At 51.4% G+C, this 115343-nt stretch carries 96 protein-coding genes, 1 riboswitch and 1 other annotated feature (1 of these 98 running past the window's edge); of the genes, 65 read left to right on the top strand and 31 right to left on the bottom strand.

What is annotated here, in order from left to right; all coding sequences use genetic code 11:
* The 9 genes from hflX to SE18_RS03360 all read left to right on the top strand — a co-directional run.
* Window positions 1–1238 carry the 3' portion of a GTPase HflX gene (hflX, locus tag SE18_RS03400; protein ID WP_054533016.1) on the top strand. It extends 97 nt beyond the left edge of the window, so 1238 of the gene's 1335 nt are visible here — the last part of the coding sequence; its start codon lies off the left edge, out of view; the stop codon is at window positions 1236–1238.
* A 541-nt stretch (window positions 1239–1779) separates the two neighbouring features.
* A complete protein-coding gene (locus tag SE18_RS03395; RefSeq protein ID WP_054533015.1) occupies window positions 1780–3234 on the top strand; it encodes a DUF4832 domain-containing protein in 1455 nt (484 codons plus the stop codon).
* Window positions 3235–3405: 171 nt separating this feature from the next.
* Window positions 3406–4725, top strand: a complete 1320-nt coding sequence (locus SE18_RS03390) for a MiaB/RimO family radical SAM methylthiotransferase (protein WP_054533014.1) — start codon at window positions 3406–3408, stop codon at window positions 4723–4725.
* The gene (locus SE18_RS03385) at window positions 4722–5651 is read left to right on the top strand and encodes a CPBP family intramembrane glutamic endopeptidase (RefSeq protein ID WP_054533013.1); all 930 of its coding nucleotides are present in this window, start codon (window positions 4722–4724) and stop codon (window positions 5649–5651) included. The genes SE18_RS03390 and SE18_RS03385 overlap by 4 nt, the downstream gene beginning before the upstream one ends.
* An 83-nt stretch (window positions 5652–5734) precedes the next feature.
* Window positions 5735–6562 carry a tetratricopeptide repeat protein gene (locus SE18_RS03380; RefSeq protein ID WP_054533012.1) on the top strand — a complete coding sequence of 276 codons (828 nt, stop codon included), beginning with the start codon at window positions 5735–5737 and terminating at the stop codon, window positions 6560–6562.
* A 66-nt stretch (window positions 6563–6628) separates the two neighbouring features.
* Entirely contained in the window at window positions 6629–7375 is a 747-nt protein-coding gene (locus SE18_RS03375) for an ATP-grasp domain-containing protein (RefSeq protein ID WP_054533011.1), read from the top strand.
* 30 nt (window positions 7376–7405) lie between these two features.
* The gene (locus tag SE18_RS03370; protein WP_152976542.1) at window positions 7406–7786 is read left to right on the top strand and encodes a hypothetical protein; all 381 of its coding nucleotides are present in this window, start codon (window positions 7406–7408) and stop codon (window positions 7784–7786) included.
* A gap of 122 nt (window positions 7787–7908) precedes the next feature.
* Window positions 7909–8913 (top strand): alpha/beta fold hydrolase, encoded by a 1005-nt coding sequence (locus SE18_RS03365; protein ID WP_054533009.1) that lies wholly within the window; start codon window positions 7909–7911, stop codon window positions 8911–8913.
* A 58-nt stretch (window positions 8914–8971) separates the two neighbouring features.
* Window positions 8972–9799, top strand: a complete 828-nt coding sequence (locus SE18_RS03360) for an NAD(+)/NADH kinase (protein ID WP_054533008.1) — start codon at window positions 8972–8974, stop codon at window positions 9797–9799.
* Here SE18_RS03360 and SE18_RS03355 read toward each other — a convergent pair.
* Window positions 9774–10535, bottom strand: a complete 762-nt coding sequence (locus SE18_RS03355) for a hypothetical protein (RefSeq protein ID WP_054533007.1) — start codon at window positions 10533–10535, stop codon at window positions 9774–9776. The two genes, SE18_RS03360 and SE18_RS03355, sit on opposite strands and share 26 nt — an antisense overlap.
* 314 nt (window positions 10536–10849) lie before the next feature.
* Here SE18_RS03355 and SE18_RS03350 point away from each other — a divergent pair, with 314 nt between their 5' ends.
* The 3 genes from SE18_RS03350 to SE18_RS03340 are packed head-to-tail and all read left to right on the top strand — an operon-like array spanning window position 10850 to window position 14667.
* Window positions 10850–12895, top strand: coding sequence for a thioredoxin domain-containing protein (locus tag SE18_RS03350; protein WP_054533006.1), 2046 nt, complete (start codon window positions 10850–10852; stop codon window positions 12893–12895).
* Between the two features lie 54 nt (window positions 12896–12949).
* Window positions 12950–13594: a DUF6483 family protein gene (locus SE18_RS03345; protein ID WP_054533005.1), complete on the top strand. Its 645-nt coding sequence runs from the start codon at window positions 12950–12952 to the stop codon at window positions 13592–13594.
* A gap of 32 nt (window positions 13595–13626) precedes the next feature.
* Window positions 13627–14667 (top strand): Gfo/Idh/MocA family protein, encoded by a 1041-nt coding sequence (locus tag SE18_RS03340; protein WP_054533004.1) that lies wholly within the window; start codon window positions 13627–13629, stop codon window positions 14665–14667.
* A 55-nt stretch (window positions 14668–14722) separates the two neighbouring features.
* Here the strand turns inward: SE18_RS03340 and SE18_RS03335 are convergent, their stop codons facing one another.
* From SE18_RS03335 to ltaE, 3 genes are all read right to left on the bottom strand, one after another.
* Window positions 14723–15760, bottom strand: a complete 1038-nt coding sequence (locus SE18_RS03335; RefSeq protein ID WP_054533003.1) for a UDP-glucose--hexose-1-phosphate uridylyltransferase — start codon at window positions 15758–15760, stop codon at window positions 14723–14725.
* Between the two features lie 10 nt (window positions 15761–15770).
* Complete coding sequence (locus tag SE18_RS03330) at window positions 15771–16850, bottom strand: M24 family metallopeptidase (protein ID WP_054533002.1); 1080 nt, start codon at window positions 16848–16850, stop codon at window positions 15771–15773.
* A gap of 88 nt (window positions 16851–16938) precedes the next feature.
* Window positions 16939–17973 (bottom strand): low-specificity L-threonine aldolase, encoded by a 1035-nt coding sequence (gene ltaE / locus SE18_RS03325; protein WP_054533001.1) that lies wholly within the window; start codon window positions 17971–17973, stop codon window positions 16939–16941.
* 198 nt (window positions 17974–18171) lie between these two features.
* Here ltaE and SE18_RS03320 point away from each other — a divergent pair, with 198 nt between their 5' ends.
* Window positions 18172–18906, top strand: coding sequence for an SIMPL domain-containing protein (locus SE18_RS03320; RefSeq protein ID WP_054533000.1), 735 nt, complete (start codon window positions 18172–18174; stop codon window positions 18904–18906).
* 203 nt (window positions 18907–19109) lie between these two features.
* Here SE18_RS03320 and SE18_RS03315 read toward each other — a convergent pair whose 3' ends face one another.
* Window positions 19110–19466 (bottom strand): OsmC family protein, encoded by a 357-nt coding sequence (locus tag SE18_RS03315; RefSeq protein WP_054532999.1) that lies wholly within the window; start codon window positions 19464–19466, stop codon window positions 19110–19112.
* 45 nt (window positions 19467–19511) lie between these two features.
* Between SE18_RS03315 and SE18_RS03310 the strand changes: the two genes are divergently transcribed.
* Window positions 19512–20483 (top strand): TolB family protein, encoded by a 972-nt coding sequence (locus SE18_RS03310; protein ID WP_054532998.1) that lies wholly within the window; start codon window positions 19512–19514, stop codon window positions 20481–20483.
* A 45-nt stretch (window positions 20484–20528) separates the two neighbouring features.
* A complete protein-coding gene (locus tag SE18_RS03305; protein ID WP_054532997.1) occupies window positions 20529–20777 on the top strand; it encodes a hypothetical protein in 249 nt (82 codons plus the stop codon).
* Window positions 20778–20845: 68 nt separating this feature from the next.
* Here SE18_RS03305 and queA read toward each other — a convergent pair whose 3' ends face one another.
* Window positions 20846–21886, bottom strand: a complete 1041-nt coding sequence (gene queA, locus SE18_RS03300; protein ID WP_054532996.1) for a tRNA preQ1(34) S-adenosylmethionine ribosyltransferase-isomerase QueA — start codon at window positions 21884–21886, stop codon at window positions 20846–20848.
* 816 nt (window positions 21887–22702) lie between these two features.
* Between queA and prfA the strand changes: the two genes are divergently transcribed.
* The 5 genes from prfA to SE18_RS03270 all read left to right on the top strand — a co-directional run bounded on the left by prfA (window position 22703) and on the right by SE18_RS03270 (window position 35034).
* Window positions 22703–23788: a peptide chain release factor 1 gene (prfA, locus tag SE18_RS03295; RefSeq protein ID WP_170206266.1), complete on the top strand. Its 1086-nt coding sequence runs from the start codon at window positions 22703–22705 to the stop codon at window positions 23786–23788.
* Window positions 23789–23799: 11 nt separating this feature from the next.
* On the top strand, window positions 23800–24840 hold the full coding sequence (gene add / locus SE18_RS03290; RefSeq protein WP_054532994.1) for an adenosine deaminase: 1041 nt from the start codon (window positions 23800–23802) through the stop codon (window positions 24838–24840).
* Window positions 24841–25250: 410 nt separating this feature from the next.
* The gene (locus SE18_RS03280) at window positions 25251–28550 is read left to right on the top strand and encodes a helicase-related protein (RefSeq protein ID WP_054532992.1); all 3300 of its coding nucleotides are present in this window, start codon (window positions 25251–25253) and stop codon (window positions 28548–28550) included.
* 945 nt (window positions 28551–29495) lie between these two features.
* Window positions 29496–33341: an Eco57I restriction-modification methylase domain-containing protein gene (locus tag SE18_RS03275; protein ID WP_054532991.1), complete on the top strand. Its 3846-nt coding sequence runs from the start codon at window positions 29496–29498 to the stop codon at window positions 33339–33341.
* Window positions 33342–33450: 109 nt separating this feature from the next.
* Complete coding sequence (locus tag SE18_RS03270; RefSeq protein ID WP_054532990.1) at window positions 33451–35034, top strand: ATP-binding protein; 1584 nt, start codon at window positions 33451–33453, stop codon at window positions 35032–35034.
* Between the two features lie 264 nt (window positions 35035–35298).
* Here SE18_RS03270 and SE18_RS03265 read toward each other — a convergent pair whose 3' ends face one another.
* Both SE18_RS03265 and SE18_RS03260 read right to left on the bottom strand, forming a co-directional pair.
* On the bottom strand, window positions 35299–38064 hold the full coding sequence (locus SE18_RS03265) for a valine--tRNA ligase (RefSeq protein WP_054532989.1): 2766 nt from the start codon (window positions 38062–38064) through the stop codon (window positions 35299–35301).
* Window positions 38065–38085: 21 nt separating this feature from the next.
* Entirely contained in the window at window positions 38086–39864 is a 1779-nt protein-coding gene (locus tag SE18_RS03260) for a DUF3105 domain-containing protein (RefSeq protein ID WP_152976541.1), read from the bottom strand.
* Between the two features lie 49 nt (window positions 39865–39913).
* Window positions 39914–40134: a binding site (T-box leader), on the bottom strand.
* A gap of 128 nt (window positions 40135–40262) precedes the next feature.
* Between SE18_RS03260 and SE18_RS03255 the strand changes: the two genes are divergently transcribed.
* From SE18_RS03255 to metX, 25 genes are all read left to right on the top strand, one after another.
* Window positions 40263–40640, top strand: coding sequence for a helix-turn-helix domain-containing protein (locus tag SE18_RS03255; protein WP_054532987.1), 378 nt, complete (start codon window positions 40263–40265; stop codon window positions 40638–40640).
* Window positions 40641–40822: 182 nt separating this feature from the next.
* Window positions 40823–41533: an ABC transporter ATP-binding protein gene (locus tag SE18_RS03250; protein WP_054532986.1), complete on the top strand. Its 711-nt coding sequence runs from the start codon at window positions 40823–40825 to the stop codon at window positions 41531–41533.
* On the top strand, window positions 41533–43968 hold the full coding sequence (locus SE18_RS03245; protein ID WP_054532985.1) for an ABC transporter permease: 2436 nt from the start codon (window positions 41533–41535) through the stop codon (window positions 43966–43968). Before SE18_RS03250 ends, SE18_RS03245 begins: the two co-directional genes overlap by 1 nt.
* Window positions 43969–43995: 27 nt before the next feature.
* Window positions 43996–47148, top strand: a complete 3153-nt coding sequence (locus SE18_RS03240) for a BTAD domain-containing putative transcriptional regulator (RefSeq protein WP_054532984.1) — start codon at window positions 43996–43998, stop codon at window positions 47146–47148.
* Window positions 47149–47354: 206 nt separating this feature from the next.
* A complete protein-coding gene (locus SE18_RS03235; protein ID WP_054532982.1) occupies window positions 47355–47543 on the top strand; it encodes a thiocillin family RiPP in 189 nt (62 codons plus the stop codon).
* Between the two features lie 38 nt (window positions 47544–47581).
* Window positions 47582–47770, top strand: a complete 189-nt coding sequence (locus SE18_RS03230) for a thiocillin family RiPP (RefSeq protein ID WP_054532983.1) — start codon at window positions 47582–47584, stop codon at window positions 47768–47770.
* A 38-nt stretch (window positions 47771–47808) separates the two neighbouring features.
* Window positions 47809–47997 carry a thiocillin family RiPP gene (locus tag SE18_RS03225; RefSeq protein WP_054532983.1) on the top strand — a complete coding sequence of 63 codons (189 nt, stop codon included), beginning with the start codon at window positions 47809–47811 and terminating at the stop codon, window positions 47995–47997.
* A gap of 38 nt (window positions 47998–48035) precedes the next feature.
* Window positions 48036–48224: a thiocillin family RiPP gene (locus SE18_RS03220; protein ID WP_054532983.1), complete on the top strand. Its 189-nt coding sequence runs from the start codon at window positions 48036–48038 to the stop codon at window positions 48222–48224.
* Between the two features lie 38 nt (window positions 48225–48262).
* A complete protein-coding gene (locus SE18_RS03215; protein WP_054532983.1) occupies window positions 48263–48451 on the top strand; it encodes a thiocillin family RiPP in 189 nt (62 codons plus the stop codon).
* A 37-nt stretch (window positions 48452–48488) separates the two neighbouring features.
* On the top strand, window positions 48489–48677 hold the full coding sequence (locus tag SE18_RS03210) for a thiocillin family RiPP (protein WP_054532982.1): 189 nt from the start codon (window positions 48489–48491) through the stop codon (window positions 48675–48677).
* A gap of 37 nt (window positions 48678–48714) precedes the next feature.
* Complete coding sequence (locus tag SE18_RS03205) at window positions 48715–48903, top strand: thiocillin family RiPP (RefSeq protein WP_054532982.1); 189 nt, start codon at window positions 48715–48717, stop codon at window positions 48901–48903.
* 150 nt (window positions 48904–49053) lie between these two features.
* Window positions 49054–49575: a hypothetical protein gene (locus SE18_RS03200; protein ID WP_054532981.1), complete on the top strand. Its 522-nt coding sequence runs from the start codon at window positions 49054–49056 to the stop codon at window positions 49573–49575.
* Between the two features lie 12 nt (window positions 49576–49587).
* Window positions 49588–50901 (top strand): YcaO-like family protein, encoded by a 1314-nt coding sequence (locus SE18_RS03195; RefSeq protein ID WP_054532980.1) that lies wholly within the window; start codon window positions 49588–49590, stop codon window positions 50899–50901.
* 17 nt (window positions 50902–50918) lie between these two features.
* On the top strand, window positions 50919–51737 hold the full coding sequence (locus tag SE18_RS03190; protein WP_054532979.1) for a TOMM precursor leader peptide-binding protein: 819 nt from the start codon (window positions 50919–50921) through the stop codon (window positions 51735–51737).
* A complete protein-coding gene (locus tag SE18_RS03185; RefSeq protein ID WP_054532978.1) occupies window positions 51734–53566 on the top strand; it encodes a nitroreductase family protein in 1833 nt (610 codons plus the stop codon). Before SE18_RS03190 ends, SE18_RS03185 begins: the two co-directional genes overlap by 4 nt.
* Window positions 53563–54285, top strand: coding sequence for a nitroreductase family protein (locus SE18_RS03180; RefSeq protein ID WP_054532977.1), 723 nt, complete (start codon window positions 53563–53565; stop codon window positions 54283–54285). Before SE18_RS03185 ends, SE18_RS03180 begins: the two co-directional genes overlap by 4 nt.
* Window positions 54278–55474 (top strand): M50 family metallopeptidase, encoded by a 1197-nt coding sequence (locus SE18_RS03175; RefSeq protein WP_054532976.1) that lies wholly within the window; start codon window positions 54278–54280, stop codon window positions 55472–55474. The genes SE18_RS03180 and SE18_RS03175 overlap by 8 nt, the downstream gene beginning before the upstream one ends.
* An 11-nt stretch (window positions 55475–55485) precedes the next feature.
* Window positions 55486–58176, top strand: a complete 2691-nt coding sequence (locus SE18_RS03170) for a lantibiotic dehydratase (RefSeq protein ID WP_054532975.1) — start codon at window positions 55486–55488, stop codon at window positions 58174–58176.
* Complete coding sequence (locus tag SE18_RS03165) at window positions 58173–59171, top strand: lantibiotic dehydratase C-terminal domain-containing protein (protein WP_054532974.1); 999 nt, start codon at window positions 58173–58175, stop codon at window positions 59169–59171. Before SE18_RS03170 ends, SE18_RS03165 begins: the two co-directional genes overlap by 4 nt.
* A gap of 24 nt (window positions 59172–59195) precedes the next feature.
* The gene (locus tag SE18_RS03160; RefSeq protein WP_054532973.1) at window positions 59196–60218 is read left to right on the top strand and encodes a lantibiotic dehydratase C-terminal domain-containing protein; all 1023 of its coding nucleotides are present in this window, start codon (window positions 59196–59198) and stop codon (window positions 60216–60218) included.
* 96 nt (window positions 60219–60314) lie between these two features.
* Window positions 60315–61085 carry an ABC transporter ATP-binding protein gene (locus SE18_RS03155; protein ID WP_054532972.1) on the top strand — a complete coding sequence of 257 codons (771 nt, stop codon included), beginning with the start codon at window positions 60315–60317 and terminating at the stop codon, window positions 61083–61085.
* Window positions 61086–61107: 22 nt separating this feature from the next.
* Window positions 61108–61818: an ABC transporter permease gene (locus SE18_RS03150; RefSeq protein ID WP_054532971.1), complete on the top strand. Its 711-nt coding sequence runs from the start codon at window positions 61108–61110 to the stop codon at window positions 61816–61818.
* 153 nt (window positions 61819–61971) lie between these two features.
* Window positions 61972–62079: riboswitch (SAM riboswitch) on the top strand.
* A 150-nt stretch (window positions 62080–62229) separates the two neighbouring features.
* Complete coding sequence (locus tag SE18_RS03145) at window positions 62230–63510, top strand: homocysteine synthase (protein WP_054532970.1); 1281 nt, start codon at window positions 62230–62232, stop codon at window positions 63508–63510.
* Window positions 63511–63633: 123 nt separating this feature from the next.
* Window positions 63634–64005, top strand: a complete 372-nt coding sequence (locus tag SE18_RS03140) for a hypothetical protein (protein ID WP_054532969.1) — start codon at window positions 63634–63636, stop codon at window positions 64003–64005.
* Window positions 64002–65174 carry a homoserine O-acetyltransferase MetX gene (gene metX / locus SE18_RS03135; protein WP_054532968.1) on the top strand — a complete coding sequence of 391 codons (1173 nt, stop codon included), beginning with the start codon at window positions 64002–64004 and terminating at the stop codon, window positions 65172–65174. The genes SE18_RS03140 and metX overlap by 4 nt, the downstream gene beginning before the upstream one ends.
* A 50-nt stretch (window positions 65175–65224) precedes the next feature.
* Here the strand turns inward: metX and SE18_RS03130 are convergent, their stop codons facing one another.
* The 5 genes from SE18_RS03130 to SE18_RS03110 all read right to left on the bottom strand — a co-directional run bounded on the left by SE18_RS03130 (window position 65225) and on the right by SE18_RS03110 (window position 68094).
* The gene (locus SE18_RS03130) at window positions 65225–66031 is read right to left on the bottom strand and encodes a DUF4388 domain-containing protein (RefSeq protein ID WP_054532967.1); all 807 of its coding nucleotides are present in this window, start codon (window positions 66029–66031) and stop codon (window positions 65225–65227) included.
* Window positions 66032–66085: 54 nt separating this feature from the next.
* Window positions 66086–66661 carry a GTP-binding protein gene (locus SE18_RS03125; protein WP_012188486.1) on the bottom strand — a complete coding sequence of 192 codons (576 nt, stop codon included), beginning with the start codon at window positions 66659–66661 and terminating at the stop codon, window positions 66086–66088.
* Window positions 66662–66737: 76 nt separating this feature from the next.
* A complete protein-coding gene (locus SE18_RS03120) occupies window positions 66738–67232 on the bottom strand; it encodes a roadblock/LC7 domain-containing protein (RefSeq protein ID WP_054532966.1) in 495 nt (164 codons plus the stop codon).
* A 136-nt stretch (window positions 67233–67368) separates the two neighbouring features.
* Window positions 67369–67734: a roadblock/LC7 domain-containing protein gene (locus tag SE18_RS03115; protein WP_054532965.1), complete on the bottom strand. Its 366-nt coding sequence runs from the start codon at window positions 67732–67734 to the stop codon at window positions 67369–67371.
* A 21-nt stretch (window positions 67735–67755) separates the two neighbouring features.
* Window positions 67756–68094, bottom strand: coding sequence for a hypothetical protein (locus tag SE18_RS03110; protein WP_054532964.1), 339 nt, complete (start codon window positions 68092–68094; stop codon window positions 67756–67758).
* Window positions 68095–68554: 460 nt separating this feature from the next.
* Here SE18_RS03110 and SE18_RS03105 point away from each other — a divergent pair, with 460 nt between their 5' ends.
* Window positions 68555–71506 carry a Kelch repeat-containing protein gene (locus SE18_RS03105; RefSeq protein WP_054532963.1) on the top strand — a complete coding sequence of 984 codons (2952 nt, stop codon included), beginning with the start codon at window positions 68555–68557 and terminating at the stop codon, window positions 71504–71506.
* 54 nt (window positions 71507–71560) lie between these two features.
* On the opposite strand, the gene SE18_RS03100 is transcribed toward SE18_RS03105, so the two are convergent.
* Window positions 71561–72028 carry an Hsp20/alpha crystallin family protein gene (locus SE18_RS03100; RefSeq protein WP_054532962.1) on the bottom strand — a complete coding sequence of 156 codons (468 nt, stop codon included), beginning with the start codon at window positions 72026–72028 and terminating at the stop codon, window positions 71561–71563.
* Window positions 72029–72155: 127 nt separating this feature from the next.
* Between SE18_RS03100 and SE18_RS03095 the strand changes: the two genes are divergently transcribed.
* The gene (locus tag SE18_RS03095; RefSeq protein ID WP_054532961.1) at window positions 72156–73760 is read left to right on the top strand and encodes an ATP-binding protein; all 1605 of its coding nucleotides are present in this window, start codon (window positions 72156–72158) and stop codon (window positions 73758–73760) included.
* A 114-nt stretch (window positions 73761–73874) separates the two neighbouring features.
* Here the strand turns inward: SE18_RS03095 and SE18_RS03090 are convergent, their stop codons facing one another.
* The 10 genes from SE18_RS03090 to SE18_RS03045 form a co-directional block, all read right to left on the bottom strand.
* On the bottom strand, window positions 73875–75662 hold the full coding sequence (locus SE18_RS03090) for a DUF11 domain-containing protein (protein WP_054532960.1): 1788 nt from the start codon (window positions 75660–75662) through the stop codon (window positions 73875–73877).
* Between the two features lie 219 nt (window positions 75663–75881).
* Window positions 75882–76715 carry an alkaline shock response membrane anchor protein AmaP gene (gene amaP, locus SE18_RS03085; RefSeq protein WP_054532959.1) on the bottom strand — a complete coding sequence of 278 codons (834 nt, stop codon included), beginning with the start codon at window positions 76713–76715 and terminating at the stop codon, window positions 75882–75884.
* Between the two features lie 6 nt (window positions 76716–76721).
* Entirely contained in the window at window positions 76722–78515 is a 1794-nt protein-coding gene (locus SE18_RS03080; RefSeq protein WP_054532958.1) for a CHASE2 domain-containing protein, read from the bottom strand.
* 10 nt (window positions 78516–78525) lie between these two features.
* A complete protein-coding gene (locus SE18_RS03075) occupies window positions 78526–79605 on the bottom strand; it encodes a LysM peptidoglycan-binding domain-containing protein (RefSeq protein ID WP_054532957.1) in 1080 nt (359 codons plus the stop codon).
* Entirely contained in the window at window positions 79568–80083 is a 516-nt protein-coding gene (locus SE18_RS03070) for an RNA polymerase sigma factor (RefSeq protein WP_054532956.1), read from the bottom strand. The genes SE18_RS03075 and SE18_RS03070 overlap by 38 nt, the downstream gene beginning before the upstream one ends.
* Window positions 80084–80184: 101 nt before the next feature.
* A complete protein-coding gene (locus SE18_RS03065) occupies window positions 80185–80580 on the bottom strand; it encodes a hypothetical protein (protein WP_152976540.1) in 396 nt (131 codons plus the stop codon).
* 626 nt (window positions 80581–81206) lie between these two features.
* Window positions 81207–82061 (bottom strand): 2,4-dienoyl-CoA reductase, encoded by an 855-nt coding sequence (gene fadH / locus SE18_RS03060; RefSeq protein ID WP_054532954.1) that lies wholly within the window; start codon window positions 82059–82061, stop codon window positions 81207–81209.
* A gap of 31 nt (window positions 82062–82092) precedes the next feature.
* Window positions 82093–83388, bottom strand: a complete 1296-nt coding sequence (aroA, locus tag SE18_RS03055) for a 3-phosphoshikimate 1-carboxyvinyltransferase (RefSeq protein ID WP_054532953.1) — start codon at window positions 83386–83388, stop codon at window positions 82093–82095.
* The gene (locus tag SE18_RS03050) at window positions 83372–84040 is read right to left on the bottom strand and encodes a translin family protein (RefSeq protein ID WP_054532952.1); all 669 of its coding nucleotides are present in this window, start codon (window positions 84038–84040) and stop codon (window positions 83372–83374) included. The genes aroA and SE18_RS03050 overlap by 17 nt, the downstream gene beginning before the upstream one ends.
* A gap of 163 nt (window positions 84041–84203) precedes the next feature.
* Window positions 84204–85592, bottom strand: a complete 1389-nt coding sequence (locus SE18_RS03045; protein WP_054532951.1) for a peptidoglycan-binding protein — start codon at window positions 85590–85592, stop codon at window positions 84204–84206.
* 144 nt (window positions 85593–85736) lie between these two features.
* Between SE18_RS03045 and SE18_RS03040 the strand changes: the two genes are divergently transcribed.
* Window positions 85737–86114 carry a hypothetical protein gene (locus SE18_RS03040; RefSeq protein WP_054532950.1) on the top strand — a complete coding sequence of 126 codons (378 nt, stop codon included), beginning with the start codon at window positions 85737–85739 and terminating at the stop codon, window positions 86112–86114.
* On the opposite strand, the gene SE18_RS03035 is transcribed toward SE18_RS03040, so the two are convergent.
* Window positions 86111–86350 (bottom strand): hypothetical protein, encoded by a 240-nt coding sequence (locus SE18_RS03035; RefSeq protein WP_054532949.1) that lies wholly within the window; start codon window positions 86348–86350, stop codon window positions 86111–86113. The two genes, SE18_RS03040 and SE18_RS03035, sit on opposite strands and share 4 nt — an antisense overlap.
* A gap of 51 nt (window positions 86351–86401) precedes the next feature.
* On the opposite strand from SE18_RS03035, the gene SE18_RS03030 reads away from it, so the two are divergent.
* Together SE18_RS03030 and SE18_RS03025 are read left to right on the top strand one after the other, a co-directional pair.
* Complete coding sequence (locus tag SE18_RS03030) at window positions 86402–86743, top strand: hypothetical protein (protein ID WP_054532948.1); 342 nt, start codon at window positions 86402–86404, stop codon at window positions 86741–86743.
* A gap of 107 nt (window positions 86744–86850) precedes the next feature.
* Window positions 86851–89013 carry a reprolysin-like metallopeptidase gene (locus tag SE18_RS03025; RefSeq protein WP_054532947.1) on the top strand — a complete coding sequence of 721 codons (2163 nt, stop codon included), beginning with the start codon at window positions 86851–86853 and terminating at the stop codon, window positions 89011–89013.
* An 89-nt stretch (window positions 89014–89102) separates the two neighbouring features.
* On the opposite strand, the gene SE18_RS03020 is transcribed toward SE18_RS03025, so the two are convergent.
* From SE18_RS03020 to SE18_RS03010, 3 genes are all read right to left on the bottom strand, one after another.
* Entirely contained in the window at window positions 89103–89489 is a 387-nt protein-coding gene (locus SE18_RS03020; protein WP_054532946.1) for a response regulator, read from the bottom strand.
* 224 nt (window positions 89490–89713) lie between these two features.
* Window positions 89714–92116 (bottom strand): DUF4129 domain-containing transglutaminase family protein, encoded by a 2403-nt coding sequence (locus SE18_RS03015; protein ID WP_054532945.1) that lies wholly within the window; start codon window positions 92114–92116, stop codon window positions 89714–89716.
* 86 nt (window positions 92117–92202) lie between these two features.
* Window positions 92203–92973, bottom strand: coding sequence for a TatD family hydrolase (locus SE18_RS03010; protein WP_054532944.1), 771 nt, complete (start codon window positions 92971–92973; stop codon window positions 92203–92205).
* Window positions 92974–93113: 140 nt separating this feature from the next.
* On the opposite strand from SE18_RS03010, the gene SE18_RS03005 reads away from it, so the two are divergent.
* The 7 genes from SE18_RS03005 to SE18_RS02975 all read left to right on the top strand — a co-directional run bounded on the left by SE18_RS03005 (window position 93114) and on the right by SE18_RS02975 (window position 100428).
* Window positions 93114–93542: an OsmC family protein gene (locus SE18_RS03005; RefSeq protein WP_054532943.1), complete on the top strand. Its 429-nt coding sequence runs from the start codon at window positions 93114–93116 to the stop codon at window positions 93540–93542.
* 260 nt (window positions 93543–93802) lie between these two features.
* Entirely contained in the window at window positions 93803–94342 is a 540-nt protein-coding gene (locus SE18_RS27785) for an SCP2 sterol-binding domain-containing protein (protein ID WP_054532942.1), read from the top strand.
* A 96-nt stretch (window positions 94343–94438) separates the two neighbouring features.
* Window positions 94439–95530 carry an acyl-CoA dehydrogenase family protein gene (locus SE18_RS02995; protein ID WP_054532941.1) on the top strand — a complete coding sequence of 364 codons (1092 nt, stop codon included), beginning with the start codon at window positions 94439–94441 and terminating at the stop codon, window positions 95528–95530.
* 168 nt (window positions 95531–95698) lie between these two features.
* Window positions 95699–96970: an acyl-CoA dehydrogenase family protein gene (locus tag SE18_RS02990; RefSeq protein WP_054532940.1), complete on the top strand. Its 1272-nt coding sequence runs from the start codon at window positions 95699–95701 to the stop codon at window positions 96968–96970.
* Window positions 96971–97040: 70 nt separating this feature from the next.
* Window positions 97041–98201 (top strand): oxygenase MpaB family protein, encoded by a 1161-nt coding sequence (locus SE18_RS02985; RefSeq protein WP_054532939.1) that lies wholly within the window; start codon window positions 97041–97043, stop codon window positions 98199–98201.
* A gap of 71 nt (window positions 98202–98272) precedes the next feature.
* The gene (locus tag SE18_RS02980; protein WP_054532938.1) at window positions 98273–99580 is read left to right on the top strand and encodes an FAD-dependent oxidoreductase; all 1308 of its coding nucleotides are present in this window, start codon (window positions 98273–98275) and stop codon (window positions 99578–99580) included.
* On the top strand, window positions 99577–100428 hold the full coding sequence (locus SE18_RS02975) for an RNA polymerase sigma-70 factor (protein WP_054532937.1): 852 nt from the start codon (window positions 99577–99579) through the stop codon (window positions 100426–100428). Before SE18_RS02980 ends, SE18_RS02975 begins: the two co-directional genes overlap by 4 nt.
* Window positions 100429–100595: 167 nt before the next feature.
* On the opposite strand, the gene SE18_RS02970 is transcribed toward SE18_RS02975, so the two are convergent.
* Entirely contained in the window at window positions 100596–101066 is a 471-nt protein-coding gene (locus tag SE18_RS02970) for an SRPBCC family protein (RefSeq protein ID WP_054532936.1), read from the bottom strand.
* Between the two features lie 189 nt (window positions 101067–101255).
* Between SE18_RS02970 and SE18_RS02965 the strand changes: the two genes are divergently transcribed.
* From SE18_RS02965 to rdgB, 4 genes are all read left to right on the top strand, one after another.
* Window positions 101256–101696, top strand: a complete 441-nt coding sequence (locus tag SE18_RS02965) for a GNAT family N-acetyltransferase (RefSeq protein WP_054532935.1) — start codon at window positions 101256–101258, stop codon at window positions 101694–101696.
* A gap of 128 nt (window positions 101697–101824) precedes the next feature.
* The gene (gene ilvA, locus SE18_RS02960; RefSeq protein WP_170206264.1) at window positions 101825–103057 is read left to right on the top strand and encodes a threonine ammonia-lyase; all 1233 of its coding nucleotides are present in this window, start codon (window positions 101825–101827) and stop codon (window positions 103055–103057) included.
* A gap of 44 nt (window positions 103058–103101) precedes the next feature.
* Window positions 103102–103908 (top strand): HAD family hydrolase, encoded by an 807-nt coding sequence (locus SE18_RS02955; RefSeq protein WP_054532933.1) that lies wholly within the window; start codon window positions 103102–103104, stop codon window positions 103906–103908.
* An 11-nt stretch (window positions 103909–103919) separates the two neighbouring features.
* Window positions 103920–104534: an RdgB/HAM1 family non-canonical purine NTP pyrophosphatase gene (gene rdgB / locus SE18_RS02950; RefSeq protein WP_054532932.1), complete on the top strand. Its 615-nt coding sequence runs from the start codon at window positions 103920–103922 to the stop codon at window positions 104532–104534.
* A gap of 308 nt (window positions 104535–104842) precedes the next feature.
* Here the strand turns inward: rdgB and SE18_RS02945 are convergent, their stop codons facing one another.
* Together SE18_RS02945 and SE18_RS02940 are read right to left on the bottom strand one after the other, a co-directional pair.
* A complete protein-coding gene (locus SE18_RS02945; RefSeq protein WP_054532931.1) occupies window positions 104843–106720 on the bottom strand; it encodes an ABC transporter ATP-binding protein in 1878 nt (625 codons plus the stop codon).
* Window positions 106721–106724: 4 nt separating this feature from the next.
* Window positions 106725–108662: an ABC transporter ATP-binding protein gene (locus SE18_RS02940; protein ID WP_330218461.1), complete on the bottom strand. Its 1938-nt coding sequence runs from the start codon at window positions 108660–108662 to the stop codon at window positions 106725–106727.
* Window positions 108663–109194: 532 nt separating this feature from the next.
* On the opposite strand from SE18_RS02940, the gene SE18_RS28225 reads away from it, so the two are divergent.
* From SE18_RS28225 to SE18_RS02915, 4 genes are all read left to right on the top strand, one after another.
* Window positions 109195–111594 carry a tetratricopeptide repeat protein gene (locus tag SE18_RS28225; RefSeq protein ID WP_054532929.1) on the top strand — a complete coding sequence of 800 codons (2400 nt, stop codon included), beginning with the start codon at window positions 109195–109197 and terminating at the stop codon, window positions 111592–111594.
* Window positions 111595–111672: 78 nt separating this feature from the next.
* Window positions 111673–112935 carry a phosphoribosylamine--glycine ligase gene (gene purD / locus SE18_RS02925; RefSeq protein WP_054532928.1) on the top strand — a complete coding sequence of 421 codons (1263 nt, stop codon included), beginning with the start codon at window positions 111673–111675 and terminating at the stop codon, window positions 112933–112935.
* Window positions 112932–113552, top strand: coding sequence for a phosphoribosylglycinamide formyltransferase (gene purN, locus SE18_RS02920; RefSeq protein ID WP_054532927.1), 621 nt, complete (start codon window positions 112932–112934; stop codon window positions 113550–113552). The genes purD and purN overlap by 4 nt, the downstream gene beginning before the upstream one ends.
* A gap of 75 nt (window positions 113553–113627) precedes the next feature.
* The gene (locus tag SE18_RS02915) at window positions 113628–115178 is read left to right on the top strand and encodes an acyl-CoA carboxylase subunit beta (RefSeq protein WP_054532926.1); all 1551 of its coding nucleotides are present in this window, start codon (window positions 113628–113630) and stop codon (window positions 115176–115178) included.
* The last annotated feature ends 165 nt before the right edge of the window (window positions 115179–115343 follow it).

Here is a 115343-nt window from a genome sequence, read left to right as displayed (position 1 = left end):
GGCACATCGACGATTCACTCGATGAATTGGCCTTGCTCGCCGATACCGCTGGCCTCGAAGTGGTTGGCACGGTTTCGCAAAAGCTTGATCATCCTAATCCCAAAACCTATATCGGGCCAGGCAAAGTGCGCGAAGTTGCTGATTTGCGTTCGGAAACGCCCTATGATGTGGTGATTTTCGACGAGGAGCTTTCGCCTTCGCAAGCCCGTAACCTCGAAGAACTGATCAAAGTTAAGGTGATTGATCGCACGACCTTGATTTTGGATATTTTTGCTCAACATGCCCGCACCCGCGAAGGGAGTTTGCAGGTTGAGCTTGCTCAATACGATTATTTGCTGCCGCGTTTGCGTCGCGCTTGGACGCACCTTGAGCGCCAATCTGGCGGCGGTGGCGGCGGTTCAGGGGTCGGGGTTGGTTTGCGCGGGCCTGGTGAAACCCAGCTCGAAAGCGACCAACGGATTATTGGCAAACGCATTGCCTTGTTGAAAGAGCAATTGGCCGATGTGCATCGCCACCGCGAGCTGTATCGCCAAAATCGCCAAGAATCGGGCTTGCCGATCATTTCGGTGGTTGGCTATACTAACGCTGGCAAATCGACCCTGCTCAATCGCTTGGCCCAAGCAGATGTGCTGGCCGCAGATATGTTGTTTGCCACGCTCGACCCAACTACGCGCAAGGTTGCCTTGCCTGGTGGCCGTGCAGTATTGATGACCGATACCGTCGGTTTTATTCAACGCTTGCCAACTGCCTTGGTCGCTGCGTTTCGCGCTACCTTGGAAGAAATCGCCGAAGCCGATGTATTGTTGCACGTTTTGGATTTGACTCATCCGAATGTTGAAGAACAATTCAAAACCGTGATGGATACGCTCAGCGAGCTAAAAGTCCAAGATAAGCCAATTCTGACGGTCTTCAACAAAATCGACAAAATCGATGTACCGAGCGACACTGAAATTGTACGCATGATCACCGAGTTGGGCTTGCCAATCGACCGCTGGGTGGCGATTTCGGCCCAACAAAACATCGGGATTGATCGCTTGCAAGCGGCAATTGAGCAAATGTTGATGGAGCGTATGGTCAAATTCGAGGTCATGATTCCCTACAAAGCCAACGAGCTTGTGGCGCTTTGGCACGAACGTGGCATGATCGAAAGCGAAGAATTTGGCGAAGAAGGCACGACAATTAAGGGTGCAGTGCCACGCCAATTTGCCCATCGCTACGAGCAATATCGCCTGAAATAATTTTATTTTGCCCAGAGCTGCGTTTGATTGCTTGTCGATCGAACGCAGCTTTTTTGATCCACGAAGGAACACGAAGGGCACGAAGGGCTATAACCGCGAAGGCCACGAAGAACGCGAAGGGCACGAAGGTTACATTTTTGGCCACAGATTGGCACAGATTGTTTGGATGCTGTTCCTTCTGTCCATGATGGATCTCTGTTTATCCCGCTGGCCCTTCATTCTTCATCCCTCATCCTAATTTTAGCCACAGATTGCACAGATTGATGTGATTATTGTTCCCATAGCCCAAAGCCTTATTCCTGACCCTTTCTGACTTTTGACTTTTGACTTTTGACTTTTCTCTGTGCCTCTGCGTTAATAGTTTGGCTACGAATTGCACGAATGATGAGTTTTTGAGCTACAGATTATTAATTTCTAATGCCCAAAGCCTAATACCTGACCCCTGAACCCTTTTTTCTTTTGCTTTCTGATGTTCATCCTTATTCCTGACTGCGCAACAATCGATGCTAGAATAATGATGATTGGTATAAAGGATTGGGCAATGCGAACAGTTAAGGTGCTGATTGGGCTTTTGGTAGTGGCTGGATTGGGCGTGGTTTGGTATGTGCTGCGGCCTCAAACTAGCCCAAATTGGCAAATATTCACGCCAACGATTATTCCAATTGAGCAAGCAGAGCTAGCCAATCCTGGGCGCGGGCTGTATCAATGGCGCGGCCAAACCATGATTTGCCCAGCAAAATTAATTTCGAATCGCGAGCGCTACGATCGTTGGACGTGGGCGGCGCTTGAGCCAAGTGAAAATCACTATAACTGGCAGCCGATCCACCAATTGTTGGATAGTGCAGAAGCGCAAGGCCAGCGGGTTTGGCTTGGGTTAGGCGCGAGTGCTGGCCCAAGCAGCAATGGCCCATTTATGCCTGAATATTTGCAACAGGCTGCATTTGGCGCCAGCTTCGAGGGCGATTGGTATCCAAATTACAATCATGACTATGTGCAAGCGCGACTTGAAGCCTTGCTCGATGGCTTTGTGGCCGAATTTGCTGGCGATCAGCGGATTTTGGGCGTGCAGATGCGTAGTTATGGCCGCTATGGCGAGGGCTATTTGCCGTGGAATGCTGATAAAAGCCATGTGATGTGGGCCAATGAGGATACTGCTCGATGGCTAGTTGATAGTTGGCACACTCGGCTTAGCCAGCATTTCCTCATTTCGATTCCGCTAAGCAAGAATCCAGTGTTTTACTATGCGATGACCAAGCAGCCCTATTGGAGCATCACCCGCGATGCGTTGGGCATGCCTGAGCAAATGCAAAATATCGACCAACTGATCCAAAGTGAGATAACGGTTGATGGCCAAGCAATTGGCCCATTGGTCGCTGAACGTTGGAAAGTAGCGCCAATTTTTAGCGAGATGATTGGCGAATATGGCGAGCACGATTATAGCGGCCAGTTTTTGGCTGCCCAAACTCAGGTTATTTCCTATCATATTTCGTATGTGAGCAATGGTAATTTTGCCCAGCCCTATCGTGAAGGGCCGTGGGATTTTTGGCGTGATCCAGTTAATTGCCCTGAACAAGCAAGCAACTGGACGCAGGCTGATATTCACAATTTTGGGCTGGCTGGCACATTAGCTGGCTATCGCTATGCGCCAAGCAGCATCAAACTCGCCGTTCGCGATCAGCAACTGCACCTCGAAAGCACATGGCAAAATGCAGGAGTTGCCCCGATTTATGAGCGCTGGCCGTTGGTATGGCAAGTGCGCGATCGCGCTCAGACAGTGGTGTGGCAAGCAGAAGCGAGCCTTGATTTGCGCCTGGTGCTGCCAAGCCAAGCCTATCAACATAGCCAGCAATTTGATCAATTTTCGTTGCCAGCAGGCGAATACGAAGTGAGCATCGTTGCACCTGCAATCAATCGCTATGTGCAGCCGTTACAGTTGGCGATCGAAGGCAAGCAGGATGATGGCCGCTATCGACTTGGAACTCTGAGCATTCATTAATATCTCATTTTGGGCCGAATCAGAAAAACGTGGCACAATACAAGCAAGGCTTTTTGGGCTGCAAACGTGGCTTAATTGGCTTAAACTCTCGCTTGCGACGGTTGCGATGGCCTGATTCCTAGGCTATAATGCTGCGACTTTTGCTATTAACGACGTAAAGGCTATAGGGTTATGGAACGAAATCGCTATTTTGTATGGACAGTTGGCTGTCAAATGAACGTCTCTGATTCAGAGCGTCTCGAATCGGCGCTGCAAGGGGTAGGCTATACTCCTGCTGAGCAAGCAGAAGATGCCGATTTTATTGTATTAAATTCGTGCTCAGTGCGCGCCAATGCTGAAGAAAAGATTATCGGCAAAATTACCGATATTCAACGGATCAAGCGCGAGCGGCCTGATACCAAAATTGTGCTGTGGGGCTGTATGGTCGGCCCAAATAATCAATCGATCTTCAAGAAAAAATTACCAATGGTTGATCACTTTGTCTCGCCATCGGCGGTTGACGAAGTGTTGGCCTTAGCGCCAAACCCAATCTACCAGCTTGACGAGCCTGCCTTGCCAGTCGCCGATTGGGAAGTGCCGCCAGTCAATGTGCATGTGCCAATCAATTATGGCTGCAATATGTCGTGTGCCTATTGTGTGATTCCGCTGCGTCGTGGCAAAGAGCGCTCACGCTCCATGGCCGAAATTGCCGATGAAGTGCGCCGAATTTGTGCCCGTGGAGCCAAGGAAATTACCTTGCTGGGCCAAATTGTCGATTCGTATGGCCACGATTTGCCCGGGCGACCCGACCTTGCCGATTTGCTCGACTATATTCACGATACCCCGGGTTTGGTGCGCTTGCGCTTCTTGACCTCGCACCCAGCCTTTATGAGCGAAAAATTATTACACACAATTGCCCGCTTGCCCAAAGTGATGCCCGACATCAACTTGCCAATTCAGGCAGGCGATGATCAATTGCTCAAGGTGATGAAGCGCGGCTATACCGTCGCCAAATACACCAAATTGATCGAACGGATTCGCGAGATTATACCGAATGTCTCGTTGAGCACCGATATTATTGTTGGCCATCCTGGCGAAACCCGCGAGATGTTCGAGCGCACGTTGGAAATGGTCGAAAATTTGCGCTTCGATAAAGTGCATATTGCTGCCTATTCCTCGCGGCCTGGCACCAAAGCTGGCGAGATGGAGCTTGACCCAGCTTTGGCAGTTGAACATGGAGAAAAGCAATATCGCCGGATTGCGCTTGAGCGTTTGCAAGAACGAATTATTACTGAGCGCAACGAAGAGCTTTTAGGCCATGATGTTGAAGTGTTGGTCGAAGAATTTACCAAAGGCAAGTGGCGCGGTCGCGATCGCAACAACAAATTGGTCTTTTTCGAGGCCGAAGGCAATTGGTATGGCAAAGTGGTCAACATTCATGTGACCGAAACCAGGCCATGGTGGCTAGGCGGCGATCTGGTTGGCGAAGCGCTGGCAGTAGGTGCAGTATGAGCTACGGCAACGACGACCAACAGCGCGAACGCAACGACGCAGTATTAAAAGCCTTGGGCGGCGTACCGCAACCACCAATTGCCCCACCGCAAGCTTTGCCCCAACAGCAAATACAGCAAGCTGGTTGGTATCCAGCCGATCAGGCCTATCAAGTGCCGCAGGTGCTTGTAACCGAAGAAGGTCAAAGCAGCACGCCAATGGCCTATTGGGTATTGCCCGATTTGATTATTGGCTTTTTGATTGCGGTCATTTTGCAAGTGGTAATTATGGTTGGCTATATGCTGGCCAAGGGTTTAAGCAGCCTTGATGAGATTCAAGGGTTGCTGACCGACCCAACCTTTATGTTGCTGAATGCGCCGACCTTGGGCTTAGGCTTTACCATGGCAAGCATCTTGCGGGTCAAGCTGCTGCGCAAATTACCCTTGGCGTGGTTTGGGCTAAACAGCAAAAAGCTGGGCCTTGCCTTGGGGCTTGGGTTTGTGGCTGGCATAAGCTTTTTAGTGACCAACTTTATCTCTGGCTTAATTGGCACAGCCTTGGGCAGCAATCCTGATCAGCAAGATCAATTGATAGGCCCATTTCGCGATGCAAGCAACCTGCAAATTGGCCTCTTTGGCCTGTTTGTGGTGATTATTGGGCCATTTTTAGAGGAAGTCTTTTTTCGGGGCTATGCGTTTCGGGCCTTACGCCAAAAGCTCGGCGTAACTTGGGGCGTGGTGTTGAGCGCAGTTATGTTTGCGCTGCCGCACGTTTTTGGGGTGACGACTGGCTATATTGCCTTGTTGATTCCAATTTTCTTGGGCGGGGTCATCTTAGCGATTGTCTACCACTACACCAATAACTTGTGGAGCGCTGTTTTAGCCCACTCCATGAACAACTTTGTTGGCTTTCTCGGCCTGCTTGCGGCCTTGAAACTCGACGTTTAAGCATTAGCTGTTTTCGGATTAGTTTAAAGCGGATGTGGCGCGAGCTGCATCCGTTCTGTGTGATTAAAACCTGGAGGAAACCAGTGTCCAAGCAAGATGATAAGATGCGTATTCGCAATCGTTTAATTGATCAGGCGATTAGTGAGGCTGCTAATAATCAGTGGGAAGCGGCAATTGAACTCAATCGCAAAGCAATCGAACTGGCCGAAGATCCAGAAACCTATAACCGTTTAGGCAAAGCCTTGCAAGAAGTCAATCGGTATAGCGAAGCACTCGAAACCTATCAAAAAACTCTGAAGTTGGCTCCAAGCAATATCATTGCGCGCCGCAACATCGATAAGCTAACGCCATTGTTGAGCAGCGAAGGCAAAACCAACCAACGCAGCCGCGAGTTGGTCGATTTGCGCTTGTTTGTGAGCGAAACTGGCAAAACTGGGATTACAACCCTGACCAATCTTGCTAACCCAGGGCTGGTGAGCCAATTGGGCAGTGGCGAAAGCGTCGAGTTGCGCCACGAAGGCCGCTTGCTGAATGTGTATACCAGCGATGGCATTTTGATTGGGCGGATCGAGCCAAAATTGGCCCAACGCTTGGCCGAGTTGATCGATGGCGGCAATAAATATGCGGCAGCGATTGCCCACATCGAAAATGGCCAAGTGCGGATTGTAATTCGCGAAACCTTCCAACACCCTTCGCAACGCACCAAAATCTCGTTCCCTGGCAAGCTCAGCGGCGATATGGGTTCGTTCCGGCCATACGTTCGCGATTACTCGTTGCGCTACGATTTCGATGGCGATGACGACGATGAAGTTGATGAAATGGGCGAAGAAGAAGAAGAAGATCTCGACGAAATGAGCCTCGATGACGTTGATAACGACGACGGCGACGACGACGACGAGTTGGGCAGCTAGTTCGGCTCACTCTCGCCCCTCATCTGCAATTGATGAGGGGCTTTTTGATTAACCGAGGTTGTAACGATGGACGAGGTTCACCAGCAGCCAACCCTTGTGCTTTCACCGCGCTATACGCCAGATTCACAGGCCTTGTGGCGGGCGGCAATTCAACGTGGCTGGCATGTTCAGCGGCTTACTCATTGGACAGCGCCGCCACAAGTGCCGATTAATCCTCCTGTTGTGCTTTACCTAGAAGGTGGATTTGCCCACCCGATTGCAGAAGCGTTGGGTTTGAATCTCCCTGAACCGCCAGATACCTGGCTACCGCGACTTCCTATGCAATATCGCCAGCGCCAGATTCAATTAACCAGTATTGAAACTGCTCAGGCTATGCTGCCAGCCTTTGTAAAACCGCCAAACGATAAACGCTTTCCAGCCAAGGTGTATATGCCAAACGACAAACTGCCTACTGACGCGGTTGATCTTCCTGTGTTGGTGGCGGAAGTCGTGGTTTGGGAGAAGGAATTTCGCTGCTTTGTGCTTGATCGTCAATTACGTACTGCTTCGCTTTATGCTCGCTATGCTGCGCCCCAAGATGAAGCTGATTTTGCGAGCACTGCCGAGGAACATGCTGAGCTTGAGCAATTTTTGCAGCACCTTTTGGATGATCCGCAGGTTGAACTTCCGCGTGCTGTGGTAATCGACGTTGGCGTAATTGCAGGACGTGGCTGGGCGGTGGTTGAACTTAACGCAGCTTGGGGGGCAGGCATCTATGGCTGTGATCCTGCGCAGGTGCTTGAAGTTGTGCGCTATGCAACTGAACCCCTGTAATATATGGAAGTTTACTGAGATATGATTGGCGTGAATCATACTCGATGGATTGAAGCGAATTGCTTTTGGTGGTTATGTGCCAAGCATCAGCCAATTGCGCAATTAATTCCTGTCAGTGGTGATTTTCCATGGCACTATTTTCAGCTCCAGCGATTACCAGCCTACACCAGCTATAGTTCCATGTTTGCGCTTGAATGGGCCTTGTGCCAAGCAGATCCCAATCGATCTCAGGCACCTTTTCAAGCTTCAATTGCGCTTAAACTGCTGAACTATATTCGCCAGCATACCTATGTTTTGTATGGTCAGCCAGGCGATTTTACGCTGTGGCGGGGCTATTACGCCCATTGTGATGGCCAAACTATTTGGTTTAAGCGTGGAACCCACCAGCCACTCGACAATAATCCTCTATGAAGCGTCCGCAAGATCGATGCTGCCATCGCCCGAATTGACGAGGGCCGTTCACCCTGATTAACCTATGGTTTGGCGCTGGCTTGGCTATAGTTAGGCTATATCTTTTGATTTAAGGAATAGCCATGAATACACAACCAAAACGTTCGCTGTTACGGCGGATTGGGCGCTGGATGCGCTGGCTTGGCCTCTTGATTGTTGGGTTACTGATTGGGGGCTGGTTTTTTCAACGCTGGGCCAGCCAGCGTGATCGCCAACGCTTTTTGCCTGCTGAGCAGCAAATCATGGTCAATGGCCATGCGATGCGCCTCGTTTGTATGGGGAGTGGTAGCCCAACGATTGTGCTCGAAGCAGGCTTAGGTGATAACGCCGATGTTTGGGGCTTGGTTCAACCAACATTAGCTGAGCAATATCGAGTTTGTGCCTACGATCGGGTTGGCATGGGTTGGAGCGATGCTGTTGCAGGCAAGGCAGATAGTGGCTCGATTGCCCAAACTTTGCAAGAACTGCTCAATCAAGCCAAAATTTCAGGGCCATATGTGTTGGTTGGTCATTCCGCTGGCGGTTTGTATATCCGCGACTATGCCCAGCGCTACCCTGATGATGTTGTTGGTTTGGTGCTGGTCGATTCATCGCACGAACAACAGCAACAACGACAGCCCAAGCTTGCCGACGATCCCTTTGAATTAATGCGTCAGTCGATGCTGGTCTGTGATGCGGTTGCTCCTTTTGGGATTATTCGCGGCATTGGGTTATTTGACCAAGCGCAAGCCACCTATGCCAAGCTGCCAGCAGCCAATCAAGCCTCGATTCGCGCCAGTTCCTATCAAAATGCCACCTGTGAATCACTTGCAGCAGCGTTGCAAGCAGTGCAGCAAGATTTGAATCGTGCCCAAGCGCCGCAACCGCTCAACGACTTGCCGTTGGTTGTGCTCACCCGTGGTATGGCCGAGCCTGCAATGACCGAGGAATTTGAACAAGTTTGGGATGAATTGCAACACGAATTGACCCAGCTTTCGAGCAATAGCCAGCAGCAGATTGCTGAACACAGTGGCCATTACATACACCTTGATCAACCAGAGCTGGTGATTGATGCGGTGAAATGGGTGGTGCGCCAAGCAGCCAAATAGCGAGCGGCCTAGTGAGTGTGTTATGATGCAGCGCAGAATGGCCACCACAGGAGGCGCTATGCAAACAATTGGCGTTTTATACAATCCCCTTGTGCCTGCAACAGCCCAAGCAGGGGAACGAATTGCGGCTTGGTTAGGCGAACGAGGGTTAAGTGTGTGGCTAGGCACATCGCAAAGTGCCCGCGATGAGCCAGAGTTGGTCGCACCCTGCGAATTGTTGTTGGCGTTGGGCGGCGATGGCACGGTGTTGCGCGCTGCCCGGGTTGGTATCACCCACACGATGCCAATTTTGGGCGTGGCGATGGGCCACCTCAGCTTTATGGCCGAAGTAACCGAAGAATCGGTCTTTGAAGGGCTTGAGGTGTTGCTCAGCGGCGGCGGCTGGTACGATCAGCGCACCTTGGTGCGAGCACGGGTGTTGCGCCAAGGCCAAGAGATCTACAACGATTTGGCCTTGAACGAGGTGTTGCTCTCGCGGCGTGATGTGGCGCGCGTCGTCCATGTTTCAGTTGCGATCGACGACATGCCACTGACCAGCTATCGTGCTGATGGGGTGTTGGTTTCAACCGCAACTGGTTCGACCGCCTATGCCTTAGCCGCAGGCGGGCCGGTGCTCGACCCGCGCTCCGATTCGTTGTTGTTGGTGACGGTGGCTGGCCACTTAACCAGTTTGCCAGCGCTGGTGCTACCGCCAGCAACTAAAATTACTTGGACGTTGGCCCGCCATCATCCAACGATTATTAGCCTTGATGGCCAGTGGTCGTTTCCGATTGAGCCTGATGATCAGATTGAGGTGACGCGGGCTGAAGAAATTTGTCGCTTTGCTCATGTCTATCCGCAAGCCCATTTTTATCAGACGCTTACTCAGCGCTTGCGTCGTCAGTAGCCTGTTCGCTGGCGAGCCATGTTTGGTAGCGCTGCAAGAGCAAGCCGCTAGTCTGCCGATAATCAGCCCATTGTTTATCGAGCGGCGCAAAGGCTTGCTCAAGCGCTTGCCACAAATTATCTGGTAAGGCCGAGGTTGGTTGGAGGCGCAAACTGCCTGCAACCGCCTCGACCACTTTCATGCAGCGCCGCGCAGGATGGTTGAGCAGCACCTCGGATAAGCGCCAGCCGCGCAAGGCACTCAACAAGGTCAAGGCTGTATAGATGCCACTCGAACGCCCCATTGCATCCAACAATGAGCTAGCTACTGGCTCGCTTTGTTGGCTTTGCCAAGTATAGCGCCAGGCCAAGCCATCGAGCGTATGCCCAATCGCCAAACTGACTAACATTAAATCGCCACTGCTGAAGGCGGGTAAGCGCGGCAAATTACCCACGAAATCGCCTAAGGCTTGGCCAAGCACCGATGTGCCCGCCGATCGGTTTTCGGCGACTGCCCGCAACCCACGCCAATAGCGCTGTGCTTGCTCGAGATTCAAATCAAGGTACGTTAATGTGTGATGTTCAAGCATCAACAGCCATGTAAACCAACGCCCAATTACCGCTGCCTCGCTTAGGCTGCGAAATGGCGCTAAATGGTGTAAAAGCTGGGTCGCACGGGTCACATGCTCCAAATCGGCGTGGGTATAACTGCCCATCCATGTGAGCAGCATTGGGTCAGGCAAGGCATGTTCGAGCATATATTTCTCCATCAATTGACATAATTTTCGTATTTGAGTAGGCCTGATGTATTCTCATTAAACACTGTTTGGTCTATATCTGTGCTGCTGTAATAATCCACCGAACAAATATTAGGGGTGCAGAGGGATGAAATCCCCTGCCTCTCCCTCCAGCGGATGGACGGAAGGATGGCGAATCCAAGTTTTTTGCAAATGGATCATTGCAATATTAAAGACTGGGGCTTGTGCCCATCAGCAGCGAAAGTTAGTACTCCATTAATCTCCTCGGCGCTAGACCTGCTATATACTACGTATAGCTTAGTTAAGGAGCCGTTATGGCAAATCGTTTAATTCATGAAACTAGCCCTTATTTGTTGCAACACGCCGAAAACCCCGTCGATTGGTATGCGTGGGGCGAAGAAGCCTTGCAACGTGCCAAACAAGATGATAAGCCAATTTTATTAAGTGTGGGCTATAGCGCCTGCCATTGGTGCCATGTGATGGCCCATGAATCGTTTGAAGACCCAGCGACCGCCGCTGTGATGAATGAATTGTTCGTCAATATCAAGGTCGATCGCGAGGAGCGGCCTGATATTGATTCGTTATATATGGCCGCTGTCCAAGCCATGACCCGCCATGGTGGCTGGCCGATGACGGTCTTTTTAACGCCCGAGGGCGCGCCGTTTTATGGCGGAACCTACTTCCCGCCAGAGCCGCGCCACAATATGCCCTCGTTTCAACAGGTGCTGCATGGCGTGGCCGAAGCCTACCGCGACCGCCGTGAAGAGGTGTTTCATAGCGCTGAACAAATGCGTGAGCATTTACAAGATATTTTGAGCTTTGATCTCGAAAAAGTGAAGCTCAGCAAAAGCCAGTTGAATGTTGCTGCTCAACGTCAAATGAGCCAATTTGATAGCCGCTTTGGCGGCTACGGCGGCGCACCCAAATTTCCCCAAGCCTTGATTTTTGGCATGGTTTTGCGCACGTGGCTGCGCAGCGAAGATCAAGATGCGCTGAATCAAGTGACCCAAACCTTGCAAGCAATGGCCAATGGCGGCATGTACGATCAGCTTGGCGGTGGTTTTGCCCGCTATTCGGTCGATGCCCAATGGTTGGTGCCGCACTTTGAGAAGATGCTCTACGACAACGCATTGCTCACTCAGCTGTATCTCGAAACCTACCAAGCCACCCACGAGCCGTTCTATCGCCGGATTGCCGAGGAAAGTATTGGCTATATTTTGGGCGAAATGACCAGCCCCGACGGCGGTTTTTACGCAGCAGAAGATGCTGATAGCGAAGGCGAAGAAGGCAAGTTCTACGTTTGGAGTTTGGCCGAGATTCAGCAATTGCTCAGCCCTGAAGATGCAGCGCTGGCCCAATTGTATTGGAATATTCAGCCAGAAGGCAATTTCGAGGGCCATTCGATTTTGTATGTGGCGCAAGAGCCAAGCGTGGTAGCCAAAGAGTTGAGCATTAGCGAAGAAGATTTGGCCCAGCGCATCGCTGCGATTCGGGCAACGCTCTTGGCCCAGCGCAATACCCGCATTCGCCCAGGCCGCGATGAGAAAATTTTGGCTTCGTGGAATGGCATGATGTTGCGCAGTTTGGCCTTTGCGGCGAATGTGCTCGACAACGAGGAATATCGCGCGGCAGCAATTCGCAATGCAGAATTCATCACCAGCAAGCTCTACAAAGATGGTCAGTTATATCGCTCCTACAAAGATGACCAAGCGAAATTTAAGGGCTACCTCGAAGATTACGCGTGTGTCGCCGATGGTATGATTGCCTTGTATGAGGCAACGTTTGATTTGCGTTGGTTGCAGGTGGCGATTGAATTGGCCGAAAGCATGACCGAGCGCTTTTGGGATGAAGAGCAACGTAGCTTTTTTGACACAGCCAGCGATCACGAACAATTGATCACCCGCCCGCGCGACCTCTACGACAACGCCACACCTGCTGGCAATTCGGTGGCGGTCGATGTGTTGCTGCGTTTGGCAACTCTGCTTGATCGCTATGAGTATCGCCAATATGCTGGAACCGTGTTATCCAATTTGAGCGGCGCGTTGATTCAGTTGCCTGGTGCGTTTGGGCGCTTGCTTGCTGCCGCCGATTTTGCTTTGGCCGAGCCACGCGAAGTTGCATTAATTGGCGATCCAGCTGATCCTCAATTCAAGGCTTTGTTGCAAGCAACCTATCGCAACTACCAGCCTAACAAAGTTGTCGCGGCCTGCAAGCCTGATGATCACGCGGCCCAAAGCCTAATTCCGTTGTTGGCCGAGCGACCGTTGCTGAACCAACAGGCCACGGCCTACGTTTGCGTGCGGCGCGCTTGTAAATTGCCAACCAACGATCCGAATGAGTTGATCAAGCAATTAGGCTAAATCGTGGGCGCAGTTTGGGGACAAACCTTAAACTGCGCTGTTTTTTGAGGATGTATGCGCGATTATATTTTACGGTTGATCGAACAATTTGGCCTGATTTGGCGCAAGATTGTGCGTTTGCGCGAGGCTGGCTCGCTCGAAGAAGCTCAAGCAACGATTAATAGTGCCTATCGCGATTTATTTGATACCAATAGCCATTTCGTCGATTTGCTGCCCGATGAAGATTTGCTCAAGCTGATTCAATATGAGGATACGATCGATCTTGATCGTTGTGCGGTGCTGGCCGCCTTGCACGTTGCCGAAGGCCAATGCTTCCAAGAACAAGGCATGATCGATGAAGCCTATCGGCGCTTTGATCGGGCCTTGCTGCTCTATGGGGCTTTGGTGCGTTCGGGCCAGAAGATTCCGCCCGAAGTGCGCGAAGCTGCCAGTGCTGGCCTAGCCGAATTGAGCAATTACGAGTTAGAGCCTGCAACTCTTGATGATGCTTGGCGCGTCTATGCAGCAGTTGGTGATTATCCTAATGCCGATGATCATCTCTGGCAGTGGCTTGAAGCCACCGAATTTGCCGAAGCTGCATGTAGCGATGCTCAGGCGTGGTATCATCAATTGCTCAGCAGCAGCGATGCAAGCCTTGAGCAATTGGGCTTGCCGCGTCAGGAAATCGAGCAAAGTCTCGCCCAACTCGACGCACGTTAGCCTTGCATTGCGCTCCAAGGGAGGTTTTTTTGATGAAGATTGCAATTATTGGCACCGGTTGGGGTGCTCGCGTTCAGGTGCCAGCTTTTCGTTCTGCTGGGCTGAAAATCGTGGGCATCGCCGCCCAAAATTATGAAAAAACGCAGCGCGAAGCTGCCACTTTAGAGGTTGAAGCTTTTGAAAACTGGCGCGATCTGCTGAGCAGCGATGCAGATTTGATTTCGATTGTGACTCCGCCTGGAACTCACTGCGAAATGAGTGTGGCTGCGTTGCAGGCTGGCAAGCATGTGTTGTGCGAAAAACCAACCGCGCTCAACCAGCTTGAAGCTCAAACCATGCTCGAAACCGCCCAAGCCCATCCTGAGCAATTAAGTTTGATCGATCATGAATTGCGTTTTTTGCCAATTTTTCAAATGGCGCGGGCTTTGATTAACGATAATGCGATTGGCCAGATTCGCCATGTCAATAGCAGCGTTATCTTCTCATCGCGCGCTGACCCGCAACGACCTTGGAATTGGTGGAGCGATAAAGAGCAAGCTGGTGGCGCGTGGGGCGCAATTGGCTCACATCAAATTGATATGTTGCGCTGGCTGTGTGGCGATTTTAGCTCGATTCGGGCCATTTTACACACCTTTGTTGGCGAGCGTCCTCTTGATGATCAGCTCTTGCCAGTTACCAGCGATGATTTTGCGACCGCCCAAGTGCGCTTGGTTAATGGCGGCTTCGCTTCAGTGATGATCAGCGGGGTGGCGGCTTTGAACGAAAACGACCGTATGATCATTCATGGCGAACATGGAGCAATCAAAATTGAAGGTGCGCGCTTGTGGCACGCCGAGCGTGATGGCGAATGGCAAGAGCGCACGCCCGCCCATACCGTGGCAATTCCCAGTGAAATCAGTGGTAACTTTCCGGTGGGAACGGTCTATCTTGGCCATGCACTAAAGGCCTACAGCCGTGGTCAGCACGATGCGCTAGCCCAAGCAGCCACCTTTGCTGATGGTTTGCTGACCCAAACCTTGCTCGATGCAGCCCATCGCTCCGACGAAAACGATGGCGGCTGGATTTCGATTTAGCACTTAAAGCCAAAGCCGCGCTCTGAACAAGAGCGCGGCTTTTTTCGTTAATCGCTTACTCAGCCTTCGTCCAATGTAGGCTGGGCAAATCACGCAGGCGTTGGGCGGCGGTTTCAGCGGTCAAATCGCGCTGGGCTTGGGCCAACATCTCGTAGCCAACCATAAATTTGCGCACCGTGGCTGAGCGCAACAATGGTGGGTAAATATGAGCATGCACCACGTGATGGGCGTAATCTGCGCCATCGCAGGGCGCATTGTGCCAGCCAAACGTATAGGGAAACGAGGTCTGAAATAAATTATCGTAGCGAATTAACGTATGGCTGAGCAAATCTGCAAGGCTATCGCGTTCAGCCTCGCTCAATTCGGCCAAGGTGCTGACTGCGCGGCGAGGCAAGAGCATGGTTTCATAGGGCCAAACTGCCCAAAATGGCACAACTGCCGCCCAATGCTCGTTGGCATACACCACCCGTTCATTCCGCGCCACTTCTTGCTCGACATAATCGAGTAGGAGTGGGCGTTGATGTTGGGCGAAATAGGCTTTTTGGCTGCGTTGCTCGCTGGCTACAATCGTTGGAATGCTTTCGTTAGCCCAAATTTGGCCGTGCGGGTGCGGATTGCTCGCGCCCATGGCGGCGCCACGATTTTCGAAAATCTCGACATGCTTGATCCAATCGATCGCTGCAAGCTCGCTAAATTGGCTAGCCCATAAATCGACGACCAAGCGAATATCGGGAATCTCCATTTCGGCCAAGGTTAAATCGTGGCGGGGCGAGAAGCAGATAACGCGGCAGATACCGCGCTCGCTGTGGGCTTGAAACAGGCCATCAGCAAGCGTTGCGCTGGGACTATCAGGCAGCAAGGCTGCAAAATCATTGGGAAAAACGAAGGTGCTGGTATAGGCTGGGTTGATCTCGCCATTGGCTCTGGTTACGCCAGGGCATAAATAACATGCGGCATCAAAGGCTGGGCGCTGATCAGGAATGACTTTTTCAACTTGACCCTGCCATGGGCGGGCAGTGCGATGCGGCGAAACTAAGACCCATTCATCAGTAAGTGGGTTGTAACGACGATGTGGTGTATCACTGAGATTCATTGGGTTGCTCCTAAATGACTAAGGGTAATGCTCGGCGTAGCCCTGCATATTCCACACTTGGCCAAGCAGGATCAACCGAGAGCACTTCGACCCCAGCGGCAGTGCGCAGAATGGTATCTTCGATTTTTACCCCAGCCAAACTTGGGTTCCATGCCATAGCCGTGTTGGCTTCGATAATTGTTGTCTCGCCTGGACGGGCCACAACTTCGCGCGATTGATAGCCAGTGGTGCCACCTTGATGCAAACGCTGCATTTGTTCAACCACGCCACGTTGGTTGTAGGCCGCAACTGCTGCTTCGTAGACTGCGCCAACCGTGCTGCCAACTTGCGCCGCCGCGATAATTTCGGCTTCGATTGCAATCACCTGTTCGTAGTTTGCGCGTTCGGCAGCGGTTTCTGGCCGAAAGTGCACATAGCGGCTGACATTGGCATACAAGCCAGCTTGGCGGGCACAAACCACCAGCATTGCGCGTTGGCCGATTGGCTCGTGAGTTGCAGGCAAGTGACCATACAAGGGCAAGCGTCGTTCGCCGCCAACCAAGGTCAAAGCTGGGTGAATGCCATGGCTCCAAAGCTCAGCGGCGGCTGCGCCTGCCAATTGAAATTCAGTCCAATCGGGCTTGGCTGCACTGAGCACTTTGGTCATAATGTGGGCGGTGGTGCGGCCAAGCGCCTGATAGCGCACAATTTCCTCTGGCACTAAGCGCAATTTAGCCGCGACTAACTCAGGCGGCAGCCCAACCTCGCCTTGAGCCGGCCGATCTGAGGCCACCAAGGTTGCGTTGCTCCATTCGCGCACTGCTTGGTTGCGCTGCTGCGGCGTGGCCCAACTGCTGGCCCAAAGTTGATATTCAGGCGGGATGCCTTGGTCGCGCAAGCGATCAACTTCAACTGAATCAGTGACGATAAAGGCCTGATCGGCGGTAATCACGACCTCGGCAATTCCAGTTTCAGTCGTCAAAATAACCACGTTATCGAGGCCAGCAGTGGCCCATGCAAACCAATCGACGCCACGCAAACGCACAGCGCCATATTTATAGCGGGCAATTGCTGCCCGAACATGTGCCAGTTTATTCGCTATTTCGCTCATCGCCCAATATCCTTGTCTAGTTACGATTCTTGATACCGTATAGGATACACGAGCCACAGGGCGCGCATGTGCAAAATTTGTAACGGGATTATGCGCTTTGCAACACGTCGGCAATAATTCTGGCGGCTTCGGCACATTGATCGCGATTAACATCAACGTGGGTCACGGCGCGTAAACGGCCTTTGAATGGCACGATCAATACTCCAACTTGACGTAAGCGTTCGGTCAATTGTTCAGGCGTAAAGCTGCTATCTCGTAAGCCAAACACAATAATGTTGGTTTGCACCGACGCCAAATCTAGCTCAATTTGGGGCAATTGGCTTAGGGCTTCGGCCAACATTTTGGCATTCACATGGTCATCGATCAAGCGCTCGCGGCCTTCGTTAAGCGCAATCAAGCCTGCTGCGGCAACTACGCCAACTTGGCGCATTCCGCCGCCCAGCATTTTGCGCCAGCGATGCACCTTTTTGATAAACTCCACCGAACCAGCCACCAGCGAGCCAATTGGCGCACCCAAGCCCTTGGATAAGCAGAATTGCACGCTATCGACGTGCTGGGTAATTGCACTTGCTGGCACGCCCAGCGCTACCGCCGCATTGAAAACCCGTGCGCCATCCATATGCACTGACAAGCCTTGGCTGCTGGCCCATTGACGCACTTTGGCCAAATACTCTAATGAAAGTACCGTGCCACCACAGCGATTGTGGCTATTTTCCAAGCACACCACGCCTGCTTGAGCAGCATGGGCATCGTAGGCAGGTCGCACCGCCGCATTCAGCGCCGCCAAATCTAGCTCGCCTTGGGCATTGGTTGGAATGGGATGAAACACCAAGCCACCCAAGGCCGAAGCACCGCCTGCCTCGTAATGATAAATATGCGATTCGTCGCCAAGCAACAGCTCTTGCCCACGCCCGGCATGGGCCAAAAGCGCCGCCAAATTGCCCATCGTGCCGCTTGGCACAAAGATTGCCGCCTCTTTGCCCACCACCTCGGCGGCATAGCGCTGCAATTGATTGACCGTTGGATCATCGCCAAACACGTCGTCGCCAACTTCTGCATGATGCATGGCCTCACGCATGGCCAAACTTGGCTTGGTTACGGTATCGCTGCGCAAATCGATCATCGTCAACTCCTTAGAATGCTCACGCGGGTTGCGGCAAAATCACCAAATAATTATATCAAAAGCTTGCGGGAACAAATTGCAAGCCGCTGGCGTTGAGTATACAGAAACCAAATAAGCAATGCTTAGCCCAAGCCGGAATGGTGCTGAACCCTGCTTATAGCGTTTACTTAATTCACTTGCTACTATGAGGAATGGATAATGAACACGCGAAATTCAATCATCGGTTGGTCGTTGGCACTGTTGTTGATTGTTGGGTTTGGAATTGCCTCATTGGTGATTTTGCCCCGTGGCAGTGCAGCCCAAACCGATACTTCAAACCGCAAACGGATTTCAGTTACAGGCCGTGGCGAAGTTAAAGTTACTCCCGATATTGCCTATGTGACGATTGGTGTGAACACCAACGCAGCAGATGCCAAAAGCGCTTTGAACGATAACAATGCCAAAATGAATGCTTTGATCGAACAATTGAAGGCCGCAGGCATTGCCGAAGCCGATATCCAAACCACCAACTTAAACATCTCACCAAGCTACGATTACTCAGGCAACACGCCAGTTTTGAAGGGCTACGATGCGATCAACAGCGTGCGGGTCAAAGTTTCGGTCAGCGCTGCTGGCGGCTTGTTGGATAAAGTCGTCGAAGTTGGCGCAAACAACATCTCAGGCTTGAGCTTCGACGTTGCCGACCCAGCTACATCATTGGAAGCAGCTCGCCAAGCAGCAATCAAAGATGCTCAATTGCGCGCCGAACAATACGCCGCTGTGAGCAACGCCCAAGTTGGCGAAGTGTTGGTCATTAGCGAAACCGTTACCCCAGTAACCTATCCTGGTTCATTTGAGCAATCACGCGATATGGCCGCTGGCAGTGGCGCGCCAATCCAACCTGGCCAACAAAGCCAAGTGATCGAAGTTCAGGTTATCTTCGAACTCAAATAAGCTAGCTACCGTCAAACCTGCTGGGCTTGCTCAAGTATTATGCTTGAGCAAGCTTTTTTTGTTTTGGCCGAGGGATCAGGTGTTGGGGGATGGGGATTGGTTGCGTGTTGCTTGGCCGATAGCCAAAAGCCATATCTTCGTGCTCTTCGTGTCCTTCGCGGTTCCGTCCTTCGTGTCCTTCGTGCGCTTCGTGGATCAAAAGCTTAAACTTGGCGAATCTCGATGAGTGGCGGATGCTCCAACGTGGCGTGGACTGTGCAATGCTGGGCCGCTCGCAACACCGCTGCCTGGCGTGCTTCGGTTAATGCTGTTGGCAGACTAACCTCAATTGCATAGTGATCGATCCGGCGTGGCTCGCTGCCAAAACTCCAACGAATACTCAAGCGCGTGCTAGTCAAATCAAGCTCGGCGGTTTCTGCATAGCGCTCCATTACGGCGGCAGTGCAGCCAACCAATGCCGCAGCCTGCAATTGCACTGGGTTTAAATCGGCGGGATAGCCAAATGCTTGAGCATCGAAGATTAAATCGAGTTGATTGGCTTGTGTAACAAAAATGCGCATAACGTACCTTTGATCAAAATGGATTCAGCTGTGTATGAGGGATGTATGTCACGTATTCGTAGCTTAGCATTAATTGGGTTAATTGCCAGTTTGACTGGTTGTGCGAATACAACCGCCGAGCCAACCACTGCTCCAACCAACCAGCCAACCGCCACCCTTGCCGCTGCCGCGACGCCGACAATCGGCGAGGTTGGGCCACGTTTGGTATTTGTGGCCAATCAGCCAAATCAAATGACGCTGATGCTGTCAGCGCTTGATGGCAGCGAACCCAAAGCGCTTAATCCAGATTTTCCACGGGCAATGGACCCAGCGTTCTCGCCTGCTGGCAATGAATTGGCTTTTGCAGTGCAAGATAGCGATGGCTTTAACATTTATATTAGTTCCGTTGATGGCACTAATTTAGTGCAAGTAACCAGCGAAGCGGGCGACGATCAAAGCCCAAGTTGGTCGCCTGATGGCCAGCAGTTGGTCTTTCAATCCAATCGTTCAGGCAACGATGAGATTTATCTGGTCAATCGCGATGGCAGTAATTTGTTGCAACTCACCAACGATCCAGCCCAAGATGGGATGCCAAGTTGGGCGCCTGATGGCAGTGTGATTGCCTTTAGCTCAGCGCGAGGCTTTAGCGGCGAGGAATCATCAGGCCGCGAATTATATGTGATTCAGCCTGATGGCCAAGCCTTGCAACAATTGACCAAAGCCCGGGGCCGCGCCCAAAATCCAAGTTGGTCGCCAGATAGCCAGCAACTGGCGTATGTGTTTTTTGAGAGCGCAATTGTCGGTGGCGATATTGCTGGCAACATGATTTATACGATCAAGCGTGATGGCAGTGAAGCCAAGTTACTCCAAGCCAATGCCTTCGATCCCCAATGGCTTGATCAGCGGATTGCCTTCACAACCTATGATGAGCAAACTTTTCATACTGCGCTACGTATCCTAGATCTGAATACGCTGCAAATCAGCGTGCCGCTGACAATGCCAGAAATTGATCTGATGCAGCCAGTTTTCAATCGCTAAATCAGATTAATTATGGTTGTTGGGTTGTAAGAAAGGATCGAGAGGATGCACATAGCACACTGCCCAATTTGCCAATCAAACAAGATTATTCCGAATGCGATGATCCATGAGCTAGAAAGTGATCTTAAACGACTGATGGTGACAGTTTACAGCAAACCTGAAGCCTTATTGCTGAAAAAACCAGTTGATACATGGGTGAAATGTGCAGTTTGTGGCAATTGCGGCCATATTATGCTGCATGCGGAAGATCCACAAGCGCTGTGGGAAGCATATCAAGCACAGAAAAACAGTTAATTTCGATCCACGAAGAGCACGAAGCAAGCAAACGTTCGTGTAGTTTCGTGCTCTTCGTGGATCAACGGTTAGAGAATTAACATGGCATCGCCAAACGAGAAGAAGCGATATTCGTGTTCAACCGCCTCTGCATAGGCGTGCATAATCTGTTCGCGGCTGGCCAAGGCACTCACCAAGAGCAATAAGGTTGATTTGGGCAGGTGAAAATTGGTAATTAAACTATTTACCACCCGATACTCATATGGCGGGTAGATGTAAATATCGCTCCAGCCCGAAGCTGGCTGAATTTCGCCAGCATCCAAATGTATCCCTTGGGCTTGCGCTACGGTTTCGACCACCCGCGTGCTGGTTGTGCCAACCGTGATAATTCGTCCGCCTGCAGCGCGGGTTGCATTGATTGCTTGGGCGGTTTCTGCAGAAAGCTCATACCATTCGCTATGAATTTGATGATCGAGCGCATTTTCGGTTTGCACAGGCCGAAACGTATCTAAGCCAACGTGCAGGGTAACGCTCGCCCAGCCAACACCTTGAGCTTTAACCTGCTCGATTAGCGCTGGTGTCCAGTGTAAGCCAGCGGTTGGGGCTGCCGCCGAGCCTGCTTGAGCGCTATACACCGTTTGATAGCGCTCTGGATCAGTCAGCGGAGCCGTGATATAGGGCGGGGTTGGCATTGAGCCAAGCTCTGGCAAACGCTGATTAATTGGCTGATTAAAGCAGACAATTCGGCTGCCACTTTCGAGTAATTCTTCGACCGTTGCTTCGGCCTGTGCGCCACTATGGCCAGTGATGATCAAGCGTGTGCCAATTGCAACTTTGCCTTTGATTAGCGCTTCCCAGCGTTGGGCATCTCGTTGTTTGAGCAGCAAGAGTTCGGTTTTGCCGCCGCTGGCTTTTTGGCCATACAAACGGGCTGGCAAGACTCGGCTATCGTTGGCAACCAACAGATCACCAGGCCGCAAATAGTGCCCAATCTCATAAAAATGGCGATGCTCAAGCTGGCCAGTGGCGCGATCGAGCACCAACAAGCGTGAATGGTCGCGTGGCTCAACCGGGGTTTGGGCGATCCGTTCTGGTGGTAAGTGATAATCAAAATCGGCAATTGGTAGCATGATCGTAGGCTATAGGCTATGGACAATAGGCTATAGATAAAAGTTTATCGTTCAGAAGCCATAGCTTACCATAGAAAAAGGATGAAGGATGAATTATGAGGGATGAAGTTAAGAACATAGAGCAAAGAACATACGAAAGGATGAAGGATGAAAGCAAAGTTCAGAAGTCAGAACAGAGAGTAAAGAGCAAAGAACATAAGAAGAAGGATGAGGGATGAATTATGAGGGATGAAGGAAAGGCAAAAGGCAGAAGGCAGAAGGCAGAAGGCAGAAGCCTAATCCTCAACATCTGTGGCTAAAAATGATCATTCGTAGCATTCGTGGCGAAAAATTTAACGCAGCGGCGCAGAGAGTTGAGGGCTTTTGGCTATGGGAGCATACTCTGTGGAATCTGGGGCTAAAAGTAGCCTTTGTGATTTCGCGATCTTCGCGGTTTCAATCCTTTGTGTTTTTTGTGCCCTTCGTGGCTCAATCGCTACTATGTTCTATGCTCTATGTGTACTGGTTCATCGCATTAGCAACCGCAGCATTCCCGCATCGCAACCCTATCCCAAGGGATGGTTGCGACGGAACACCACCCATCCGCAGGGTCATCAATGGATGCGTGGTGGACGCGTAGTACCCTTGAGGGGGTGCAGGGGGATTAAAGCCCCCTGCGTTTCCCGCTGGCGGGACGGAAGGGTGGAAAAGAAATATGGTGGTTAACGTGATGAACCAGTACATCTATGTTCTATGCTCTTTATTAAAAGCAGTATGCTATAATGACGCAGATACACCACCAAGATAAGGAATATCCATACAACTATGGAACCAGAAATTTTAGCTCGTCTCGCTCGTGTCGAGGCGCGATATATCGAACTCAATGATGAAATGACGCAGCCAGATGTACTGAGCGACCATGTGCGCCTAACCACCTTGGCTCGCGAACAAACCGAACTCGGCGAATTGGTTGGCCGCTATCGTGAGTTTCTGCAGGCAGAAAAAGCGCTCGAAGAATCCAAAGCCATGCTGCGCGAGGAAAATGATCCTGAGTTGCGCGAAATGGCCCAAATGGACATCGAGGAACTTTCAGCGCGCATGGAAGCAATTGGCGCCGAAGTTCGCGTCTTGTTGTTGCCTCGCGACCCTAACGACGAAAAGAACGTGATCATCGAAATTCGCCAAGGCGAAGGTGGCGATGAAGCAGCCTTGTTTAGTGCCGATGTGTACCGCATGTACCAACGCTACGCTGAAACTCGGGGCTGGAAAACCGAACTTATGTCGTTGAGCGAAAATGGCATTGGCGGCTTCAAAGAAGTTATTTTTGAAGTGCAAGGCCAAGGTGCATGGAGCCGCCTCAAATACGAGGGCGGCGTGCATCGCGTGCAGCGCGTGCCTGCAACCGAAGCTCGCGGTCGCATTCACACCAGCACAATTACCGTGGCGGTACTGCCAGAGGTTGAAGAAACTGCGGTTGAAATCAAGCAAGAAGATTACCGTATCGACGTGTATCGCTCAGGTGGTCACGGTGGCCAAGGAGTCAACACCACCGACTCGGCAGTGCGGATCGTCTATAAAGGCGGCACGCCAGATGAAATTGTGGTTGTCTGTCAAGATACTCGTTCGCAGATTAAAAATCGCGAAAGTGCCTTGAACGTGTTGCGTGCCCGCTTGTATGCCCGTGAACAAGAAAAACGCCAAAAAGAGCTTGGTGAATCACGCTTGGCTCAAGTTGGTAGCGGCGAACGGGCCGAAAAAATGCGCACCTACAACTACCCACAAGACCGAATTACCGATCATCGAATTGGCCAAAACATCTCTAACCTGCCTGTTGTTCTTGATGGCGCGCTGGATCGGTTGATCGACGCACTGGTTACTTACGACAACGCCGAACGGCTTAAGGCACTGGGTATGGGAGCCTAGGAGTTTGTTGCATGCACTCGCCGCTTGCTGAATTTATTCGACGCATGCCCAAATGTGAGCTTCACGTTCACCTCGAAGGCTCAATTACCCCGAAAACGTTGTTGGAGCTAGCGACGAAAAATGCTATTAGCTTGCCTGCTAACGATTTGGCGGGCGTTGAGCGCATGTTTCAATATGAACATTTCTTGGGCTTTTTAGATGTTTATCGCACCTGTGCCCGCTGTTTGATCCACGGTGAGGATTTTGAACGGGTTGCTTATGAGTTGGCCATCGATTTGGCTCAGCAACAGGTGCGGTATGCAGAAGTAATGCTCTCGCCTGCTCAGCACATGCAGCGCAACATGGATTTCGATGAGATTCTTGGTGGTGTTGCTGCTGGTTTTGCCCGTGCTGAGCGCGAGACAGGCATTCTTTGTCGGCCTGCCTTCGATTTTGGCCGTCAGTTTAGCCTTGATCAAGCGCTGCGAGCGGTCGAGTTGGCCCAAGCTGGCATGAAGTATGGCGTTGTTGCCTTTTCGATTGGCGGCGATGAGGCCAATTATCCGCCTGAGCCATTTGTCGAAGTTTTTGCTTTGGCCAAAGCAGTTGGGCTGCATGTGATGGCCCATGCTGGCGAGGTCGCAGGCGCCAATAGCGTGCGTGGCGCGGTCGAAATGCTCGGCGTCGATCGGATTGGCCATGGCTTTCGGGTGCTTGAAGATAGCGAATTGACCGAATTTTTGGCTCGGCGCGGCGATATTACCTTTGATGTCTGCCCAACCAGCAATATTCGCACTGGCGTGGTTGCCTCGTTTGAGCAACACCCCCTGCGCCAGATGCTCGATGCTGGTTTGCCAATAACCCTCAACTCCGATGATCCAGTCTTGTTCAATACCAGCGTAACCGGCGAGTATTTGCTGGCCGCCGAACGCTTCGATTTTGCGCTTGCTGATATTTGCAAAGTTGCGCTACAAAGCGCCAAAGCCTCGTTCTTGCCCGCCGAACAACGCCAACAATTACTGATTGAGTTTGAGCAACAGCAAGCCGACTTGCGCCGCGAATTAGGCCTATAGCAGAACATACATTTAGGGATCAGGGGTCGGGGGCTGGGGATCAGGTTATAGGCTATGAGACCTTAATCATCCAAATATGTGTCAATCTGTGGCGAAAAAAGCTTTCGTATGCTTCGTGGAGCGGAATTTTAACGCAGAGGCGCAGAGCTGTGAAAGTATGAAGGATGAGGGATGAAGGATGAGCTGTCAGAGGAACATCATCACAAAAATCTGTGGCATCTGTGGCAAACAATACGTATTCGTGCAATTCGTGTAATTCGTGGCGAAAAAACAAACCTTTGTGAGCTCTATGCTCTATGTTCTATGCTCTATATTCTTCGTGCTCTTTGTGCAATTCGTGGCGAAAAATAAACCTTCGGAGCTGTTAAGAGCCGCGGGGGTGTGGTCGTTTACTCAATGAGGGAGCGTGTATGTCAGAGTTTCAATCGGGAATTCGTGATAATCGTCAGCGTGGCTCGGTTGGCGATTTTTTGCGCCAGCATATTCAGCCCAATGCACAGTTAGCGGTGGTTTCTGCTTACTTTACGATTTATGCGTTTAATGAATTGCGCCAGCAATTAAGCTCGATAGAGCAGATGCGCTTTTTGTTTGGCGAGCCACGCTTTATTCGCTCACTCGACCCCGATAAAACCGACCAGAAAGCCTTTAATATTGAAGATGCTGGCTTGACGATTCACAATCGCTTGCAGCAAAAACGGATTGCTCGGGAGTGCGCCGAGTGGATTAGCCAGAAAGTTGAGATTCGTTCAGTCAAACGGGCAAATTTTCTCCATGGCAAAATGTACCATCTGCAACATGGGAATTTGGCGCAGGCAATCTTGGGTAGCTCCAATTTTACGGTGCGTGGCTTGGGCCTTGGCACTCAAAATAATATCGAGCTGAATCTTGAGGTCGATAGTAAACGCGATTTGGCTGATCTCAAACGCTGGTTTGATGAGCTGTGGGATGATCAAAGCTTGGTCTACGATGTTAAAGCTGCGGTCTTGGAGTACCTTAAACAGCTTTATCAGTATCCTAGCCCGCAATTTATTTACTATAAAACACTGTACCATTTGTTTGAACAGTTTTTGAATGACTACCAAGATCGGCAGTTGTTTGCTGAGCAAAGCCAATTTACTGATAGCGCAATTTGGCAAACGTTATTTACGTTTCAAAAAGATGGGGTGCGCGGCGCGATTAATAAAATTATGCGCCACCAAGGCTGTATTATTGCCGATAGCGTTGGCTTGGGCAAAACGTTTGAGGCCTTGGCAATTATTCGCTATTTTGAGCTGTTGAATTATCGGGTGCTCGTGCTATGCCCCAAAAAATTGCGCGATAATTGGACGGTCTATCAAGCCCATAACAATAGCCCGCTCAATCCCTTTTTACGCGATCGCTTGAGCTATACCGTGCTTTCGCATACCGATCTTAGCCGCGACCATGGCCGCAGCGGCGATATCGATTTGAGCACGCTCAATTGGGGCAATTATGATCTGGTGGTGATCGACGAATCGCATAATTTTCGCAATAATGTGCGCGGAAAGCGCGCCGACGATGGCAGCATTATTCGTAAAACGCGCTATGAACGATTAATGGATGAGGTGATTCGCAGCGGGGTCAAAACCAAGGTGCTGTTGCTTTCAGCCACCCCAGTCAACAACGACCTTAAGGATTTGCGCAATCAGTTGTATTTTTTGACTGAAAACGACGATGCTGCTTTTCGTGAAAGTTTGGGGATTGCAAGCCTGAGCCAAACCTTGACCACTGCTCAACGCACCTTTAACGATTGGGCAAAACAGGCTGGTGAGCGCTCAACCAGAGGCTTGCTTGATCAATTGGGATCTGAGTTTTTTGTGTTGCTCGATGAATTGACAATTGCCCGTTCGCGCAAACATATTCAGCGTTACTACGCTGATACCATGGCCGAATTGGGTGGCTTCCCTGAGCGCGCCAAGCCCCAAGCGCTCTACCCAGAGATCGACTTGCGCGGACGGTTTTTATCCTATGATCGCTTGAACGATGAGATTAGCCACTATCAACTTGCCTTATTTAGCCCGTCGGCCTATGTATTGCCCGAATTTGCCGCCGAATACGAGCAAACCAAGGTGCGCAATTTCAAGCAAGGGGTGCGCGAACGCTTTTTGATTGGCATGATGAAGGTTAATTTTCTCAAGCGTTTGGAAAGCTCGGTGCATTCGTTTGCCCTGACGATGGAACGCACGATTAACAAAATTGAGCTGCTTGAGCAGCGGATCGAACGCTTTAAACAGTTACGTAGCACTAGCAGCGAATTTGAGGTGCGCGAATTGAGCGCCAGTGATTTTGCGGGCGAAGGCTTTGATGAGGAGTTGCGTGAAGCGCTCGAAGTTGGCCAGAAATTTATCTATCGTATGGCCCACCTCGATGTCGATCGCTGGCTGCACGATTTGCGCCGCGATAAACAACAATTGGATTTATTGCTTTCGAGCGCCAGTATGGTTACGCCTGAACACGATGCCAAATTGAGCGTGCTCAAACAATTAATTGCCCAAAAAATTAGCCAGCCAACTATAACCAACCTTGGCACTGCCAATCGCAAGCTCTTGATTTTTACCGCCTTTGCCGATACTGCTCGCTATTTATATGAATGTTTGGCCGATTGGGCTAGCCAGCTGGGCGTGCATAGCGCCTTAGTAACTGGTGATGGGGCGAATCGCACGACCTTTGGCCAAGCAGAATTCAACCATATTTTGACTAATTTTTCGCCAATTGCCAAAAAACGGGCTCAGATTGCGAGTATGCCTCAAGATCAGCAGATCGATCTGTTGATTGCAACCGATTGTATTTCGGAAGGCCAGAATCTTCAAGATTGCGATTTGTTGATTAACTATGATATTCACTGGAATCCAGTGCGGATTATTCAACGCTTTGGGCGGATTGATCGAATTGGCAGCATTAATCCCGTGGTGCAATTGGTCAATTTTTGGCCAACGCATGATCTTAACAAATATATTAATTTGAAAAATCGGGTTGAGGCGCGCATGGCGTTGGTCGATATTTCGGCAACCTTTGAAGATAATTTGCTGGCTCCCGATGCGCTCGAAGATTTGGTCAGCAACGATTTGAAATATCGCGATAAGCAGTTGTTGCGCTTGCAAACCGAGGTGCTTGATCTCGAAGATTTGAGCGATAGTGTCGCAATTACCGATTTCAGCCTCGATGATTTTCGTATGGATTTGCTGCGCTTTTTGGAGCAAAATCGTACTTTGCTGCGTGATGCGCCGCTTGGTTTATATACGGTTGTGCCAGTCGATCCGCGCTATGAGATTATTCAGCCAGGCGTGATTTTTTGCTTGCGCCAACGTGATGGCCTTGCCCCAGAAGCCCGTGGCTCCCAAATTAACCCAACCCAGCCCTATTATTTGGTCTATCTTCGCAACGATGGCGAGGTGCGGCTACGCTTCACCCAACCTAAACATATTTTGGAGTTGATGCAAATTCTGTGTGCTGATGCTTCCCAACCGCATGAGCTCTTGTGTCGGCTCTTTGATCGCGAAACCAACGATGGCGATGATATGCAGCTGTACAATCGTTTACTCGATGCTGCAATCAATGCCACGATTGATGCAACCAAACAGCGTTCGGCCCAACAACTTACCCGCAATCGCGGCGGCTTGTTGCCAACAAGCAATCAACAGGTGCATTCGGCCAGCGATTTTGAGTTGATTACTTGGCTGGTGATTAAGTAGCAGGTGGGGATTAATATGGATAGGCTAGGGGCTATGGGCTTCATCACATTACCACCATCGTTCTTTTCCACCCTTCCGTCCCGCCAGCGGGAAACGCAGGGGGCTTTAATCCCCCTGCACCCCCTCAAGGACAATCCGCGACCAAACGGCATCCATTGATCAACCTGCGGATGCGTGGTGCGCAGTGAAAACCGATCGATAGAAGTGGCTGGGGTGCGGGAATGCCACGATTGATACCCTAATGAACCATTACAGGGGGTAGGTGTAATGGTTCATCACGTTAACCACCATCGTTCTTTTCCACCCTTCCGTCCCGCCAGCGGGAAACGCAGGGGGCTTTAATCCCCCTGCACCCCCTCAAGGACAATCCGCGACCAAACGGCATCCATTGATCAACCTGCGGATGCGTGGTGCGCAGTGAAAACCGATCGATAGAAGTGGCTGGGGTGCGGGAATGCCACGATTGATACCCTAATGAACCATTACAGGGGGTAGGTGTACTGGTTTATCACATTAACCACCATCGTTCTTTTCCACCCTTCCGTCCCGCCAGCGGGAAACGCAGGGGGCTTTAATCCCCCTGCACCCCCTCAAGGGCACGACGCGTCCACCACGCATCCATTGATGACCCTGCGGATGCGTGGTGGACAGCGAAAACCGACCCTCGATGGGGGTGGATTGCGGTAATCCGCTGGTTGCCAACGCAATGAACCAATATAGCTAGGGGCTATGGGCTTCATCCCTCATAATTCATCCCTCATCCTTTTGCCTTCTGGCTTTAGCTTCATAATTCATCCTTCATCCTCCATCCTTGTTCTGTATTGTTTTTGGTTTTGACAGCGCTGCCACAATCATCGACAATGGACACTAAACCTGTATGTGTGTGTTGATCCTCAGCGAGTTGCTCCAAGCTGAGCACCAGGTGTAGCAGAAGGTGCCAAACCCATGACTGATAGCAGCGCAAAAAAATATGTTGTTGAAGCCAAACAGCGGATTGCCGCAGCCTTGGCAGCCTTTGGCAAGCACGATTTGGCTGGCGATGCAGCCACGCTTTTGGCAAGCCTTGGCTATCAGAGCCAACGCCGGGTTGCCATCAGCCCACCAACCAAGGCCAGCTTTGAGCAGCTGTTTTTGCAGAATCAGTCAACGCCATTTAATGAGGCCAAGGCGCTCTGGCAGGATTGGCTGGCGGTTGATGTGGTTTTTCAGCTGACCGATAGCGAGATTCGCGCTAACGCTCAACTGGGTATGTTTGATAGTGGCCAGGTCTTCGATAAGGCAATTATCGAATCGTATTTGGTGCTGGTGGTGCGCTTGAAGCAAGCAGCCTACTCGCGCTCGCAGTTGGCCGACGCAACCCGCTCCATCAATCAAGCCTTTGCCATGCCCGTCTTGGTGCTGTTTGAGTATGGCGGGTTGTTGACGATCTCGATTATTCAGCGCCGCCTCAATCTGCGCGACCAAAGCCGCGATACGCTTGGCAAAGTAACTTTGATTAAAGATATTTTGCTGGCTGCACCTCACCGCGCCCACCTTGAAATTTTGTACGATTTGAGCTTGGATGCGATTGTGCGCGCCAGTGTTGTGCGCAATTTCGTCGAGTTGAATAAGGCTTGGCAACGGGTGCTCGATAGCGAAGCGCTCAATCAGCGCTTTTTTCGCGAAATTAGCGATTGGTATTTTTGGGCGGTCAAACAGGTTAAATTTCCCGAAGATACGCTCTATGAGATTGAGCTAGACCACGAAAACCCCAACCAGCAGGATGATCGGCGCGATAAGCTGCATTCGATGGCGGTGATTCGCTTGCTGACGCGCTTGATTTTTGTTTGGTTTTTGCGCGAACGTGGCCTCGTTTCGGCCAAATTGTTCGAACGCACGACAATCGATCGCTTGTTGGTTGGCAGCGATCCAAGCCGCTATTATAAGGCTGTGTTGCAAAATCTGTTCTTTGCGACGCTCAATCAGGAGATGGATAAACGTGAGTTTCGCAAGGAGAAGCAGCATTTCAACATTACCAGTCTTTATCGTTATCAACATTTGTTGGCCGACCCCAATCAGTTGATCGCGCTGTTGGCCGATGTGCCGTTTCTGAATGGCGGTTTGTTTGAATGCCTCGATAAAAAGAACGATCAGGGCAATGTCGAGCGCGTTGATGGCTTCTCCGACCGCGCCGATAATCCGTTGTATGTGCCCGACCATTTGTTTTGGGCGGAGCCGCAAGCGGCTGATCTTAACCAAGCCTATGGCACGAAAAATAAACGCTACAGCGTGCGCGGCTTGATCGATATTCTCAGCAGTTATAAATTTACGATTGCTGAAAATACGCCGATTGAAGAGGAAGTGGCGCTCGACCCGGAGTTGCTTGGCAAGGTGTTTGAGAATTTGCTGGCAGCCTATAATCCGGAAACTGGCGATACTGCCCGCAAGCAAACTGGTTCGTTCTATACGCCGCGCAATGTGGTGCAATATATGGTCGATCAGGCGTTGATTGGCTATTTTCAGCAGGAGCTGGGGGCGAATCCTGCCAGCGAGGCCTATTTGCAGCGTTTGTTGAGCGATGAGCAGGCCAATACAGCATTTGAGCAAACGCCGGAAGCTGCGCGCTTAATTGGCGCAATCGATCGCTTGGCAATTCTCGACCCAGCCTGTGGCTCGGGCGCTTTTCCCATGGGCGTGCTCAGCCGCTTGGTCAATTTGCTGGGTAAGCTCGACCCACGCAATGAAAAATGGAAGCAGCGCCAACAAGCCAAAGCCCGTCAGATCGACGACCCCGATGTGCGCGATCAGGCGCTGAACGATATTCAGGATGCCTTCGAACGCAACGATTTGGATTATGGGCGCAAATTGTATTTGATTGAACATGGGATTTATGGGGTCGATATTCAGCCAATTGCGGTGCAAATTGCTAAATTGCGCTGCTATATTGCGCTCTTGGTCGACCAACGGATCGACGATAGCCGCCCCAACCGTGGCGTGCGCTTGTTGCCCAACTTGGAAACCCGTTTTGTGGCCGCCAATAGTTTGCTCGATGTTGCCAATGAGCAAATTGGCTTGCGCTCGGAGCGAATTAGCGAGCTAGAACAGGAACTAGAAGAGGTGCGCCGCCGCCACTTTAGCGCCAAAACGCCCAAAACCAAGCAAAAATATCGCGATGACGATAAGATCTTGCGCCTAGCAATGCGCGAACAGTTGCAGCGTGATGGCGTTGGCGCTGATACTGCTGCAACCTTGGCCGGTTGGGACCCCTACAACCAAAACAACGTTGCTGGCTTTTTCAACCCAGAATGGATGTTTGGCCGCGACCAAGGCTTTGATGTGGTGCTGGGCAACCCGCCCTATGTGCGCCAAGAGAAGTTTAAGCGCCATAAACCGCGCTTGCAACAGCTCTACACCAGCTATGTTGGCACCGCCGATTTGTATGTCTACTTTTTCGAGCGCGCGGTGCAGTTGCTCAAGCCCGGCGGGTTTCTGTGTTATATCGTTTCGAATAAATATTTTCGCGCTGGCTATGGCGCGAAATTGCGCCAATTGCTCGCTAGCCAAACTAGCATGCAGCAATTGCTCGATTTTGGCGATGCAGATATTTTTACCGCAATTGCCTACCCAAGCATTATCATTACTCAAAAAGCCAAGCCAAGCGTCGAGCATAGCTTTAAGGCCTTAAATTGGGAGATCAAAACGCCGTTGAGCGAATTTGAGCGCGTGCTGCAACATGAAACCTTCAGCATGCCCCAAACCAACTTAGCCAGCGAGGGTTGGCGCTTGGAGCAGGCCGATAATGTTGCTTTGCTGAATAAACTGCGCGCCGCTGGCACACCGTTGGGCAAATTGCCGAACCATACAATTTACTATGGGATTAAAACTGGTTTAAACGAAGCTTTTGTGATTGATCGTGTCACCAAAGAGCGCTTAATTGCTGAAGATCCTGCTTCGGCTTCAATTATCAAGCCATTTTTGCGGGGCCGCGATGTTAAGCGTTGGAATGTGAATTTTGCCGAACAATATTTGATCAAAATTCCGTCATCGGAAAATATGAAGCATCCTTGGTCGGGGCTTGAGCTTGCCAAAGCAGAGGCCACATTTGCCAAAACCTATCCAGCAATTTTTGCATTTATGCAACCAATGCGAGCTGACTTGATTAAACGGAGCGATCAAGGGAAATACTATTGGGAACTGCGCTCTTGTGCCTATTGGCAAGAATTTGAGCAGCCAAAGATTATCTATCCTAATATTGCTAAACGTAATGATTTTGCTTGGGATGAAACAGGCTTCTATACCAACCAAAAAGCATTTATCATTCCCAATGCGTCTAAATATTTATTAGCGATTCTTAATTCTAGTGTTGTCATGTGGCTATATACCCAGTTACTAGCAAAACTACAAAATGAATTTTATGAACCTAGCTCGATCTTTATGAAAACATTCCCAATTCCTAAGGCTGAGCTAGCAGTACAAGCCTTGATTCAGTGTTTAGTTGAATATGTACTATACCTGAGCCAATGGCTAGGGGCTAATCAACAAGCCAGCGCTCAAGAACACTATATGTTAGCCTACTTTGAGCAACTGATCAACGGCATCGTTTACGAACTGTATTTGCCTGAAGTTATGCACGCGGCGAATATAGAATTTATTAATCCATTATTGACGAGCGACTTGTCCTACACTGATATGAATATCGAAATAGTCCGAACTAAGTATCAACAATTATACGCTTTGGAGCATCCAGTGCGGCGAAGTTTACAAGTGTTACATACTCTACCTGAGGTAAAGATGATTGATGGACGCGATTAGGATACTAGCGAAGTACACGCTAGGTTTTGGGCTATCGGAGATAGGTTGAAACAAACACCAATAGCCGAATGTATCATTGAGCTTAATTATGGCATTATTGAGGGAACATATGCAAAATCTACGAGTCAATCATATTGCACTCAAGAATTTTCGTGCTTTCTATGGAGAATATAACTTTGACACTAATGGTAAACATTTTCTAGTGTATGGTGAAAATGGCAGCGGCAAATCGTCGCTGTATCATGCGCTTTACTATATGCTGAATGCGAATCAACACCAATTTAATGATCACATAAATATTTTTAGCCAAAGCAACGATGGTTATATCAAGCTTGAATTAGTTGATCAAGCTAATCCAAGTTATATTCAACGCTATGAATGGACAGCATTTAGTCAGCCGAATAATGCTCATCAACTCAACCGCTACTTCACTAGCAGTCGTTTCTTGGATTATAAAGAACTTCTACGGGTCTATTATTTGTCCAAAGAACGAGGTAAAGCGATAAACTTGTTTGATTTGATAATTGATATTCTAGGGGTTGTAGTTGATCCAGTTGAAAAAATATCAATTAAAGAACTATGGACTACTATTGAAGAAAGTAAACCTTCTATAAGAACAGCCTATAGATCAAAACTTTATAATTTTAGCGAACTTTTGCGAAATTATATTGAATTGATCCGACCAATGGCTGAAGAGATCCTTGAAAAACACTTTAAATATCCGATTACTTTAGAGTTTACTCATACTGGATTAGATTTTGATCCACAAAAAAAAGAGATATTTGGTAAGGAAATTGATTTAAAAATTCGTTATCGTAATAAATTGATAAATAATTATCATGAATTCCTCAATGAGGCTAAACTTTCGGCAATTGCATTAGCTGTATATTTTGCTGGCCTTAAAAAAACCGTTTTAACTACAGAACTTAACTTGTTGGTTTTAGATGATGTACTAATTGGTTTTGATATGGCTAATCGTTTGCCAATTATTGGGATTCTCAAAGAATATTTTTATCAAGATTATCAAATCATTTGTTTAACCTACGATAAAGCATGGTTTGAAATACTAAAAAATGTATTTGAGATACCTAAAAATACTGATAATAATGCTGATTGGCAAACTATAGAACTTTATCATTCAGTCCATAATGATCATGAACAACCGCTGAATATTCAAAGTAAGCCCTATCTTGATCGAGCGAATGAATATTTTGCCCAAAACGATTATAAGGCCGCAGGCGTATATTTACGTTCAGGTTTTGAAGAACTGCTCAAAAAGTTTGCCAAAAAATATTCAGTCCCGGTGCGTTACGATACCGATAAACTAGAAGATTTCTGGCAAGCGATTAGTGCCGATCAGCGCTATATTCAAGATCGCACCCTCATACAAAAAGTAACCCTCTACAAATCAACCATTATTAATCCACTCAATCATGACCATATTGCTAATTTTACGAGGCGCGAGGTAGGCGAGGCGCTAGGATTAGTTGAGCGGATCGCTAAAGAGCTTAAGGATCATGCTCCATCCAATGACCCAATTCATGCTGATTGTGATGATCTCACAGCATTGCTACAGCAGCTAAGCAATGAGCTTCAAAGCTATCAACAACCTACGTTTGATACGATTTTAGCCAATGCACTCCAGTTGGTTGCGATCCTAAAACAAGCCCTTGATCGCTATAAAAAGAAATAGGCATTTATACTTTACAGAGAAGAGCGGGCTGATGGGGCTAGTGGCTAAACCAAAGGATGAATGATGAGTTTTTAGAGAAACAACATCACAAAAATCTGTGGCAAACAATACGTATTCGTGCAATTCGTGCAATTCGTGGCGAAAAATAAACCTTTGTGCGCTCTATGCTTTATGTTCTTCGTGCTCTTCGTGCTCTTCGTGGATCAAAACGAATGGGGCTGGACGGACGAACCGATCCCCAGCCCCTGAACCCCGACCCCTCGTTTAGAAACTCGCCAAGCGTTCGCGTAAGGTTGTGGCGGCTAGCTCTTGGGCGGCCAAGGCTTCACGCTCTTTTTGCACAACTTCGGGCTTGGCTTTGGCTACAAAGTTTTCGTTAGAAAGCTTGCGGCGGCGGCGCTCAACATCGGCCTCAACTCGTTCAAGCTCCTTGTTGAGCCGTTCGCGTTCGGCGGCCAAATCGACCATGCCAGCCAATGGCAAGACCACCTCTGCTGGCGAAATCACCAAGGTGGTGGCTTGCTCTGGGCGTTCGCCCAAGCTTTCGCTGATGATTAATTTATCGGGAGCGATCCGCGCCAAACGGCTGATGATTGCAGTTTGTTGATTGAGCATGGCGCTTGCAGAGCCACCAGCAATCAAGGCTTCGATCCATTTGACTGCTTCCACGCCGGTTTCGGTACGCACGTTGCGCACGCCGCGAATGATGTTTTGAACCAATTCCCAATCGCGTTCTGCTTGCTCGTTGAGCATGGCTGCATCGATCAACGGATACTCGGCGATAATCAAGGCAGCTGGGCTGGGCGTGGTTTGCTCGCTGTTATTGAGTTTTTGCCAAGCGGCCTCGCTGACAAACGGCATAAATGGGTGCAGCAAGCGCAAGGTGCCTTCTAAAACGCTGTAAAGCGTTTGGCGAGTGCGCAATTGCTGCTGCTCGTCGCCAGTATCAATTTGAATTTTGGCAGTTTCAATGTACCAATCGGCAAATTCATCCCAGAAGAAGGTTTGGATTTGGCGGCCAGCTTCGCCCAAATTGAAACTATTCATCAAGCGCTCAACATCGCCAGCCAAGCGATTGAACCGCGAGAGAATCCAGCGGTCAGCCACGGTGTAGGCTTCAGCGTTCAAGCTCTCGGCGCTTATTTTGCTCGCAGCAGTGCGTGGCAAATCGCCCAACTTCGAAATCACAAAGCGGGTTGCATTCCAAATTTTGTTAGCGAATGAACGCGCTGAATCCAAACGAGTTGGTTGCAAGGCAAAATCTTGGCCTGGCGTTGATGAGGTGGCGAAGGTAAAGCGCAGCGCATCAGTGCCATATTGATCAATCAAATCGAGCGGATCGACCTGATTGCCCAATGATTTCGACATTTTGCGGCCATGCTCATCGCGCACCAACCCATGCAAATAGACCCATTCGAATGGCTCTTTACCCGTGAGATACAGGCCCAACATCATCATGCGCGCGACCCAGAAAAACAGAATATCGTAGCCAGTTTCGAGCAACGTGTTTGGGTAAAATTGCTTGAAATCGGGATTTTCAACGTCGGGCCAGCCCAAAATGCTGAACGGCCACAAGCCCGATGAGAACCATGTATCAAGCACATCTTCGTCTTGGCGCAGGTCAACAACTTGGCCATAGTGTGCAGTCGCGGCAGCCATGGCATCAGCAGCATTCAACTCGACAAACATCTGGTTATCGGGGCCGTACCACACCGGAATCCGATGGCCCCACCAGAGTTGGCGGCTAATACACCAATCCTGAATGTTTTCCATCCAATGGAAATAGATTTTGTTGAAGCGTTCGGGCACGATTTTGGTGCGGCCTTCGCGCACGGCGGCGATTGCAGGCTCGGCCAAGGGTTGCGTTTTAACAAACCACTGGGTGCTGATTAACGGCTCGACGATGGTATCGCAGCGCTCGCAGCGGCCAATCTTCATCAAGTGAGGCTTGGTTTCAACCAAATTGCCAGTTTCGCTCAAATCGGCGACCAAGCGCTTGCGTGCCTCAAAGCGGTCGAGGCCAGCGTAGCTGCCACCTTCAGCATTGATCGTTGCATCAAGATTGAGCATGTTGAGAATTGGCAAGCTATGGCGTTGGCCAACGATATAGTCGTTTGGATCGTGGCCTGGGGTAATTTTGAGTGCCCCAGTGCCAAACTCGCGCTCGACATACGTGTCGGCAATAATGGGAATCTGGCGGCCCAAGGCTGGCAGCACCACAAATTTGCCCACCAAATCGGCGTAGCGCTCATCGTCGGGATGCACGGCTACTGCCACGTCGGCGAGCAAAGTTTCTGGGCGGGTTGTAGCAATCGTAATCGATTGATCGCCTTCGCTGATGCGCCATTCGGTATCGTTCAAATCGCTGGCAACTTTATAGCGAATATGCCACAAATTGCCTTGCTCCTGCTCATCGCGATAGACCACTTCGAGATCCGAGATTGCAGAGAGACAGCGGGGACACCAGTTGACCAAGCGTGTGCCGCGATAGATCAAGCCATCGTCGTACAAGCGCTTGAAGGCCACAACGACTGCTTGCGACAAGCCTTCGTCGAGGGTAAAGCGTTCGCGCTGCCAATCGACCGACGAACCAAGGCGGCGAATTTGGCTGGTAATTGTCGAGTGCGAACGGCCCTTCCATTCCCAGACTGCATCGAGGAAATCCTCGCGGCCAAGGTCGTGACGGGTTTTGCCAAGCTTCGCCAATTGCTTTTCAACCACGTTTTGAGTGGCAATGCCTGCGTGGTCGGTGCCAGGAACCCACAAGGTTGGTTGGCCGAGCATGCGATGCCAGCGGGTCAAAATATCCTCGATGGTGTTGGTCAAGCCGTGGCCAGTGTGCAGCACGCCAGTCACGTTGGGCGGCGGAATCGCAATCACAAATGGGTCTTTGCCATTGGCCTCGGTTGGCTTGAAATAGCCCGCCGATTCCCACCATTTGTACAGATGCTCTTCGACCTTGGCAGCTTCGTAGGCTTGGCCGAGATCGGCTCCAGCTAAAGCCCGTTGTAAATGCTCATTTAATGGCATAGTTCTAACCTCAAACTAGAATTAATTAGGGCAGCGTAGGTTTACGCATTCAGGGCCACGAGCAATATGCTCGCTGAAAAATGTATTAACTGCATCGAGATTTGCATTATCGCGCAGCATCAAACGATATTCCCAGGCGGTCATTGCTACCGTAGCATCCAAATCAAAGCGTTTTTGGAAAATTGTATGATGATCGCGACGATAGAGATTATCAAAGGTTGCTTCTAAGTGGGCAAGCTCACTTGGCGTAATCAGTTGCGGATTATAAAAAACCAGCACTGCGCCATGTTCTAAGTTGTGCACCATTGCCTCATCACTCACAAAATCATCGTAACGACCCCATTGAGCTGGAACAGGAGCGTGATAGCCAGAGGTTGGCGGCAATGATGGATATTCAGTTGTACCAAAAATATGCTGCGGTGGATCAACCGCTGGAATATATTCGCCAAGCCACATTTGGTCTAATTCAAGCTTTTTTGGTTTGATTGGTGGCTTTTGATCAAATGGTGCTAAGCTAAATGCTGGGATAACTTCCACCCGATCGATTGCAGTTTTGCCCCAGATAATAGGATAAATAATGGTTTCATCACGGCGATTAGCGTTGTATGTAGCTTTACTGTTAATCGTATCGATATAACCGGAACCTGCGCCAATAACGTTGTTTTCAGCATCGTAAAGTAAGAGCGAAACACTGGTTGCACTAATTAGGTCGCGATTCATTGCAATTGGGTTAATCGGATAGGCATGATACTCTTTGCCAAAACTTTCTTGTAAGCGCCCAAAGTGAATGAGATCAATTGTGTTTGATACGTTGGCTTCAATTTGTGGCGTAGATTGCTTAATCTCGATTGGATAGCCATTGCCTAAACTAACTTCAACGCTTTTGGCGCGAAAGCTCATACCAGTAAAAACCCCATCGGTTACGACAATTTTTTGCTTTGGCAGCAATAATTCAATCGTATTGGTATTTTTCAGCACTTTATTCGCTTGACTAGTCACAGTCATCGTATAGGGAACATTGTATAAGGCTTGATCGCTGGGATTCTCAATTTCAAAATAAACCATTGCCTGATCGGTCATTGGCGTTTGACCAACGCCAGAACGCACGATATTGAGCGCAACCTCAACTTGCTGCGGCTCTGCATTGGCAGCAGTTTTGTCGCTTGGTTGCAATAAAGGCCAGAGTTGCAGGCCTAGCAAAATGAGCAACCCGATGCCACACAAACTGGCGCCAAGCAGCATCAGTGTTTTGGGCAACGAACGGGGCCGCTTAGTTTTGTCCGCTGTTGGCTGGCTCAAGCGCAGGGTTGGCAGATCCGCGTTGTCAGTATTTGGCCCAAGCTCAGTCGTTGGCTGGGTTGCATAAAGCGGCGTTGTTTTAATCTCGCTTGTTGCGAGCTGCATGGTTGGCTGCGCATCAGCCAGCGGGATAGTTTTTTTGCTATTGGCCTGCATGGTTTGGCCAGCGCTGGGCGCTAGTTGCGTTGTAGGTTGCGCATCGGCCAGCGGGATTGTCTTTTTGGCGATCGACAGGATGCGGCGCTCGGGACTTGGCGTTGGCTCGATGCTTAGTCTGTTAGCCAATGGCGTAATTGCTGGCGTTGCTGCATCAATTGCTGCAATCCGGCGCAAACATTCGGCCTGTTGGTCGGCATCTGTCACGATGGTGGCTAAAATGCGCCAAGCCTCACGTTCTTGAGGATTTTGGCGAATAACCCCAGCCAGTACCTGTTTGGCTCGCTGATGATCGTTTTGCGCTACGGCTTGGGCAACTGCATGCTGCCAATTGGTTGCTTCCATCACAATTCCCTCGTTGCAACTTGCCGCTAAAAACAAAAACCCCACGCCCAACAAGGACGAGAGGAAACTCGTGGTACCACCTTGATTATGTTGCCGCAGCAACATCACTCATGAGCGCGATAACGGGCGCACCCGAACCAACTTACTGAAATTCAGTTGATCGACTTCCAAGCCACGTTCAATTATTGCTCAACCGAGGGTGCTTTCAGCCGCCGACACCCAATCTCTGGCGGGAACCAATAATTTACTCATCTTGTTCAACGTCATTTGCGATTGCTCAAATAATAGCCACGCTTGCGAGTTGTGTCAAGCGCGAGCTTTGCGACAATTTTGCGACAGGTTCGTGATACTCCGGTAACACTTGCGAGCTATGCTAAAGCTCATCACAAGGAGGCTTTATGCAACACTTAACTATTGCCACAATCAGCATCGCTAGTCGTCGTGCAATGCTGCATAGCTTAATTTCAGCCAACCCAGCCTATGAATTAGTTGCCGATATCACCCATGCTGAGGCCTTGCACTTGTTGCCGAACCTTCAGCCAGATGTCGTGATTATTGATGCAGCTATGTTGAATATTAATCCCTTGGCAGCGCTCAAAAGCTTAAATCAATGGCTAAGCTGCCCTGCAAGTTTGGTTTTGAGCAACGGCTCACGCAACGAACACCAACTTTGGCTCGATCTTGGCGCGCATGCGGTTGCCCGCCTCGAACAGCCAGAAACAATTGCCCAAGCCTTGGCTGAACTAGCCCGCCAAACCCAGCTTCAAGCGGCCTAATAACGAGGGAGCGGGGATCGGTTGTTGGGGACTGGAGATCGGGGTTCAGGGAGTAAAAAGGCTATTGGCTATTGAACGTAGAAATGTTCTGCTAGCCACCAGCCCAGAGCCTTACTTCCTTCCTCTGCGCCTCTGCGTTAAACTCCGATCCCCAATTTCTATGTTCTTTTTAAGGAATTTTCATGCTTGCAACACCTTCGGCTACTGCACCAGTAGCGTTAATGCGCGATGTTTCGCATACCGTTCAACTCGGCACAACCAACCTGACGATTTTGAACAATATTTCGTTGGAAATTGCCCGTGGCTCATGGGTCGCCTTAACTGGCCCTTCTGGCTCGGGCAAATCGACCTTGCTTGGCATTTTGGCGGGCCTCGATACGCCGAGTCATGGCCATGTGCGCTTGAATGATGTCGATATTACCAGCATGGGTGAGCCACAATTGGCCCGTTTGCGCAATCAAACGATTGGCGTTGTGTTCCAAGCATTTAATTTGATTCCAACCATGACCGCCCAAGAAAATGTTGAAGCCCCGTTATTTGTGCATCGCAATCGCAGCGATATTAGCCAACGCGCCAAGGCGATGCTCGAATTGGTGGGCCTTGGCGATCGACGCGATCATCGGCCTGCCCAGCTTTCTGGCGGCCAGCAACAACGGGTTGCAATTGCCCGTGCTTTGGTCACAACGCCACAGTTACTGATTGCCGATGAGCCAACTGGCAACTTGGATAGCGCCACCAGCAAGCAAATTCTGGACTTATTTGCCGATTTACGCCGCCAATTAAATATCACGATTGTGATGGTGACGCATGATCCTGATGTGGCAGCCCGCGCTGATCGCCAACTCTACCTCGTTGATGGCCAGATTCGCCATGATAGCGCGAGGGCTGAATAATGGGCTTGCGATTTGCGTTTAATTATGCCTGGCGCTCGTTGCGTTTAGGCGGCCAGCGCACGTTCTTGGCAATTATCTGCATCGCCTTTGGCGTGATGTCACTTGGTGCGATGCAAAGTTTATCCACGGCAATTAATCGAAGCTTTGTTGAAAATCGAGTCAGCGCTGGCGGTGATGCCTCGCTCAATTGGCCCGACGGCCCGATTGGCCCTGAGCAACAAGCCCAACTTGAGCAGCTCAAGCAAACTGGCGTGATTGGCGATTATGTGGTCTATTCGGCGATTCTGCCGAGTATGCTGAAGCCGGCTGGCGCCGATCATGTGATTTTTAGCGGCATCGGCTATGGAATCGATCCCGCAACCTATCCATTGCTTGGTGAGTTGCATGTGAGCGAGCCAGCCAACGCCACCATGACTGACCTCTTCAAGCAACCTGATGCAGTTGTGCTAAGTGAGGTTTTGGCCAAGCAGCACGATTTGGAGCTTGGCCAAGAGTTGGTGATGCTGCTTGAACAAGGGACAATTCCAAAGCGGCTCAAATTGGTCGGCTTCGTTGATCGAGTGCCAAATATGAACGCCGATAGTTTATTTTTCAGCCTTGAGACTGCGAATAGCCTGGATGGCAAAGCTGCTTTGAATTCGGTGCGGGTAGTTTGGGGCCAGCAAGGCCCGCAAGTTGCTGCCTTAGAGCAAGCAGGCTGGTTGGTTTCTGTAGTGAGCAACGAGCCATCGAATACAGCTGCCTTTTTCAACATGACCTTGCGTGGTGCTGGCGTGTTGGGCTTGATCGTCAGCGGGATTGGGGTGGCAAACACGATGCAAGTGGTGTTAGCTCGTCGCCGCAACGAAATCGCCATCCTTAAAACCTTGGGCTACCGAGGCCCGCAATTGCTGCTTTTGTTTGGCTTAGAAACGACCTTACTTGGCTTGATTGGCAGTATTTTTGGGGCGCTTGCCGCCGTATTGATTGGCGATCAATTAACTGGTTTGTTTGAACGCACCAGTGCCTTTATGTTGCCAACGGTGGTTGATTGGCGCATTTTGGCGGCGGCAGTGGGCTTGGGCATCGCGACAACCTTGATTTTTGGCATGGTGGCGATTATTAAGGCCAATGCTGTGCGGCCTGGTTCGTTGTTGCGCACTGGCCCAATTGAGGTGAACCCAACCACCCGTCGCGCCATGCTTGGGTTATATGCTGGTTTGGGAGCAATGTTTGCCTTGGTTGCCAGCATCAGCATGGGTTCATTTGGGGCTGGGATTATCGTGTTTGTTGGCGCGCTGGTTGGTTTGGCCTTGCTTAATTGGCTGTTTCAGGGCATTTTGTGGTTGGTTGCCAAAATACCATTGCCTGGTTATTGGCTGCGTTTGGCCAGCCGCAATATGCAACGCAACGGCCAACGAGCAACGTTTGCAATTATCGCCTTAGCAATTGGCGTCTTTACGATTGGCTTTTCGGCAACGGCCTTGCTAACGGTCAAAAAACAGCTTGATCTGCGGGCCGACCCAAATACTGATCTTACGCGGGCCTTGTGGATGATTACTGCACCAAGCGACGAGCCTCAGGTGGCGGCAATGTTACAGCAACTGCAACAACCAGCGCTTGAGCCAATTCGCATGCTCGAGGTTACCATTGCGTTGCCTGATAGCGAAGATGGGCCGATTCAGGCTGCTGCTCGTAGTCGCGATCAACTTGCTGACCTGCAATTGACTGAGGGCGAATGGCAAGCTGGCGTTGATGAGATGATGTTTGAAACGTGGTTTTTCAGCGATATTCCACTTGGCAGCGAATTTGCAGTCATTGGCTCAAATCAGAAGCTGCGGTTGGTTGGGCGCTATGATGCCACTGGTAGCCAAGCATCAAGCCCAATTGTGATCAGTCCAGCAGCGCTGCAGCAACTTCCCGTCAAGCGCGGTAGTTCAATCTATATCCTGAATTTGCCGATTAATCAATTGAGTACGGTAACCAGCACAGTTAATCAAGCGCTGCCCCAAGCCTTTGTCTACAACGAAGTTGACTTGTATAACGCGACTCAAATGCTCTATAAATCGTTGGGCATGTTTGCGATAGCAGTGGCCAGCTTGGCCTTTGTTGCAGGCGTGGTGCTGATTGCAAATGCGGTTGGTTTGGCCTTATTTGAGCGCCGCCGCGAAATGGGCATTTTCAAGGCGGTTGGCTATAGCACGAGCAATTTACTGCGCAGCATTAGCATGGAATATAGTTTGATTGGCTTAATTGCTGGCAGCTTTGGGATGCTGGCGGTGTGGATTGCAATTGTTGTGCTCAACACGCTCCAGCCAAAAGCCAAAATGGGGCTTGATTTCATGCCTGGCTTGCTGATTTTTGGTTGTTCGATTGGCCTTGCCTTGTTGACAGCATTGGCGGTTGCTTGGCGCCCAGCCCATCGGCGCCCGTTGCATGTGTTGCGTGAGGAGTAAGCTGGCTTTTATGCTACACTGGCAATTGTGCAGCATAGATTTGATTATCCGCAACTGAATGACGATTTGATCGACCGCCCACGCCTTCAAGCCCAATTGGAGGCGTGTTGGACATGCCGCTTGACGGTGGTTGTGGCGGCGGCTGGCTATGGCAAAACCACAATTCTGGCCCAGTGGATGCAGCAAACGCTTGGCGGCGATTGTTTGTGGTATGGCTTGAATAGCCCAACCGAGGCCGAACAACTTCAGCGCCTGCTGATTAATCTGACCACAAGCCGTTTTCCGCTGATTAAGCCCATTAATAGCTTGGCCGATTTGTTTGATTGTTGGGCAACCTTGGCGCCGCGGCGCATTGCTTTGGTGCTTGATGATTGCCAACAGTTGCAGGCCAGCGCTTGGCAGCTGTTGCAAGAAGTGCTGCGTTTTGCGCCAACCAACGTGCATCTGGTGATAAGTAGCCGCCAATTGCCGCAGCTTGATTGGGCTAGTTTGGCGGCGCGTGGCCAATATCGTCAACTCAATGCCGCTGAGCTGCGCTTGAGTGCTGCTGAAATTGCTCAACTCTTGCCCAGCCAAAACCCGAGCCAACGTGAGGCTGCTTGGCAGGCAACCAATGGCTGGCCTGCTGGTTTGCGCTTGTGGCGAGCGCTACCACATAGCTATCAAGGCACGATTGGCGCTTTTTTGGCCCAAGATGTTTTAGCCCAATTGCCCGCTGCTGTGCGCCGAACTGCCCAATTTGCTGCTCAGTTGCCATTTTTCAATCAAGCAGTGCTAACAGCGATGGCCGCGCCTGATCCGGCCAGTATTTGGCAATACAACCTGTTTGTTGTGCCCGACCACGACGATTGGTGGCGCTTTGAGCCGTTTTGGCTGGAGGTTGTGCGCCAAGAGCCGTTGGCCGAAGTCGAGCAATTGTTGACTCAAGCGGCAATTTGGTTTGATCAGCAGGGGCATTATGAAGCTGCGCTCGATCTCTGGTGTCGCTTGGGCCAATGGTCAAAGGTTGTTGCGCGACTTAAACAGGCTGGCTTGACGTTGTTGGCGCAGCAGCAGCCAGTCTTGCACTGGTTGCAACAATTGCCAGCCAACGAGCGCCAAAGTGGCGAATTATTGCATCTGCATGGCTTGGCCTTGCGCGAACACGATCCGGTGTTGGCGGCCCAAACGTTGGCCTTGGCGGCCCAAGCCTATCGGGCTGAACAACGCTACGCCGAGGCCTTTCAGGTGGTTGGCGAACAATGCTTAATCTATTTTTGGCAGGGCGATGAGCAAGCGCTATTTGCCGCTGCCCGCGAAAGTTTTAGCCTCAAAAGTTTTGTTTGGTATCGCCAACGGCGTGATTTATTGAAATTTCCCTTGTTGCTGTTTCAGATCAAGCGTGGGCGCTATCTCAAGGCCTTGGCGACGGCCCAAAGTTTGGCCCACAGTGAATTGCCCTTCTTTTGGCGATGGGTGGCTGCTTGCGTGGTCGGTGGCTTGTATACGATTTTGACCTTGCCGAATGAAGGTATTCAATGGATCGAAGCTTGGTTGCAACACCCACAAGTGCAGGCCGAGCCAGCCATGCGCATGAGTTTGTTGGATCTCTTGGCAACCTGTTTGATGAGCCGCTCGACGCCTGAAGATCGCTTGCTCGCCCAAGATTTGGCTGATCAGGCCAGTCTGCTGAGTGAGCGCTATGGCGTGCGTTTGACCCGTTTGCAAACACGCGGAACCAAGCTTGGGCTTGCCTTGCTAGAGTCCGATCGGCCAACGACTGAGCGTTTGATTCAACAATTATTGCAGCCAAGCGATGAGCCATTGCCCTCGATTATGCGTCATCGGTTGTTGGCCTTGCGTGCGTTTGCATGGGCCAGTTTGGGCGAAGTTAAGCTGGCGCAGCACGATGCAACCAGCAGCGAGCGCGGCCTGATTCGCGATGATGCGTTGTATGGCGCTGATCCGCGCATGTGGTTGATGTTGGCTCAAGCATGGTTTTGCTGTGGCGAATATCGCCGCGCGTTGGCGGCCTTGGATCGTGCCAAGCCCATGATTGAGGCAGCTCAATCGCCAATTTTGCGCTTGCGCGCTGGCCTCGTGCAGCTTGCTAGCCGTTGGCAATTGCAGCCAAGCCCACAGTTAATTGGCGAAGCCACCATAATTTGGCGTGATTATTTGACTGATGGCGATCGCCATATGAATGCCACGCCCTTGATTTTGACCACGTTGTTGGTTGAATTGGGCTTACGCACGGGGATTGCGCCCCAGCGAATTGCCCAATTCTTAGCTGAGCGTGATCGCGCTGCTATAGAAGCCATCTGCTGGAAATTATATGCCGAGTTGCCTGCGCAACAAAGCATGATGTTGCAACTTTTGGGCTTGTATGGGTCGGCTGCAAGCATTGAACGCTTGTTGGAGGTGGTTAAACAAGCTTCAACCCAACAGCGCAAAATCGCCCAACAAAGCCTGACCAGCATTCGCCAACGCCCAGCCTATTCGCTTAAGATTCAGCTTTTTGGCAGTTTACAGCTCTGGCGTGGCGCAGAGTTGGTTGATGCTAGTGCGTGGGCACGCGAAAAGGCGCGCCAATTATTGGCGTTGTTGCTGCTGCAACGCCCGCGAATTATTAGCCGCGAAGCGGTGATTGAGCAGCTTTGGCCTGAGCTTGAGCATCAAGCAGCAGATGGAGCCTTGCGCGTAACCCTCAATGCCTTGCTCCATGTGCTGGAGCCAGAACGCAGCGGCGGCGCTAATTCGGCCTTTATTTTGAGTGAAGCTGCTGGTTTGCGCCTCAATCCGCAGGCCAGCATTACCACCGATTATGCCCAATTTCAGAGTTTGCTGCAAACTGCGGCCCAGCATCGCCAGCAAGGAGCCATGCCCGCCGCCTTGCATGCCTATCAAAGCGCCTTGGCAATCTATCAGGATGATTTGCTGAGCGATCTTGCCTACGCAGAATGGGTGCTTGATTGGCGCGAGCAAGCCTTAACTCAATTTGTCAACGCAACCAGCGAGTATCTGGAATTATTGCTGGCCTATGGCCCAACCGCCGAGGCCATCCCCTACGCAGAACGCTTATTGAGCTACGACCCGTATCACGAGCCAACCTACCAACGTTTAATCGACATCTACCTCATGTTGGGCAATGGTAGCGCTGCTGAGCGCATTCGTAAACGCCTCGAACGGATTTTGCTATAACATTTTAATTCAAGCAAGCTGAATTTAATATTTTTTTATGCTGAGCGATAGCCGATATATCGCTCTTATATCGGTTTAACTATCGTTGGCCAGATAGTTTGGGCCATTGCGTTGTGGTGTAATAGCCCTGTCAACAACGAGGTGCGCACCCAACGCTGACAAACACTGAAAACCACCAGAGCTTAGCCCAATAGGAGCACCACCCCATGGCAGATGTAAAAAATTTGATCGACGCTGAAGTGACCGCCGACGAAACCGAATTGTTTGCCGATGAACTGGAAGAGCATGTAACCAACGTCGCCGCTGCCTGTATCTCATCGCTGGGTTCGATCAGCACCTCCGGCTCGCTCTGTACCGTCAGCACCTTCTGCACCGCCGCTGCCGAAGTTCAATAGTTTTGAATCGCCAAATCTAGCTTGTGAGGATTGCCGCAATGTCAGATATCAAAAACTTGATCGACGCTGAAGTGACCGCCGACGAAACCGAATTGTTTGCCGATGAACTGGAAGAGCATGTAACCAACGTCGCCGCTGCCTGTATCTCATCGCTGGGTTCGATCAGCACCTCCGGCTCGCTCTGTACCGTCAGCACCTTCTGCACCGCCGCTGCCGAAGTTCAATAGTTTTGAATCGCCAAATCTAGCTTGTGAGGATTGCCGCAATGTCAGATATCAAAAACTTGATCGACGCCGAAGTGACCGCCGATGAAACCGAATTGTTTGCCGATGAACTGGAAGAGCATGTAACTAACGTCGCTGCTGCTTGTATCTCATCGCTGGGTTCCATCAGTACCTCCGGCTCGCTCTGTACCGTCAGCACCTTCTGCACCGCCGCCGCCGAAGTTCAATAGTTCTGAATCGCCAAATCTAGCTTGTGAGGATTGCCGCAATGTCAGATATCAAAAACTTGATCGATGCCGAAGTGACCGCCGATGAAACCGAATTGTTTGCTGATGAACTGGAAGAGCATGTAACCAACGTCGCTGCTGCCTGTATCTCATCGCTGGGTTCGATCAGCACCTCCGGCTCGCTCTGTACCGTCAGCACCTTCTGCACCGCTGCCGCCGAAGTTCAATAGTTCTGAATCGCCAAATCTAGCTTGTGAGGATTGCCGCAATGTCAGATATCAAAAACTTGATCGATGCCGAAGTGACCGCCGATGAAACCGAATTGTTTGCTGATGAATTGGAAGAGCATGTAACCAACGTGGCTGCTGCTTGTATCTCATCGCTGGGTTCAATCAGCACCTCCGGCTCGCTCTGTACCGTCAGCACCTTCTGTACCGCCGCCGCCGAAGTTCAATAAGCCTGGCTCTCTTAGCTAAATTGTGAGGATTACACCCATGGCAGACGTAAAAAACTTGATCGACGCCGAAGTGACCGCCGACGAAACCGAATTGTTTGCTGATGAATTGGAAGAGCATGTAACCAACGTGGCTGCTGCTTGTATCTCATCGCTGGGTTCGATCAGCACCTCCGGCTCGCTCTGCACCGTCAGCACCTTCTGTACCGCCGCCGCCGAAGTTCAATAAGCCTGGCTCTCTTAGCTAAATTGTGAGGATTACACCCATGGCAGACGTAAAAAACTTGATCGACGCCGAAGTGACCGCCGACGAAACCGAATTGTTTGCTGATGAATTGGAAGAGCATGTAACCAACGTCGCTGCTGCTTGTATCTCATCGCTGGGTTCAATCAGCACCTCCGGCTCGCTCTGTACCGTCAGCACCTTCTGCACGGCAGCAGCTGAAGTTCAATAGTGTGGTGTAAGGGGGCCAGGCAGCAGAAATCTGCTTCTGCTGCTTGCACCTTCCCAAAGCAATATCTCAATGGTGGAAGTATGACTATTCAGCACAGGCTCCGGCTACCGCAAGGGTCTGGGGCCTTGACTGATTAAATGGAGTATGACGATGGATGGATTTTTGCCCGCGAATGCTTCGACCTCAAACGCAGCGCTCTTTGAACAACTCGCCGACCTAGGCGTGAGCTTCAACCACAACGCTGCGACCCAACGCCCAGCAAGCTGGTTATGGATCAGCGGCAACCAGGCTGAGGACGTTGATCGCCTACGCTCGTTCGTCGCCACAACTCCATTGCCGGTGGTCGTGCTTCAGCCATTTGCACGTAGCTTGCGGATTGGGCCATTGTTTGGCGCTGATGATTATTGCTGCGTTGATTGTTTTCAACGCTATACCGCACTTTTTCCAATTCCTGCGCCGAGCGATTATCTGTTGGCGCTGCCAGCTTGGAAAACCGCTGCTCGTTGGCTTAACGCCCAGTTAGCCCAACTTGCCGCTCGCATTTTACTGATTCGGGCTGATGGCAGCAGCCAATTAGGCCGCTTGCCCCGCGACCCGCTGTGCTTGCGCTGTTCATCGTTTCGCAGCTACCCGATTGATTCGCTACAACAGCTGCATCAAGCATCTGCTTAACGGAGTGTACTCATGTCAAAGACATTTTTATCAATTGATGACATTTTGATCAGGGTTGCGCCGTTGGTGAATCCACGTACTGGCATCTTGGGCACTGCGACCGAATTGCCGCGCACGCCTGGCAATCCAGCGATTCCAGTCTTTAACACCAACGTGCATTGTGCCGAGCTTGCCATGAGCGAGCCACCAGCTGGCACTGGGGTATTTTTGGAACGCGAATGGGCCAAGGCAAAATCGTATTGTGAAGCCCTCGAACGCTATTGCAATGTCAAGCATGCCCATCAGAATTTTGAGGTGGCTACCCGCCAAGAGCTTGGTATCGAAGCCGTCGATTTAGAATTGTTTCCACGCTGCTCCGATGCTGAATATCGCAACCCCGCTAATCCTACAACGCCGCCGAGCAACCGCGAACGCATGCGCTGGGTCGAAGGCTACTCGTTGATTTCGGGCCAGCCGATGTATGTGCCTGCGATTGCGGTCTACGTTGGTATGCAGCCAGAATATGTTGGCGAAACCTTTACGACCTCGATTTCAACTGGCACGGCACTTGCCGCCAGCTACGAACAAGCGATTGTCACCGGCATTGGCGAGGCGATCGAACGCGATGCCTTGAGTATTGCCTGGTGGCAAAAATTGGCCTTGCCCCAAGTTGATTTGAGCGATGTGCAAGACCCAGCCTTCCAAGAACGCTTGAGTCGGGTGCAAGCCGCAAATATTCAGAGCTATTTTTTTGATGCAACGACCGATCTCGGGGTTGCAACGATGTATGCGGTGCAAGTTGCGCCCCATGGTCGCTTGCGCACAATGGTGATGTCGGCCACCCGCACCAATCCAGCTGCCTTGCCCAGCAAAGTGCTCGACGAATCGGCAGCCTCGCGGATTGGCATCGAGCATTCGTTGAGCCAGCCGTTGCCCTTCAATCCCAAGGATTATCGCAGCTTCATTCGCTTGAGCGATGGCGCTGCCTACTATGCAGATGCGGCAACCGCGCCAGCCTTTGATTTCTTATTTGAACAAACCAGCTGGCGCAGCCTCGACCAACTGCCACGGCTCGATCATCCCGATCCAGCGGTTGAAGCCAAACGCCTGATCGATATTTTTCGGCGGGCTGGGCTAGAGCTGATTGTGGTCGATTTGACTTTGCCAGCTTTGCGCGAAGTTGGTTTGTACACAGTCAAAGTGATTGCGCCGCAGCTGATGCCCTTCAGTTGTAACTATAATGCACGCTTTTTGGCAACGCCACGCTTGTATAGCGTGCCAGAGCGCATGGGCTACCCAGTTTTGGCCGAAGCCGATTTGAACCACTGGCCTCAGCCATTTGCCTAGTTTGAAAGGATTGCCCAATGGATCAGCTTTATTCAACACTTGTGGCAACCCATCAGCAATGGCTGTTTGCCCAAGGTTTGCACGAAATACGCTCGGCCCGCTTATTACTCGTGACCGATGCGGTAATGGCGCAAGCGCTGCTTGCCCGCTTGGGGCAACTGCCCTTGGCGCTGGTGACAGTCGCTGCCTTGTCGAGCGCCGATCATAGCCAAATTTCGCAGCAGATCCGCCAAATGACCAGCAGCTATCCGATTCAGCTTTTGGCACGACCTTTTGCGGCCAGTGGTTTGGGCTTGCTGCTCAGTCGCTATCACGCCGCAGCGCTGATCACGCAGCGGCCTTATCCAGCGCTGGCAGATGCACTCAATCAAGCCAGTTTGCGCGCAGCAACGCCATGGACTGCACTCAGTTTGTGGGGTGCGCAAATTAAGCTGGGGCCGACGATTTTGCCCGAGCACACCGCCTGTTATGCCTGCTATCAAGCTCGCTTGCGCTCGTGCGAAACCCGCAGCGACGTGTGGCAGGCCCGCGATGGCTTTTTGCGCCAACAGCAACAAGCGTTGTTTCAACCTTCAATCGCCGCGCTCACAAACTTGGCGGCGAGCTATGGCTTGGCCGAAATCGAGCGGCTGTTGCTTGGTCAACAACCACCCTTGGCGCTTGGCCGCGAAGTTCAATGGGACACCTTCAATCTTGGCATGAGCCGCAACCATGTCGAGCCATTTGAAAACTGCCCAGCCTGTGGCGGCCAGCAACATACAACCTGGATTGGCCGCGATCAGTTAGCCCAGGTTGTGGCCAACTTGGCCTTGCAAGCACGCGAGGTGGCGTTATGACCCAAGCATTTGATTTACACAGCCATTTGCAGAGCGATCCGCAGGTGCAAATGCCGACTCGCCCGCGCATCTCCGATGAAATTGCCCGGGTTTGGTACAACGAGCAATTGTTGTTGCTGCTGGGTGGGCCGCACGATGTGGTCTTGCGGGGCAAAGCGGTGCGCAATCTGCTGCCCCAATTATTGCCCTTGCTCAACGGCCTTAACAGCCGCGAAACAATTGGCGAACGTTTGGCCCAATTCAAACCGGCCACGATTGACGATACCTTGCAGCTGTTGCATGTGCAGGGCGTGCTCGAAGAAGGCCCGTTGCCAAGCAACACGCTTGAGCCGCATGTGGTGCGGGCTTTCAGCCAACAACTGGCCTTCTACAGCCGCTTTGTCGACCAAACCCGCATCTGTCGCAATCGCTATGAAGTGCTGCAACGCTTGCAATCAACGCCGTTGCTCTTGCTTGGCGGCGAGCGTTTGGTTGCGCCGTTGCTGCATCAATTGGCCCAGGCTGGCTTGGGGCGGGCAACCTGGTTGGCGAATGTTTCGCCAACCACCACCTACGCCCTGCCACATTTAGAATTAGAGCTGCAAGTATCAGCCGCCGATGGCTTGCTCGATGCAGTTGATCATTGGCTCGCTGAACATAACGATGGCCTGATTTGTTTGCTGACCAGCACTGCCCAAACTGAGTTGACCCAAGCCCTCAATCAACGGGCGATTCAGGCCCAAAGCCGCTTTACCCGCTTGTGGCTGCACCCGCAGCATATTGAACTTGGCCCAACTACCTTTGCTCATGAAGCTGGTTGTTATGCCTGCGCTGAACAGGTTGAGAACAACGCACCAGACTTGAGCGAGCCAAACGCACCTTTGAGCCTGAATGAACAATTGGCGCTGAGCCAAGCTAGCCTCGTGATTGGCAACCTGATCTCTGGCCTAAGCCCAATTGTTACTGGCGGCGTGCGCTATGTGCTCGACCCCGTTTCGTTGGAGTTTGTCGCCCAATCGGTGCATCGTTTGGTGCATTGTCCGGTATGTGGCCAACCCAATCTTGATGCGCCGCGCGATCTGTTGGTCGGCGCTGGTCATTTTGAAAATTTGCCCTTGTGGTATCACGCCAACACTGATGAACGCAGCTATGCGATTTTCCCCAAGGCCCATCAACAACATTATGCGCCGAAAAATGCGCTGGCGATTGTCAGTGGAGCCAAGGGCTACACCAATGTTCAACGCCATGCGCTGAGCCAATTGCAAGCCCAATGGCAACCAGATCCAGCGGTTGATATTAGCGCACAGCTGCCGCTTCAGGCTTCGATTGCGCCCTTGGCATGGTTGCTTGAGCAAGCGTTTGTACGCAAGCCCGCCAGCCAAACAATTGGCGCTGGCCAGCGTTTTGTGCCGTCGGGCGGCAATATGGCCTCGCAAACTGTCTATCTGCTCAATCATAAGCTCAGCGGGTTGGCGACAGGAATCTATCACCTCAACCAGCATGAAGCCACGCTCGAAGCGATTCGACCAAGTTTCAGCTGGGACGAAGTTGTCAAGGTTTTTCCCTCCGATCCATTAGATTCGCAAACTTTGGGTTTGTTGGTGCTGACGGCAGCAATTGGCCGCGTCGAAGCCAAATATGGGGCGAAATCCTATCGTTTGGCGCTCTACGATTGTGGCGCTGCTGCCCAGGCAGTTGAATTGTTGGCTGGCGCGGCAGGCTGGCAGGTCGAGCAAATTAGCGTCTTCTACGATCAAGAATTGCGCGACGTTCTTCAGGTCTATAGCCCAAGCGAAACCCCGTTGCTGGTGCTGCGGCTGGTTGGGCCCAATGCAGAGGTGCTGCAATGAGCGAACATTTCTTTGGCGCTGGCGTCAGTGCCAGCTCCTATATGCACGAATGGACGAGCCTGCAACGGGGCAACCCGCTGCCTGAATCAAGCCAAGCAACGAGCAATTGGTGGTACGATTTGTTTGAAACCAAGGCCAAAATTGGCCTGCCAACTGCCTATCCAAGCCAATTGAGCTATCAGCAATTGATCGATCAACGCCAAAGCCTGCGCGAGTATGCTGAGCGCCCGATCAATTTGGCCGATTTGGCAACCTTCTTGGAGCATGCCAGCCGCCCAATCAATTCAGCAACCAAACCATTGAGTTTGCTTGCGCCGCTGGTCTTGAAGTCGGACGATTTGGCGTTGGGCGGCTATGCCTACAATCCCAATGCTCATCAATTGGCCGTGCTGCGTACCGCCGATCCGCAGGAGCCATTGCAACGCTATTGCTTCCAGCGCGAGTTTTTGCAAGCGCCAGTGATTGTCTTAGTGCTTAGCTCGCTGCCCAACGCAATCAACCAAGCTGGCGATCGTGGTTATCGCCAGGCCTTGCTTGATGCAGGCGCCCAGTTGCAGCGTTTATACATTGCAGCGCAGCGCGTTGGCATGATTGGTTGCGCCACCGGTAGCTTAATTCAAGGACAACTCGCTCGTTGGCTGGGTTTTGATAGCTATCAAACTCACTGCCTAATCGGTTTTGCTGTTGGCTATCCCCACAAGGAGCAAACCCATGACTAACCCAGCCCTAACCTTAAACGACTTTGCTGCGCTTGAGGCCAGCCCAGAATATCGCCCGCAGGTTGTTGATGATGTTCACGTTTCGCCCTTCAGCCAGCAGCAAACCAACCAATATGTGGTTGGCCGCGCCGCCTCGTCGTCGTTTTTGCGCACCAATGTGATTGGCGTGCGGATTCTCGAATTGCTCAATGGCCAGCGCTCAATCGAGCAGCTCCAAACTGAGTTGCAGCAACGCTATAACATCAACGTGAGCCTCGAAAAGATTCGCCATTTTTGCGATTTATGTGCTCGCCATCGCTTGCTGGTGCATGAAACCTGGGCCAACACTACGCCCGATTCAGCTGATGCACCGCGTTTGGGTCGCCGCAGTGGCTTGTATTGGACGCTGATTCGCGGCGATGGGGTGATTGATCGAGTGGTTGCTTGGCGGCGCTGGTGGTGGAATCCGGCTACATGGTTGTTGATTGTTGGCTTATTAGGCGTTGGCTTGAGCTACATCATTGCCAAAGGCGTGATTTTGGTTTCGCCCTTGATGTTGGCCCACCCTGATGCCAACAAACAGCTGATTTTCTGGATCTTTGGCCTGTTTTTGCTTGAGATTGCAACCCACGAATTGGCTCACGCCGTGGCCTGCAAAATGGCGGGAGCCAAGCCAGCAGGCTTTGGTATGGGCTTGCTCTGGTGGTTTATTCCAATTTTCTTCACCGATACCAGCGATGTTTACCGCGTGCCAAGCAAATATAAGCGCGCTTCGGTGGCGGCAGCAGGCCCGTTGGTCGATGCCCTCTGGTTTGGCCTGATTGCCAGTGTGCTCTGGTTGCTGCCCAGCGATAGCTTGATCTATTCGATTGCTTTGGCCTACAGTGGCATTCCGGCCTTGCTCTTTCTGATCAATCTCAACCCCTTTGTTTCGCGCATGGATGGCTATTGGATTATGACCAATCTGCTGGAACAACCCAATTTGCGCCAACGCACGGTGCGCAATATTGTCAACAACGTTCGTGGTTGGTTTGGCCGGGCGCCGCTGATCGACCCGCTCAGCGAGCAACAAACTGGGCGCTGGCAATGGGCCTATAACCTGTATGCGCTGGTTTCATTAATCTGGACGATTTTCTTTGTCGTCAACCTCGGGCTGCATTTTGCCAGCTATGGCCTGACGATTGTGCGAATGTACGCCGCAGCGCTATAAGGAGCTTGGTCATGACTGATTTGTATCAATCAAGCATCGTGATCGCCGCTGAGCAAGTGGCTCGCCCAAGCTGGCAACCAGCATCGCCCGTATTGGTGCGCGTAGGCGGAACTAGCTACAACCAGCTGCACCAGCTCAAATTCGAACGCACAATCGCGCTTTTTCAAGCAATTTTGCGCCAACAACGCTGGCTCGATAACCATACCCAGGCGTTGGTTGATCTGCTCTATACATTAATTGGCACGACCCAAGGCCCGCTCAAAAGCAGTTTGGTGGCCCTGAAACGCGATATTTTCAATCGTCGCCTGCCTTTGCTCAGCGATGTTGCCAGCTTGCGCGGCTTCGAGCATCCCAGTTTGCGTGGCCAAGTCTTGCGCTTTCGCCGCAGTTTGCAGCAAGTACAACGGGCTTGGCGCGAAGCTCGTCGCACCTTCGAACAAGAATTACAAGCCAAACGCCGTTTGTTGCAACAAAGCTATGCCCAGCCTGCGTTTCAAAAGGCCGTGCAAGTGGCCAGCTCAACCTTGGCCAGCAGCTTGCCACGCTATATCAACGCCGATCCCAGCCAATTGCGCAGCCGCGAACGCAAAACCGAAGTCGGCGCCTACCAATATCTGATGCGCATGGCCAGCAAAACCAGTCCATTCAGCCATTTCGGCCCCTTGGTGCTTGGCTCGGCTGATGCTAATTTGGCCCAACCAATCGTGGTTGAAGGCCAAACGCCGCAAGCACGGGCGGTCAGCCAACTGCGGCGCTCAGCGGTTGGCGCAATTCGCAAAGCGCTCGTGCGCGTGCCAGCAATCAACGGCTACTTGCCGTTGCGCTTGAATCCTAGCAGCTTTGTTGATGGCGAGGATTTGGTGTTCTCACGCTTGCGCCAACAACTCGACGATCCCAATCAATTTTTTGCCTCGTGGCAACGCCGCGGCAAGCGTTCGGCTTTGCTCGATAGCGTGTTGGCCGCCTTTGGCGAGCAGCAGCAATGGGGCTACGCCGATTTGCTTGAGCTGCTGCAAACTCAGCATCCAGCGCTCAACCCCGCCAAATTGAGTCAAACCCTCAATCAATTAATCAGCAGCGGCTTGTTGTTTTACGATTTAGACTTGCCTTCAGATTATCAAGACCCGTTGTTGGCTTTGGCTGAGCAAGTAGCCCACATTCCTACTGCTGAGGCTGGCCAAGTGCGCGAACTGTTGCAAACCGTGGCTGAAGTAGCTCAAAATTATGCCCATGCTACGGTTGCCCAGCGCTGGCAGCTTGAGCAACAGCTGCGCCAAACCATCGATCAGATTCTGGCATTTGCTCCCAATGCGAATCAAACCAGCAGCCAACTCGGCCAGCTAATCGTCGAAGATGTGGTCTGGGATGATTTGGCCGTTCACTTAGGCCAGCCATTGCTCGCCAGCTTGGCCAGCGATTTGGCGCCGGTTTTGGAATGTGGCTTTCAGCGCGATGGCCGTGGCCCGTCGCAAAGTTGGCTGCTCGATATTTTTACCCATGCCTTTGGTGAAGGCGGCCAGACCGATGCCCTGTTGGGCTTTGCGCCAGAATACAATCGGCTTTCGTCCAACACAGCCGAGCTGCCGATGCCGCGAATTAGCGCGATTCAACAGCGCCAACGCCGCTATGGCCAATTTTTGAACCAAGCGCTTGATGCTGCACCTGAATCGCGTGAAGTTGTGCTTGATCCCGAGGTTTTTTGGCAGTTGGCTGCTGATTTTGGTCAACATAATCATTATGGCTCAACCAGCATTCAGTTTCAGGTCGCGGCTAGCAGCCAAGCAGCGCTTGAGCAAGGCGATTATTTGCTGGCCTTGAATTACACCTTGCCTGGCTTTGGGCGTTTTCTGACCCGCTACTTGAGCCTCTTGCCTGCGCCAAACTGGCAAACCTATGTTCAATCGGCGTGGCAACCATTGCAAGCGCAGGCCGTAAATGCCTTGCCCGCCGAAATCGTTTCGGTGCTCGAACATAATGCCCAAGTGCATGTGCCATTTACCGCGAACGTGATTGTGCCGCCCGACGAGCCAACCTACCGCACCCAAACGACGCAGCATGGCGTTGGCGATTTGCGCCTTGCCCACGATCCAGTTGCTGATCAATTACGAGTCTATAGCCGCGCCGCCGATGGCAGCCAACAAGAGCTTTTGCCGCTCTACATGGGCTTTTTACACATGGTTTCGTTGCCAATTTTGCAACGAGTGCTGGCCCAACTCAGCCCCAGTAGCTATCACATGGAGCAATTGCGCCCGCGCGAGCAAACTCTTGTTTCGCGCAAACACCCAGCAAATACAATCAGCCATACGCCTCGGCTGCGGATTGGCCGCTTGGTCTTGCAACGTGAAAGCTGGAATGTGCCAAGCGCCGCAATCCCGAGTAGCGTTGCTAACGACGAATTTCTGAGCTTTTTCAATTGGTATAGCTGGGCCGAACAAGCTGGCTTGCCAAGCGAAGTTTTTGTGCGCATCCAACGCCCACTCAGCAGTAAACATCTCAATATGTGGACGAACCATAAACCACTTGCGCTGGATTTTGAAAATTATTTCAGCATTCAGATGTTGCGCCATGTAATCGCCGATGATCAAGTGAGTTTGACCCTCGAAGAAATGTTGCCCAGCCCGCAGCAGCAGTGGTTTGACCTCGATCAACAACCATATGTGATTGAATTTCAGGTTGAGTTCAATCGGGGAGGTGGCCAATGAGTTTCGCCGTGCTGAATGGCAAAATTTACTACAGCCCAGAGCGAGTCGACGAGCCATATGATCCACGGGCTGATCGTTTGCTGGCCGAAGCGTGGACGCCGCTGTTCGATCAATTGCGCGAACAGATTGAGTTTATTACGTGGTTGCGCTTTTCTGAAGGCGGCTACCAGCTGCGAATCGCCTGTTTTGCCGATGAGCAGGTTTTGCGCGATTTTGCGGTTCCCTTGATTCGCGAACGCTTTGCTGCTTATTTCGCCCAAAACCCTGATCTGTGTGGCGCTGCCCAGCCGCTTTCGGCCCAAGCTGCGATTCTCAATCGCAAATTGGGGCTTGATACTGATGTGAGTGCCTTGGCCCAACCTGGTTCGGTTGAGTTGGAAATTAGCCACGACTTGGCAATTGGCCGTGATCACGATTCGCTCGAAGATTTGCGCCATTACTATGCCTTGCAAACAGCGATTGCTCGCAGCACGCTCGATGTGATTCCGCATACGACTGATTTGGTGACCCGCAAAATCTTCAGCCGCATCTTTTTGGATGAGCTGTTGCATGCTGGGTTTTTGCAAAGTATCGAAATTAGCCGCTTGCTCGAACGCTTGCGCCAAACGTGGGTCGATTATTTCGAGTTTCCTGGCGAGTTTATTCAACAATCCGATGCCTTGGTAGCCCAATCGCTGGAGCGCAATTGGCGTTTTCATCAACGGCCTTTGGCTGAGCGCTTAAGTTTATTGCCCGAAGCATTGCATGGCGTTGTGCAAGCTGGTTTGGAGGGTTTGCGCCGCTATGCTGGCCCGGTGATCAAACGTGATCAACAGCAAGAATTGGCCTTTTCGAGCTATGCAGCGCTTTCAGCCTTGTTTCACCTAACCCACAATCGCCTGAGCATTAGCATCGCCGAGGAAGCCCATTTGTGTAGCCTGTTGCTTTCGCTTGAGCGCCAGCGCCAACAACAGCCCGAGCAAACGTTGCAACAACTGCTGGTCAATCAATATTGATTTTGCGCTGAAAAGAGGAATCCGATGCAGAATTCAAGCCAATGGCACTATCGCCAAGTATTTTTACAGCCACCAAACACCCCAACCCCAACCAAGCCTGATCTGCGCCAGGTCTGCGACCAAATGCTGATCGATTGGGAACGAACCTTTGGCGAGCAAGGCAGTTTGCGCCCGCATATCGATCGCTGGTTTTTTATTCGCTACGGCGAGGGCGGCTACCATGTTCGTTTGCGCTACCAAAGCCCGCCCGAAAACCGCGCAGCCACGATCGATCCCTTGCTCGATGCAGAGCTGTTGCGCTTTTTCCAAGATCATGCGGCGACGGTTGGTTTGCAGCACCCGCCGCAAGCAATTGATGAACTATATGCGGCGGGCTATCTGCGCGATTTGACCTACGAACCAGAGTATGCCAAATATGCTGGCAAGCTGGGCATGGCCTTGGCCGAGCAACATTTTGCCTATTCCAGCACAATTTGCCTGCGGGTCTTGCAGGCTAGTGCCAATAGCGGCGTGGCACGCTCGTTTTGGGTGCTCGAATTGGTCCATGATCTACTGGAGCAATTGAGCCCTGATCCTTATGTGCAAGCCTTGATTGTGCGCAGCTACCTCGATTATTGGATTGCCCAAGTGGTTGGTGATCGGGCTGCATTTCTGCGTGGCTTGGAACAGCATTTTGAGCGTCAAGCTCCGGCAATTCGCCAGCGTTTGGGCAGTTTACGCCATAATAATAAGTATTCGTTGTTTGCCGATTGGCGCACGCATTTGCACAACCATTTTGCTGATTTGCAAGCTGCTGAAGCCAACCAGCACTTGCAATCGAGCGTGATCGAGCATTTCCAGCGCTATCAGGCCCAATTGCCAACAGTTGTGGCCCAATCTCCACTAACTGGCTTGCTGTTTGTGCCCAATTATCTGCATTTGGTGCAAAATCGTTTGGGCCTGAGCATTATGCAAGAGCTACAATTGCTGTATATGTTGTATCGCGTACTGCTTGCTGAGCTGCCTGCCGAGCCAATCAGCGTGCCCTTGATTTTAGAGCCACGCTAGGACTTGTATCGCTTTTGGTATCGCTGAGCCTCTCGTTTTGCGGGAGGCTAAATTGTTTAATGGAGCCAGCAAAAACCCACATTCAAGGAGGAAGCTATGGCTCCAGTATTGGTTGTCGAACAGCTACAAAAACACTATGGCAAGCATAAAGCAGTCAAAGATGTGTCCTTTAGTGTCGAGGCTGGTGAGATTTTTGGGATTGTTGGACCCAACGGGGCGGGCAAAACCTCATCGGTGGAATGCATTATTGGCCTCCGCCCCGCTACGTCTGGCAGAATTCAGATTTTGGGCCGCGATTTGCAGCAGCATGGCCAGTATATTCGCAGCAAAATTGGCGTTCAACTGCAACAAGCGACCTTGCCCGATCGGCTGACGGTTGCTGAAGCCTTGCAATTGTTTGGCTCGTTTTATCCGCAAGCGCGGCCTTGGCAAAAAGTGCTCGAAGAATGGGGCTTGGCTGAGCAAGCCAAAACCGCCTTTGCCAATCTTTCTGGCGGCCAAAAACAACGCTTATTTATTGCCCTCAGCCTCATTCACGACCCAGAAATTGTGTTTCTCGATGAATTGACCACTGGCCTTGATCCCCAGGCGCGGCGGATTACCTGGAACTTAATTCAAGATGTGCGCAAGCGTGGCAAAACTGTGGTGCTCGTGACCCACTTTATGGAAGAAGTTGAGCGGTTGTGCGACCGGATTGCAGTCATCGATCAAGGCACCGTGATTGCGCTGGATACGCCAGATCGCATGATTGCGGCCTATCAACACGATTTGCGCCAACAGCCAGTGCCGAGCCGCGATTTACCGCACCCAGAACGAGTGACCTTTGAAGATGTCTTTCTGCGCTTGATCGGCCAGCCCGCCCATTAATTGCACTTATTCAGGAGGAAGTATGCACGCTTTTTGGCAAATTGTACGCACTGAATTGCGCTTGATGGGGCGTGATCTGACCAACCTTGGTTTTATTGTCTTTTTTCCGGCCTTGATGGCCTTGATTTTGGGCTTGCAAATGCCCTCCGGCCCGAGCCAAACCGCCAATGCCTTGATGATGTTGGCCTTTGGCCCGATGATCTTCGGCATTATGGCTTTTCCAATGAGCTTGGTTAATTATCGTGAGCGTGGCATGTTGCGGCGCTTGCAAATTACCCCGATCTCGCCAATGCGCTATTTATTGGCCCAAGCCTTGGTTGGCTTATTATTGGTACTCTTGGGCGGGATGGTGGTGTTAGTGCTCAGCATTCTGGTGCTGAAATTGCCCTTGCCTGCTAATTGGCTTGGCTTAGCTATCAGCTTTCTGGCGGGAGCAATTGCCTTTTCGGCGCTGGGAGCTTTGCTTGGCAGTCGCATTCGCAACACTCGCAGCATTCAAGTGATTAGCATTTTGGTTTTTGGTGCAATGGCGGTGGTGCTGGTTTCGAGCAATACTGGCAAATCAGGCCTGTTGCAACAACTTGGATCATGGGTTCCAGCCCGCCATTTGGTGCAATTGCTCGAAGCAAATTGGCTTGGATTAAGTTTCAATATTTGGCCAAGCTTGGCAGTATTGGCGCTCTTGACCATCGTAAGCCTTGGCTCGGCAGCCAAACTCTTTCGCTGGGAATAGAGCATTAGAAAGCTATAAAACCACCATGAGAATTTGAATTCTTGTGGTGGTTTTTGATTGTTGAGCAAGATTGTTAAGTAACTTGAAATTGATTCTTGACAATTCTGTTTAACTATGTTATAAATAGCGCATACAAATAAATATCACTTGCGTAACTCATCCAGAGGGGTGGAGGGATCGGCCCTATGAAACCCCGGCAACCGCGAGCAGCAATGTTCGGTCTGGTGCTAATTCCGACAGAATGATTCTGGGAGATGAGGGGCGGCGCACAAACCTATCTTTCGATGGTTACTAACAGCCTCTCATCACCTGATGAGAGGTTTTTTGTTCATAGGCGATGTCGCCTGGGGTCGCAATGGCGCGAATCGGAACAACCGTAGCATTGAAGATTATCTACAAGGAGTCCTGATCATGGCAGACGAAGTGCAATTCACCCGATTCGAAACCTTAGCGCTCCACGGTGGTCAAAAGCCAGATCCAACCACTGGTTCGCGGGCTGTGCCAATTTACCAAACCACCTCGTATGCCTTTCGCGATACCGAGCATGCTGCGGCGCTGTTCTCATTGGCCGAGCCTGGCAACATCTATAGCCGGATTATGAACCCAACCAACGATGTGTTCGAGCAACGCATCGCTTTGCTCGAAGGTGGGATTGGCGCTTTGGCCGTAGCATCGGGCCAAGCAGCAGAAACCTTCGCCATTTTGAATGTGGCTGAAGCTGGCGATAACATTGTTTCAGCAACCAACTTGTATGGTGGCACCTACAACTTGTTGCACCACACCTTGCCACGTTGGGGTGTAGAAACCCGCTTCGTCGATGCAACCGATCCAGAAAACTTCCGCGCTGCGGTTGACGAACGCACCAAAGCTTTCTACTTGGAAAGCATTGGTAATCCAAAGTTGCAAATTCCCGATTTTGAAAAGATTGCCCAAATTGCCCATGAAGTTGGCGTGCCATTGATTGTTGATAACACCGCTGCAACCCCATTCTTGTTGCGGCCAATCGAGCACGGCGCAGATATCGTGGTGCACTCGGCAACCAAATTTATTGGTGGTCATGGCACGACGATTGGTGGGGTGATTGTTGATGCAGGCAAGTTCGATTGGGCTGCTAGCGGACGCTTTACCCAATACACCACGCCTGATCAATCGTATCACGGCTTGCGTTTTGCCGATTTGGGCGCGCCAGCCTTCATTCTCAAAGCTCGGGTCCAATTGCTGCGCGACTTTGGCGCATGTCTCAGCCCATTCAACTCGTTCTTGCTGTTGCAAGGCTTAGAAACCCTGCACCTACGCTTGGAGCGCCACGTCCAAAATACCGCAGCTGTGGCCAAGTTCTTGAGCGAACATAAGAACGTCGAATGGGTCAACTACCCAGGTTTGCCCGGCCACCCATCATACGAATTGGCCCAAAAATACCTGCCCAAGGGTGCTGGGGCCTTGATTGGCTTCGGGGTCAAGGGTGGTTTGGAAGCTGGCCGCCGCTTTATCGACAAGTTGCAACTGTTCTCGCACTTGGCAAACATTGGCGATTCGAAGTCGTTGGCGATTCACCCAGCTACCACGACGCACCAACAATTGACCGACGAAGAACGCTTGGCAACTGGGGTGACCGCCGATTACGTCCGCTTGTCAGTGGGTACTGAAGCCATCGACGATATTCTCGCCGATTTGGAACAAGCCCTTGCTTAATCGCTCGATCCAGCAGTGAGAGTGTGTTGAACTGCTGCATGCCAGGGAGTTGCGACCCTAACCGAAATATGTACGGGTGGATGCTCAACAACTGCTGAGCATCCACAGACCAAGGAGTTCCCGATGTCGCATAATCATGATTTACTCAAACCTTTACGCTCGGCTCATGGCGAGTTTGTAACAACAGTGCTTGCCCAAGCCAAAGCGGCAAATCCAGCCCCGTTAGTTGAACAATTGGTAGCCCACAATCGCTGGGCTGTGGCACAACTCCGCGCCGTGCCGCAGCGAGCTGGAGCAACGCCCCCTGCCTCCAGCACCATGGCCGATGTTAGTGGAATGCTTGCCGAATTGGCTGCTAGCTGTGCTGATTTGGGAGCTGCCGTCCGCGATTTACCAGCGGAAGCAGTTGAGTGCGGTTCAAGCATGGTCGATGCGATCATCGGGTACTATCACGAACAAACCGCCCGCTTGCGCCAAGGAGGTACGCGGCTATGACCGATACCGTCACCTTGGGCGATGTACCGACCGTTACCCAACCAGCTTGGGGACGGTCGGTTGGTTTTGTAACGCCCCAAGTGCATATCTTCACTGAGCCGTTTCGCACTGCGAGCGGCGCTTTGATTCCTGCGCCGTGGCAATTGAGCTACGAAACCTATGGCACGCTGAATGCCGATCGTTCAAATGTGATTTTGCTGTGCCATGCGCTTTCGGGCGATGCCCATGCCGCTGGCCGTTATAGTGTTCACGATAGCAAAGCTGGTTGGTGCGAGCCGTTTATCGGCCCTGGCCGAGCCTTTGATACTGAACGCTATTTTGTAATTTGCTCGAATATTTTGGGTGGTTGCGGTGGCTCAACTGGGCCATCGTCGTTGCACCCGCATACTGGCACGCATTGGGGCAGCCGTTTTCCAGTTCTGACGATTGGCGATATGGTCGCAGCTCAAGTGCGTTTGCTTGATGCGCTCGGCATCGAACGTTTGCTAGCGGTTGCTGGTGGCTCGCTTGGTGGCATGCAAGCGCTCGAATGGGCGGCAAGCTGGGGCGATCGCGTCCGTGGAGTGATTGCCATGGCCACTACAGCCCGCTCATCGGCGATGGCCATGGCCTTGAGTGCAGCTGGTAGACAAGCGATCGTCAGCGATCCCGCTTGGCGGGGTGGCGATTATTATGGCACTGCTGGCCCAGTCAATGGCTTGGCAACGGCGCGACGCATCGGCCACATCAGCTATCTCAGCGCCGAAGCCTTGGAAGAAAAATTCGATCGGCGTTGGCAACAAGGCCAAGGGCCGCAATGGAGCCATCAACCAGAATTTGCGATTGAAAGCTATCTCGATTATCAAGGCCGCTCGTTTGTGCAACGCTTTGATGCCAATAGCTATTTAGTGATTTCGCGAGCAATGGATTATTTTGATTTGAGCCAGCAGCCTGGTGGCTTGGATGCAGCTTTTACTAACACCCAAGCCCAGTTTTTTGTCGCGACCTGGAGTAGCGATTGGCTCTACCCTGAGCGTGATGGCGAAATTATTCGGCAAGCGGCACAGGCAGCGGGCCGCAACGTTGTGCATTATCCCTTTCACAGCGCCAAAGGCCATGATGCCTTTTTGCTCGAAGATAGCCAACTCACCCCGCCGCTGAGCGATTGGCTTGCGAGCTTGAGTGCCTAAAAAGAAACAACGCCCAGCAAGCTGCTGGGCGTTTTGCTTGGAAAAGAAACTTAGCGGCTCCCAAGGATGCGCACTGCTCGTTCGCGCAACTTATCGGCCAATTGACCAGCGTTTGGACGGCCAACCAACAGCCGAATCGACTCCTCGAAGGCAGAGATTGCAGCATGGACTTGCTCGTTGGTGGCATTATTGGCGGTTGGCTCGATGCCAACGCGGCGATAGGCCTCAGAAAGCAAGACGCTAGCTGAATTGCCTAAGGCTCCACGGGCCATCTCCTCAAATTGAGGAAACAACGATTCAGCCAGATTGACCTCTTTTTTCTCGATCAAGCCATTGCGCAGCAAGTTAACCACAATTTCGCACGAGCGAAACCAGCCTAACCCAGTGCGTTCGGCGATCAAGGCAACGCTATTTTTGCCATTGATCATTGTGAGCACGCGCCACTCATCGGCAGCGAGATTAATATCTCGCGAACCAGTATCGGGATTTTGGACCAAGCGCAGCACCACATTGGTATTTGGCACATACTTTTCAATTTCGGCCCAGCGATCCTGGCGATCGATGCCTTCCATAATGATCATCTCGTTGGAGGAAGTAATTGTTGGCGGTGGTGGGGTTTGCTCATAGAAGCGGAACTGACCTTCGTGGAAGGTGAAGAAAGTCAGGGCAGCCTCAAGCGGCTCCAAATTGCCAAGCGTTGCACCAGTAATCCGGCCATCACGAAAATACAGGTAGCCCTCAACCGATTCATCGCCTTGCAGCGCTTGAATATGAGTTGCGCCTGTTTTTTTACTCAAATCAACGAGTTGAATCAGGTCGGCGATACTTAGATCTCGCAGATTACCTTCAAGTGCCATACGGTGATCCTACGGACAATAACTGGCAGACAGAGCTGCCAGTTGAGACATGGTTTAGAGTTTGCTAATCACGAGTTTACTAATGGCTTTGAGCGTATCAAACACCCCTACGCCAGTAGTTGCGACGGCTTCATAACGTTGCCAGCCCAGTGGATTTAAATATTTATCCATGACGGGGGTTGGTAATGCGCCGGGCATATCGCGTTTATTATATTGCAATACGATAGGGAATTCGCTGAACTTTTTGTTTTGGCGTGTGATATTGCGGGCCAACTCTTGCAAGCTCTTAATATCTTCTTGGAGCTTATCGCGTTGCGAGTCGGCGACGAACACCACCCCATCGGCCCCATTGAGCACGGCGACGCGGGTGCGTTCGTACAAAATCTGGCCGGGAACCGTATACAGATGGAAACGGGTTGAAAAACCGCGCACCTTGCCGAGGTCGAGCGGTAGAAAATCAAAAAAGAGCGTGCGTTCGGTCTCGGTTGCAATCGACAATAGATCGCCTTTTGCTTCGCGGGGTACTTGGCTGTGAATATACTGCAAATTGGTCGTTTTGCCACACATACCGGGGCCATAATAGACAATTTTACAGTGAATTTCGCGAACCCCTACGTTGATAATCGCCATAGGTCCTCTCAAAACATAGTCTGAAGCGTATGCTAAAAAACCCCAGACAGCAACCGACTAGCGCAGCCGAAGCGAGCTAGTCGCGGAAAAGCAAATCAATCGTATCTTCCATGGAAGTACGGAAATTGCTCCCCAACACTTCATCTCGCGATTTGTGTTGCTTCCGCACGCGCTCCAAGACGGAGGCGAGTTCTTCGGTCGCCTTTTTGGTCAAGACCTTCACCAGCCCAATGTGGGTACCCTTATTGAAAATAATGGTTAGAATCCATTGGTCATCGATCAAGGCGATAAAGAGATTTTCGCGCACGCCTTGTTGCAAGAGCATGCGGAAATCCTTCTCACGCAAGAGCTTCGCGATCTGTTGAGATGAGGCGAACGATCCGGCGATCAACGCGCCCAAGGCCGTGGTATCTTGGCGATTGCCATCACCCGACGCGGCAATTACCTGGCCACTTTTGTCGAGCAGCAACGCATAGTTACCGCCAGTGTCTTCCACAAGGCGCGCTAAACATTCGTCAATATGGGCGACTTCCTCTGGCGGAACAATTAAACTTGCTAGTTGTGGATCCATACGTGCCACCTATCCATGGTCTGGAGTGCGAAGTATTTTCCAAGCAAAGACGAGCGATTACGGCTCATTATAGCACAGGACGTTCCAATATAACATGCTTTCTTGGTTATTTTACCAAAAATAGCCTGTTAGCAGCTTAGATAGCGGCGAGCGCTGCATCTAAGTGGGCGCGGTGTGCTTGGGCCATATAGCGTAACTTACCTAACAGTTCGCGCGAACTGGTTAGCACGACCAGCATGGCATCGCTGCTGACTGGTTCGAGTAGGATCAAGCCTTGATCGTATTCGAGCACAGTTTGCACCGAGCCACCTTTGTTGATTTCGCGACCAAGCGCTTCGGCCATGGCCAAGCCATTCGATGCTACCGCGCAGATCGCGTCAACATCAACCCCAGAACGGGCCGAGCTTTCAATTAACAGGCCGTCGGTTCCTGCAACCGCAGCGAGTTCTACGTTTTCCAGTGTGCGAAATTGGTTTAGCACATCACGCAGTGTCTTGCTCATGGAGGTGTGCTCTCCTTCGAACTACGAGAATGAAGAATCCGAGGATCGTCGCCGTAATCGTGCCGTTGGTCGCGCGCGTAGCCGTTTTAAGCGGCTGCGGGCTTCTTTCGGCGGTCGCCCCGTTCGGATATTCCGCAGCGAATCAATTGTGGCAACTATCGCACGATCCGCCCAGCCATATATCGTTGGCCGACTTTTGCTCAACTCGTGAGCAAGTTGCGTGACGTTGGTTTTGTAGTCAGGGTCGAAGGTGGCAAGGTTGATCCGCGCCGAGGCGATAATTTGGTGTATCTCCTCGTCGGTGAGTTGATAATCATTGATCAGTTTGCTGGCACGTTTACCCGCTCGATCAAATTGCATGCCATTTGCTCCTTTGGATTGCCGATGGAGCGCTCCTCTTCATGGTACAGACCCAACGTTGTGCTTTGGACGAATTGTGGTGGCTCATCTTAGCATAGGATAGACAGGGTGTCTAGAGGAATTTGTAAATAGTAATACCTAGGACTTTTGGGGTACTAGTCACGTTGTAATCAATCTAACGCGCTATTTTAGCCCCTTCATCCAACGTAAGTCTTGACACTTTTGCACTTAATATCCCCCATTATTAACCGTTTGTTGGATTGATTAATGAGCAAAGTCCTGGCGAACCACGCCCAAAGTACTATGGGGATCAGCCCTAAAGCGTGGTATTATCGCTGCCATGAGATGATCAGGCCAGATCACGGGCGATCTTGCCTGAGCTTTATTGTGTTTAGCCCGTTGTCCTTTTTTTATTCTACTAGAGATTGTCGTTGTTAAGCTTCGCGGAGGATTTATTTCTATGGTCTTTTTCGCTCGTTCAAGGGAGTTGCTGGCCCGCTGCCTCAGCGGCGTGCTACTGCTGACCTTGCTGCTCACGGGGTTCTTGGTTCAGGCGCAGGCCAAGGCCCAAACTGCCCAACCACAGGCTGTCGCCACCAGCGCCACCACAACGATGTTCAGTTGGCAAGATGGCGCAACTGTACCCCAACCGCGCTTTGAATCGCAAGGGGTCTTTGTTAATGGTAAGTTGTATGTGATCGGCGGCTTTATAAGTTGCTGTACTCAAATTAATGCTACGAGTTTGGTCGATGTCTATGATTTGGCCAGTAATACGTGGCAACGCATCGCTAATATTCCTGAAGCTATTAGCCATGCGCCAGTTGTAGCCGATGGTACCGATATTTATGTGCTGGGCGGCTATGCGGGCAACAATCCTGGCGGTAGCACCAACCACGTTTGGAAGTTGAACACGCTTACGAATACGTGGAGCCGGGGCATCGATTTGCCAATTGCCCGTGGTGGCGCTGGTGCGTCGATCGTTAATCGTAAAATCTATTTCTTCGGCGGCGCAGTGCGTACCGCTGGGGTTTTTGATGATACTGATTTCGGCGATCACTATATGCTCGATTTGAGCCTCGCCAACCCAACCTGGGTTGCGCGTGCACCCATGCCAAACCCCCGCAACCACACCGCTGCTGGCGTAGTCGATGGCAAAATCTATGCGGTCGGTGGCCAACATGGCAAGGCCGAAGAATCAGCCAATCAGGCCGAGGTTGATCGCTATGATCCAGCGACCGACACTTGGACCCGTGTTGCCGATATGCCCATCGCCAAAGGCCACACCTCATCGTCAACCTTCGGCTATCGTGGGCGCTTATTGGTCATCGGTGGCTCGATTAACGGTGGTACCAGCGGGCTTGCTTCTGCTGATGTGCTGATGTACGACCCCAAAAGCGATGTTTGGATGAAGTTGGTTTCGTTGCCAGCCTATCGTAAAACCCCGGTTGCCGATGTTTGGGATAACAAATTGGTGGTGACGACTGGCGGTGGCTACGGCCAAACAGATACCACATGGATTGGTACCTTGCCCGATTCATGGGAAACCAACGCCAATATGCCCGTTGCGCTTGGCGAGGTCGCTACAGGCATCATCGGCAATAAAATGTATGTGGTTGGCCAAGGCAACGCTGCAACCTTGCGCTATAACCTAACGACCGGAACCTATAGCCCAACCACGACCTTGACCCAACGGGCGTTGCGCGGCAACCATCACGCTGCTGAAGTGATCAACGGCAAGTTCTATCTGTTTGGTGGCCTCGATAACGGTAGTGATGGCATGGTGCAAATTTATAATCCAGCCAACAATACATGGACCATGGGCGCTAATATGCCGTTTGCTGCTGGGGCAAGCTCCTCGGCGGTGATCAACGGCTATGTCTATGTTGCTGGCGGGATTGTCAATGGCAGCACGACCACCCGCGTGGCGCGCTATGATCCGCTGGCCAATAGCTGGACCGAAGTAGCGCCAATGCCGCGAGGTCGCAATCATGCTGCTTCGGCGACTGATGGCAGCAAATTGTATGTTTTTGGTGGGCGCGGGCCGGGCAGTGGCGATGGTAATAATGTTGCCAACGGCTTTGATACTGTCCAAATTTATGATCCTGCGACCAATTCATGGCGCTCAAGCATGACCGATTCAATGATTGCGCCGTTGCCCCAAGCTCGTGGCGGCATGGGTAAGGCCGTTTATTATGATGGCGAGTTCTATATTTTTGGCGGCGAAACGTTTGATGGCGCTGGCGCAGTGACGGGTAATGTCTACGATCGGGTTGATATTTATAATCCGATTCTCAACCGTTGGCGACTTGGCACGCCGATGCCAACCGCGCGTCATGGCATCTTCCCAGTGATTAACGGCGGACGGATTTATATTGCTGGTGGTGGCACGGTTTCAGGCTTTAGCCAAGCAAATACGACCGAAATTTATAACCCAGGCCTTGCCGCTGACGAAAATGCCCATCTCGAAACCAATGGTCAAGTCAGTTTCGATTCGGAGCAACTGCATGGCAATCTTGCTCGTGGCCAGTGGGCATGGCAAGCCCGCAACGATATTGATCACACTGGCTTCAATGGTATTGGGTATTTGGCGGTGATGCCAAATACAGGCACGCTTTCGGATACCAACTATACAACTCGCGCTCCCCAACTTGATTATCGGATTAAATTCACCACGCCTGGCACCTACTATGTTTGGCTGCGGGCTTGGGCTGATAGTGGCGGCGATAATTCGGTGCATGTTGGCTTAAATGGTCAGCAATCAAGCACATCAGATAAGATGTCGTTGGCAACCCATGGTAGCTGGCAGTGGTTTCGCGATACAACCGATGGCCCTGTTTCAACAATTAATATTCCTAGTGCAGGCGTGCATACCTTGAATCTTTGGATGCGCGAAGATGGGTTTCGGTTTGATCAAATCTATCTGACAACCAATGCGAATGTTGTGCCCGGCAGTGCTCAAGCAACCCCAACCGCGACGGTTGGCAACCCAACCAATACGCCGACGAATACGCCAAGCAACACGCCAACCAACACAGCGACGAATACAGCAACCACCCCGCCGACGAATACTGCAACTGCGACTGAAGTTGTGCCAACTGCAACCGATATGCCGACCAACACGCCAACCGCAACCGAGGTTGTGCCAACCGTAACCGATACGGCTACGCCAAGCACTACGCCCGATCCGGCAACGACCGAGCCAGCGACCAACACGCCAACGGCAACGGTTACGAATCCAACCACAGCAGTGCCAACCACAGCAGTGCCAACCACAGCTGTTCCAACCGCAACCAACACCCCAACCGCAACGATTCCAGTTGGCACGATTACGATTACGCCAAGCCAGACGCCAACTGCAACCACACCTGCTGGTGCAACCCATCAGATTTATCTGCCTTGGGCCTCGAAGTAAATGCAAAAAAGCCCTGTGCGAAGTTCTCGCACAGGGCTTTTACTGGTTTAGGTCTTACTTATTAACTTCAAGCTCTTTGGGGCCACCAACTTGGACGCTGATTTTGCGTGGTTTGACTTCTTCGGCCTTAGGAACGTCGAGCCGCAAGATGCCATGTTCTAAGGTGGCGTTGATTTCATCGCCTTTGACCAACATTGGCAAGGTGATTGAGCGGCTGAAGCGGCCATAGCGGCGCTCGGTGCGATGGGCGGTCGTGCCTTCGCTCAATTTTTGGTTGCGAATTTCACCACTGATGGTCAAGACATTTTCTTGCAACGTAATATCAAGATCTTCTGCTTTGAGGCCTGGCACAGCAGCTTCGATAATATAGCTATTAGCATTTTCCAAAACATTCATATCGACGCTCAAACCAGTGCGAGTTGCTGCTGATGGCGCAACAAAGCTTTCTTCAAACAAACGGCTCATTGCATCGCGCAAGCTCAGGGCTTCTTCGACTGGTGACCAACGATTGATAGTTGCCATTGTGGTATTCTCCTTGCAATACAGCTTTTGTTTTTTTGATGTCGATTTCGTCTGCATCAATCAATTTCGTAACTGTTTGTATAATACTCTGGCAGTGTTAGAACAACGTCTATGGAGCGTTAGAGCCATGTTAGAGCCTCAGGATCTGCGATTACGCCAACGCGATTATCTTTTGCGTTTGATGCGGGCAATGGCTGCGCAGCTTGATGCTGAGCCGTTGCTCAATTTGGTGATTGCCCAAGCGGTGGAGTTGTTGGCGGGAAATTATGGCTTGATCGCCTTGTATAATCCCAATCAACGACTGGAAATTCGCGCCGCCTATGGCCTTACGCCCAGTTTGTGGACGGCCTTCGATGAGATTTTGCATGTTTTGGAAAGCGAAGGCCCCCAATCAGGCCACATGTCGAATGAATTGAGCAAACTTGCGACCGCGTTAAATGTGCCGTTGCGCCAAGTTGTGGCCTTGCCCATGGTCACTGGCGACCAACAATTGGGCATGATGTTGGTGTTGCGCGCTGCGCTCAACGTAGGCTTTACTGCCGACGACCGTCAATTGCTGAGTGCGTTTGTTGATTTTGCGGCGATTGCGGTTAATAATTCGCAACTCTATGCCGAGGCGATTGCCGAACGCGGGCGGCTTGATGCAATTATCGAGGCCAGCGCCGATGGCATGATGATGCTCGACACGCGCTGGCGAATTACTCGTTTCAACGCTGCCATGGAACGGCTCACTGGTTGGTCGCGTGAGGAAGCATTGGGTCGGCCCTGCGCCGAAGTCTTAGCGATTCACAATCAACAAGGGGTTAATATTTGCTTGACCGCCTGCCCGCTGCAACTCTTCCCCGATAACGATCATCCTTCGGTCGAGGGCTGGGTGACCCATCGCGATGGCCACGAGATTTATGTTGGATCTTCGTATAGCGTGGTGCGCGAAACCAATGGCCGTTTTGGCGGCGCAATTGCCAATATTCGCGATCTTACCAAGCAGAAACGCGACGAGCAGCAACAATCAACCTTTATCTCGGTGATGTCGCATGAGCTAAAAACGCCAGTTGCGATTATCAAAGGCTATGCCAGCACGCTGAGCCGCACCGATGTTAAGCTCAACAAAGCCACCAAAACCGAAATGCTAACAGGCATCGAAGAAGAAGCTGATCGCTTGGCACGCTTAATTGGCGATTTGCTGGAAGTTTCGCGTATGCAGGCTGGTGGTTTGCGCCTGCATCCTGCGCCATTTGATCTGAGTGAATTAGCGGCTGATGTGGTGGCGGCGTTTGCCTCAACGGTTGACCAACGCTTTGAATTTCAGCTGCGTTTTGAGCCAAAACTACCGCATGTCTATGCAGATCAAGAGCGCATTCGCATGGTACTTTCCAACTTGATCTCGAATGCGATCAAATATTCGCCAGAGGGTGGCGTGATTCGTTTGGGCGGCTGGCCGGAGAATGGCCATGTGCTAAGTTATGTGACCGATGAAGGTATTGGCATCGCCCAAGAAGAATTGCCGAAGTTATTTATGCCATTTTATCGGGTTGATAATCGTTTGGCTCGTGAAACCCAGGGCGCTGGCTTGGGCTTATATCTGACCAAATCGATTATCGAGGCCCATGGTGGCCGCATGTGGGCCGATAGCACGGTGGGCAAAGGCTCGCGCTTCTATTGGACGTTGCCAATAGCCCCGCCGAGCCTGCCCGAGGTTGAGCCAAGCGTCATTTTGGCCAACGGTGAGTAAATTGTAAATATTAACCATAACGAGAAGATAGCTGAACATACTTTGTAATTTGACATAAAAAACAAGGCCAGGTCAAGCGACCTGGCCTTGTTTTGGTTAAGGGGAGAATGTATTTTAGCGCAGTACAAAGGGCGTAAATATCGTGTAGCGTTCGATTTGGGCCTCGGTTTGGCCGACCATCGTCAGCGTATTATTGGTATCAACTTCGGCGAGCCAATAGTAATAGCGCACATTTGGCATAACATTGGTATCGAGCCATTGATAGCTACTGTGTGCACCCAAGGCTGGAATCAAGCTCTCGGTCACTTGAACAGCAGTCGATTCATCATCGCTGATGCTGCGATAGATGTGAAAGCCTTGGCTATCGACTTCGCTGCTGGTGCTCCAACGAACTTGAATCGCGTTAGTGCGGGCCAACGCGCTCAGCCCGACCACATTAACAGCGGTTGGATTGACTAAATCGTTATCGCTGGCTGTCAATGGTTGAAAAATATTATTCAAGCTATCGTTGAAATTCAAGGTTACGTTATTAACTACAGGTACCACGGTAATTGGATTATTGACCGTAACCTGAACATTCAGTTGCCCAATTTCGCCTGGGCGCACTATTTGATTGATATTGAAGCTTACGATCCCGCCAGAATGGCTACATGTTCCCGTGAATGGTGCATTAATTGCACAACTGACAAAGGTTGTCGATGGTGGCAGATTGTCGGTTAAGGTCACGTTGGTAGCCGCACCAGGCGTAGCCGTGGTGTTTGAGGTATTAGTAAAGGTGATGGTGTAGTTGAGTGTATCGCCTGGCGTCACCAAAGTAACCCCATCGGTTTTGCTCAGGGCCATAATGGGCGTTGGTGGTTGCTGATAGTAGGCCTGAACCCCGGTTTGGCCTTCTTGAATAAACTGGTTGTGATCGCTGGTACAAGTGACGATGCGCCACCAGCCTGCTGCTGGATTGTTGATTGTATCGCCAACTCGGGTAGCTAAAGTTGCTCCTGCCCCGTTCCAAATTTGATCATTGCTCAACGTGCCAACGATGCCGCCAGTATTGCCCATTGGTGTGTAGCTGGGATCGCCGGGCGCATAATAGCGCACGCGGCGCAAGTTATCGATATCGAAGTTATTGAAGTTGACGCTTGGTTGGCCAGGGGCTACATATTCATACAAGGTTAAACAGGTTGCGACTGTATCAGGATTGCCTGCATCGTGTTGGAACGAGGCTTGGCGCATGCCAATCGTAATTTCATCGCCAGTGCCAGCTACACCATCGAAGTTATCGGTGTTAGCTGGGGGCGCAGTATTGGGATCGTTATCATTGTCGCGACCAACCCGCAAGCGCCAACCATTTTCATCGTTGCCGAAGGTTGATGAGCGCAACACATAGTTGCCACAGGTTACTGGAGCAGCAATTGTATACAAGCGCACCCAAGTAGGAGCGGTTGCGGCTGGCACAAAGGTTTGTTGATGCAAGCTGCCAGCAGATCCTGGTGCAGGTGTGGCTGGCCCTGGGCCAATGACTGTGCCAGCTGCATAAAACTCAAATTGAGTATTATCGTAGCTGCCACCCCGCTGTTCGTCGCTGACGGTGGTGGTGCTATTCATTTCAGGGCTGAAAATATCAATATGGACTGGCTGATTGGTTGGCCAACCGCCAGTTGTCGTGGTAGTGTTGACACTACACGGAATTTCGACGGTGAAATAATGCGAACCATTGCCTGCGCCAGCAGTGTTGTTTGTATACCAATCACCATTGTTAAGGGTGTTGGTTGGGCCGTTGGTTTGCAAATAGACCGACGCGCCTGCTGGCGGAATTTCGACGGCTTTGGTTGGTGTGATGCACCCCAGCAAAGCCACAAGGCTGAGTAGTGCGAGGCGTTGATAGCGAAACGGCTGCCGGCCCATAAAAACTCCTTGACCAATAAAATACCGTCATTATCGCAATTGGCTTAACAAACCGGTTTACAATTTTTTTGGGGAAGGTCAACAATGCTGGTTGCTAAGAGCCACAATAAGTCTAGCGTATTGTATGCAATCAATAGTTCTTTTGCCATCCCCCACGAGAGGCAAATTGCGGCGTATTTGTAGGACTAAATTCCTACGCCGTTGCTGATTACGCACCAACTAATCAATCGTTTGGCTGGTCACACGCAAATCGTAGACGCTCAGGCGAAAGTCATCTGCCACAATAGTGTGAATTAAGCGCTCGACATTGGCTATTGTGCTTGGGACTTGGGCAGTTTGTTCGAGAAATACTTGCACAAACACGCTTGCCCCATCGGGGTGATAGCCAAGCACCACCTCAAGATCAACCACATTCGGTTGGTTCAAAATGCTCCGTTCTAAGCGGCGGCGTAACTCGCGTACATCCCAAGCTGGTTGACGCGGGTCGAGATCAGCTGGCGCAGCGCCGCTTTGCTGACTATGCGGCGCATTGGGGTAGGGATTGCTTTTAACTTTGCTTTTGAGGGTCAGAATTGCCACACCTAAGCGGTCTTCAACCTCTGCGCGAATCCGTTGATGCAGATCGGCCAAGGTATCGTTGAGATGGGCGGTTGGGTGCAACTCAAGCTCGCAGTAAATCGCCACGCCTTCGCCATAGGCTTGTACATTGGCTTTGCCGCTGCGCACATCCAGCGCTTGGCCCAAGGCTTGGTCGACGGCACGCTGGACGGTTTGCAGATCGAGTTGGGCATAGCCAGAACCAGTATTGCGGACTGGCACATATTGGCTTTGGCGAATAAACATCTGTGCCAAGGCCAAACCAAGCATGAGCAAGCCCACAATTCCAGCTACAATCCGCGTAGTTTGACTATAAATTAACGCTTGAGCACGCAAATATTGGAACAAACGCAAGCCCAGATCGAAACTTTGCAATGGCAGTAGCGCAATTGTAATTGCCAAAACGGCCAATGCGAGCGCAATAATGGTGATCAATAAACGGTTGAATCCTTGCATGGCTGCTTACTCAGCTACTACAATTGCCGCAACGTCGAGCGGAGTTTCCTTGCCTTTGAGCACCAACGGGCCAATTGCTTGAATGCTGCTTTGCAAATCGCCCAAATCTTCGGCCAAGGTATCGGGGCCAAGATAAATGGTGTTAGCTGGGGCAGCGCCACACAAACGAGCTGCTACATTGGTTACATCACCTATCACGCTATAGTCGTAGCGCTCCTGTGCTCCAACATTGCCAACCACGCCAATTCCTGTATTAATGCCTGCGCCAAACGAAGCTTGAGCAGGTAAGGCGCGGGCTGCTGCTGAACGATTAAAGGCCACAATTGCGCTTAACGCTGCCATTGCTCCGCGAATTGCCCGCTGGGCATGGTCTGGTTGGCCAACAGGAGCGTTGAAAATCGCCATCGCTTGATCGCCAGCATATTGATTGAGCGTGCCGCCATGCTGAATTAGTGCCTTCGCAATCAGGTCAAGATAGGTATTGATAATCTGCATCATGGCTTCTGGTGGCAAGCGCTCCGCCAAGGTGGTGAAGCCGCGCATATCCATAAACACCACACTGACCTCGCGCCGTTCGCCGCCAAGTTTCAACTGGCCACGTTCGGCGGCCTTCAGTAGCTCATTGAGCACGCTGGGCGGCGTGCGTTTGGCAAACAGGTCGAGCACTTGGGTGTGATCTTGGCGTTGTAGGTTGTTTTGAACGAGCAGCATAACCAAGCCAGTTACACCAATCGCTAATAATGGGCTAGCTAGATCGATGCGGATTAATTGTTGTTGTAGCCCGCTAACTGCGCTAATCACGATCACGCTTGTGCCGATAACCATGGCGCTAAACAAAAGCCATGGTCGCCGAATCATGGCGATTAATGTAAGAGCAATGACCAAGCCGCTCAGAATGCTGCGCCGACCAACTGGGCTTTGTTCGCGCAAGGCATTGGCATTCAGAATTGTGCCAATTGCATTGGCGTGAATCTCGACTCCATCCATCAACGGGCTGGTCGGCGTGGTGTAACGGTCGCCAAGGGCGGCGGCGGTTGAGCCAATCAGCACGATTTTATCATTGAATAGCGCTGGATCAACCGCACCATTGAGCACCGCCAGCAAACTGACTTGGGGATAGGTTTGGCTTGGGCCTGCATAATTTAACATAAAACTGGCATTATTGACCGGAATTGTAACCCCATTGGCAAGCGTGGTTGCTGTTAGCTCGGTATTCAAGCCTGCTGGCAGATGCCACCATGCTTGGGCGCTGGCCAAGGCGATTGCCGGATAAAGCTCAGGTTGCTCATAATGAGTTTGGATGCGCCGCACCACGCCATCAGGGTCGACAATGATGTCGCTATGGGCCAAAACCACCCTGCCAGTTTGTAATTGCTGGGCTGGCTCAATAATCTGCTTGGTTTGGTTCTCGCGCGAAACCGCCAAAATTGGGTGTTCTAAAGGCGCGAGCGCTTGGGCAAAGGCTTGATCGCCAGCAGGATTGGCGCCGGTAAACAGCAGATCAAAGACAATGACGCGAGCGCTTTTAATCTTGTCCAATAACTGGGCATAGATGCTGCGATTCCACTCGGTGAGCCGCCCAAAGCCTGTCTCGTTGCTTAGCGCTTGGTCATCGATCGCGATAATCACAATTGCTGGTTGCGGGTTGTGGCTGGCCACTTGGCGCACCAACAAATCGGCTGCTGAACGATCGAGCTGTCTGCGCCATGTCCAAGTATCACTCAACAACAGGGCCAGCAAACATGCCAGCCCTGTTGCGCTAAACCATAATCCTCGCCGAACTTGTTGCGAACGTAGCACCAGCTTGCTCCTATGGCTGCGGAATAATCAAAGTTAGGCCAACCGGAATTTCATCGCGATCGCGAATGCTTGGGTTGGCATTGATCAAGGCATCGGGCGTAATGCCAAAGCGTTGGGCAATGCCATTGATTGTATCGCCAGCCTGCGTAACGTATAGCTGCGGTATTGGTGTTGGCGTGTTGGTTGGCGTGTTGGTTGGCGTCGCCGTGGCGGTGGCCGTTGGCGTTGGCGTGTTGGTCGGCGTGTTGGTTGGCGTATTGGTTGGCGTATTGGTTGGCGTGTTGGTTGCCGTTGGCGTTGGTGAGATCTGCGGCTGCACCACCAAGGGCTTGGATTGCTCAGCAAGCAATTGCTCGCCAGCCCGCACAAACACACTTTGGCCATCCATCGCTACCTGCACATTGCCTTTGTCGGTGGCATAGAAGGTTGTAGTATTACTGCGAGAATCCACAGTAAATTCTGTGCCACGGACTGAAGCTGCTGATGATGGCGTTTCAATCTCAAACAGATCATTTGGCCCAAGCAAGCGTTTGACCCCGTTGAGGGTACGGCCAAACCAGACTTTAAGCCGAATTTGCTGACCAGCATTGGCGTTATCCATGGTTTCGAGGGTCATGCGGGCATTGGCTTGCAACGCAGTTGTTTGGCCATCGAAATAGGTGATTAATGCAGTGGCGCTTTCAGTTTGAATCGTATCGCCTGGCTCTAAAATAGTCACATCGCCTGCATTCAAGCGGCGTTCTGCTCCAGTGCGCACATTATTAATCACTGCTGTGCCATCGAAAATTTGCACGCTTGCGTTGTGCGGCACGCTTGGTGTGGAGCTGGCGAGGGTGGCGTAGCCAACAAAAAATAAAATTGCGCTAGCAACGAATAAGGCAAAAATCTGCGGTCGACTCCATTGCCATTGCCACAATCGGCGCTTGGTTTTGGCAGCTTTGCGGCGCTTGGCGCTTGGTTGCAGCGGTTGCACTTGATCAAGCTGTTGGGCAAGCATTTGGTTGATAGCCTGTTGTTGGGTTTTGCTGAGCTGTTGTTCTGGCAAGGCCTGATTAATCGCCTGCTGAAGCTGCTGCTTGGTTGGTTGCATACAATCCCTCTGCTGCTGCAAGTTGGTGATTAAGCCGTTGCAGGCCTTGCTGTAATAATTGTTCAGTTGCGCGTTGGGTGCGGCCTAGAATTTCGCCAATCATGGCAGCGCTTAGATTGTGGCGCAGATGCAATATTACTGCCAAGTGCATAGCCTCGGGCAAGCGCTGAAGTTCGCGAATCAGGCTATTTGCCTGAGGCTGCTGGCCATGATCACGCCAATGATCGAGCAGCGCATGGCAGGTAAGCGTGTAGAGCCAGAGGCGCAGCCCAAGCCGCTGATCAACGCTATTGATCGTGCGAATGGCGGTAGCCCAGACGGTATTGACTAAGTTTTGGGCCAGCGGCGCTTGATAGACTGCCGCCCAGGCCAAATTATAGAGTTCGCCCGACCATTGCTCAGCCAGCATGCGCCATGTTGCCTGATCGCCACGTTGTAATAATTTGATGATTGCTGCATCGTTTGCTGCTTGCGCCATTGCCTCTGCCCTATCGCTATTGCTCAGCGTCAACAAAAAGAATCACGTCGAGCAATGGGTGCTGACGTGATCGTAGAAGAATGACATTACGGGATTGCTAACTAGCCTTCGCGGGCGCGTCGCACTGCTGCATTAAAGCCAGCTTCATCACGATTGATCAGCTTACGATTCTCGCTCGTTTCTTCGAATTTCGGGCAACGCACAGCCAAATATGGCGCGGTATGCGGGTCAACGCCCATTACACAAGGAACGTGCAAGCCAATCCGAAAATGGCTGCAATCGCGGCAATCGCGGGCGCGGCGTGGGTCGCCGCCAGTTTCATTATAGTGTTCAGCCAAGGCGCCGATGCTCTCGTAGAGCAACTGCACTTGGCGACGCAAATCTTCGAGCGCCAAATTAAAGGCATTATCGCGATCGTTAGGCCGTGGGCGGCGAATCAAGCCATCATCTGGTTGGCGTGGTGGCGGTGTTGGGCGTGACGCATCGTTACTACTCATGGATTCCTCCTTGGGCGCTTGTGACGATGCTTTGTCGCGCCCCAACCAATTATCCAACATGCCATGCTCCTTCGGCAATAGGCCCATACTGGTGATTAATTGCTATTTTAGCACTCACTACCAAGTGGGAACCATTGAGAAGGATGAATTATGAAGGATGAGGGATGAATAGAAAGGCAGAAGGCAAAAGTCAGAAATCAAAAGTCAGAAATCAAAAGTCAGAAGGCAAAATGATGAACGATTGGGCTATAGGCTCTTGGCTTTGGGCAAGCAGACCAATAATCAAAAAAATCTGTGGAATCTGTGGCTAAAGTAATCATTAGTAGAATTCGTATAATCCTTGGCTAAAAAAGCTTCGGTGACAATCTGTGGCTCAACTATGGGTTGTAGTTGTATGTTAACGCAGAGGCGCAGCGTAACCGAATTATGAGGGATGAAGAGAAGGGCAAAAGTCAAAAATCAGAATTCAAAAGTGAGTTGAAAGGCTTTGGGCTAGTGGAATATCATTGGTGAAATTCGTGGAATTCGTGGCGAAAAACAGCCTTGGTGGATCATTAATCCAACAAGGACACGAAAGGCCTGAAGTTTTATACTTCGTGCTCTTCGTGTCCTTCGTGGTTAAAAACTTAACTCCCGCTTTTCTTGGTCATTTTCGAGAGCATATCCCACATTTCGTTGGGCAAACGATCAAGCCCTGAGAATTGGCCAGCGCCATACAGCCATTCGCCGCCATCGATCGTGATGCATTCGCCGTTGATATAGCCTGCCTCGTCGGCCAACATATAGGCTGCCAAATTGGCTAGCTCGCTATGTTCGCCAACCCGCCGTAGCGGCACCCGATTGAGCGCTTGTTCAGCTAGTTCGGGCGTTGGGGCTAGCCGTTCCCACGCGCCTTGGGTGGGGAACGGACCAGGGGCAATCGCATTCATGCGAATCCCATAGCGCGCCCATTCGACCGCCAACGAACGGGTCATGCCGAGCACGCCAGCTTTGGCTGCTGCCGATGGCACCACAAAGCCGCTGCCCGTCCATGCATAGGTGGTGACGATGTTCAAACATTGGCCACCGCGTCCGGCTTCGATCCATTTTTTGCCTAAAGCCAAGGTGCAGTAGAACGTGCCATGCAACACGATGCCTAAAACTGCATCAACGGCGCGGTGCGAAAGCTTCTCGGTCGGGCTGATGAAGTTGCCAGCAGCATTGTTGACCAGAATATCAACCGTGCCAAAGTGATTCCACACGCTATCGATCATCTGTTCAACAGCTTCTGGGTCGCGCACATCGCAGCTAACGGTAAAGACTTCGCCACCTTTTTCGGCCATCATTTCGTTGGCTGCATTGGTCAATTTTTCAGCGTTACGGCTGGTAATCGCCAATTTTGCGCCCAACTCAAGGAAGCGCTCACCCATTGAACGCCCCAAGCCCGAACCCCCGCCAGTGATGATGATCACTTTGTCTTTGAGCAAATCTGAACGAAACATGCACAACCTCCTTGTTGGGCTATCGGCGCGATCAGGCTTCTTTGATCTGCGCGTAATGTTGCCAGAATGTTGGGTACGAGACGGTTACGGCTTCGGCTTCGGCGATAATCGTTTCGCCTTTGGCCACTAAGCCAGCAACCGCCAAAGCCATCGCGATCCGATGATCGCCATGCGATTGAACCGTAGCTCCATGGAGTTCGCCGCCGCCAGCGATAACCATGCCGTCGGGCGTGGCTTCGAGGCTTGCGCCCATTACACTCAATTCGCTGACGACCGTCGCCACCCGATCGGTTTCTTTGGCGCGAAGTTCTTCTGCATCGGCCACCACCGTTTCGCCAACCGCACAAGCTGCTGCCACCGCCAGCACCGGAATTTCATCGATCAAGCGTGGAATTAAATCGCCATCGATCCGAGTGCCCCTCAGGCCACCGCCACGCACAGTTACGTCGCCAACTGGCTCAGCGCCTTCGTTGCGCTCGTTGCTAATTGTGATATTTGCGCCCATGGCTTTGAGCACATCAAGCGCGCCAGTGCGACTTGGATTCAAGCCCACGCCCAAGGTCGTAATTTCGGCGTCAGGGTGAATCGCTGCTGCCACCCACCAAAAGGTTGCTGACGAAGGATCGCCAGGGACGTGCAACGAAAGCGGATAGGGAAACACTGGATGGCTTGGTGGATAGAGCACAATTTCATCATCTTTGACCGTCAGATCAATCCCCATTGCAATCAGCATGCGCTCAGTATGGTCGCGACTGACGATCTTGCCAGTTAAGCGCATCGGGGCATCGCCAGTGAGGCCCGCCAACAGCAAGGCCGATTTAACTTGGGCGCTGGCAATTGGCAATTCATAATTGCCGCCATGAATCGTTGTGCCGCGAATGACAAGTGGCGCCCGGTTGCCATTATCGCGGCCATCTAAGTTGGCTCCTAGTTGACGTAATGGATCGGTAATGCGGCGTTGTGGGCGTGAACGCAGCGAAGCATCGCCAGTCAACACGCTCAAAAATGGCTGCCCAGCAAGCAAGCCAGCAAGCAAGCGCAGCGTTGTGCCCGAATTACCACAATCTAAAACATCGCTTGGCTCGCGCAGGCCACGCAAACCGCGCCCAAACACCCGCACTTTATCGTCGCTGTGTTCAATTTCAACCCCCATTTGGCGCAAACAGGCGATCGACGAAAGACAATCAGCGCCTGGCAAGAAGCCAGTAATTTCGGCGTTGCCCTCGGCTAGCGCATTGAACAACACCGAGCGATGGGAGATCGACTTATCTCCAGGCACACTGAATGCGCCACGCAGGCGCTTGGCATGACTAACTGTCTGTTTCATCGGGCGTTGACTCCTGAATTGCGGCGGGGGGCAATCCCATATGCTGTTCAAAGCGGGCAAGCGCAGCAACCAGCTGTTCTTGGCGCACGGCGCTAGTTAGGTCGCCACGAGTGCGTTCGAGCACGGCGCGCAGCGCATCGGTGGTGCGGCGTAGGCCACTGGTTACGGCATCGGGGAAATCGACAGTCACCAAAAAGCTATAGATTTCATCCATCTGATCGAGTAGGTGTTCGCCACTATCGACCTTGCCATGGCGCAGGCCATCGAGAATATAACGCCGCAGTTCGCTGGCGGCCTCGGCTAGGCCATTTAAATAGGCAGCTGCTTCCACGCCCAAGGCCTGATGGCTGGGCAGGGCTTCGCCGCGCACCAACGCCAAGGTCAAGGCTGCTTCTGCATATTCTTTAAAAGCATCTTGGGTATAGCCTGCGTAGAGCAAAGCCGGATACGGTTGGAGGCGTTCGCGCAAGCTTTGAGCTGCTGCCGCCGTTTCTGCTAAAAGTGGTTCGGCCACAGCCCATTCATGGCGGTGCACTGCCCGAATTGTGTTTGCGCATTGGCGAATGAGTTCGCGAGCAGATTTGAGCGCGATTTCGCGGGTCGCATGAATCGCCTCTAACTCGCTAATGAGGGTCGTTGTTTCAATACTCACAGCGTTGTCCTTGTTAGGATCTCTGGTGTAAAACTGCGCATAGCATACTGTGCATGACGCGATAAGTCAAAGTCGCAAACTCGATCAAATTAAGCAATTTAAATGCAATTTGCCCACCAAAACTGGTGGGCAAATGCTCAAATAAGATCAGATTGTTGCAAGCTTATTTACCAAACGCCGCTTGCCAGGTCAACGGCCCCACAATTCCATCGCGGGTCAGGCCATAGGTTGATTGCAAATTAAGCACTGCTTGTTCAGTCCCAGTGCCAAACGCGCCATCAACCGTTACGCCGAGCAGTGTTTGAATTGCGCGAACTGCATCGCCGTTGCTGCCATTTTGCACAGTTTTGATCAATTTGGCGAAGGTTTGCGCCCCAACGATGCCATCGGCGGTTAGGCCATTGGCGCTTTGGAAGCTACGCACAGCTTGCTCGGTGCCGGCGCCAAAGTCGCCATCGGCTGTTAGTGAATGGCCATGCGAGCGCAACAAATATTGGGCTGCTTTTACATCGTTGCCCGAACTGCCATTACGCAGGATTGGCCAGGCTGGTAAGCTCGGAGTTGTGCCACCTGAGATCGTTCCAATCGCAACATTATCGTAATAAAAGTTGAGGATAGACCGCCAAGTTGAGCCATTATCAGCCAAATATTTCGAACCCCATTGGCTCATGTATAAGCCAACTGTCCAGCCATGATTTTGGCTGCATTGGCCTGAGCTGCGGCTGCCATTGTAGGAGCCAGCGCAATATTGGCTTTGGAAAATCGCATTATTTTTGATCAAACGATAGTTCCATGTATCATCAACCGCTGCGTTGGTGCTGGCATACGCAACATTGGGGTTATACACTTGGTCGGCGGTGGTATCTTTGGTGTCGTAGCCTTTGCCCGGATATTTGGGGTACATTGTGCGATACCAAGCATAGGTCTTCGAGGCCATCGCGCCAGAACGCAACGATTCTGTACGCCAACCTGCCACCCATTCATTGGGCAACACGTGCTTAACATAAGTTTTGAAATTAACCGTATCAACGCGGCCAAGGCTCACGCGATAAACCCGAATTGTAGCTGGCGGCGTGGTATTCGTGCCTGCTAGCACTTGGTTTAATTCAGCATCGTTGAGGCTAATTTCTTGCGGTGCATTGGTGGTTAAACGGTGTGGTTGCACATCAATAATTTCAGCTTGTTGATCGCCTGCTTTGTCGGCGTGCGAAAGTGGCGCATCAACCAATAACGTATCATTTGGAATCAACTGAGCATTGCGTAAACGCCAAGCGCGATAGCCCTGCGCCTCGACTGCGACCTCAATCGCTTGGCTAGCGTTGGTTGATACGGTAAAATGTGCAATGCCTGCTTCGTTGGTAATGCTTGTTAGGCCTACGCTTGCTAGCGAAACTATGGCATTACGCAACGGCTTGCCATCAGGGCCAGTGACCGTCACGCTCACATTGGCTCGTTGCTCATTACGGGTTTGGGCCGCAATTGGCTGTTGAATCAATAAACCCAGCGCCAAACTCAGCATTCCCAACCAGCGCCATGTTAATCTGCGCAGCATCCATGCTCCTTCCACTGAAGAAAATAGCCTGCGTGATTGCTCACGTTGCCGCCAGTATAGCTTGAACATATTAAAATTTTCTTAATCAAGCAAGTCAATTCTAAAAAATTACTTAATTTTTATGTGTGAGAGGATGATCGCGTAATGAATTCGAAACGCTCAATCATTTTGGTGCTGGCGCTTGCGTTAGGCGTTATCTACGGAACTGTGGTTGAAATGACGCTTGATCCTCTGGGCGATTATGCCCGCTGGATGCTGTTTTGTGGTTTTGTAACCCTAGCTGCTGCGTATCCGGCCAAAACATTCTATCGCTTCATTATTGGCATGCTCAGTGGCATTCTTGGGATGCTGGTTATGTATGGGATCGCCTATATGCAGGGAGATTTAGGCGTTGGAGCCGATGTTTTGTTCTATGCTGGTTTATTTTCTTGGAGTTTATTTGGGGTTCAATTTGGCATTGTTGCCGCAGTCTTAGCATCAGGATTATGGTTTTTGAGCAATCTCAGAGTTAAAGTAAGCTAATCAATTTGGTGTTTTTCATGAACATGGATTTGCTTTTCAAGTTGTTTCAGGCTGAATTTCCATAACAACCAGCCCATAATAATGCTAAACACGGTTGCAATAATTAATCCTAAGCTACCCAACAACCAACCGAAAAAGAGAATACTCATAATGATCGTTCCAAGCCAACGCGACCAAAAGAAACGGCGCTGTTGGCGTTTTAATTGGGGAATTGGATCAAATGGCGTTTGATACATAACGCTATGTTCTCCTCTAAAATAATGTATTCACACGAGGAATTATAATCGATGGGCGCATTTAATACATTCCATTTGCAAGCACCATGTTTGGTATGTGGAACCGAAATTCCGCTGGTGTTGCAATTCAAGTACGCAGAAAATTGGCAGTACGAATATAAGCTGAACGATCAATTGCGTTGGAATAGTCGCTATCCTCGCTCTAATGATGGCACGCCTGGGATGAAGCATGTTGTTATTTCAGCAATTTCCGAAGATTGCCCAGTTTGCAAGCACGACGGCGATGATTACCTGATTCATGTCTATAACGATATATTGACCAGCATCGAACCTGATGATCAGCGCTATAACTTTTTCGAGGCTCAGCGCGATTACTTCGTTTTAGCGGAATGATGCAAATTGAGCCTGCTTGATCGCCACGTGGGTGATTCAATTCACCTTCCCATTCTCTAACCCAGCCGTTATAATAAACAACGCTGTGTTTTTTATAAGGATGGGTTATGCAAACCAAACGTTCATTGGTTGCCATTGGGCTCGCCTTGGCTATCGCTTTGTTGAGTGTGTTTGCGGCCAATGGCCTCAGCTCATCAAGCGCCGCCTCATCGTCGGATGGGCTTTGGCAAGATGTTGCTGAACAACGGATTACGCTCAAAGGCCAGCGAGAAATTGTGCCCTTGGTCTATCGCACGGTCAGCCTCGATTTGGCTGGTTTGGGCAAACGCCTAGAACAAGCGCCGCTTGAAAGCGCGGTTAAGGTTAACCAATCAGCATTCTTGCTGAATTTACCCTTGCCCAATGGCGAATTTCGTCAATTTCGGGTGGTCGAATCGCCAATTATGGAGCCAGCCTTGGCGGCAAAGTTCCCTGAATTGCGTACCTACTTGGCTCAAGGCTACGACGACCCAGAAATGGTTGCGCGGCTTGATCTGACCCCAGCAGGCTTCCATGGCTTGATCTTGGCTCCTGAAGGTCGCTATTTTATCGACCCCTACAGCCGCAATGACACCGCCAACTACCTTGTATACGATAGCCGTAATTTTGTGGCCGACCCCGCCAAGCTGGCGAGCAAAGGCGAAGTTGATTATGTTGGCGAAACGCCAATTACTAATCCTTTCCCTGAACGGTTCGCGATTGGCGAAACCTTGCGCACCTATCGGCTTGCCATGGCAGCAACTGGCGAATATACCAGTTTTCATGGTGGCACAGTCAACGGCGCAATGGCGGCAATTGTCACCAGCGTCAATCGGGTCAATAGTGTATACGAGCGCGATTTGTCGGTGCGGATGGTCTTGGTTGCCAACAACAACTTGATTGTGTATACCAATGGCAGCACCGACCCCTACGAGAATGATGATGGCCTGACAATGCTTGACGAAAATCAGAGCAACCTGTCGAGCGTGATTGGCAGCGCCAATTATGATATTGGCCACGTTTTTAGTACGGGTGGCGGCGGAGTTGCTGAGCTTGGCTCAGTCTGTGTCGCGAACTCAAAAGCCCAAGGCGTGACTGGCTCGCCTGCTCCGGTTGGCGATCCATTTGATATTGATTATGTGGCCCACGAAATTGGCCACCAATTTGGCGGTAATCACACCTTCAATAGTACAGCGGGTTCTTGTGGTTTTGGTAATCGTGAAGGCCCAGCTGCTTACGAACCAGGCAGTGGCTCAACGATTATGGCCTATGCAGGCATCTGTGGTTCAGAAAACTTGCAACCAAACAGCGATCCCTACTTCCACGCCAAGAGCTTGGAAGAAATTAGTGCTTTTATTACAACTGGAGCTGGCGCCAGCTGTGGCACGACCAGCGCAACTGGTAACACGCCACCAACCGCCAATGCTGGAGCCGATTACACGATTCCAGCTAACACGCCATTTGAATTGACTGGCAATGGCAGTGATAGCAACGGCGATAGCTTGACCTACAATTGGGAACAATACGATTTGGGAGCGGCCTCGCCACCAAGCACGGATAATGGCAATCGGCCAATTTTCCGCAGCTTCAATTCAACCACATCGACTAGCCGTAGCTTCCCACGCTTGACCAATATTCTGAACAACAACACGACGATTGGTGAAGTGATGGCGACGACCAACCGCACCATGAACTTCCGCTTGACCGTGCGCGACAATCGGGCTGGTGGCGGTGGCTATAGCTTCGATACTGCCCGAGTGACGACGGTTACTGCTGCTGGCCCCTTCCAAGTAACTGCGCCAAATACCGCTGTAACTTGGGCTGGCTTTAGCAACCAAACCGTTACTTGGAACGTTGCCAATACCACGGCTGATCCAATCCTGTGTAGCACCGTTAATATTCTGTTCTCAAGCAATGGCGGCACGAGCTTTAGCCCTGTGTTGAGCACCACGCCCAACGATGGTAGCGAAAGCATCAGCGTGCCCAACGTGGCAACCACCACGGGCCGGATTAAAGTGCAATGTGCCAACAATATTTTCTTTGATATTAGCAATGCCAACTTTACCGTAACTGCCAGCAATGCAACGGTTACCCCAACGACGGTAACCACTGAAACCCCAACCAATACGCCAACCGTAACCGCAACCACGGTTACCCCAACGTCAACCACGGTAACGCCAACGACGGTAACACCAACCGTTACGACGACCCCTGGCTCGTCAGTTGTCTACCTGCCATTGACGACTAAATAGCCCTAAAATCCGAACACGGCCTACTTGAATGTTCAGGTAGGCCGTGTCCTCCACACGGAAATATAGAGTTTTGAGCGAGCTAGACCAAGTTAGGCTTGGTTAACCACCGTTACATCAAGCAACTTCTCTGAAACTTTATCGATTAATTGATCGATAAAAAAAGGCTTGGCAATCATCTCGGTTACCCCAGCCTCGCGGGCTTCGCGTTGCAATTTGACACTATCATACGCAGTAATCATCAGCATTGGTTGGGTTGCGCCTTGTGAACGCAGCGCGCGAATCAGATCCAAACCAGACATTTCACGCATGTGATGATCAGTCAGCAGAATATCGGCTGGCTCTTGCAACCATAAATTCAATGCTTCCTCGCCATGATAGGCTCGAACAACTTCAACATCAGGGATGCTGCGGAGGCCAATCATCAAGGTCATGGCAATCGCTGTATCATCTTCGGCAATTAAAATGCGTTTGGTCATGGTTGGTCTCCTACTGTGCTGCTAGCATCCCCACCCACACTGATACAAGTACTTTAGTATCATAGAGGTACTATTGTAGCGTGTGGCTGGTACTGGCACAACACCCATAAAGGTGAATAAATTGAGATCATATGTCGAGTAAAAGCTGCTGTTATCACCCCTCTGAGGGAACAACAGCAGCTACGGGTTGTGCCAATATTTAGTTAAAGCAAGATTTAGGCCAACTAGCGGCGCCAACGAGGCCGCAGGATTTGCTTCAGGATTGAACGCCAGCCCCGACTAATGGAACGCGGCCACAAGGTTCTGCTGACCATCGCGCGGTCGTTTTCAATTTCCTCAGGGTCGAGCCGCACATGGCTGCCATATTGCTCAGCGGTATAAGCATCGGCGAGGCGGCGCAAGGTGCGGCGCTGGCCAGGCATTTCTTTGGCCAATTCGCTGGCAAACTCTTGGGGCGTGCGCTCTGGGCGTTGCTCCAAGCCAGCCCAGCGTGCCAATAAACCGATAAAGCCATAAGCCCGCGCCGCAGGCCGCAAACCGCGAAATTCGCGCTGCAACAATCCCCAGAGCAACAAAATAACCATGCCAATGATGGCACAAATAATTGCTAGCCAGCGCCAGAAGGGGCTACGTTCAACAATTGGAGGCGCTGCATCATCAACTGGCAATGCTTGCGGCTCAACCGTTGGAATTGGGGTGGTTTGGTAGTTTTCGCGCAAATCTTGCAAGGCATCAAAATCGGTTGCTGGTTGCTGAACTTGGCCTGCATTTGGCCCAATATCATCGGGGTTCTCGCTGTTATCTTCTGCTTGTGGCGGGCCATCAGGCCGAATTGGCACGGTCACATAGCCTGCTGGGGTTGGCTCAAAGCGAATCCAGCCATAACCCATAAAATAGACTTCGGGCCAGCTATGGGCAATCGAATCGCGCACAATGTAGACTTGGCGATCAGCATCGTAATCGCCTGTTGCATAGCCTTGTACCCAGCGTGCTGGAATCCCTTGCGCACGCAACATCAATACCATCGAGCCTGCAAAGTAATCGCAATAGCCGCGGCGCAAATTGAACAAAAAGTTTTCAATTGGGTCGGCATCTGCTGGCGGCGCAGGAATTTGATCATCATAGGGCATTTGGCGCAGATAATTTTCAAGCGCCACCGCTTTGTCGTAGGCGGTTTCTGCGCCTGCTGCCGTAGTTAATTGGCGCGACAAGCCACCAATATTGCGCATCGCTTGGCTATCGGGCAATTGCAGATAGCGCTGGAGCCAAACCGGATAATCAGTTGACGCATTACGCAAACTTTGCTTATCAACATTGCTAATGAGCGAAACCACGCTATATTCAAAATCGCGGTTGGCTGGGCCTTGATTGAAATAAATCGCGCTATCGCCAAAGTTTGGCAGCGTCGTTTCACTATCGGAGATAATAAAGGTGTGTTGCACCAGCACGGGCACGCTCCACGTCAGTGGCGAAGTTGCAGCAGGCAGTTGCTGATCGCCACGAGTTTGCATCAGCTTGATAGTTTGGGTAAATGGCTCGCGGCCATTCGTGTCAATTTGGGTCAGCGTATCATCGGGATTAATCGGGGTCAGCGCTTCGCGGCGCGTTGATGTGCGCCGCACCTGCCAGGCTATGTCGCCAGTTGTGTTTTGCCAGCCTTTGCCATTGTACAAATCCCATGCATTCGAGCGCCAATATTCGGCAGCAGGCGCTTTGACTTCGAGCACAACTTCGTTGGTTGCCGAGCGCGCGCCGCCAAGTTGCACTGTATTGTTGGCAAAATTGGCGCCGTTGCCATTTGGCACAACCACATTGCCCACGCCTTGCGGCCCCCGATCAGCACGTTGAGCACCATTATCGGGCAGGAAGAAATCAATCGGGCGGCTCAAATTCTCGCCAAAAATCCGCAATTGGGCATTAGTGATATTGGCTGGCATCAATGCTGCCATCAAAACCAAGCTAAAGCATGCCAACACTCCCGCCCACAAGTAACGTAACGAAAGCCATTCCTGCTGCTCTAAAAAGCCAGCATCCCACGTATGTTGGCGTTGAGCATAGGTTTGGGTGACCAAAAAGAGCAGCGCAACCAGCAAAAACAGCCAGAACGAGGCAATTGGCTTGGGAATGGCGTAGGTCAGATTGGCCATCAACAGGCTACCATTGAGCATAACCAAGCGCCAATTCCAACGCCAGCGCAAGAGCAACCAAATGCTGCTATAGGCAAAAATCCAAGCCAGAAGCAACCCAGCTAGCGAAAAGAGATAATAATCTTCGATGCGTTCGCCAGTTTTGGCCGCTCGAATTGCTGCAATCCCCCGAATCAGCAGATCCGTCCAGCGATCAACTTGACCATCGAGACGTGGATCGAGTGGCACAAAGCGAATCGCCCACGCCAAGCCCATAAAAAGGCTCAGCACATGGGCAATAAAGGCTGGCAAGGCTTGCCAACGGGCAAATAATGCTGCTACTATCAACCCGCCTAGCGCCACAATCCGCATGCGTTCAAAGCCTTCGACCCATTCCGATTCAACCACATTGGTCACGACTAGCAAGGCCATAATGCTGGCTAACGTCCAAGTGAGCAAACCATAGCTTGGTTGAAAAAAAGCGCGAACTCGTTGCAGCATAGGGGATTCCTCAATCTAGCATGCGGGCTACTTGTATTTTAAAATGGCTCTTGGGCTTGCTGGGTTAGCAGTTGATGAGCATCGGCTTAGGCCAGCAGCCGTTTAAATAAGCGCTCTGCATTGGCAGTGGTGATGGTGGCAACTTCATCGAGGCTTAAATTGCGTAAACGGGCGATTGCCTCAGCCACATAAGCAACATAGCTTGGCTCATTGCGCTTGCCCCGATATGGGTGCGGCGTAAGATAGGGCGCATCGGTTTCAATTAATATTCGATCAAGCGGCGCACGTTGCACCACATCCTGCAATTCAACCGCTTTCTTGAAGGTTACTGGGCCAGAGAACGAAAGATAAAAGCCCACATCCAAGCAGGCTTCTGCATAGGCCCAATCGCCGCTGAACGAATGCATCACGCCAGCTTGGCCGCGCGCCGCCGAATCCAACACCCGCACTGTATCGGCCACTGCCTCGCGACTGTGGATGACCACCGGAAAATCAAGCTCGCGAGCCATGGCCAGTTGTTGGCGAAACAGCTGTTCTTGCACATCGTGGGGCGCGCGATCGTGATAATAATCAAGGCCGATTTCGCCCAAGGCTACGACCCGCGGCTGCGCCAATAGCTCACGAATTTGGGCTAATTCAGCTGCGCTAGTTTCTAAGGCATAGTGTGGTTGAATTCCAACGCTGGCCCAAACCATAGGATTGCTCTGAGCCAAGCCAACGCTTGCGCGTGATGAGGGCAAATCGTAGCCAATATTGATCATGCGGGTTACACCAGCTGCTTGAGCACGCTCAAACACAGCCGCCCGATCATCATTAAATTGCTCGCTATGAACGTGGGTATGGGTATCGATTAACATGAATCTTCCTAAAATAATATAGCTTGCTTCGCGGCCCAATTTGGTGCAACCCAGCCAGCAAATATTATACCCAATCAGCGCACACAATAGCAAAATTCTGTTACCATACAACCACGATTAAGTTATGGAGGATGATTCCTATGGCAGTACGTTCAGCTGAAGCAACATGGACTGGCTCTTTACGCGAAGGCGCAGGCTCGGTCAAAACTGGCAGTGGCGCAGTCGAAGGTAGCTACTCATTTCCTTCACGCTTTGAAGATGGCACTGGCACGAACCCCGAAGAACTGATTGCAGCAGCGCATGCTGGTTGTTACTCAATGGCCTTGACCGCTGATCTCGGTCGCGGTGGCTACGAGCCAAAGAGCGTTCACACCGTTGCCAAGGTGCATCTCGAACGCGGCGATGGTGGCTTCAGCATCACCAAAATCGAATTGCACACTGAAGCCGAAGTGCCAAACATTGATGCAACAGCCTTTGCTGAAATCGCTGAAAAAGCCAAAGTCAACTGCCCAATCTCGAAAGCCTTGGCAGCAGTGCCAAGCATCGAATTGAACGCAACCCTGAAATAAACTCGCGTTATAGAACGTTGAGGTTGATTCCCCTTGGGCAGCTCATGCTCAAGGGGTTTGTTGTTAATTGTTAAAAGGGAGGGAATTATCTGCATCGTAACCCTCGTGCCTTGTGAAATTTGGTGCAACATTGCAGCTTTGTTAAAACCTCGCTATAATCATGACGCAGTATGTCATAAATCAATGATATACTTCGAACTAAGCAACCAAAAAACCTCTCAATTCTTTTAATCTGCGTCAATTGCAAAGGAGCACCTTCGATGGCAGACCTCAGCACGATAACTGTTAGTGATTACATTGCGACCGCCCTGCCGGAACAATTGGCCAGCCAAAGCAGTGGCTTGGAAGATGCAACCTATGCAATTCAATATCTGGTAGACGGAACGGCCTATGCTGTGAGCTACAGCGCTGGTCGCGGCGAAGTTGTCACTGGCACGGTCGAAAATCCTTTAATGACGGTAACGCTTGACGAGCCAACCTGGCGCGGCGTGATTACCGAAGAAACCGCTTCGGCAGATGCCTTGGTTAGCCCAGCTAAAATGAGCACCAGTCGCCTCGAAAAATTGCAAAATCTCAAAGGTAAATTCAACCTTGAATTGACCAAAGCCGATGGCAGCGTGGCCTATTCAACCACCACCTTCAATGGCGTTGATACCCCAGAAGTTACCCTCATGATGAAGGCCGAAGATTACGCCAAAATCCTCAAGGGCGAACTTAACAGCCAAATGGCGTTTATGACCGGCAAACTCAAGTTCAAAGGCGACATGAATTTCCTCATGAAGCTCGGCACACTCATGTAATTGCAGAAGGATGAAGGATGAAGGATGAAGGGTGAAACAGTAATTTAAATTCATCCCTTATCCCTCATCCTTCGTACTTTCTTTGAGGGAGCAACGATGATTTCCTTCTCTCCATCTGAAGAACAAGCCCTGATTGTTGATACACTCAAACGTTTTGCCAAGGATCGCCTACGTTCGATTTTTCGCGAGGCTGATGAAAATGGCGAATTGCCAGCAGACCTTTTGAACAAAGGTTGGGAATTAGGCTTGGTCGGTTCGTCGATTCCTGAGCAATACGGCGGTTTCGGCGAGTTTTCGGCAGTAACTGGCGCGTTGGCGCTGGAAGAATTGGCGTGGGGCGATTTGGCTAGTGCTCTGGCCTTGAGCGCTCCTGCAAGCTTTGCGTTTGCTGTCTTGGCAGCTGGCACGGAAGCCCAACGCGAAGCACTTTTACCCCAATTTAGCGAAGAACGCTTCGTTAACGCAACTTCGGCCTTGATCGAGCCACGCCTGCAATTCAACCCACGCAAATTGCAAACCACAGCTACCAGTGATGGTGATGGCTATGTGTTGAATGGGGTCAAAAGCTATGTGCCACTGGCCAGCAGCGCCGAACATTTCTTGATCTATGCTGCTGAAGATGGCCAAACCCAAGCCTTTATTGTGCCCGCCAAAACTGCTGGCCTCAGCGTTGGCGAACGCGAAAAATTGATGGGCGTGCGCGCGCTCGAAGTTGCTCGTGTAACCCTTGATAACGTCAAAGTTGCAGCTGATGCCAAACTTGGCGGCGAGGCAGGGATCGATTTTGGCCGTTTGTATGCTCGTTCGCAAGTTGCGCTTTCAGCATTGGCAATTGGGGTTGCGCGGGGAGCCTACGAATATGCGCTCGATTACGCCCGCAATCGCCAAACGTTTGGCGAAGCAATCGGCCAACGCCAATCAATCGCCTTTATGCTGGCCGAAATGCTGGTTGAAATTGATGGCGCACGCTTGATGGTGTGGGAAGCGGCTTGGAAGCTCGATAACAACCAAGAAGTGACCCGCGACGCGCTGATGACCAAACATAACGCCGACAAAACCGTGCTGATGGTTTGCGACCGCGCCTTGCAAATTCTTGGCGGTCACGGCTACATCCGCGAGTTTCCTGTTGAGTTGTGGCTGCGCAATGCCCGCGGCTTCACCACCTTCGACGGCTTGGCAATGGTCTAGGAAAAGCAAAAGTCAGAAGTCAAAAGTCAAAAAGTTCAGAAACGAAAGAGAAAAGACTGAAAGCCAAATAGCTTAATCAAAGCAGCTCTAGCATTTTGATTTTCGCCTTCTGCCCTTGACTTTATATTTTTGATTTTTGATTTTTGACTTTATACATGGGGGGTTCTCATGGCGATTGATTTTAAATTATCGGAAAGCATTGATACCCAACGCCAAATGACGCAGATGGTGGCCGAGCAAATGATGCGGCCTGTCTCGCGCCATTTCGATGAGCACGAACACGATATTCCATGGGATTACATCAATGCGATGTGGCCAATTATGCGCCAAAATCCAATGTTTGGTGTGGTCGATAAGCCCGAAACTGCGGTCGACCCTAACAAACCCAAAAAGCCCAAAACTGGCAACGTGCGCATGGTGCATTTGATCGAAGCGCTTTCATGGGGCGATGCTGGCATTTATTTAACCACCCCAGGCGGAGCTTTGGGTGGCGCTGCCGTTGCTGCCGCTGGCACGAGCGAGCAAAAAAGCCGTTTCTTGGCCCGCTTCGCCGATAGCGAAACCCCAGTCTGGGGATCGATGGCCATGACTGAGCCTCAAGCTGGCTCGGATACCTCGGCGATTCGCACCACCGCCGTGCGCGATGGTGATTCGTGGATATTAAATGGCGAAAAGATCTATTGTACTGGTGGCCGTTTGTCGCTCGAAGAATCGCAAGGTTTGGTGGTGGTTTGGGCCACGGTTGATCCCAAGCTTGGCCGCGCTGGCATGAAGGCCTTTGTGGTCGAAGCTGGCACGCCTGGCATGGAAGTGACCAAACTTGAGCATAAGATGGGGATTCGCGCCAGCGATACTGCTGCCGTGGTCTTTACCGATTGCCGAATTCCGTTTGATAATGTGCTTGGCAACCCCGAAATTCCCAAGCCTGAAGCACCTGCTGCCAGCGCTGATGCTCCCAAGGGCTTCAAAGGCGCAATGAAAACTTTTGATGCAACTCGCCCAGCAGTCGCAGCCTCGGCCTTGGGCATTGCCCGCGCTGCTTTGGAATTGTTGCGCGAACAATTGACCGCCGCTGGGGTGGCAATTCGCGACGATGTGCCTGTCCACGAGATGAGCGCCGTCGAACGCGATTTATTGGAGCTGGAAGCCCAGCACAAAGCTGCGTGGTTGCTGACACTCAAAGCCGCTTGGATGATGGATTCAGGCGAAGCCAACACCGTCGAAGCCTCAGCCTGCAAAGTTAAAGCTGGCGAAGCCGCAACCGTGATTACCCAAAAAGCTGTTGAACTCTTGGGACCATTGGGCTACACCCGCGAACTTTTGGCCGAAAAATGGATGCGCGATGCCAAGATCAACGACATTTTTGAAGGCACTGGCCAAATCAACCGCTTGATTATTGCCCGCCGGATTTTGGGCTTCTCGTCACGCGAATTGAAATAAACTGCTACCATGGCGCACGCAGTGGCTCCGGCTGCTGCGTGCTTTTTTTAATCTAGCCACGAGGTCGTTCATGCAAGCCCCAGTCAGTGTCATCAACCACGCCAACATTATAGAAACCTTTGGTAAAGCCAGTTTTGAGCAATTAATCCAAGCTACCTATCAGGGCGATCCGTTGGCCGATGCAGTAATTGCTGAATTTGCCCAAGCTGGTAGTGATGCCTGCCAAGCCTTGCAAACTGGCTTAACTGATGGACTTGAACAAGTCAAGGGCGATTTTCCAGCAGTTCGCGCCTTTTTGGCTGCCGCCGAAACCCTGCCTGCGTGGGTTGATACTGAACGCTTGGAGCATGGTGCCCAAGCCTATTGCTCGATCGGCGTGCTTTGGCTAACCTTGGCACTCGGCCCAGGTTCGTTGGTGCATACCTACAGCGCGCCAATGATCGCCGATCTGTTGGTGCAAACTGGCGATCTTGAGCACATGGCAACCAAACGGATCATCGAAACTGGCACATGGGGCATGGCGATTGCGATTCCGCAAGCGTTGCAACGCGGTGGACTTGGCTATGTGCATAGTTTGCAAGTGCGCTTGTTGCACGCCCAAATTCGCAATTCATTGCTCAAACGCAATTGGGATGTAACCAAAACTGGCTTGCCAATCAATCAATTGGAAATGGTTCGCACTTGGCTGGATTTTACTTATGTGCCGTTTACTGCGCTGGCCCGTTTTGGCATCGATTTCACGGCTGCCGAATTAGGCGATTTGTATCATCTTTGGCGCTATATTGGCTATTTGCTCGGAATCGATCCCAACATCTATCAAAGCGTCGTTGATCAAGCTTCGGCGGCGCGTTTGTTGGATTGGGTTGATAGCAGCATGCAACCGCCCAATGCTAGCTCACGCCGTTTGACCGCCGCGATGATCCAAGCAGTCAGCGAGTTGGTGCAGCCGTTAATTAATCGGTCGTTTAACTTTTCGTTTGCCTTGGTGACGGCGCTAACCCACCATTTTCATGGCCGCCAACTTGCGCGCCAACTTGGCATCAAACGTTCGTGGATAAGTGTGCTCGTGCCGTTGGTGGTGCTGGCAAATCGTTGGCAACGTCGCAAATTGCGCCGCAACCAAAGCGCTTGGCAAACCCAAATTCAAGCCACCGCCAACGATTTTCACGAGCGCGTGGTCAATGCTAACCCAACCGCATATCAAGCAAAAAAAGCTGTTGAACAGCGCTAAGCATCCATGTCACATCTAGCCTTGCTGAACCGTCTTGACTCCAGAACATTTTTATATACTGGAGTTTTACGATGAATAGCCAAAAACCAATGGTTGTGATCGGTGGCGGTCTAGCAGGCCTAACGGCGGCCAATTATCTGGCACGGGCTGGCAAACAGGTTATCGTTTTGGAGCGGGCCAAGGAGTTTGGTGGCCGTGCCCGCACCAATCGCGAAGCGGGCTTTGAGCTGAATTTCGGCCCGCATGCCTTATATTTGAAGGGTGCTGGCGCGCGAATCTTGCGCGATTTGCAGCTGATGCCAACTGGCTCGAAGCCGGTTGCGCCCGATGTGTTGTGGGCTGAGCAGCAGCTGTATCCGACCAACTCGATTAAGGCTGCGCTGACCACGCCGTTGCTCAGCCGCCGCGCCAAATGGCAATTTTTACGCACGTTTGCTAAAATTCAATTCATCAACCCAGCCGATTATGTAGATCGTAGCTTTGCCCAATGGATTGAGCAACAGGCCGACGAGCCGCGCACCCGTCAATTGTTGGCGATGTTTGGCCGTTTGACCACCTATGGCGCTGCTAACGATTTGCAAAGCGCCGCCGCAACCCTAGAAAATATCAAAACTGGGCTTGCTGGTGTTTTATATGTTGATCATGGCTGGCTGACGATTGTGCAAGCCTTGGTTGATAATGCTCGCCAACTTGGCGTTGATTTGCGCACCAGCCAACGGGTTGAGTCAATCCAACCAAGCCTTGCAGGCCCAACAATTCAGCTTGCAGATGGCAGCAGCATTCAGGCCGAGGCGGTGGTGTTGGCGGTCACGCCGCAGGCAGCCAATGAGCTGATTGGGGCCAAGAGCCAGCTGTTTCAACGCCATTATCAACGCATGCAGCCAATCACTGCCGCAACCTTGGATTTGGGCTTGCGCCGATTGCCCCAGCCAACGCGCCAATTTTTGTTGGGCGTTGATCAGCCCTATTATGCGGTGGTTCACTCGAGCTATGCCAAGCTTGCGCCGCAGGGCCAAACCGTGTTGCATGTGATGAAATATCTCGATCAGCGCCAAGTGAGCGATCCCAAGCAAACCCGCGCCGAATTGGAAAACTTGCTTGACCAATATCAAGCTGGTTGGCGCGATCAGTTGATTACCAGCCGATTTTTGCCTTCAATCACTGTCAGTTATGATTTGCCACAAGCCCAATTTGGCGGCTTGGCCGGACGCACGCCAGTGGTTTTGGCCGATTGCCCAAATGTTTATTTGGCTGGCGATTGGGTTGGCGCTGAAGGCCAATTGGCCGATGCTAGTTTTGCCAGCGGCTATACTGTGGCCAAAATCATGCTTCAGCCTGCGCCCCAAAGCCACATGCGCACTGTAGGAGCCGTAGCATGAACCACATTGAACTCTTTGAGAGCTATCGGGGCTATTTGTTTGGCATCGCCTATCGCATGCTTGGCAGCGTGATGGATGCGGAAGATTGTTTGCAAGAGGTTTTTTTGCGCTGGCAAAGCCATGCCGAAGCTGTACAAAACCCAAGGGCTTGGCTGGCAACCGTGGCCACGCGTTGGTGTCTTGATCAGCTGAATACGGCGCGCCAGCAACGCGAGCACTATATTGGTGAATGGCTGCCCGAGCCATTAATTACGCCAGCACCAAGCAGCGAGCTTGAGCAAGCAGAATCGCTATCGACGGCGTTTTTGGTGCTACTAGAGCGGCTTTCACCAGCGGAACGGGCAGTTTTTTTGCTGCACAAAGTTTTTGGCTACGAATATAGCGAAATTGGCGAAATTGTGGGCAAAAGTGCTGCTGCTTGTCGCCAACTTGGCCATCGCGCAGCAGCGCATGTGTCCCAAGCCCGCCCACGCTTTAAGGTGGAGCCAAGCGTTCAGCAACGGCTTAGCACGCAATTTTTGCAAAGCTGTGCAACTGGTGATTTACAGAGCTTGATGAGTTTGCTGGCCGAAGATGTGGTGTTGCGCAGCGATGGCGGCGGCGTGGTGCAAGCAGCGCGCAATCCAATTTATGGGCCATCGGCGGTTGGGCGCTTCTTGTTGGGCGTGCTGCCAAAATTGCCTGCCAATAGTATCTTCGAGCCACGCTTGATTAATGGTCAGCCTGGGTTTGTGGCAATGGTCGATGGTCACGCCAGCGGCACATTAATCTTAGATCTGCTTGATCAGCAGATTGGTGGAATTTACATAATGCTCAATCCGCATAAATTGCAGCATTTGGCGCAATAATGATCGCAAATAGAAATTCAGCTTGTTTCACCACCCTTCCGTCACGCCTCAAGGCGGGAATTGCAGGGGGTTTTCAGTCCCCTGCAACCCCAAATATTTGATTGATGGATTATTACTGTTTATGCTGTTTCTCTGCATAAGAGGATTTCGTGCTCTTCGCGGTTCTGTTAGTTGCCGTGGCCGCGGTATTGATTGCTGCGCACATATTGATTGAAGGTTTCGAACTCGGCCAAATACATTTTGCGCAACAGGCCGGGCGATAGCAGGCGTTCGAGCAAACCCATCAGGCCTGGTTTGGCTTCGGCGCGGGTGTGCAAGGTCAGTTTCGAGCGGTTATCGCCATTGGGCGTGACTGTAAAGGTCGTAATAATCCCCGAATCGTAATCGGTTTCAACCAAAACGCTGCCTGGGCTTGGCTCGGTTACATGCATCCGCATGGTCTGTTTGCGCCCAAAGGCTTCAGTTTCGGTTACAAAAATGGTGCCTTTACCAATGCCACCTTGCTCGACTGTAAGACTTTTAAAATATTTTTTTGGCACAATATGCGGATGGCCATCGCGATAATCGGCAATAATTTGATACACCGTCTCGGCTGGTGCTTCGATATCTCCGGTAATTTCAAAGATCAGTGGTTTCATATACGCAAGCTCCTCGCTAAAATATGATTAATCGTCAGCACAGATCAACGTCCACTCCACACTCGTTAAAGGTCAGCGATTGTGCGATCTGTAACAAATGGTTTGACTGCTATTGTACGGCGAAATATGGTACGATACTAGCTACTAAAGACCGACATTCATTGTGTGCAGCCGCACAAAGGAGTTGCGATGCAAATAATCCAAGCGGGCTTGGATGAACTTGAGCGCCTTGTGCCATTATTCGATGGCTATCGCCAATTTTACCGTCAAGCAAGCGATCGTGCTGCCGCCCGCGCGTTTTTGCACGATCGGCTGAGCAAGAGTGAATCGATCATCTTTTTGGCGCAAACTCCTGAAGCTGGCTTAGGCTTTTGTCAACTGTACCCTAGTTTTTCCTCGGTTTCAATGCAACGAATTTGGATTTTGAACGATCTGTTTGTGGCTGAGCATGCGCGGGGCCAAGGTGTGGCTTCGGGCTTGCTGAATGCTTCCCGCGATTGGGCAATTAGCACCAAGAGCAAAGGCCTCGTGCTCGAAACCGAAGTTACGAATGTACAAGCCCAACGGCTCTACGAGCAGCATGGCTGGCAAAAAACTGTTGATGAATATTTCTATTCGTTGAGTGTTTAAGCTGGCTCAATCGTTTGCAAAGAAACCAGAAATTGAAAACGGCTATGGTACAATAGCTCCATTGACTCGCAATGATGCGGGTCAATCCTCATTGTGGAGGAATTGAACTCACCATGGTAGAAAAGTTTATGCCAACGATTGATGACATTTATGCTGCGGCCAATGTTTTAGGCCCAATTATCACCCAAACTCCACTCTTGCCAGCTGAACAACTGAGCCAAGAACTTGGCGGCCAAATTATTTATAAAGCTGAAAATACCCAACGTGCCGGGTCATTCAAAGTGCGCGGCGCCTATACCAAAATCAATTCGCTCTCTGCTGAAGAAAAAGCTCACGGCGTCATTACCCACTCAGCAGGCAATCATGCCCAAGGTGTAGCCTTGGCTGCCCAATTAAATGGGATTAAAGCTACCGTAGTAATGCCCGAGTTTGCGCCATTGGCCAAAATTACCTCAGCCCAGCGCATGGGTGCAGAAGTAATTTTGCATGGCGCCTCGTTTGATGATGCTGGGGCGTATGCCCGCGAATTGCAAGCCAAAACTGGCGCGACCTACGTCCATGCCTTTGATGATCCGTTTACGATTGCTGGTCAAGGCACACTTGGCCTAGAACTTGCCGATATGTTGCCTGACCAAGGTGGCACTGTTGTTGTGCCAATTGGTGGCGGCGGCATGATGGCTGGGATTGCGCTCGCTTTGCGTTCGCTGCGCCCCAATGTGCGCTTAATCGGGGTTCAGGCAGCAGGCTGCCCGTCGATGATCGCCTCGCAACAAGCAGGCAAGCCCGTGGCCGTGCCGCATGCGGCGACAATCTGCGATGGGATTGCGGTCAAACGCCCAGGCGAATTGACATTGCCAATTATCAATCAATTGGTTGACGATATTGTGACCGTTGATGATGATGCTGCGGCGCGTGCTTTAGTCCATGTGTTGCAATATAGCCGCATGGTCGTTGAAGGCGCGGGAGCTGTTGGCGTGGCGGCATTGCTCGAAGGTGCAATTCGCTTGCGCCCGAACGAACCCACCTTGGTGGTGCTGAGCGGTGGCAACATCGATGGCAACTTCTTGGCGCGGATTATTGAACAAGTTTTAGTCAAACAAGGCCGCTATTTGCGGGTACGCACCAGCGTTCCTGATCGTCCGGGAAATCTTGCTCCCGTGGTGAATGCGATTGCCCAAGCTGGCGCGAATGTAATCGACATTAACCATCGGCGGGCGGTTTGGCAACTGCCGCTTGATCGGGTGGGAATTGAGATGATTCTCGAAGTGCGCGATGAAGCGCATGGCCAATCTATCATTGACATGTTGGAAACACACGGCTATCACATCGAGCGTTTTGGCCAACGTGTGTGGCCGGTGTAATCGATGGTTGATGCGCTTCGCATGAACTATCTACGGTAGGGCTTATGCCAATTCGAATGATTGCAACCGATATTGACCTTACCCTGCTTGATGATCGCGGCCAATTGCCCCCGACCAATATCGAGGCGTTGGCTTTAGCCGCTCGTCAAGGGATTCGCGTAGTTTTAGCCACTGCCCGTCGCCGTGAAGCTGCCCAAGAAATTGCCCAGCGTTTGCATATCCCAACTGCGCTCGTTTGCCATAATGGCGCCCGCGTTTGGGATGAACGTGGGCGGGAGATTGCTCATCACACGATTGATTTAGAGTTGGCTCAGCGGATTGCCGCCATGGCCGATAAGCGTAGCCTGCCGATTGTGTTTACAATTGATGAAACCAATTTCGTCACCGCCCAAGCAGCGAATTTAGTTGGTTCGCGCACTGTATCGACGCCAGTTTCGTCGCTCGAATTGATTGTGCGCTTGGCGCCTACGCGAATTTTGTGCCATGGCGAGTTGGCAACCCGTGCCGTCGATGAAATGGTGGGCCGAAACTCGCAATTAAAGCAATTTCGCTATTTGCGCAGCAGCGGCGAGGTCTATTCAACCGTCATTTCACATAACGATGCCACCAAAGAACGTGCCTTGGAACATCTCTGCACAACCTGGGGCATTCAACAAAGCGAAGTGCTGGCAATTGGCGATGCTGATGCTGATGTGGGGATGTTGCGCTGGGCCGGAGTTGGGGTTTCATTAACTGGCAGTATGCAGCAAGCGATCGAGGCTGCCGATTGGGTTGCACCTTCGGCGCGCTTTGGTGGGGTTGCGGTTGCGGTACATCGCTATGTCTTACAACATCAAAATGTCCGTTCCTAAGGTAAGGATTTATGCAAAAGCTATTAATTGGTTCCAATAATGCCCATAAAGTTGGCGAGTTACGGGCAATTTTCAGCGGCTTGCCGTTCGAGTTATTGACCTTGGCCGATGCAGGCATCGATTATGAGGTTGAGGAAACTGGCACGACCTTTGTTGAAAACGCGTTGCTGAAGGCCGAAATCTATGCCCAAATGAGTGGCTTGCCAACCTTGGCCGATGATTCTGGCCTCGAAGTTGCGGCGCTCGATGGCAAACCTGGCATCTACACTGCCCGCTGGGCCTTGCCCGACCAAAACAATCAGCATCGGGCTTATGCGCGGGTCTTGGAAGAACTCAAAGGCAAGCCGTTTCACGACCGAATTGCGCGCTTTGTGTGTGTGATTGCGATTGCATGGCCCGGCCAGCCAACCGAAGTCGTTGAGGGGATTTTGCCCGGCGTGATTGCTGAAGAGCCACGCGGAGTCGGCGGCTTTGGCTATGATCCGGTCTTTTATCTTTTGGATTACGATAAGCATTTGGCTGAACTCGACCCTGAGGAAAAAAATCGGATTAGTCATCGTGGCCAAGCCTGTGCACTTGCCCGCGAGGTCTTGGAGCGTTTGGCACAGATAGAACAGAGAGCATAGAACATAGAACATAAAACATAAGGACGTAGGCTTTTGGAACCGCAAGCTTCGTATGCTTTGCGGTTTCAGTTTTTAACGCAGCGGCGCAGCGTTGTGAAATTATGAGGGATGAAGGATGAGGGATGAATCCCATAGCCTAATCATCATAATCTGCGAGCATCTGTGGCTCAAATACTTATTCGTGCTCTTCGTGCTCTTCGTGGATCAAAATAGCTTCGCGCTCTCGTTTTTAACATTAAATCACAAAGGACACGAAACTTAATGCTTCGTGCCCTTTGTGGGTTATTAATAAACCTATGTTCTTTGTTCTAAACCGCCACTTCCTCTTCGCGCCGGAATTGGCTCATATACAAATCGTAGTATGCGCCGCGTTGGGCCAAGAGTTCGGTGTGCGTGCCGCGCTCGATCACTGCGCCATCTTTGAGCATCAGTACCAAGTCGGCGTTGCGAATGGTGCTCAAACGGTGGGCAATTACAAAGCTGGTTCGGCCTTGGAGCAAGCTATCGAAGGCCTGTTGAATCAAACGTTCGGTACGGGTATCAACGCTCGATGTCGCTTCATCCAAAATCAAAATGCGTGGATTGGCTAGCGCCGCGCGCGCAATCGAGATTAATTGGCGTTGACCTTGGCTCAAGCCGCCGCCGCGCTCACCAAGCACCGTTTGATAGCCATTGGCCAAGCGTTCGATAAAGTCGTGGGCCGAAGCCAATTTGGCTGCTGCAATCACTTCTTCGTCGCTGGCATCAAGCCGTCCATAGCGAATGTTGTTCATCACCGTATCGGAGAACAAGAACGAATCTTGCAACACGATGCCAATTTGGCGGCGCAAGCTAGCAGCCGTCACATCGCGTACATCAATGCCATCGATCTTCACAGCACCGCTGGTTACATCGTAGAAACGGGGCAGCAAGTTGATGATCGTAGTTTTGCCTGCACCAGTTGGGCCAACAATTGCCACGGTCTGGCCTGGCTCGGCGCTAAAGCTCACTCCCCGCAAAACTGGCTGGCCTTTGGTATATTCAGCTTTGGCATCGATCAACTCGACTTTGCCAACAATTTCAGGCATATCGCGGGCATCGGGCTTGTCGATGACATCGGGCATTTCATCGAGCAAGTTGAAAATGCGCTCGCCGCCAGCAATTGCATTTTGGACGTTGGTCCACATCACGGCAATTTGCTGAATTGGTTGATTGAAGCGTTGGACGTATTGCAAAAAGGCAAAAACCAAACCCAACGAAATTGCACTTGAGCCAAAGAGTGGCTGATCGCGCAATACCGAAAGTCCGCCAACCACGACCACGATCGCAATTGCCACATAGCCCAAAGCTTCGAGTACTGGGTTGAGCGCGCTGGTGAAGGTTGCAGCCCGCACGTTGGCATCGCGATTGGCAGCATTGGTCCGCACAAATTGGGCGATGCTTTCTTCTTCGCGATTGAAGGCTTGCACTTCGCGCGCGCCAGCGATGCTTTCTTGCAAGCCAGCATTGACGCTACCCATTTGTTGGCGGGTTTTGCGGAAGGCTTTACGCGCTTGACCAGAAAAGTAGAAGGTTGCAATCGCCATAAATGGCACAACGCTTAAACTCAACAAGGCATATTGCAGATTTTCCTGCATCATCTTGATTGCGACCCAGCCAATCAGCAAGATCCCGCCAAGCACGTTGAGCAAAGCAAAACCGAGCATCTGCTGAATCGTATCAGTATCGCTAGTGATGCGGCTCATAATATTGCCAGCTTCGTTGCGGGTATAAAACCCTAGCGACAAGCGATGGATTTGGGCAAACAGATCTTCGCGCATTTGGCGCAAGGCGTGTTGTCCCGACCAGTTCATGGCATAAAATGCCATGCCCTGCAAAATCGAAGCGCCTATGAAGATGCCACACAACAGCAACACCAAGCTGCCAAGCCCGCTTAAACGCTCGGCATTGCTAATTTCAGGCGTAATTGTGTCGAACCAGCAAGCGCTTGGATTGGGCAACAAATAGCAATCGATCGATTGGCCAATCAAATCGGGTGTAGCTACCTGCGCCCAAGTGCCAATCACGATAAACACAATTGCCAAAGCAAAGCCAAACCATTTTTTGCGAAAGTAATGGCCAAACCGCGCCAAGGTTGCGCCTAAACGTTTGGGTTTTTCGGTTTCTGCTTCTAGTAAGTGGCGGGGGCCGCCTAATCCACCCATCATAGCGCTAGGCCTCCTCAACGCTTGAGGCTTCAAGCGCTGCAATGTCGGCATCGCCGACCAGTTGAGAATTGTAAATTTCGGCGTACACGGCGCTGGTTTCCATTAATTCTTCATGGTTACCACGCGCCACGACTTGGCCTTTTTCCAGCACCAAAATTTGGTCGGCATTCAGCACCGTGCTAATCCGTTGGGCAATCACGACGCTAGTGCGACCTTGCATCAATTGATCAAGCGCCTTTTGGATGCGATATTCCGTCATCAAGTCGACGCTGCTGGTCGAATCATCCAAAATCAGCAAGCGTGGATTAAGCAACAAGGCCCGGGCAATTGCAATCCGTTGCTTTTGCCCGCCAGACAAGGTTGTGCCGCGCTCGCCAACTGAGGTATCGTAGCCTTGGGCGAAGGTCATAATAAAATCGTGGGCCGAAGCAGCTTTGGCCGCAGCCTCAACTTCTTCGATCGTCGCCTCTGGTCGCCCAAAAGCGATGTTATCGCGAATTGAGCCGCTAAACAGATTAGTTTCTTGCAGCACAATCCCAATTTGCGAGCGCAAACTATCGAGTTTTACATCACGAATATCATGACCATCGATCAACACCGCGCCTTCGCTGACATCGTAGAAGCGTGGCAACAAGTTGATGATCGTCGATTTACCACTGCCAGTTGCACCCAGCAAGGCAATGGTTTGGCCTGGTTTGGCCTCAAAGCTCACATCACGCAAGACTGGATCGCTGCTACCGAAATAGCGGAAGGTCACATTGCGAAATTCAACAATGCCTTCAATTGCTGGCAATTCTTTGGCATCAGGTTTGTCGGTAATTTCGCTCTTCGCATCGAGAATTTCAAAAATGCGGCTGGCCGAAGCTCCAGCCTGCGCCATCAGCGAAATAATAAAACCAAGCTGGCCCAAGGGAAAGAACACATAGACCAAATACAAGCTAAATTTTTGGTATTCGCCCAAATCGAGCGTGCCGCCCAAAATCTGGCGCCCGCCAAAATAGAGAATTCCTGCTTGGCCAAGCTGAGCCACCAAGAAGATGACAGGAAACAAAAACGAGAAAACACGGCTAATCCGCAGCTGTTGGGCCATCAAATCAGTTGCAGCCACATCGAAGCGCTTGGCTTCAAATGGCTCGCGCGTAAACGCTTTGACGACTTTGATCCCAGCTAAGTTTTCTTGCAAGATCGTGTTGAGCGCCGAAAGTTTGCGTTGCACAATGCCAAACAAGGGTTGGCTGACCTTGCCAAAGACCATAAACATGACCATGGCGACGGGCAGCAAGGGCACAACGACCAGCGCAAGCTGCCAATTGGTGAAGAACAAAATCACCAATGCTCCAACCAAGAGCAACAACGCTTGGGCAGTTAAAATCAAACCTTGGGCGATGAAGGTTCGCACTTTCTCCACGTCATCGGTGGCGCGAATCATCAATTGACCAGTTTGATTTTGGTCGTAATAAGAAAACGATAAGCGTTGCACGCGGGCAAAAATCTGATTGCGCAGATCAAACGCCACGCCTTGTGAGGTTTTTTCGGCCATATAGGCTTGCACAAACGAGAAAATGCCACGCACAAAGGCGAAGGCCACAATAATCAAGGCTGCATTAATCAACAACGATTCGCCATTGGTTTGAGCAAGCCGAAGTTGCTCGATTGTTGTGCCAGCTTGTTGGGCCGCGCCAGCTTGCATTGGCTCGGGCACTTGCGTGAAAATAATTCGCGCAATCGAGCCATCGGTTACCGCGTCGATCATGTTTTGCACCAACTGCGGCACTGCCAATTGGGCCAAGGTTGCGAGTGCCAAGGCCACATAGGCCAGAATTGCCGATTTTCGTTGGGCACCAAGGTAGGCGATCGCACGCCCAAGCCCCCCCGAACCACCGCCAGCTTTCTGTCCACGCTGTGCTTGGGGTTTTCCCATTTGTGCTTGCACGTTGCACATCCTTAAAATTTCAATTAGTTAGCTGAACTAACTAATTGTACGTCAAGTTTTCAAAAGATCAATCATACTCTAGTACGAGAACATGCAATGGATATGTTGATCCACAAAGAGCGCGAAGCGCACGAAAGCTAGAAACCACGAAGAACGTTTTAGCCACGAATTGCACGAATTTCACGAATAAGTTTTTTTGCCACAAATTGCACAGATTGCACAGATTCGCGCAGATTATTAATGTCCAATAGCCAATAGCCTCAAGCCAATAGCCACTACTTCTCTGCGCCTCTGCGTTAAAGAACTGATTCACGAAGCGCACGAAGCGCACGAAAGCTAGAAACCGAGAATGTTTATTTTTTTGCTTTCTGACTTTTGACTTTTGATTTAGCATTTCATCCCTCATCCTTCATCCTTCATCCTTTATTTCTATGTTCTATGCTCTCTGTTCTATGTTCTTAATCTCATCTATATTCTGCGGCGGGCTTGCACTATAATAGAGTTGTGAGGTGTGTTGTGCATCACTGATAGGATTACGCCGATGGGAATTCCACGCCATATTCCACTTCCAGTTACACCGCTACTTGGTCGCATTCAGGAAATGGCTCAGCTTGAGCAACTTTTGCCCGATCCCACGATTCGCTTGGTTACCTTGGCAGGGCCTGGTGGCGCAGGCAAAACCCGCTTAGCCCTCGAAGCAGGCCGCGCAGTCTGCGAGCAGTTTGCCGATGGCGCGCTATTTGTCAGTTTGGCACACGTCTACGATGTTGATTTAGTTTTGCCGACCCTTGCCCAAGCCTTCAATATCAGTCGGCTGGGCAATCAATCGCTCTTGGCTAGCGTTGGGGCGTGGTTGGCCGAACAAGAGTTATTGTTGATTTTAGATAATTTGGAACAGGTGATTGATGTTACCTCGTTGCTTGTGCAATTATTGGCCTTGGCGCCCAAATTAACTATTTTAGCTACGAGCCGCGAAGTGCTGAATGTGCAGGGCGAATATCGCTTGCCCGTGCCGCCGCTGAGCTTGCCACCGAGCAGCCAGCCCATAGCGATTGAGCAATTAAGCGAATTTAGCGCCACCCGCCTGTTTATCGAACGCGCTAAAGCGGCTCGCCCGCATATTCCACTCAATGCCAACGATGCGCAAAGTATCGCCACCATTTGCCAGCGCCTCGATGGCCTGCCCTTGGCGATTGAGTTAGTCGCGGCCTATACCAAGGTTTTTACCCCGCAAGAATTATTAAATCGTTTTAGTTATAGCCTTGACGTGCCAGTTGGCGGCGCCCGCGATTTGCCCAACCGCCAGCAAACCCTGCGCCAATGCATCGATTGGAGTTACCAACGCTTGACCACTGAGGAACAGACGGTTTTTTGTTATCTCAGTGTGCTGGTAAGCAGTTGGACGATGGTTGCTGTCGAGCAGATTTGCGCTGGCCAAGCCAATGTCGTGGCCACCGTTTTGGCCTTGGTCAACAAAAGCCTCGTTGTTGAGCAAACAACCCACGATGGCCAAACTCGCTTTACGATGCTGCAAACGATCGCCGAATTTGCCCGTGAGCAAGCAGTGTTGCGCGAAGATTTTCAGACGATCTGTCAACGCCATGCCCGTTATTATTTGCAGATGGTTGCCCAAGCAGCACCCCATTTGCGCGATCAGCAACAAGCGCTTTGGTTACGCCAACTTGATGCAGAACAGGGTAATATTTACGCTGCCTTGCAATGGACGCTTGATCATGCGGTGGCTGAATCGATCGAGCTGTTTCCAGCCATTAATCTGTGGATCACCTATCGCCGCCGCCATGGCGATGTTTGGTGGATCGAGCGCATGCTTGAAGCAAGCAGCAACATTCGCTCTGGCGCACGCGTTGAAACCCTCTCGACTGCTGGTTGGTTCATTCTCAATCAAGGCTTATTTGCCCAAGCAGAAACCATTTTTGAGCAAGCGTTGAGCCTCGCTCGCGATTTGCAAATTCCCATGAGCATCGGCTTGGCGCTGCATGGCGTTGGCGAAATTGCCTATCATCGCGGCGATTATGCTCAAGCAATCACGCTCTACGAGGAAAGTGTACAAATTTTCGAGCAGCTTGATGATCATAATGAATTGGCTTGGTCGCTGGATCATTTGGGACGGGCCTGTATTCAGCAAGGTCAATGGAAACGCGCCGCATTGTTATTTGCGCGGGCGCATCAGCTTTTCTCGCGCTTGGGCCATCTGTGGGGCGATGCTTTTGCACTTAATCATTGTGGCATTGTCGCCGCCGCGCAGCAAGATTATGATCAAGCGCAGCGTTTTGTTGAAGCCAGCATTGCGATTGCTGAGCAATTACACGATCCATGGCATCGCGCCGAGGGCTTGCATCAATTAGGCTTAATTGCGCTCGCTCGTCAGCAGCACGATCAGGCATTGACCTCGCTCTACGAAAGCTTTAATCTGCGCCGTCAACATCAATTATTACCAATGATCGCGAGTTCGTTGGAAGCGTTGGCGCGGGTTGCCCAAGCTCAACATCATTGGTCGTGGGCGGTGCAATTAAGCAGTCGCGCAGATACATTGCGCTTGCAAAGCGGCGAGCCAATGCCAGCCACCGAGCAGCGCATTCAACACTATTTATTGGATGAAGCCAAAAAATTGTTGGGCGAACAGCAATATCAGCACGATTGGGAGCAGGGCCAGCAGCTTGAGCTTGATATGGTGACCTTGCGCCAGCCAACGACCCAACATCCTACGCCGTTGCTGACCAAACGCGAACACGAATTGCTCACATTAATTGCTCAAGGCAAAAGCAACAGCGAAATTGCGCTCGAATTGGTGCTTAGCCCGTTTACCGTCAACAACCATTTGCGGGCAATTTATCGCAAATTGGGCGTTTCGACCCGCAGCGCAGCAGCCTATATTGCCCGCGAACGCGGCTTGCTCGAAAGCCTCGAATCACGAGTTTAGGCCCGATCGGCAACTAGCTATTCTCGGATTATAATAAGGCCTGAACCCGTTACGAGCCTATTTGAGGATAGCAACGCAATGCGAGTATTACTTGTTGGAGCCGGCGGACGTGAACATGCCCTGGCATGGAAAATCGCCCAATCGCCTTTATGCGAACACCTGTGGATCGTCCCTGGTAATCCCGGCACGGCAACGCTTGGTACAAATGTCGATTTAGCCGCAGACGATGCTGCGGGAATCGTGGGTTTAGCCACCCGCGAACAGATAGATTTAGTGGTTGTTGGGCCAGAAGCGCCCTTGGTCGAAGGCTTGGGCGAGGTCTGCGAGGCTGTCGATTTGGCGATGTTTGGGCCTTCGTCCGAGGCAGCGCAACTTGAGGGCAGCAAAGCCTTCGCCAAAATGATTATGCTTGAGGCAGGCGTGCCAACCGCTGCTGCCCATACCTTCGATGATTCTGCCGCTGCAATCGCCTTTGTTGAGGCCGATCAACAAGCTTGGGTGGTTAAAGCTGATGGTTTGGCCGCTGGCAAGGGCGTAATCGTGCCCGAAGATGGCGATGTTGCCGCTACCATCAGCGCCATTCGCGAATTGGCCGCGACCAACGCTGGCACGCGCTTGGTGCTCGAAGAAAAATTAACTGGCCCCGAAGTTTCGTTATTGGCCTTATGCGATGGCGAACGGGCGATTCCGCTAATCGCCGCCCAAGATCACAAGCGCATCGGCGATAACGACACTGGCGGCAACACTGGCGGCATGGGTTCATACGCGCCAGCCCCAATTTTACCTTATGCCGAGGCTCAAGCCTTGGTCGATGTGATTTTCGCGCCAGTGCTGCGCATCATGGCCGCGCGCAATATTCCCTATCGTGGCGTGTTGTATGCTGGCTTGATGCTCACACCCAACGGCGTAAAAGTTATCGAATTTAATGCCCGCTTTGGCGACCCCGAAACCCAAGCCCTGCTGCCATTGCTCAAAAGCGATTTGCTCGAACTACTGCACAAGGTTGCCACTAGCAATCTCGCCGATGTCTCGATCGAGTGGCACGACGGTGCGGCGGTATGTGTGGTGCTTTCAGCAGCAGGCTACCCCTCTAAACCCCGCACTGGCGATGTCATTACAGGTTTAGATCGCTTGCCGAGCGATGTTTTGGCCTTCCACGCTGGCACTGCGACCAATGCCCAAGGCGAGTTGGTGACCGCAGGCGGGCGAGTTTTGGGTATCACCGCAGTTGCGCCAACCTTGCGCGAAGCCCGCGATAAAGCCTACGCCGCGAGCGAATTGGTGCAATTTGCTGGCAAATATCAACGCAGCGACATTGCCGCACGGGGGTTAGCACAATGATGCGGCTTGCCGTGATGGTATCGGGCAGTGGCTCAAATTTACAAGCCTTGATCGATGCCCAAAAAGCTCAGCAACTCAACGCCACAATTAACGTGGTGATTTGCGATCAACCCAAAGCCCAAGCAATCAGCCGCACCTTGGCCGCCAGAATCCCAGTCATTTGCGTGCCCTTGGCCAAAAAATCCAGCCGCGAAGCATGGGCTGAGCAAATTAGCCAATTATTGGCGGCCTTTACGCCCGATTTGATTGTGATGGCTGGCTGGATGAAGGTAATGCCAGCATCGTTTGTTGAGCGCTGGACTCCTAACATTATCAATCAGCACCCAGCTTTGTTGCCCGACGACGGCGGCGAATGCTACACGCTCAGCGATGGCCGCCAAATTCCGGCGATTCGCGGTGCGCATGCGGTGCGCGATGCCTTGGCCTTGGGCGTGCCAGTCACTGGTTGCACGGTGCACCAAATTACGCCAATCGTTGATGTTGGCCCAGTGTTGGCCAAAGCTGAGGTTGCGGTCTTGCCCGACGATGATCAAGCCAGTTTGCACGAACGTATCAAACAAGCTGAACGGCGCATTTTAGTTGACGTAATTAATAATCTAGCGCAAACAGTTGCCTAAATTCTGCCCTAGCCGTAGCCATTGCATTCCAGCCCAACCTGCTACGGCTAGCGCTATTCTGTGGGAGATCTGTCAATGACGACAACAGCAGAAAAAATCGCTGAGTTGCGGCGACGACGTGAACAAGCAGCAACCACCGATCCCAAGGCCGCCGAAAAGCAACATGCGCGTGGCAAATTAACTGCCCGCGAGCGGATCGAACGATTGCTTGATCCCGATTCGTTTGTTGAACTCGATGCCTTGGCGGTTCATCGCTCGACCGCCTTCGGCCTAGAAAACAAGCGCATTCTCGGCGATGGCGTAATTACTGGTCATGGCACCATCGATGGGCGCCAAGTTTGTGTGTTTTCGCAAGATTTCACGGTGCTTGGTGGTTCATTGGGCGAAGTATTTGCCGAAAAAATCGTCAAAGTGATGGATTTGGCGATGCGCATGGGCGTGCCGCTGATTGGCATCAACGACAGCGGCGGTGCTCGCATCCAAGAGGGCGTGGTAGCGCTTGGCGGCTACGCCGAAATTTTCTATCGCAACGTCGTGGCTTCGGGCGTGATTCCTCAACTTTCGATTATTGCTGGGCCATGCGCTGGTGGCGCGGTCTATTCGCCTGCCATGACCGACTTCATTCTAATGGTCAAAGGCTCCTCGCAGATGTTCATCACTGGCCCAGATGTGATTAAAACTGTGACTGGCGAAGAAGTGACCCAAGAGCAATTGGGCGGCGCGATGACCCACAACAGCAAATCGGGCGTGGCTCATTTTGCTGCTGATGATGAAGATGAATGTTTCGAGCAATTGCGCACCCTGCTTTCCTTCCTGCCACTTAATAATATGGATGATGCGCCGAGCATCGAGCCAACCGATGATCCTGAGCGTATGGATGATGCGCTGCAAAGCATTATTCCCGATCAGCCTAAAAAGCCCTACGATATGAAAGCCGTGATCGAATTAATCGTTGATGATGGCTTTTTCTTCGAGGTGCAGCCGCATTTTGCCCCCAATTTGGTTATTGGCTTTGCGCGGCTTGATGGCATGCCTGTGGGCATCGTTGGCAATCAGCCAGCCGCTTTGGCCGGAACCCTCGATATTGATTCGTCGGTTAAGGGTGCGCGCTTTGTGCGCTTTTGCGATGCCTTCAATATTCCGTTGATCACCTTTGTTGATGTCCCTGGTTTCTTGCCTGGCACGCATCAAGAATATGGTGGGATTATTCGCCATGGCGCAAAATTGCTGTATGCCTATTGCGAAGCGACCGTGCCTAAGCTGACCGTGATTACGCGTAAGGCCTATGGCGGAGCCTACGATGTGATGGCCTCGAAGCATATTCGCGCCGACTTTAACTTTGCTTGGCCAACTGCCGAAATTGCCGTAATGGGCGCAAGCGGCGCTGTTTCAATTATCTTCCGCAAAGAAATTGCTGAATCCGCAGATCCAGTGGCGACCAATGCTGAGCTAATTCACAATTATGAAGAACGCTTTGCTAACCCCTACATTGCTGCTGAACGCGGCTATGTTGATTCGGTGATCGAGCCACGCGAAACCCGCCCAGCCTTGATCAAAGCGCTGCGCTTATCGCGCACCAAGCGCCAAAGCTTGCCCCCGCGCAAACATGGCAATATGCCGTTGTAAGGCTGGGAGTTGGTTGTTGGGGGCTGGGGATAGGTAGGCATAGGTGGTAACTTAAGCCTCCAATGCACGATTCCATGCGGCGAACCACGCGACGGCGGCGGATGCTTGGTGCGGTCGTCGCGTCGTGGATGCCCCAAACAGCCGCCGCATCTGCGGAATCCGCAG

The organism is Herpetosiphon geysericola, from assembly GCF_001306135.1.
Lineage (GTDB): Bacteria > Chloroflexota > Chloroflexia > Chloroflexales > Herpetosiphonaceae > Herpetosiphon > Herpetosiphon geysericola.
The sequence above is the reverse complement of the archived record's forward strand: the minus strand, read 5'-3'. Positions and strand labels throughout refer to the sequence as shown.

What these genes read in the sequence shown, in the direction of transcription:
- SE18_RS03395 (WP_054533015.1), top strand. Translation starts at nt 1,780, where the DNA reads ATGCGAACAGTTAAGGTGCTGATTGGGCTTTTGGTAGTGGCTGGATTG.
- SE18_RS03390 (WP_054533014.1), top strand. Translation starts at nt 3,406, where the DNA reads ATGGAACGAAATCGCTATTTTGTATGGACAGTTGGCTGTCAAATGAAC.
- SE18_RS03385 (WP_054533013.1), top strand. Translation starts at nt 4,722, where the DNA reads ATGAGCTACGGCAACGACGACCAACAGCGCGAACGCAACGACGCAGTA.
- SE18_RS03375 (WP_054533011.1), top strand. Translation starts at nt 6,629, where the DNA reads ATGGACGAGGTTCACCAGCAGCCAACCCTTGTGCTTTCACCGCGCTAT.
- SE18_RS03365 (WP_054533009.1), top strand. Translation starts at nt 7,909, where the DNA reads ATGAATACACAACCAAAACGTTCGCTGTTACGGCGGATTGGGCGCTGG.
- SE18_RS03360 (WP_054533008.1), top strand. Translation starts at nt 8,972, where the DNA reads ATGCAAACAATTGGCGTTTTATACAATCCCCTTGTGCCTGCAACAGCC.
- SE18_RS03355 (WP_054533007.1), bottom strand. Translation starts at nt 10,535, where the DNA reads ATGCTCGAACATGCCTTGCCTGACCCAATGCTGCTCACATGGATGGGC.
- SE18_RS03350 (WP_054533006.1), top strand. Translation starts at nt 10,850, where the DNA reads ATGGCAAATCGTTTAATTCATGAAACTAGCCCTTATTTGTTGCAACAC.
- SE18_RS03345 (WP_054533005.1), top strand. Translation starts at nt 12,950, where the DNA reads ATGCGCGATTATATTTTACGGTTGATCGAACAATTTGGCCTGATTTGG.
- SE18_RS03340 (WP_054533004.1), top strand. Translation starts at nt 13,627, where the DNA reads ATGAAGATTGCAATTATTGGCACCGGTTGGGGTGCTCGCGTTCAGGTG.
- SE18_RS03335 (WP_054533003.1), bottom strand. Translation starts at nt 15,760, where the DNA reads ATGAATCTCAGTGATACACCACATCGTCGTTACAACCCACTTACTGAT.
- SE18_RS03330 (WP_054533002.1), bottom strand. Translation starts at nt 16,850, where the DNA reads ATGAGCGAAATAGCGAATAAACTGGCACATGTTCGGGCAGCAATTGCC.
- ltaE (WP_054533001.1), bottom strand. Translation starts at nt 17,973, where the DNA reads ATGATCGATTTGCGCAGCGATACCGTAACCAAGCCAAGTTTGGCCATG.
- SE18_RS03320 (WP_054533000.1), top strand. Translation starts at nt 18,172, where the DNA reads ATGAACACGCGAAATTCAATCATCGGTTGGTCGTTGGCACTGTTGTTG.
- SE18_RS03315 (WP_054532999.1), bottom strand. Translation starts at nt 19,466, where the DNA reads ATGCGCATTTTTGTTACACAAGCCAATCAACTCGATTTAATCTTCGAT.
- SE18_RS03310 (WP_054532998.1), top strand. Translation starts at nt 19,512, where the DNA reads ATGTCACGTATTCGTAGCTTAGCATTAATTGGGTTAATTGCCAGTTTG.
- SE18_RS03305 (WP_054532997.1), top strand. Translation starts at nt 20,529, where the DNA reads ATGCACATAGCACACTGCCCAATTTGCCAATCAAACAAGATTATTCCG.
- queA (WP_054532996.1), bottom strand. Translation starts at nt 21,886, where the DNA reads ATGCTACCAATTGCCGATTTTGATTATCACTTACCACCAGAACGGATC.
- add (WP_054532994.1), top strand. Translation starts at nt 23,800, where the DNA reads ATGCACTCGCCGCTTGCTGAATTTATTCGACGCATGCCCAAATGTGAG.
- SE18_RS03280 (WP_054532992.1), top strand. Translation starts at nt 25,251, where the DNA reads ATGTCAGAGTTTCAATCGGGAATTCGTGATAATCGTCAGCGTGGCTCG.
- SE18_RS03275 (WP_054532991.1), top strand. Translation starts at nt 29,496, where the DNA reads ATGACTGATAGCAGCGCAAAAAAATATGTTGTTGAAGCCAAACAGCGG.
- SE18_RS03270 (WP_054532990.1), top strand. Translation starts at nt 33,451, where the DNA reads ATGCAAAATCTACGAGTCAATCATATTGCACTCAAGAATTTTCGTGCT.
- SE18_RS03265 (WP_054532989.1), bottom strand. Translation starts at nt 38,064, where the DNA reads ATGCCATTAAATGAGCATTTACAACGGGCTTTAGCTGGAGCCGATCTC.
- SE18_RS03260 (WP_152976541.1), bottom strand. Translation starts at nt 39,864, where the DNA reads ATGGAAGCAACCAATTGGCAGCATGCAGTTGCCCAAGCCGTAGCGCAA.
- SE18_RS03255 (WP_054532987.1), top strand. Translation starts at nt 40,263, where the DNA reads ATGCAACACTTAACTATTGCCACAATCAGCATCGCTAGTCGTCGTGCA.
- SE18_RS03250 (WP_054532986.1), top strand. Translation starts at nt 40,823, where the DNA reads ATGCTTGCAACACCTTCGGCTACTGCACCAGTAGCGTTAATGCGCGAT.
- SE18_RS03245 (WP_054532985.1), top strand. Translation starts at nt 41,533, where the DNA reads ATGGGCTTGCGATTTGCGTTTAATTATGCCTGGCGCTCGTTGCGTTTA.
- SE18_RS03235 (WP_054532982.1), top strand. Translation starts at nt 47,355, where the DNA reads ATGGCAGATGTAAAAAATTTGATCGACGCTGAAGTGACCGCCGACGAA.
- SE18_RS03230 (WP_054532983.1), top strand. Translation starts at nt 47,582, where the DNA reads ATGTCAGATATCAAAAACTTGATCGACGCTGAAGTGACCGCCGACGAA.
- SE18_RS03225 (WP_054532983.1), top strand. Translation starts at nt 47,809, where the DNA reads ATGTCAGATATCAAAAACTTGATCGACGCCGAAGTGACCGCCGATGAA.
- SE18_RS03220 (WP_054532983.1), top strand. Translation starts at nt 48,036, where the DNA reads ATGTCAGATATCAAAAACTTGATCGATGCCGAAGTGACCGCCGATGAA.
- SE18_RS03215 (WP_054532983.1), top strand. Translation starts at nt 48,263, where the DNA reads ATGTCAGATATCAAAAACTTGATCGATGCCGAAGTGACCGCCGATGAA.
- SE18_RS03210 (WP_054532982.1), top strand. Translation starts at nt 48,489, where the DNA reads ATGGCAGACGTAAAAAACTTGATCGACGCCGAAGTGACCGCCGACGAA.
- SE18_RS03205 (WP_054532982.1), top strand. Translation starts at nt 48,715, where the DNA reads ATGGCAGACGTAAAAAACTTGATCGACGCCGAAGTGACCGCCGACGAA.
- SE18_RS03200 (WP_054532981.1), top strand. Translation starts at nt 49,054, where the DNA reads ATGGATGGATTTTTGCCCGCGAATGCTTCGACCTCAAACGCAGCGCTC.
- SE18_RS03195 (WP_054532980.1), top strand. Translation starts at nt 49,588, where the DNA reads ATGTCAAAGACATTTTTATCAATTGATGACATTTTGATCAGGGTTGCG.
- SE18_RS03190 (WP_054532979.1), top strand. Translation starts at nt 50,919, where the DNA reads ATGGATCAGCTTTATTCAACACTTGTGGCAACCCATCAGCAATGGCTG.
- SE18_RS03185 (WP_054532978.1), top strand. Translation starts at nt 51,734, where the DNA reads ATGACCCAAGCATTTGATTTACACAGCCATTTGCAGAGCGATCCGCAG.
- SE18_RS03180 (WP_054532977.1), top strand. Translation starts at nt 53,563, where the DNA reads ATGAGCGAACATTTCTTTGGCGCTGGCGTCAGTGCCAGCTCCTATATG.
- SE18_RS03175 (WP_054532976.1), top strand. Translation starts at nt 54,278, where the DNA reads ATGACTAACCCAGCCCTAACCTTAAACGACTTTGCTGCGCTTGAGGCC.
- SE18_RS03170 (WP_054532975.1), top strand. Translation starts at nt 55,486, where the DNA reads ATGACTGATTTGTATCAATCAAGCATCGTGATCGCCGCTGAGCAAGTG.
- SE18_RS03165 (WP_054532974.1), top strand. Translation starts at nt 58,173, where the DNA reads ATGAGTTTCGCCGTGCTGAATGGCAAAATTTACTACAGCCCAGAGCGA.
- SE18_RS03160 (WP_054532973.1), top strand. Translation starts at nt 59,196, where the DNA reads ATGCAGAATTCAAGCCAATGGCACTATCGCCAAGTATTTTTACAGCCA.
- SE18_RS03155 (WP_054532972.1), top strand. Translation starts at nt 60,315, where the DNA reads ATGGCTCCAGTATTGGTTGTCGAACAGCTACAAAAACACTATGGCAAG.
- SE18_RS03150 (WP_054532971.1), top strand. Translation starts at nt 61,108, where the DNA reads ATGCACGCTTTTTGGCAAATTGTACGCACTGAATTGCGCTTGATGGGG.
- SE18_RS03145 (WP_054532970.1), top strand. Translation starts at nt 62,230, where the DNA reads ATGGCAGACGAAGTGCAATTCACCCGATTCGAAACCTTAGCGCTCCAC.
- SE18_RS03140 (WP_054532969.1), top strand. Translation starts at nt 63,634, where the DNA reads ATGTCGCATAATCATGATTTACTCAAACCTTTACGCTCGGCTCATGGC.
- metX (WP_054532968.1), top strand. Translation starts at nt 64,002, where the DNA reads ATGACCGATACCGTCACCTTGGGCGATGTACCGACCGTTACCCAACCA.
- SE18_RS03130 (WP_054532967.1), bottom strand. Translation starts at nt 66,031, where the DNA reads ATGGCACTTGAAGGTAATCTGCGAGATCTAAGTATCGCCGACCTGATT.
- SE18_RS03125 (WP_012188486.1), bottom strand. Translation starts at nt 66,661, where the DNA reads ATGGCGATTATCAACGTAGGGGTTCGCGAAATTCACTGTAAAATTGTC.
- SE18_RS03120 (WP_054532966.1), bottom strand. Translation starts at nt 67,232, where the DNA reads ATGGATCCACAACTAGCAAGTTTAATTGTTCCGCCAGAGGAAGTCGCC.
- SE18_RS03115 (WP_054532965.1), bottom strand. Translation starts at nt 67,734, where the DNA reads ATGAGCAAGACACTGCGTGATGTGCTAAACCAATTTCGCACACTGGAA.
- SE18_RS03110 (WP_054532964.1), bottom strand. Translation starts at nt 68,094, where the DNA reads ATGCAATTTGATCGAGCGGGTAAACGTGCCAGCAAACTGATCAATGAT.
- SE18_RS03105 (WP_054532963.1), top strand. Translation starts at nt 68,555, where the DNA reads ATGGTCTTTTTCGCTCGTTCAAGGGAGTTGCTGGCCCGCTGCCTCAGC.
- SE18_RS03100 (WP_054532962.1), bottom strand. Translation starts at nt 72,028, where the DNA reads ATGGCAACTATCAATCGTTGGTCACCAGTCGAAGAAGCCCTGAGCTTG.
- SE18_RS03095 (WP_054532961.1), top strand. Translation starts at nt 72,156, where the DNA reads ATGTTAGAGCCTCAGGATCTGCGATTACGCCAACGCGATTATCTTTTG.
- SE18_RS03090 (WP_054532960.1), bottom strand. Translation starts at nt 75,662, where the DNA reads ATGGGCCGGCAGCCGTTTCGCTATCAACGCCTCGCACTACTCAGCCTT.
- amaP (WP_054532959.1), bottom strand. Translation starts at nt 76,715, where the DNA reads ATGCAAGGATTCAACCGTTTATTGATCACCATTATTGCGCTCGCATTG.
- SE18_RS03075 (WP_054532957.1), bottom strand. Translation starts at nt 79,605, where the DNA reads ATGCAACCAACCAAGCAGCAGCTTCAGCAGGCGATTAATCAGGCCTTG.
- SE18_RS03070 (WP_054532956.1), bottom strand. Translation starts at nt 80,083, where the DNA reads ATGGCGCAAGCAGCAAACGATGCAGCAATCATCAAATTATTACAACGT.
- SE18_RS03065 (WP_152976540.1), bottom strand. Translation starts at nt 80,580, where the DNA reads ATGAGTAGTAACGATGCGTCACGCCCAACACCGCCACCACGCCAACCA.
- fadH (WP_054532954.1), bottom strand. Translation starts at nt 82,061, where the DNA reads ATGTTTCGTTCAGATTTGCTCAAAGACAAAGTGATCATCATCACTGGC.
- aroA (WP_054532953.1), bottom strand. Translation starts at nt 83,388, where the DNA reads ATGAAACAGACAGTTAGTCATGCCAAGCGCCTGCGTGGCGCATTCAGT.
- SE18_RS03045 (WP_054532951.1), bottom strand. Translation starts at nt 85,592, where the DNA reads ATGCTGCGCAGATTAACATGGCGCTGGTTGGGAATGCTGAGTTTGGCG.
- SE18_RS03040 (WP_054532950.1), top strand. Translation starts at nt 85,737, where the DNA reads ATGAATTCGAAACGCTCAATCATTTTGGTGCTGGCGCTTGCGTTAGGC.
- SE18_RS03035 (WP_054532949.1), bottom strand. Translation starts at nt 86,350, where the DNA reads ATGTATCAAACGCCATTTGATCCAATTCCCCAATTAAAACGCCAACAG.
- SE18_RS03030 (WP_054532948.1), top strand. Translation starts at nt 86,402, where the DNA reads ATGGGCGCATTTAATACATTCCATTTGCAAGCACCATGTTTGGTATGT.
- SE18_RS03025 (WP_054532947.1), top strand. Translation starts at nt 86,851, where the DNA reads ATGCAAACCAAACGTTCATTGGTTGCCATTGGGCTCGCCTTGGCTATC.
- SE18_RS03020 (WP_054532946.1), bottom strand. Translation starts at nt 89,489, where the DNA reads ATGACCAAACGCATTTTAATTGCCGAAGATGATACAGCGATTGCCATG.
- SE18_RS03015 (WP_054532945.1), bottom strand. Translation starts at nt 92,116, where the DNA reads ATGCTGCAACGAGTTCGCGCTTTTTTTCAACCAAGCTATGGTTTGCTC.
- SE18_RS03010 (WP_054532944.1), bottom strand. Translation starts at nt 92,973, where the DNA reads ATGTTAATCGATACCCATACCCACGTTCATAGCGAGCAATTTAATGAT.
- SE18_RS03005 (WP_054532943.1), top strand. Translation starts at nt 93,114, where the DNA reads ATGGCAGTACGTTCAGCTGAAGCAACATGGACTGGCTCTTTACGCGAA.
- SE18_RS27785 (WP_054532942.1), top strand. Translation starts at nt 93,803, where the DNA reads ATGGCAGACCTCAGCACGATAACTGTTAGTGATTACATTGCGACCGCC.
- SE18_RS02995 (WP_054532941.1), top strand. Translation starts at nt 94,439, where the DNA reads ATGATTTCCTTCTCTCCATCTGAAGAACAAGCCCTGATTGTTGATACA.
- SE18_RS02990 (WP_054532940.1), top strand. Translation starts at nt 95,699, where the DNA reads ATGGCGATTGATTTTAAATTATCGGAAAGCATTGATACCCAACGCCAA.
- SE18_RS02985 (WP_054532939.1), top strand. Translation starts at nt 97,041, where the DNA reads ATGCAAGCCCCAGTCAGTGTCATCAACCACGCCAACATTATAGAAACC.
- SE18_RS02980 (WP_054532938.1), top strand. Translation starts at nt 98,273, where the DNA reads ATGAATAGCCAAAAACCAATGGTTGTGATCGGTGGCGGTCTAGCAGGC.
- SE18_RS02975 (WP_054532937.1), top strand. Translation starts at nt 99,577, where the DNA reads ATGAACCACATTGAACTCTTTGAGAGCTATCGGGGCTATTTGTTTGGC.
- SE18_RS02970 (WP_054532936.1), bottom strand. Translation starts at nt 101,066, where the DNA reads ATGAAACCACTGATCTTTGAAATTACCGGAGATATCGAAGCACCAGCC.
- SE18_RS02965 (WP_054532935.1), top strand. Translation starts at nt 101,256, where the DNA reads ATGCAAATAATCCAAGCGGGCTTGGATGAACTTGAGCGCCTTGTGCCA.
- ilvA (WP_170206264.1), top strand. Translation starts at nt 101,825, where the DNA reads ATGCCAACGATTGATGACATTTATGCTGCGGCCAATGTTTTAGGCCCA.
- SE18_RS02955 (WP_054532933.1), top strand. Translation starts at nt 103,102, where the DNA reads ATGCCAATTCGAATGATTGCAACCGATATTGACCTTACCCTGCTTGAT.
- rdgB (WP_054532932.1), top strand. Translation starts at nt 103,920, where the DNA reads ATGCAAAAGCTATTAATTGGTTCCAATAATGCCCATAAAGTTGGCGAG.
- SE18_RS02945 (WP_054532931.1), bottom strand. Translation starts at nt 106,720, where the DNA reads ATGATGGGTGGATTAGGCGGCCCCCGCCACTTACTAGAAGCAGAAACC.
- SE18_RS02940 (WP_330218461.1), bottom strand. Translation starts at nt 108,662, where the DNA reads ATGTGCAACGTGCAAGCACAAATGGGAAAACCCCAAGCACAGCGTGGA.
- SE18_RS28225 (WP_054532929.1), top strand. Translation starts at nt 109,195, where the DNA reads ATGGGAATTCCACGCCATATTCCACTTCCAGTTACACCGCTACTTGGT.
- purD (WP_054532928.1), top strand. Translation starts at nt 111,673, where the DNA reads ATGCGAGTATTACTTGTTGGAGCCGGCGGACGTGAACATGCCCTGGCA.
- purN (WP_054532927.1), top strand. Translation starts at nt 112,932, where the DNA reads ATGATGCGGCTTGCCGTGATGGTATCGGGCAGTGGCTCAAATTTACAA.
- SE18_RS02915 (WP_054532926.1), top strand. Translation starts at nt 113,628, where the DNA reads ATGACGACAACAGCAGAAAAAATCGCTGAGTTGCGGCGACGACGTGAA.